Annotated in this window: 81 protein-coding genes and 3 tRNA genes (2 of these 84 only partly in view); 56 read left to right on the top strand and 28 right to left on the bottom strand. The window is 45.8% G+C overall.

Features of this window, described 5'->3' with window-relative positions:
* From traN to ECHVI_RS23295, 12 genes are all read left to right on the top strand, one after another.
* On the top strand, window positions 1-14 hold the final stretch of the coding sequence (gene traN / locus ECHVI_RS09495; protein WP_015265754.1) for a conjugative transposon protein TraN. The gene continues 829 nt to the left of window position 1, outside the view; only the last 14 of its 843 coding nucleotides appear in the window; its start codon lies beyond the left edge, outside the window; its stop codon occupies window positions 12-14.
* Window positions 15-16: 2 nt separating this feature from the next.
* Entirely contained in the window at window positions 17-781 is a 765-nt protein-coding gene (locus ECHVI_RS09490; RefSeq protein ID WP_015265753.1) for a hypothetical protein, read from the top strand.
* 348 nt (window positions 782-1,129) lie between these two features.
* Window positions 1,130-2,242 (top strand): YaaC family protein, encoded by a 1,113-nt coding sequence (locus ECHVI_RS22955; RefSeq protein WP_015265752.1) that lies wholly within the window; start codon window positions 1,130-1,132, stop codon window positions 2,240-2,242.
* Between the two features lie 33 nt (window positions 2,243-2,275).
* Entirely contained in the window at window positions 2,276-3,835 is a 1,560-nt protein-coding gene (locus ECHVI_RS09480) for an ATP-dependent nuclease (protein WP_015265751.1), read from the top strand.
* Window positions 3,820-4,851: a DEAD/DEAH box helicase family protein gene (locus tag ECHVI_RS09475; protein ID WP_015265750.1), complete on the top strand. Its 1,032-nt coding sequence runs from the start codon at window positions 3,820-3,822 to the stop codon at window positions 4,849-4,851. Before ECHVI_RS09480 ends, ECHVI_RS09475 begins: the two co-directional genes overlap by 16 nt.
* A 253-nt stretch (window positions 4,852-5,104) precedes the next feature.
* Window positions 5,105-5,362 (top strand): hypothetical protein, encoded by a 258-nt coding sequence (locus ECHVI_RS09470; protein ID WP_015265749.1) that lies wholly within the window; start codon window positions 5,105-5,107, stop codon window positions 5,360-5,362.
* Between the two features lie 2 nt (window positions 5,363-5,364).
* Window positions 5,365-6,258: a hypothetical protein gene (locus ECHVI_RS09465; RefSeq protein ID WP_015265748.1), complete on the top strand. Its 894-nt coding sequence runs from the start codon at window positions 5,365-5,367 to the stop codon at window positions 6,256-6,258.
* A 26-nt stretch (window positions 6,259-6,284) separates the two neighbouring features.
* Window positions 6,285-8,102 (top strand): P-loop NTPase fold protein, encoded by a 1,818-nt coding sequence (locus ECHVI_RS09460; RefSeq protein ID WP_015265747.1) that lies wholly within the window; start codon window positions 6,285-6,287, stop codon window positions 8,100-8,102.
* Between the two features lie 404 nt (window positions 8,103-8,506).
* Entirely contained in the window at window positions 8,507-9,571 is a 1,065-nt protein-coding gene (locus ECHVI_RS09455) for a DUF932 domain-containing protein (protein WP_015265746.1), read from the top strand.
* 338 nt (window positions 9,572-9,909) lie between these two features.
* A complete protein-coding gene (locus tag ECHVI_RS09450; protein WP_015265745.1) occupies window positions 9,910-10,371 on the top strand; it encodes a JAB domain-containing protein in 462 nt (153 codons plus the stop codon).
* A gap of 83 nt (window positions 10,372-10,454) precedes the next feature.
* Window positions 10,455-10,637: a hypothetical protein gene (locus tag ECHVI_RS23850; protein WP_015265744.1), complete on the top strand. Its 183-nt coding sequence runs from the start codon at window positions 10,455-10,457 to the stop codon at window positions 10,635-10,637.
* Window positions 10,624-12,189, top strand: coding sequence for a recombinase family protein (locus tag ECHVI_RS23295; RefSeq protein ID WP_015265743.1), 1,566 nt, complete (start codon window positions 10,624-10,626; stop codon window positions 12,187-12,189). Before ECHVI_RS23850 ends, ECHVI_RS23295 begins: the two co-directional genes overlap by 14 nt.
* Here ECHVI_RS23295 and ECHVI_RS09435 read toward each other — a convergent pair.
* Window positions 12,143-12,216 (bottom strand) — tRNA-Ala (locus tag ECHVI_RS09435). The genes ECHVI_RS23295 and ECHVI_RS09435 overlap by 47 nt on opposite strands.
* A 302-nt stretch (window positions 12,217-12,518) precedes the next feature.
* On the opposite strand from ECHVI_RS09435, the gene ECHVI_RS09430 reads away from it, so the two are divergent.
* The 5 genes from ECHVI_RS09430 (at window position 12,519) to ECHVI_RS09410 (ending at window position 20,488) form a co-directional block, all read left to right on the top strand.
* The gene (locus ECHVI_RS09430; protein WP_015265742.1) at window positions 12,519-13,100 is read left to right on the top strand and encodes an RNA polymerase sigma factor; all 582 of its coding nucleotides are present in this window, start codon (window positions 12,519-12,521) and stop codon (window positions 13,098-13,100) included.
* 97 nt (window positions 13,101-13,197) lie between these two features.
* Window positions 13,198-14,130: a FecR family protein gene (locus ECHVI_RS22950; protein WP_015265741.1), complete on the top strand. Its 933-nt coding sequence runs from the start codon at window positions 13,198-13,200 to the stop codon at window positions 14,128-14,130.
* A 37-nt stretch (window positions 14,131-14,167) separates the two neighbouring features.
* Window positions 14,168-17,671, top strand: a complete 3,504-nt coding sequence (locus tag ECHVI_RS09420; RefSeq protein ID WP_015265740.1) for a SusC/RagA family TonB-linked outer membrane protein — start codon at window positions 14,168-14,170, stop codon at window positions 17,669-17,671.
* Window positions 17,672-17,691: 20 nt separating this feature from the next.
* Window positions 17,692-19,131 carry a SusD/RagB family nutrient-binding outer membrane lipoprotein gene (locus ECHVI_RS09415; protein WP_015265739.1) on the top strand — a complete coding sequence of 480 codons (1,440 nt, stop codon included), beginning with the start codon at window positions 17,692-17,694 and terminating at the stop codon, window positions 19,129-19,131.
* Window positions 19,132-19,231: 100 nt separating this feature from the next.
* Window positions 19,232-20,488 carry a hypothetical protein gene (locus tag ECHVI_RS09410; protein ID WP_015265738.1) on the top strand — a complete coding sequence of 419 codons (1,257 nt, stop codon included), beginning with the start codon at window positions 19,232-19,234 and terminating at the stop codon, window positions 20,486-20,488.
* A gap of 103 nt (window positions 20,489-20,591) precedes the next feature.
* Here ECHVI_RS09410 and ECHVI_RS09405 read toward each other — a convergent pair whose 3' ends face one another.
* A complete protein-coding gene (locus ECHVI_RS09405; protein ID WP_245553465.1) occupies window positions 20,592-21,740 on the bottom strand; it encodes a Gfo/Idh/MocA family protein in 1,149 nt (382 codons plus the stop codon).
* Between the two features lie 118 nt (window positions 21,741-21,858).
* Complete coding sequence (locus ECHVI_RS09400) at window positions 21,859-24,003, bottom strand: FUSC family membrane protein (protein ID WP_015265736.1); 2,145 nt, start codon at window positions 24,001-24,003, stop codon at window positions 21,859-21,861.
* A gap of 291 nt (window positions 24,004-24,294) precedes the next feature.
* On the opposite strand from ECHVI_RS09400, the gene ECHVI_RS09395 reads away from it, so the two are divergent.
* The 5 genes from ECHVI_RS09395 (at window position 24,295) to ECHVI_RS09375 (ending at window position 32,023) form a co-directional block, all read left to right on the top strand.
* Window positions 24,295-29,232 (top strand): PKD domain-containing protein, encoded by a 4,938-nt coding sequence (locus ECHVI_RS09395; protein WP_015265735.1) that lies wholly within the window; start codon window positions 24,295-24,297, stop codon window positions 29,230-29,232.
* Window positions 29,229-30,254 (top strand): PorP/SprF family type IX secretion system membrane protein, encoded by a 1,026-nt coding sequence (locus tag ECHVI_RS09390; protein ID WP_015265734.1) that lies wholly within the window; start codon window positions 29,229-29,231, stop codon window positions 30,252-30,254. The genes ECHVI_RS09395 and ECHVI_RS09390 overlap by 4 nt, the downstream gene beginning before the upstream one ends.
* Before the next feature lie 70 nt (window positions 30,255-30,324).
* On the top strand, window positions 30,325-30,756 hold the full coding sequence (locus ECHVI_RS09385) for a hypothetical protein (protein ID WP_015265733.1): 432 nt from the start codon (window positions 30,325-30,327) through the stop codon (window positions 30,754-30,756).
* A gap of 169 nt (window positions 30,757-30,925) precedes the next feature.
* Window positions 30,926-31,195, top strand: coding sequence for a hypothetical protein (locus ECHVI_RS09380; protein ID WP_015265732.1), 270 nt, complete (start codon window positions 30,926-30,928; stop codon window positions 31,193-31,195).
* Between the two features lie 3 nt (window positions 31,196-31,198).
* Window positions 31,199-32,023: a Cof-type HAD-IIB family hydrolase gene (locus ECHVI_RS09375; protein WP_015265731.1), complete on the top strand. Its 825-nt coding sequence runs from the start codon at window positions 31,199-31,201 to the stop codon at window positions 32,021-32,023.
* A 119-nt stretch (window positions 32,024-32,142) separates the two neighbouring features.
* Here the strand turns inward: ECHVI_RS09375 and ECHVI_RS09370 are convergent, their stop codons facing one another.
* A complete protein-coding gene (locus tag ECHVI_RS09370) occupies window positions 32,143-32,823 on the bottom strand; it encodes a DUF2461 domain-containing protein (RefSeq protein ID WP_015265730.1) in 681 nt (226 codons plus the stop codon).
* A gap of 812 nt (window positions 32,824-33,635) precedes the next feature.
* Between ECHVI_RS09370 and ECHVI_RS09365 the strand changes: the two genes are divergently transcribed.
* From ECHVI_RS09365 to ECHVI_RS09350, 4 genes are all read left to right on the top strand, one after another.
* The gene (locus ECHVI_RS09365; RefSeq protein ID WP_015265729.1) at window positions 33,636-34,991 is read left to right on the top strand and encodes a NarK family nitrate/nitrite MFS transporter; all 1,356 of its coding nucleotides are present in this window, start codon (window positions 33,636-33,638) and stop codon (window positions 34,989-34,991) included.
* An 18-nt stretch (window positions 34,992-35,009) separates the two neighbouring features.
* Window positions 35,010-38,531 carry a nitrate reductase gene (locus ECHVI_RS09360; RefSeq protein WP_015265728.1) on the top strand — a complete coding sequence of 1,174 codons (3,522 nt, stop codon included), beginning with the start codon at window positions 35,010-35,012 and terminating at the stop codon, window positions 38,529-38,531.
* A gap of 193 nt (window positions 38,532-38,724) precedes the next feature.
* On the top strand, window positions 38,725-40,158 hold the full coding sequence (locus tag ECHVI_RS09355; RefSeq protein ID WP_015265727.1) for a rubredoxin: 1,434 nt from the start codon (window positions 38,725-38,727) through the stop codon (window positions 40,156-40,158).
* 10 nt (window positions 40,159-40,168) lie between these two features.
* Complete coding sequence (locus ECHVI_RS09350) at window positions 40,169-40,561, top strand: DUF7009 family protein (RefSeq protein WP_015265726.1); 393 nt, start codon at window positions 40,169-40,171, stop codon at window positions 40,559-40,561.
* Window positions 40,562-40,605: 44 nt separating this feature from the next.
* Here ECHVI_RS09350 and ECHVI_RS09345 read toward each other — a convergent pair whose 3' ends face one another.
* From ECHVI_RS09345 to ECHVI_RS09325, 5 genes are all read right to left on the bottom strand, one after another.
* Window positions 40,606-41,265: an ROK family protein gene (locus ECHVI_RS09345; RefSeq protein ID WP_015265725.1), complete on the bottom strand. Its 660-nt coding sequence runs from the start codon at window positions 41,263-41,265 to the stop codon at window positions 40,606-40,608.
* A 215-nt stretch (window positions 41,266-41,480) separates the two neighbouring features.
* A complete protein-coding gene (locus ECHVI_RS09340) occupies window positions 41,481-42,146 on the bottom strand; it encodes a head GIN domain-containing protein (RefSeq protein WP_015265724.1) in 666 nt (221 codons plus the stop codon).
* 260 nt (window positions 42,147-42,406) lie between these two features.
* Window positions 42,407-43,759: a DUF1552 domain-containing protein gene (locus ECHVI_RS09335; RefSeq protein WP_015265723.1), complete on the bottom strand. Its 1,353-nt coding sequence runs from the start codon at window positions 43,757-43,759 to the stop codon at window positions 42,407-42,409.
* Window positions 43,760-43,822: 63 nt separating this feature from the next.
* Window positions 43,823-47,437: a DUF1592 domain-containing protein gene (locus ECHVI_RS09330; RefSeq protein WP_245553463.1), complete on the bottom strand. Its 3,615-nt coding sequence runs from the start codon at window positions 47,435-47,437 to the stop codon at window positions 43,823-43,825.
* 375 nt (window positions 47,438-47,812) lie between these two features.
* A complete protein-coding gene (locus ECHVI_RS09325) occupies window positions 47,813-48,403 on the bottom strand; it encodes a DUF4202 domain-containing protein (protein WP_015265720.1) in 591 nt (196 codons plus the stop codon).
* A gap of 414 nt (window positions 48,404-48,817) precedes the next feature.
* Here ECHVI_RS09325 and ECHVI_RS09320 point away from each other — a divergent pair, with 414 nt between their 5' ends.
* Window positions 48,818-49,810, top strand: a complete 993-nt coding sequence (locus tag ECHVI_RS09320) for a DUF4221 family protein (RefSeq protein ID WP_041738491.1) — start codon at window positions 48,818-48,820, stop codon at window positions 49,808-49,810.
* Complete coding sequence (locus ECHVI_RS23625) at window positions 49,801-49,962, top strand: hypothetical protein (RefSeq protein ID WP_157501317.1); 162 nt, start codon at window positions 49,801-49,803, stop codon at window positions 49,960-49,962. The genes ECHVI_RS09320 and ECHVI_RS23625 overlap by 10 nt, the downstream gene beginning before the upstream one ends.
* Window positions 49,963-50,016: 54 nt before the next feature.
* Here ECHVI_RS23625 and cobA read toward each other — a convergent pair whose 3' ends face one another.
* Window positions 50,017-50,784 carry a uroporphyrinogen-III C-methyltransferase gene (cobA, locus tag ECHVI_RS09315; RefSeq protein WP_015265718.1) on the bottom strand — a complete coding sequence of 256 codons (768 nt, stop codon included), beginning with the start codon at window positions 50,782-50,784 and terminating at the stop codon, window positions 50,017-50,019.
* A gap of 152 nt (window positions 50,785-50,936) precedes the next feature.
* On the opposite strand from cobA, the gene nirB reads away from it, so the two are divergent.
* The 12 genes from nirB (at window position 50,937) to ECHVI_RS09255 (ending at window position 64,044) form a co-directional block, all read left to right on the top strand.
* The gene (gene nirB / locus ECHVI_RS09310) at window positions 50,937-53,432 is read left to right on the top strand and encodes a nitrite reductase large subunit NirB (RefSeq protein ID WP_015265717.1); all 2,496 of its coding nucleotides are present in this window, start codon (window positions 50,937-50,939) and stop codon (window positions 53,430-53,432) included.
* A gap of 59 nt (window positions 53,433-53,491) precedes the next feature.
* A complete protein-coding gene (nirD, locus tag ECHVI_RS09305) occupies window positions 53,492-53,869 on the top strand; it encodes a nitrite reductase small subunit NirD (RefSeq protein ID WP_015265716.1) in 378 nt (125 codons plus the stop codon).
* A 356-nt stretch (window positions 53,870-54,225) separates the two neighbouring features.
* Complete coding sequence (locus ECHVI_RS22945; RefSeq protein WP_015265715.1) at window positions 54,226-56,124, top strand: DUF4153 domain-containing protein; 1,899 nt, start codon at window positions 54,226-54,228, stop codon at window positions 56,122-56,124.
* A gap of 55 nt (window positions 56,125-56,179) precedes the next feature.
* Window positions 56,180-57,994, top strand: coding sequence for a sensor histidine kinase (locus ECHVI_RS09295; protein WP_041738486.1), 1,815 nt, complete (start codon window positions 56,180-56,182; stop codon window positions 57,992-57,994).
* Between the two features lie 20 nt (window positions 57,995-58,014).
* Entirely contained in the window at window positions 58,015-58,695 is a 681-nt protein-coding gene (locus tag ECHVI_RS09290) for a response regulator transcription factor (RefSeq protein WP_015265713.1), read from the top strand.
* 309 nt (window positions 58,696-59,004) lie between these two features.
* The gene (locus ECHVI_RS09285; RefSeq protein WP_041738481.1) at window positions 59,005-59,244 is read left to right on the top strand and encodes a MoaD/ThiS family protein; all 240 of its coding nucleotides are present in this window, start codon (window positions 59,005-59,007) and stop codon (window positions 59,242-59,244) included.
* A 6-nt stretch (window positions 59,245-59,250) separates the two neighbouring features.
* The gene (locus tag ECHVI_RS09280; RefSeq protein WP_015265711.1) at window positions 59,251-59,667 is read left to right on the top strand and encodes a molybdenum cofactor biosynthesis protein MoaE; all 417 of its coding nucleotides are present in this window, start codon (window positions 59,251-59,253) and stop codon (window positions 59,665-59,667) included.
* 10 nt (window positions 59,668-59,677) lie between these two features.
* Window positions 59,678-60,655 carry a GTP 3',8-cyclase MoaA gene (gene moaA / locus ECHVI_RS09275; protein WP_015265710.1) on the top strand — a complete coding sequence of 326 codons (978 nt, stop codon included), beginning with the start codon at window positions 59,678-59,680 and terminating at the stop codon, window positions 60,653-60,655.
* Complete coding sequence (gene moaC, locus ECHVI_RS09270) at window positions 60,652-61,128, top strand: cyclic pyranopterin monophosphate synthase MoaC (protein ID WP_015265709.1); 477 nt, start codon at window positions 60,652-60,654, stop codon at window positions 61,126-61,128. The genes moaA and moaC overlap by 4 nt, the downstream gene beginning before the upstream one ends.
* Window positions 61,112-61,708, top strand: coding sequence for an NTP transferase domain-containing protein (locus tag ECHVI_RS09265; RefSeq protein ID WP_015265708.1), 597 nt, complete (start codon window positions 61,112-61,114; stop codon window positions 61,706-61,708). Before moaC ends, ECHVI_RS09265 begins: the two co-directional genes overlap by 17 nt.
* 2 nt (window positions 61,709-61,710) lie before the next feature.
* Window positions 61,711-62,793: a HesA/MoeB/ThiF family protein gene (locus tag ECHVI_RS09260; RefSeq protein WP_015265707.1), complete on the top strand. Its 1,083-nt coding sequence runs from the start codon at window positions 61,711-61,713 to the stop codon at window positions 62,791-62,793.
* Window positions 62,794-62,856: 63 nt separating this feature from the next.
* Window positions 62,857-64,044 (top strand): molybdopterin molybdotransferase MoeA, encoded by a 1,188-nt coding sequence (locus tag ECHVI_RS09255; protein ID WP_015265706.1) that lies wholly within the window; start codon window positions 62,857-62,859, stop codon window positions 64,042-64,044.
* Between the two features lie 185 nt (window positions 64,045-64,229).
* On the opposite strand, the gene ECHVI_RS09250 is transcribed toward ECHVI_RS09255, so the two are convergent.
* Window positions 64,230-65,525 (bottom strand): UDP-N-acetylmuramoyl-tripeptide--D-alanyl-D-alanine ligase, encoded by a 1,296-nt coding sequence (locus tag ECHVI_RS09250; RefSeq protein ID WP_015265705.1) that lies wholly within the window; start codon window positions 65,523-65,525, stop codon window positions 64,230-64,232.
* Between the two features lie 214 nt (window positions 65,526-65,739).
* Here ECHVI_RS09250 and ECHVI_RS09245 point away from each other — a divergent pair, with 214 nt between their 5' ends.
* A complete protein-coding gene (locus tag ECHVI_RS09245; protein WP_015265704.1) occupies window positions 65,740-67,866 on the top strand; it encodes a T9SS type A sorting domain-containing protein in 2,127 nt (708 codons plus the stop codon).
* A 110-nt stretch (window positions 67,867-67,976) separates the two neighbouring features.
* Here ECHVI_RS09245 and ECHVI_RS09240 read toward each other — a convergent pair whose 3' ends face one another.
* The 4 genes from ECHVI_RS09240 to ECHVI_RS09225 are packed head-to-tail and all read right to left on the bottom strand — an operon-like array spanning window position 67,977 to window position 70,560.
* Window positions 67,977-68,777, bottom strand: a complete 801-nt coding sequence (locus tag ECHVI_RS09240; protein WP_015265703.1) for an amidohydrolase — start codon at window positions 68,775-68,777, stop codon at window positions 67,977-67,979.
* A gap of 59 nt (window positions 68,778-68,836) precedes the next feature.
* Complete coding sequence (gene def, locus ECHVI_RS09235; RefSeq protein WP_015265702.1) at window positions 68,837-69,391, bottom strand: peptide deformylase; 555 nt, start codon at window positions 69,389-69,391, stop codon at window positions 68,837-68,839.
* Window positions 69,388-69,801 carry a Holliday junction resolvase RuvX gene (ruvX, locus tag ECHVI_RS09230; protein WP_015265701.1) on the bottom strand — a complete coding sequence of 138 codons (414 nt, stop codon included), beginning with the start codon at window positions 69,799-69,801 and terminating at the stop codon, window positions 69,388-69,390. Before ruvX ends, def begins: the two co-directional genes overlap by 4 nt.
* The gene (locus tag ECHVI_RS09225) at window positions 69,802-70,560 is read right to left on the bottom strand and encodes a hemerythrin domain-containing protein (protein ID WP_015265700.1); all 759 of its coding nucleotides are present in this window, start codon (window positions 70,558-70,560) and stop codon (window positions 69,802-69,804) included.
* Between the two features lie 197 nt (window positions 70,561-70,757).
* On the opposite strand from ECHVI_RS09225, the gene ECHVI_RS09220 reads away from it, so the two are divergent.
* From ECHVI_RS09220 to ECHVI_RS09195, 6 genes are all read left to right on the top strand, one after another.
* Window positions 70,758-72,404, top strand: a complete 1,647-nt coding sequence (locus ECHVI_RS09220) for a S41 family peptidase (protein ID WP_041739657.1) — start codon at window positions 70,758-70,760, stop codon at window positions 72,402-72,404.
* A 63-nt stretch (window positions 72,405-72,467) separates the two neighbouring features.
* The gene (locus ECHVI_RS09215) at window positions 72,468-72,908 is read left to right on the top strand and encodes a VOC family protein (RefSeq protein ID WP_015265698.1); all 441 of its coding nucleotides are present in this window, start codon (window positions 72,468-72,470) and stop codon (window positions 72,906-72,908) included.
* 125 nt (window positions 72,909-73,033) lie between these two features.
* A complete protein-coding gene (locus tag ECHVI_RS09210; protein WP_015265697.1) occupies window positions 73,034-73,747 on the top strand; it encodes an NUDIX hydrolase in 714 nt (237 codons plus the stop codon).
* A 114-nt stretch (window positions 73,748-73,861) separates the two neighbouring features.
* Complete coding sequence (locus tag ECHVI_RS09205) at window positions 73,862-75,736, top strand: sodium:solute symporter family transporter (protein WP_015265696.1); 1,875 nt, start codon at window positions 73,862-73,864, stop codon at window positions 75,734-75,736.
* A 30-nt stretch (window positions 75,737-75,766) separates the two neighbouring features.
* On the top strand, window positions 75,767-77,269 hold the full coding sequence (gene araA / locus ECHVI_RS09200) for an L-arabinose isomerase (protein ID WP_015265695.1): 1,503 nt from the start codon (window positions 75,767-75,769) through the stop codon (window positions 77,267-77,269).
* A 154-nt stretch (window positions 77,270-77,423) separates the two neighbouring features.
* Window positions 77,424-78,548: a glycoside hydrolase family 43 protein gene (locus ECHVI_RS09195; RefSeq protein ID WP_015265694.1), complete on the top strand. Its 1,125-nt coding sequence runs from the start codon at window positions 77,424-77,426 to the stop codon at window positions 78,546-78,548.
* Window positions 78,549-78,768: 220 nt separating this feature from the next.
* Here the strand turns inward: ECHVI_RS09195 and xylA are convergent, their stop codons facing one another.
* The gene (xylA, locus tag ECHVI_RS09190; RefSeq protein ID WP_015265692.1) at window positions 78,769-80,082 is read right to left on the bottom strand and encodes a xylose isomerase; all 1,314 of its coding nucleotides are present in this window, start codon (window positions 80,080-80,082) and stop codon (window positions 78,769-78,771) included.
* Window positions 80,083-80,198: 116 nt separating this feature from the next.
* Window positions 80,199-81,689, bottom strand: a complete 1,491-nt coding sequence (locus ECHVI_RS09185; protein WP_015265691.1) for a xylulokinase — start codon at window positions 81,687-81,689, stop codon at window positions 80,199-80,201.
* Window positions 81,690-81,904: 215 nt separating this feature from the next.
* On the opposite strand from ECHVI_RS09185, the gene ECHVI_RS09180 reads away from it, so the two are divergent.
* A complete protein-coding gene (locus ECHVI_RS09180; protein ID WP_015265690.1) occupies window positions 81,905-82,744 on the top strand; it encodes an AraC family transcriptional regulator in 840 nt (279 codons plus the stop codon).
* A gap of 2 nt (window positions 82,745-82,746) precedes the next feature.
* Here the strand turns inward: ECHVI_RS09180 and ECHVI_RS09175 are convergent, their stop codons facing one another.
* The 7 genes from ECHVI_RS09175 to ECHVI_RS09145 form a co-directional block, all read right to left on the bottom strand.
* A complete protein-coding gene (locus tag ECHVI_RS09175; RefSeq protein ID WP_015265689.1) occupies window positions 82,747-83,211 on the bottom strand; it encodes a hypothetical protein in 465 nt (154 codons plus the stop codon).
* Window positions 83,208-83,690, bottom strand: a complete 483-nt coding sequence (locus ECHVI_RS09170) for a hypothetical protein (RefSeq protein WP_015265688.1) — start codon at window positions 83,688-83,690, stop codon at window positions 83,208-83,210. Before ECHVI_RS09170 ends, ECHVI_RS09175 begins: the two co-directional genes overlap by 4 nt.
* Before the next feature lie 469 nt (window positions 83,691-84,159).
* Window positions 84,160-85,803 carry a sodium/sugar symporter gene (locus ECHVI_RS09165; protein ID WP_015265687.1) on the bottom strand — a complete coding sequence of 548 codons (1,644 nt, stop codon included), beginning with the start codon at window positions 85,801-85,803 and terminating at the stop codon, window positions 84,160-84,162.
* Window positions 85,804-86,471: 668 nt separating this feature from the next.
* Window positions 86,472-89,390: a glycosyl hydrolase 115 family protein gene (locus ECHVI_RS09160; protein WP_015265686.1), complete on the bottom strand. Its 2,919-nt coding sequence runs from the start codon at window positions 89,388-89,390 to the stop codon at window positions 86,472-86,474.
* Window positions 89,391-89,544: 154 nt separating this feature from the next.
* Window positions 89,545-90,708 (bottom strand): mannonate dehydratase, encoded by a 1,164-nt coding sequence (gene uxuA / locus ECHVI_RS09155; protein ID WP_015265685.1) that lies wholly within the window; start codon window positions 90,706-90,708, stop codon window positions 89,545-89,547.
* A gap of 312 nt (window positions 90,709-91,020) precedes the next feature.
* On the bottom strand, window positions 91,021-92,967 hold the full coding sequence (locus tag ECHVI_RS09150) for a RagB/SusD family nutrient uptake outer membrane protein (RefSeq protein ID WP_041738471.1): 1,947 nt from the start codon (window positions 92,965-92,967) through the stop codon (window positions 91,021-91,023).
* A 7-nt stretch (window positions 92,968-92,974) separates the two neighbouring features.
* Complete coding sequence (locus ECHVI_RS09145; protein ID WP_015265682.1) at window positions 92,975-96,079, bottom strand: SusC/RagA family TonB-linked outer membrane protein; 3,105 nt, start codon at window positions 96,077-96,079, stop codon at window positions 92,975-92,977.
* Between the two features lie 627 nt (window positions 96,080-96,706).
* Here ECHVI_RS09145 and ECHVI_RS09135 point away from each other — a divergent pair.
* The 3 genes from ECHVI_RS09135 to ECHVI_RS09125 are packed head-to-tail and all read left to right on the top strand — an operon-like array spanning window position 96,707 to window position 100,706.
* Complete coding sequence (locus ECHVI_RS09135) at window positions 96,707-97,744, top strand: LacI family DNA-binding transcriptional regulator (protein ID WP_015265680.1); 1,038 nt, start codon at window positions 96,707-96,709, stop codon at window positions 97,742-97,744.
* 33 nt (window positions 97,745-97,777) lie between these two features.
* Window positions 97,778-99,940: an alpha-glucuronidase family glycosyl hydrolase gene (locus ECHVI_RS09130; RefSeq protein ID WP_015265679.1), complete on the top strand. Its 2,163-nt coding sequence runs from the start codon at window positions 97,778-97,780 to the stop codon at window positions 99,938-99,940.
* 25 nt (window positions 99,941-99,965) lie between these two features.
* The gene (locus tag ECHVI_RS09125) at window positions 99,966-100,706 is read left to right on the top strand and encodes an SDR family NAD(P)-dependent oxidoreductase (RefSeq protein ID WP_015265678.1); all 741 of its coding nucleotides are present in this window, start codon (window positions 99,966-99,968) and stop codon (window positions 100,704-100,706) included.
* Window positions 100,707-100,759: 53 nt separating this feature from the next.
* Here ECHVI_RS09125 and ECHVI_RS09120 read toward each other — a convergent pair whose 3' ends face one another.
* Window positions 100,760-101,740, bottom strand: coding sequence for a M28 family metallopeptidase (locus ECHVI_RS09120; RefSeq protein WP_015265677.1), 981 nt, complete (start codon window positions 101,738-101,740; stop codon window positions 100,760-100,762).
* A 654-nt stretch (window positions 101,741-102,394) separates the two neighbouring features.
* Here ECHVI_RS09120 and ECHVI_RS09115 point away from each other — a divergent pair.
* A complete protein-coding gene (locus ECHVI_RS09115) occupies window positions 102,395-105,325 on the top strand; it encodes a ligand-binding sensor domain-containing protein (protein ID WP_015265676.1) in 2,931 nt (976 codons plus the stop codon).
* 14 nt (window positions 105,326-105,339) lie between these two features.
* Here the strand turns inward: ECHVI_RS09115 and ECHVI_RS09110 are convergent, their stop codons facing one another.
* The gene (locus ECHVI_RS09110; RefSeq protein WP_015264071.1) at window positions 105,340-106,236 is read right to left on the bottom strand and encodes an IS982 family transposase; all 897 of its coding nucleotides are present in this window, start codon (window positions 106,234-106,236) and stop codon (window positions 105,340-105,342) included.
* A gap of 435 nt (window positions 106,237-106,671) precedes the next feature.
* On the opposite strand from ECHVI_RS09110, the gene ECHVI_RS09105 reads away from it, so the two are divergent.
* The 4 genes from ECHVI_RS09105 (at window position 106,672) to ECHVI_RS09090 (ending at window position 113,634) form a co-directional block, all read left to right on the top strand.
* The gene (locus ECHVI_RS09105; protein ID WP_015265675.1) at window positions 106,672-109,782 is read left to right on the top strand and encodes a SusC/RagA family TonB-linked outer membrane protein; all 3,111 of its coding nucleotides are present in this window, start codon (window positions 106,672-106,674) and stop codon (window positions 109,780-109,782) included.
* Between the two features lie 20 nt (window positions 109,783-109,802).
* Window positions 109,803-111,326: a RagB/SusD family nutrient uptake outer membrane protein gene (locus ECHVI_RS09100; RefSeq protein WP_041738467.1), complete on the top strand. Its 1,524-nt coding sequence runs from the start codon at window positions 109,803-109,805 to the stop codon at window positions 111,324-111,326.
* Between the two features lie 63 nt (window positions 111,327-111,389).
* Window positions 111,390-112,748, top strand: a complete 1,359-nt coding sequence (locus ECHVI_RS09095; RefSeq protein ID WP_015265673.1) for a glycoside hydrolase family 5 protein — start codon at window positions 111,390-111,392, stop codon at window positions 112,746-112,748.
* A gap of 13 nt (window positions 112,749-112,761) precedes the next feature.
* Window positions 112,762-113,634 carry a glycoside hydrolase family 16 protein gene (locus ECHVI_RS09090; protein WP_015265672.1) on the top strand — a complete coding sequence of 291 codons (873 nt, stop codon included), beginning with the start codon at window positions 112,762-112,764 and terminating at the stop codon, window positions 113,632-113,634.
* Between the two features lie 1,531 nt (window positions 113,635-115,165).
* Here ECHVI_RS09090 and ECHVI_RS09085 read toward each other — a convergent pair.
* Together ECHVI_RS09085 and ECHVI_RS09080 are read right to left on the bottom strand one after the other, a co-directional pair.
* A tRNA-Lys gene (locus tag ECHVI_RS09085) sits at window positions 115,166-115,238 on the bottom strand.
* A 92-nt stretch (window positions 115,239-115,330) separates the two neighbouring features.
* A tRNA-Arg gene (locus tag ECHVI_RS09080) sits at window positions 115,331-115,343 on the bottom strand; it runs 61 nt beyond the window's last position.

The following is a 115,343-nucleotide window of genomic DNA, read 5'->3' as shown; positions in this document are numbered from 1 at the left end:
CTCAAAATCAATAGTTATGGAAAAAAAGGATATCGATGCCTTAAAAGACCGGATCAAGTATGCCGGTTTTGGCGAAGAACTCGGAAAAGAACTGGAAACTAAAATCAAGGAAGGAAAAGAAGCCTTTCAACTGCAACATTCGGCTTCCATCGGGGAAAAGAAAATGAACTACAACCTGAACTTCCGCAAATCGGAAAAGAACGGGCAGTATTATTTCAATTCCTTTGATGCCGAGCTTACCAAGCCCGACGGGAAAACCCAGTCCCAGACCTTCTATCAAAACCAGAACATCTCGGCCAAGGAAGCCTTTAACCTGTTGGAGTGGCGCTCGGTGTATAAGACCCTGTTCAACAAGGACGGGGAACGTTACAATGCCTGGCTGCAACTGGATTTGGCCGGGAAGAACGACAAGGGGCTGCATCCCATGCAACAGTACCATGACAAGTACGGCTTTGAGCTGGAAAAGGCCTTAGGGAAACTCCCCATCGTGGAAATGGAAGGCATGGACCCAAAAGACCGCCTGCTGTATTCCTTGAAAAAAGGGAACCTCCACCAGGTCAGTATCGCGGGCAAAGAAGGGAAGTTCCTGGTGGCCGCCAACCCCAAGTATAAGACCGTCAGCCTGTATGAACCCAACGGCAAACGGATCAACCTGAAAGACCTCCGGGAAGAACTGGAAAAGGGCCAAAAGCAGGATAAAGGCAAAAAAAAGAGCATGGAAAGCAAAAAGGCCCAAGGTTCCAAAAAAAAGACGGGCCAGAAAAAGGGGATCAAAGTCTAAGGATTGATCCCGATGCCAATCCCTTGCTTTCCGGTACTCCTAAAGAAGAGGATTTTGCCGAGGCCCTGTTTGAAGGGGTGCGTCGGAGAATGGGGAAAAGATCCTCATCGAAAATGAAGATCAGTATGTAACCACTTTATCATTCCCTATCAAGGTTTAGAGCATATTAAAGCGTATGTTATAGAAATTATAATATCGAATTAAGGTGCCTTTTCTGCAATATTAACAAAGCACCCAGGGATAACAGTATCACAATATGCTGTTATCCCTTTTATTTTGATATATAATTTGCATTTTTGTTTTATCACAACCAGTTGTGTGACATTATAAGCAAAACCGAAGTAGAAAATGACACCAATAGAAGATGAACTTGGAGAACAAGTTAGAAGAGATTTTAAAGCAGTAAAATATTTTCCATTTGGTAATGAACCTGGTGCACCATTTATTTTAACTTCTGACCCGTTTAGTTATTTGCAGGCCTGGTTAGATAATAAAATTAATAGGATAAAACGAGACAGAAAGAAGCAAAGAAGTTTGTTAATTAAAGCTAAGTATTTTGCTGAACTAGCAGAAGGTTTTCACAACTCATCAAAGGAAGCAAAAATGCCTTCAAAAGGTACATTAATCTATTATACGTTCATAAATCTTGTAAAAACATTTCTTCTCGCGAGAAATTATGATCTTGAAACTACGATGGAACATCACGGCTTGTCATTACCCTCCAATAAAAAGACACAACTGAAATTGACACCTATCGGGAATGATGGCATCTCAATCTTCCACGAATTTGCCAAAACAATAGGCGTTGAAATAAATAATGGAGATGGTCTGGAAATAAAATTCGATGAGATTTTACGAGAGCTTCCTGAAGTTCATGAAATTGGATATGCATTAAATTTATTTCCAAACACTAAAAGAAAACACCTACCAATTGACATAGTAATTAGAACCAACAAGAACAGAAACCGAATATATTACACTTTAGCCTATGAGAAGAAGTTTGATAAAATAATGAAAACCGATAAACTTCTGAAAGGCGTATTTAAGGATAAGATTTACCCCATTGACTGTAAATCAGATAGTAGTAAAAAATATTTCCGATCAAACCTCATTTTTAACTATACGTGCAATTCTAGTAATAGCCACAAGAGAGCTTATAAACGGATATGTGATGATTTCAAGCAGCTTAGTATTAATCAAATGATTACAAGGAATGGCTACAGAAATTATTTGAATTTAGAACCCAGCCGAATGCATAGGTTATCTGCAACTTTAGCATTTGGCTACTACATTGGAACTGTAGCCAGATATAGACCAACCTTGAACAAGGAAATACTAAAAGGAAGATACCAGGCGGTAATCCAAGAAGCTGTCAGTTCTTGTCCCAATCAATTTTTTTATCTTTTAATTAGTCACATTACAAATCAAATATGTGCTATTCCTATGGCTAAGATTGAATAAAAAAGGTCATACAATGAAAAAAATCCTGTATCTATGAAACTAATTGAGAAAATCAAAATAAAGAATTTTGGAAGGTTTAAAGACTTGTCAGTTTCTTTTTCCCCTGACATGAACCTTCTAATTGGTGATAATGAAGCAGGAAAAAGCACCATTTTGACAGCAATAGACATCGTCCTTAGTGGAAGTCGAAGCAAGATTGAAACCATTGGATTAGATAGCCTATTTAATACTAAAATTGTTGATGAATTTCTGAAATCAGACAAAAAATATGAAAACCTGCCAGTTTTGTATATTGAGTTGTACCTGAACAATCAAGAGAATAAAGATTTAGATGGGAGAAATAATTCATTAAATGAACCATCTCATGGATTATATATGATATGTGAACCAAGGGATGATTTAAGTAAAGAAATTGCAGATATACTGGAGCAAGAAGAAGATAACTTCCCATTTGAATATTACTCAATAAATTTTAAAACTTTCTCAGGTGATAGCTATACTGGATATAGAAAATTCATGAATCATCTTTTACTTGACAGTTCTCAGATTAACAATGAATATGCGACTAAATTTTATATTAAAACTTTATACCATTCAAACATAAACGAGTCAGAAAAGAATAAAAATCAGAATGAATATCGGAAGCATAAGGAAAAATTCAGAGAAGAAATTCTGTCTGATTTAAATGCCAGAATTGAAGATTATTCCTTTGCAATTCGTACAAATTCTAAGTCAAATTTAGAAACCGACCTTACAATTAAAGAAGAAGATATAGAAATTGAAAATAAAGGTAAAGGGCGACAATGCTTCATAAAAACTGATTTTGCACTGCGAAAAAACGAGAATGAGCTAGACTTAATTCTGTTAGAGGAACCAGAGAACCATTTAAGTCATGTTAACATGAAAAAATTGATTCAACGGATAAAAAAGTCTGAAAACAAACAACTTTTTGTTGCAACCCATAGCAACCTTATAAGTACAAGGTTAGATTTAAGAAAATCCATTTTGCTAAATAGTAATTCAAATAAACCTGTTTTATTAAATGATTTAAAGGAAGGTACTGCTAAGTTTTTTATGAAGGCTCCTGATAACAATATTTTGGAGTTCATTATGTCAGACAAAGTGATTCTTGTAGAGGGTGATGCAGAATATATTTTGATGCAGTGTTTTTATGAGAAAGTAACAAATGAAAAGCCAGAAGATTCCAACATACATATTCTGTCTGTCGGAGGGACAAGCTTTAAACGCTATTTGGATATCGCAAAACTTCTGCAAATAAAGACATGTGTAATTAGGGATAATGACGGGGACTATGATAAAAAAATTGTAGAATCATTTTCGGATTATACCGACGATTTAATTGGAATATTTTCGGAACTTGATAATTCAATCAGTACCTTCGAAATAGCGATGTATAAAACAAACACGGACATATGTGAAGAACTGTTTGAACCAGGAAGACGGTCACTATCGGTACAAGATTACATGCTTGCAAATAAAGCAGATTGTGCATTTATGCTTTTAGAAGATAAAAGTGATAAAATTAAGGTTCCTGACTATATCAAAACGGCAATAGAATGGATAAAAGGTTAATCTTAGCTGTTGCAGGTTCAGGTAAAACAACATTCATAGTTGATGAGTTATCTCTTGAGAAAAGAGCCTTAATTATTACCTATACAAATAATAATACAAGGAATTTAAAAGGAAGCATAATTGAGAAATTTGGTTTCTTTCCTGAAAACATTGAGTTGTTTTCATTTTATAATTTTCTTTATTCTTTTTGTTTTCGCCCATTTCTTGCATATAAGTTGAAATCGAAAGGAATTATATGGGATATTCCTCCCCAATGGACAAATAGAATTTCAAGAAATGACCTGAAATACTATTTAACAGAAGACAAAAGATTATATCATAACCGAATTTCAAAACTTTTGGAACAAACGGATATTATTGGTGATATTAAAAAAAGAATTGAAAAATATTATGATGAATTATTTATTGATGAAGTACAAGATTTGGCAGGGCATGATTTTAATTTACTAATGCACATTATTGCATCCAATTTAAAAATGACATTCGTAGGGGATTTCTATCAACATACTTTTGATACAAGCCGCGATGGAAATGTTAATGCCAATATACATTCAGATTACAATAAATATCTTAAATTATTTGAATCTAAAGGAGTCTCCATAGATAAAGAATACCTTAATAAAAGTTATCGTTGTCGTCCTTCAATTTGTAAATTTATAACAGATTCGATTGAAATAAAAATTGATTCACATCATGAGGAGGATTGTAATGTTATCTTGATTGACACAAAAGAACTTGCAGACGAAGTTTTTAAGAGTCCAGAAATAATAAAACTCTTTTATAGAGAGAATTATAAATATGATTGCTTTTCAAGAAACTGGGGAGATTGCAAAGGTGAGAATTGTTATGAAGATGTTTGTGTTGTCCTTAATAAAACAACTACTACGCATTACAAGAAAGGTACTTTAAATCAATTAAAACCTGTGTCAAAGAATAAGTTTTATGTTGCTTGCTCCAGACCGAAAAGGAATTTATATTTATTACCAGAGGAGATGATTAGAGAATATAAACAATAAAGCAAGGGATGGGCTAGCCCCTTGGAAAGGACAGAGGTGGGATAACATTCCCTAACACTCCCCATTTTTTAGACTTCTGAATTCAGATTTAGTTCTTATTTTCCCTCAAATCAAATAGTCAGCTAAACAGTCAAGTCCTAATTCTCAATATAAATCGTAACATTGGTTCTCCCTCCTTATAAAATACCCTAAAAAAGGTATTTTATTCACCCTTAATTACTTTTAATTTACACAAACATTAAACTCGAATGATATGGCAGCCGATATTAAAAATACCGTCGTCACCATTATTGGGGCTATTGCTGGAATAGACGTCGTTTTAATCCAAATGGATTATACTCTTTCAGGACCACCCCTGAAGATTCAGGGAGCGGCGATGACCTACCTGGCCATGGCCTTGCGGGGAGTGATCAAATCCTATAACAGTAAACAGACCATTACTAAACCCGAATTGACCAAGTCGGGTCTCACGGTGCATCAACTTGTCGAACTGGTAAAATCAAAAATTTAGAAATGAAAAGACTTTATCTATTTTTTTGCCTCTTGCCCTTTACGGTAATGGGACAACAAGAGGATAAAACAGATCCTATCGAGTGGCTGCAAAAAGCTAATATTGGACTTCGTAAGACCTACTCCGGATCATCGAAAGAAGAGCAAAAGCCTGCAAGCGTATTTTTTAACAGGGACACCAAGAACAACGTCAATTTCCTAACTGTAGATATGGGGCTTAAAATATCTGAATGGGACGTGTTTAAAAATGCCTCTTTCAATGATAAAACATCTCTACTTTTTTATCCAAAAGTAGAATATCATAAAAACACGAGTGAAGAAGACGAAAAAGATGCCCTCTCTGCCGGGGTTAACATGGAGTTTTTTCCAGTCCCATATAAAACGCCTGTGACAGAAGGATGGAACCTTGCCCCTTGGTTCCAGGGATCAGTGGACTACAAAAGGGATAAAGTCAACGACCTGAATACTATGAACTATCAGCTTTATTTTAGTCTTTTCAGTGCCCGTCCATTTTTGCCAGGGGGAAATGCGAGGGCTAACAATGGTAGCCTGATATTTCGGTACTTTGTTTATTCGGGATATGAACGGTATGCGGACACGAAGGGCTCCCTGGGAGAATCCTCCTATTGGTCTAACCGCCTGTTTATGGAGTTGTGGCCAATACCTGCGTTGAGCAAAGAATATCTTCAACTCACTTTTGAATATAATTATCGCCTCTCTCTACAGGACGACCTGTACCAACTGGGAAGTGTGGACTGGATGTCGATGGGGATAAACGTCTATCCCACGGGAAAAAGTAACCTTGGAATTGGACTGGAATATTCTCAGGGGAATGATCCGACCAACTCTTTTACAGATACCGGGAGATTATTGATAGGGTTGAATATTAAAATTTAAAGAAAATCCGCATACCTGCATACACTATGGATAATCAATTAGAAATTGCCAACGTAAGTAATGTCGTCGTAGAATATTTAAAAGAACGACCAGTCGGTGCAATTTTGATCAATGGCAAATGGGGAAGTGGAAAAACCCATTTTTGGAAAAATCACCTCGAGGATTTGGTGAAGGAAAATAAATTGATCCCAGTATATGTTTCCCTGAACGGAATTAACTCTATTAAAGATATGGAGCAACAAACAATCGTTGCATTTTTGGCTCGTGTACGAGGGAAACAGGCGAAATTCTGGAATAATGTGATCGGAACAGCCCTCACAGGATTAAATATCACAACACAAAAAGCAATTGACAGTGGTCTTGGAGATATTATCAGAGGAATGGGATTATCAAAAATTCCAATGGAAAAGTATGTGGTCTGTTTTGATGATCTTGAAAGGTGTAAGCTACCCATTGCCGAATCCCTGGGCTTTATTAATCGCTTTTTGGAACACCAATTTCTAAAAACCATTATAATGGCCGATGAATCGGAAATACCTGAAAAAGAGGTGGAGGAATACAACAAGAAGAAAGAAAAAGTAATTTCCAGGGTGTTGGGATTTGAAGTGGATATACCTGAAATAATTACTATCCTTTCTCAAACTAGAAAAGGCCACTCCCCATTTGAAAAACTACTTAAGGAACATAAAAACTTTATCACGGATTTTTTGCAGGAATACCAGGTGAAAAACTTAAGGGTATTGATGTTCTGGACCTATATTCTCGATAGAATAGCCCCGGAAGTACTTTCCATACAGGAAAAAGACTACCAACAGGAAATCTTGCTGTTTACCGCTTTAATTGTATTTGAGTTTAAAAACGGTGGGTTAAAGGACTTTAAAGAAACAAGGGACCTGGATAAAATAAGCTTTGAATATGGCTTTCGAAAACAGGCCTATGATAATAGTAATGGAGAGGAACAGGAGAAAAAAGACTATAGTTTTGAATTTTACGAAAAATATATTCATCAAAATGCCAGGTGGTATCACTTCTATCCCTCTATTTTTAAGTTTATCCTGACGGGGTACTTTGATAAAGAAGACCTTATAAAAGAAATTAAAGAAAGAATTCCCCCGAAAAAGAAGCCCCATGAAATAGGGTTTGAAAAGTTACTGCGTTTTCAATTCAGGGATATGGATGACAAGGAATTTCAAAAATGGGTGAATGTAGTCTGGGAAAATGCTGTAAAAGGAAAATACACGATTTATCAATATCCCCAAATCACGCTGTTTTTCCATTTCTTTAGTGACAATGGCCTGATCGGCCATTCTGAAGAGGAGATAAAAACAGGTCTAAATAAAGGGTTGGAATTGGCAGCTGATCATTCCAAAATTAATGACCACTTATTGGAAAACCTTTTACACTTTACCAATGAGGATGAGCGGGTAGAGGAAATGAAAAAGGAAGTAGAAAAAATGCACAATAAGATTTTTGGAAATGAAATGGTAGAGAAATCAAAAACCTGGGAAAATAAACTTTTAAAAATGGATGAAAACGAGCTAAATACTTATTTTGAGAAATATCGATTCGACCCTCTTATTTTTCGCTTCACCAACCCCACAGAATTTGGAGAAGCTATACTCAAAGCACCGGGGAGCACCACAAGGGTCTTGCGTCAGCTTATAAAAAAAAGATATTCACCGGGTGCCATAAAAGACTTCTTGTCGGAAGAGCACTCATTTTTGACCGAGTTGAAGGATTTTCTAAAAGTTTCATTGGACAAAGAGATCAAACCATTGAGAAAATTTAATCTGATTGAATTGATAGAAGAGTTGGACCACAGCATAGCAAAATTGGAAAATTAAGGGGGCAGCCCCTACGGGCCAGGCTATCCGCTATATCCCCGGCCCTCCGGGGGATGCCGCTGCTATCCTTGCTGCGGGATCATTTTCTTTCTTAAGGATCAAGCTACCATCCATTAAGCGAATGCCTTTCATTCAATTTTTTTCAAAAAACCGGCAAAAAACGCAGCGAAGATAGGGGCGGCTATTGGATTGCTGTAAATGGGGGCAAAAGGGACGGCATAAACACTTGTCCTGCCCAGATGGCCCTCATTTATTCCGTTTCCTTTGGCCCATGACCCCCGCCCCTTGTTATCGTGCTTTCTTTTTGCCGGTTTTCTTTTGAAAAAATGTGTTTTGCAGCAGTTTTTTCTTTGAGCAGGCAGAAAGAAATGAATTCAAGTTTTAACCCTTAAAATGTAAAAATCATGGGACACAACATTCATTTCAACGAAAGCACAGGACGCCACAGCTTTTTCTCCGTGAAAAAGCCCGCATGGCACAAGCTTGGACAGGTGGTGGAAGAACACCCCACCAGTAAAGAGGCCATCGAATTTGCCGGGCTGGATTACAAGGTGGTCAAAACACCCTTGTTTACCACCACCTCCCAAATGGCCGTGGGAAAAGAGGGCCTGAACCATCAGGCCCCTACACTTCCCGTTCATTCCCATTTTGCCACCCTGCGGGAAGACAACCATACCGTATTGGGAGTGGTGGGCAAAGATTACAAGGTGGTACAAAATGCCGATGCCTTCGCCTTTTTTGATGCCATTGTCAAGGAAGGCAAAGGGGTAAAATATGAAACCGCCGGAGCCCTCGGCAATGGGGAGCGGATCTTTATCACCGCCAAACTGCCCGACAATATCCGGGTGGGCAAGGACGACCTGATCGACCAGTACATCTTTTTGACCACCTCCCACGATGGAACGGGCAGCATCACTGCCGCCTTTACGCCAGTGCGGATCGTTTGCCAGAACACCTTGAATGCGGCCATGGGCAAACTGTCCCGGGTGGTCAGGATTCGACATACTTCCGGGGCAAAAGAACGCCTGGCACAGGCACACAAACTCATGGGGATCGTAACCCAATCGGCAAAGGCCATGCAGCAAACCTTTGACCGGTGGACTAAAGTGAATATCACCGACCGACAGGTGAAGCGTCTTATTCAACAGGCCTTGGCACCCAATAAGGAAACCCTGGACAAGCTGCATAAGGGCGAGGTAGAAGAGCTTTCCGCCAACTTTAAAAACCAATGTGAAGATGCCTTTGCCTATGCCCTCATGAGTGAAGCCCAGCAAATGCCCACCACTAAGGGGACGGTGTTTGGAGCATACAACGCCGTCACCGGGTATTTTCAAAATGTGCGGTCCTTTAAATCCGAGGAGGACAAAACCAAATCCATCCTATTGGGCGGTACTGCGCAAATTAAAGGACAACGGGCATTTAACCTGTGCGGGGAGTTCGTGAAACATGGGGAGGAAGTGTTGGACTGATCCCCGGCCGGGGCGCAACCTGCCCCGGCTTTTCTTTTTCAAGGCCTTCTTTCTTGGGACCAAGAAAGAAGCAAAGAAAGGTTTCACTTTTTGATCGGGAAAAACCATGTCCAATAATAGAACACGACGCTCAAAAAGGCTAAAGGGCATTCTTTCAAGTCTCATCATCAATTACGGTACAAAGTTAGGCCCGTTTGCTCGGAGGCGACACATGAGACTACGGCATAAACACCTGCCCGGCGGCTCCGCCCTTTCATTTATTCCGTTTCCTCATGGCCTTGCTCGCAAAGGGCCTGTGGCGGCACCATAATTCATGTTTAACTTAAATCAAGAAGATTATGGAAACGTCAAAAAATCAATGGAAAGCCGCCGAAGTCAAACTGACCTACCGCAATAAGCTCAAAGCAAATGAACGGCCCAAAATTACCAAAAGTGCCCACGCCTATAAAATATTAATGGAGCATTGGGACAAAGGCCAAATCGAATTTGTGGAGGAATTCAAAGTACTCCTGCTGAACTCTGCCAATAGGGTGCTGGGAATATTCAATGCCAGTGTAGGAGGTCGAAGCGGAACCATGGCCGATCCCAGGGTGATCTTTGCCGTAGCGCTGAAAACCGCTTCAAACGCCATAATTTTGGCCCATAACCATCCGGGGGGCACCCTGGACAAAAGTGAACCGGACAAAAAATTGACCGATAAACTGGCCGCAGCCGGAAGTTTTTTGGATATATCCGTACTGGACCACTTGATCATAACCCGGGAAGGATATTATTCCTTTGCCGATAATGGGGAGCTGTAAAGCCCCCTTTTTATGCTGAGCACCTAATACACCTTCGGATGACAGTGTGAATATTTCCGGGGCATAAAGTCCACTTTTAGGGTATGTATGATTTTGATAAATTGGATGCCCAAAAGTGCGGTGTTACTCCCCGGGAAGTACAAAGAATATTAAAGAAACATGGTGAAGACATATCATTGGATGAATCCAAGAAAGTATTGGATTTAATGTGTTTTTTCGCTAAATTAGCTGTAAATCAAATTGTTGTAGAAAATGAAAGTAGCTGACCTCTACATCCGTGTAAGTACCGATGAACAGGCCGACAAAGGATATTCCCAACGGAGTCAAGAAGAAGTGCTGAAGAAATATTGTGACCATCACAATATCAAGGTAAGAAAAGTGATCTTTGAAGACCATTCGGCCAAGACATTCAATCGCCCTGAGTGGAAGAAGATGCTGACGTACTTGAAAAAAAGCAGGGGAAGAGGGGTGAATAAAGTACTTTTTACCAAGTGGGACCGCTTTAGCCGGAATGCCGGGGATGCCTACCAGATGATCAACACCCTCCGTAAATTGGGTATAGAGCCGCAAGCCATTGAACAACCCCTGGATTTGGAAATACCGGAAAACAAAATGATGCTGGCCATTTACCTGGCCGCACCCGAAGTGGAAAATGACCGGCGCGCCCTGAATATCTTCTATGGAATGCGAAGAGCTCAAAAGGAAGGCCGGCACCTGAGAAAAGCTCCCTTCGGTTATATCAATAGAATGGAAGGTTCCAAAAAATTTATTGCCCCGGTAAAACCCGCATCAACCATGATGAAAAGGGCGTTTCAAACGATCCTGCAAAGTCAATACCCTGCGAAACATGTTTGGCAAAAGTTAAAGGAAGATGGCTTGAAGTTGGGCCGTGCCCAATTTTACGAGGCTATCCGCAATCCCATCTACTGCGGGAAAATATTTGTCCCGGCCCATAAAGATGAAGAGGAACAATTTGTCAATGGCCAACATGAAGCCTTGGTCTCCGAAGGAGATTTTTACAGGGTACAGAATATTCTCGAAGAAACCGGAAGAAAGAAGTACCGGCCCCGTGTGGTGTCCGATGAGCACCTGCCCCTGAGAGGTTTTTTGATCTGTCCAGAATGTGGGAAGGTGTTGACCGGTAGCGGCTCTCGGGGAAGAAGCAAGCGCTATTATTATTACCACTGTACATCCGAATGTGGGTACAGGGAAAAAGCCCCGGTGTTCAATGAGTATATAGCCAAAGAGATGAACCGCTTTACGCTCAAAAAAGGAAGACAGGAAATCTACAGTAAGATCCTCCACAATTTTTTTAAGTACCACTTCAAAGATGAAGGGATTGAGCGCAAAAAAATTGCCCGCTTGTTGGAAGAAGAACACAAAAAGCTAAAAAGAAGCCGGGATTTATTGGTGGCCGAAGATATAGACGGTGAAGATTACCGGGAAATCAAAGCCGAATGCAACAAACAGATCATACGTTTGGAGGATCAATTGGCGGCTACCAACCCAACCGGACGGTCGAACCCTGAAATTTATGTCGATAAAGCCCTAAAACGGCTCTCAAAGCTCGGTGAGGTGTATAAAAACGGAGATATACAAAAGAAAAGACAGCTGATTGGTTCGATATATCCCGAAAAACTGGGTTTTTCAAAAACGCATTCTCGAACCGGAAGAATTAATTCCTTAGTTATCTTTATCTACCAGATAGACAAGGAGTTACAAAGCAAAAAAATAAAAAATGGAGCGAAAAATTCGCTCCATTCCGGTTGTGTGGAGAATATCGGATTCGAACCGATGACCTCTACACTGCCAGTGTAGCGCTCTAGCCAACTGAGCTAATCCCCCATTTTATTTTGCTATGAAACTTGCCCTGATGACCTTCCCGACATCCGTCGGGACGCGTTAGCCAGCTGAGCTAATCCCCCTTTACGAGGGCACAAATATAGGACAGGCATTTTATTGAAACAAGACTTTCTTGTTTTTTGGTGTCTTTTTTCATGTTCCGCTATGGAGTCAAGTGAGAGATTGCCGCACTGGGTGCACTGAAGTGGGAAAATCTGGGTTCACATTAGGATAACCTAAACTTAAAGCTTTACACAGGATTTCTATTTATTCATTCCCTTACTTTGCTTTTTGGAGGTAAAGCCATGAACGATTCCGAAAACACTATATCTGACCACCAGCTACTATCGCGCCTAAAACAGGGAGACAATGCTGCTTTTCATGTCATTTTTGACCGGTATTGGAAGCGGTTGTATGCGTATGCCTATAATGTATACCGAGACGAAGGAGTCTGTGAAGATTGTGTTCAGGAAATTTTTATAAGTCTTTGGCAAAATAATAAAACGACAAACATCCTTCACCTCGAAAGCTATCTTTTTAAATCCATCAAGTACAAACTTTCCGGCCACATTAAAAAGCTCAAATTCGACCTTGTCCATGACGAGGCCCTAAAGCAGCTCAGCAGTCCTGAAAGTGAAAGCACCACCATAGAATACCAAGAGCTAGAGGAAACCTTAACTTCCCAAATCAACAAACTTACAGGAAAATGCCATGAGGTCTTTGTCCTCAGTCGGCTTCAAAACAAAACCAATAGTGAAATTGCTGAAGAACTGAATATTTCAAAGCGAACGGTTGAAAGCCATATCAGCAACGCCCTAAAATTGCTCCGCACAAACCTCAGGGAAATCACCTATTTTATCCTTTTCGTTACCCTAAAGTTACAGTAATGTAACGTCCTGCCTTCTGAAATTAAGAAACCTTTAAGTTCACTTTTTTGACTCCGTGTGCTATACGATTTACACACTATCCCTTAAAGAGCACATTTTGAAAAGAGAAGAATTCTTGAAATTGGTTGCCAAACATCAGCAGGGGACCGCTACAGAAAGCGAAGTTAAATTAATTGAAAAGTTCTATGACAGCATACAGGACCACTCCAGTGAGGAGGTCAAAAACAAACTGTCGGCAGAAACAGGAGAGCGGCTTTTCCAAGCCATCACCTCAACTCTTCATAAGGAGCAGAAATCCAGAACACGGCCATTATGGGACGTTGTAAAAGTGGCCGCTGCCTTTGCGCTGCTTTTCGTGGTGGGAATTGCCATTAAACACATTACGGATCAAGGTGACATCACTGTCACCACCGCTGCAGGAGAGCTCCGGGAGATTCAGCTTCATGATGGAAGTATCGTCACCTTGGCCGAAAACAGTACCCTTACCTATCCGAATGCCTTTGGAAACACCAGAGATGTCTCGTTGGAAGGAAGGGCATTCTTTGATGTGCATCGGGATGCGGAGCGGCCATTTTCGGTCCATACGGATAATGCAGCCATTAAAGTCTTGGGTACTTCCTTCGACGTGAATGCGAATGCCATCAGTTCCACAACGGTAAGTGTCATCAGCGGAAAAGTACAGGTGAGCCCGAAAGGACTCCCGGAAACAAAAGTGCTGCTGACAAAGCACCAACAGGTAACCAGTGCTGATTCCCAGCTCTCGCCCATCCAAACCTTCCGGGGCCAGCAGCCCATCGCCTGGACCAACTTGATCATGTTCAAAAACACGAGCCTGGAAGAAGCTGCTGAGGCCCTTGAAGACCGCTTTGAACTGGAGGTACACTTTGAATCTGATGCGTTGAAAAAAGAGCGGATCACCGGAAAATTCAAAGATGAAACTCTTGACAACATCCTTAAAAGTATCGCGCTGCTAAAGCAGTTTACCTACGAATACCAAAATGACCATACCATCTATATCAAACGAAAATAACCAAACACATACACAACCCTTTTAATGTCAATCTAAAATGAAAACACCATTACGATTTTTCACTGCACTGAACCTGAAAATGGGGCTTTTACTGCTCTGTTTGTCTGCTATGGCGGTTCAATCGCAGGCCCGTGCGGAAAAGACCAACCTATCCAAGGTGCGGTTATCATTCTCCCTGGAAGATGCCAAAATCACTCAGGTACTCTCCGAAATAGAGCGCAAAACGGCCTACTATTTTGTTTTTGATGAGAACGTAAGCCAAGATGCCTCATTGTTCTCTTTCCAGTTTAGCAATGAGCCGTTGGCAGAAATCCTTGACCAAATCGGACAGGAGGCGGGGCTTTCATTTGAAGCCACCAACAAGACCATCACTGTATTGCCTTCCCAATCACTCCGACAGACGGTCACAGGAAAAGTCACTGACAGTACAGGCGAGCCGCTTCCCGGGGTTACGCTCCTGATCCAAGGAACTTCCAAAGGTGGCGTTACCGGCCCCAATGGGAAGTTCAGACTGGAAATCGAATCCTTTCCCTTGACCTTGATCGTCTCTTACCTGGGGTACAAAACCCAGCAAGTACCGGTACAAGAAGCGGCCCCCCTGACCATCACACTAGAGGAAAATGTCAGTGCCCTCGACGAAGTGGTCGTGACTGCCCTGGGGATGAAAAGGGAAGAAAAGAAACTCGGCTATGCGCAGCAAACCATTGATGCCAGGCAGCTCACCGATGCCCGACCAAACAATTGGTCTGAAGCCCTTCGGGGCAAAGTCCCCGGGCTCCAAATCAATGGATTGGGTGGTCCAGTGGGGTCACAACAGATTATCCTCAGAGGAAACAGCTCCTTGGATCCAGGCAATAACGGCGCCTTGATCGTCATAGATGGCGTTCCCATCCAAAATGAGCATCCCGGATCAGGCCCTTCAAATGGCTACATGGGCGGCAGTGCCAGCAATGACACTCCTGTGGACTATGGAAATGCCATCTCTGACCTGAATCCTGACGATATCGAGAGTGTTTCGGTACTAAAAGGCCCAGCAGCTTCGGCACTTTATGGATACCAAGCAGCTAACGGTGCCGTCATCATCACCACCAAATCCGGCAAAGGCCAAAAGGGATTAGGGGTTACGATCAGCAGCAATACCAAATTTGACAATATCCAACGGTGGCCAGACTGGCAATATGAATATGGCCAAGGCAGTGGCAAGGGAGGATACCTAAAGCCCGCCACTGATGAAAACGGCAATCCTGTACCGTATAATGACCGCCTTTACTACACCTACGGCGCATCCGAAGATGGCAATAGTACTGCCGGCAGCAGTAGTGCTTTTGGTCCTAAGTTTGACGGACAGTATTATTATCAATACGACCCTACCTTAGAAGGACAATCCGCTGAGCGCCAACTCTGGAGACCTTATGAAAACAACCGCACAGACTTTTGGCAAACTGGCGTTACCCAAACGACCAATTTATCCATCCAAGGTGGCGATGAAAAAGGCTCCATGCGCGGATCGATCACCCATTCCAAAAATGACTGGGTCATGCCCAACACCGGCTTTGAGCAATTGTCACTTTCGGTAAACGGAAATTACCAAGTAACTGACCGAATCAAACTCAGCTCAGTAGTGGACTACAGAAACCGCACCAGCGACAACCTCCCTGGCCAAGGTTATAACAACCACTCCATTGCTTATTTTATGATTTTCCAAAATCCAAACGTGGACTTGGCTTGGTATGAACCCATCTGGAAAAAAGGACAGGAACAGGTCGACATGATCCGACCGTACAGCAGCTACATCGACAATCCTTACGCCATGGTATACGAGATCCAAAACAGCCTGGACCAATATGCCATTACCGGTAATTTCAAAATGGACATTGAGCTGCATCCTAAGGTCAACTTGATGCTCCGCGGAGCATTGAACATGTATGACAAAAACATGGATCAGGAAAGACCTTATGACATCAACCGCTATGCCCGCGGATATTACCGCAAAACAAACGTATTCAAGCAAGAAGTAAACACCGATTTCCTGCTGACCTATACCGACACTTTTGATGATTGGGAAGTGACAGCCAATGTGGGTGGAAACAGGATGGATTACCGCTACCTTCGCCAAGACTCTTGGGCCGAAGGACTTGAAATTCCCGGAGAATATAACTTGGTCAACGGCTCCCAGCTTTTCACCAGTAAATTTGACGGTTATAACAAAGTAAACAGTTTATACGGAATGGTAACCGTGGGCTGGCAGGACAAGGTATTCCTTGACCTTACCGGCCGAAACGACTGGAACAGCATACTGCCCAAACACAACCAATCCTACTTCTTTCCTTCTGCAAGCTCTGGCATCATTCTGAGTGAAATTTTCAGCATGCCAAACAGCATCAGCTTCGCAAAACTACGGGCTTCCATCGCCCAAGTGGGGGGAGCGGGTAAATACGGCAACCGCTACAGCACGGACAAATACTATCGACGGTCTGATTTCCCTGGCTCTGCACTCGCTCCTACCTCTCTTTACAATACGGATTTTAAACCGGAGATCACCACCAGTAAAGAACTGGGCATTGACTTCAGGATGTTCCAGAGCAGGCTGAAATTGGACGTGGCCGTTTACCAAAACAACAGTAAAAACCAAATCTTCAACGCCCCTCTTCCCTATTCATCTGGATACAGAAGTGTCACCATCAATGCGGGTGAAGTGCGTAACCGCGGAATAGAAGTCATGCTTAACGGCAGTCCGGTCAAAAACAGGAACTTCAAATGGAACACCACGCTCACTTGGGCCAAAAACAAAGGAACCGTCCTGTCACTGCATGAAAATGCCGAAGGAGGCAGGTTTGAAATGCTGAGCTCCTCCGGTGCAAAATTGGTTGCCGTGGAAGGAGGCTCTCCCGCTGCCCTTTACGGAAGAGGCTACAAACGAAGCCCTGAAGGAGAAATCATCTTTGACGAAAATGGTGCGCCCGAAATGACCGATGACATCATCTACATCGGCGATACCCAACCCAAGTGGGTGGCCGGATTCATCAATACTTTCCAGTACAAAAACTTCCGCATCAATGCCGTCATAGACGCCAAATACGGCGGAACCATCTATTCCCACACCCACCACAAACTTACCCAGCAGGGCAAGTTGAAGCATACCCTTGTGGGCCGGGAAGAAGGAGAGCTCGTGGGCAAGGGAGTCGTGGACAATGGTGACGGCACCTACTCCGAGAACACCACCCCTATCTCCATTGCCAATTATTACAATTTGATGTACCCACTGGCCAATACAGAAGCCAATTCCTTCGACGCTTCCTTTATCAAGCTCAGGGAAGTGACCCTTTCGTACGACTTCTCTGAAAAATTCCTGGCCAAAACACCGCTGAATGAAATGCGCCTTTCGGTATATGGCCGAAACCTCGCTGTGCTTTCTGACTTCCCCATCTATGACCCGGAAGTGGCCGGATTTGCCGGAGGCACTAACATGCACCCCGGTGTGGAAGTGGGACAGATGCCCGTACCGAATGAATATGGTGTAAATGTCGTAATCGGCTTTTAATCAATAAAAAAATCACAGTCATGAAAAAATACATATATGCTTTATTGGTCGCTTCGACTGCTTTATGGGCGACCGGATGCTCCAAGGATTTTGAAGCGACCAATACTGATCCCAACAACCTCAGCAAAATTACGGCTGGAAGCACCCTGAACCCCGTGCTGTACAGTTTGGCCAGCCAAAATGCAAAACAAATGCGCAGTGTCACCGCGCCCTTGATGCAGATGTTCCTGCAAACGGATGATTTCAACAACTCCCCGTTCTTCTATGACTTTGACCAAAACATCGGTGCTTCGACCTGGAATAATTACTATACCAATCTCAGCAATATTGCTGAAATGGAGAAAGCAGCTGTCCGGGACGGCCTTCCCAATTATGAAGCCATTGCCCTGACGCTAAAGGCCTATGCCTATTCGGTCCTGACCGATTGCTTCGGTGACGTCCCCATGGCCGATGCTCTCCAGGCGGAGGAAGATGTCTGGTATCCTGCATTTTCAGCACAAGAGGATATCTATAACCAACTCTTGGAAGACTTGGAATATGCCAATAGTATCTATGACGAGGAACAGGGAATGCCTTATGTAAGCGATATCCTATATGGCAATGATGTCCAAAAATGGCGCAAATTCACCAACTCCCTCCACTTGAGGTTATTACTCCGGGTATCCAATCGCCCGGAAACAGGAGCTTTTGATAAAATCACTGAAATGATCAATGCCCCCGAGACCTACCCTGTGTTCGCATCAGGTGATGATGGTGCAGTGCTGCATTTGGATGGTGTGGCGCCCACGCTTTCCCCTTGGGACAGGCCTCAAGACTTTGGCGTATTCCGGTATTACACGGAATTCTTCATCGATAACCTGAACAACTTTCAAGATCCCAGAATCGGCGTTTTTGCAGGCACTGCCAAAGGACTGGAGGGAGAAGATTATGGCTATATCGGCCAGCCTACGGACTTTGTCGAAAACCCTTTGCCTGACAGCATCGCTACCGCCTCTGGGGTACAAAGAAGTTTGGCGGAAGCTCCGCTGATCATTCCCATCATGAGTTATGCGGAAGTGGAATTCATCAAAGCTGAAATGGCCCAAAGAGGCTATATCGACGATGCCCAATTGCATTATGAAAATGGTGTCAAGGCGGCTATCGAAATGTGGAGTCAAGAGGTTCCGGAAGGGTATTTTGACAATCCTGCTGCCGCCTATGATGGCAGCTTGGACCGTATTTTACTCCAAAAATACTATGATCTGTTCTTCACGGACTACCAAGCATGGTTTGAGCAAAGAAGAACGGGACTTCCTGAACTTCCGACATCCGCCTCCATGCTAAACGACGGCGAAATGCCTGCCCGTTTTTATTACCCAATCGATGAGGCCAACAGTAATTTCCAAAATTACCAAGAGGCCGTCAATCGGATGGGTGGAGACGAAATCAATGTAAAAGTCTGGTGGGACAACGAAAATTAACCCCAAAATATCAAAAGGTGGTTGCCAACATAAACGAGGCAATCACCTTTTTTTCTATGCTTAACCTAACATCACATCCTAACCAAAAAACCTTAACACCATGAAAATTCACCAATTAGCCTTGTCATGCGCGCTAATGCTAGCTTCCTCGTGCACCAAAGATGATTTTGTCGATGTCAACGAAGCCCCAGCCAAAGAGCCTCTTCATGCCATCAGCTCGACCACAACGACCATTAACAGCAGCTATACGGATGAGAGCAGTTTTGTTTCCAGCTTGGCTTCTCACGGGTTTGAAACCCCGGCAACGCTCCACCTAAACCGTACCGCCACCACCAATGGCTATAATACGGTTTATGGATTCAACATCCCTTCCGACAGACAAGTTACGGGCTTTAAATGGAACAGCGGAGACCAACAGACAGAAGACTGGAGACCTCAAGGGATTACCGGATTTGACTGGAACGGAAGAAGCTTTCTCTTGGTAAGCTGGTATGCAGTGGGACCTTCTCAGATTCCCGGTATCGAAAACAAACATAAAGGTGCTCGAATATCCTTGGTGGACATCACAGACATGAGTGACATCAAATACCGCCATATCCTTTTAGTGCAAGACATCAACAATCCATTTTATACCTCTTCGAATGATTACACACAGCTGGGAGTATTTGGCCCTGTACGCGTGCATGCAGGCGGCTTGGCCTATTATGATGAGAAGCTTTATGTCGCCTCTACCCAGCTTGGCATACGGGTTTTTGACCTGAACCACATCGTGGAAGTATCAGGGGACACGTCCAAGTCACGCTTGGGAGAAGAAACTGACGGAACGTTAAGGGCTTTTAACTACAGGTATATCCTACCTCAAACGGGCTACTATAACATTCCCGGTGCCGAGCCCTATTCATGTATTGCCCTAGGAGAAGATACTTCTTCCAACCCAAGGCTTTGGACAGGCCAATACCTGAAGTCATCCAGTTCCTCTATCCCTAAAGTCCATGGATTTTCACTAAATAGTCAAGGGGAAATTCCTTCAGGTACCCAAGTGGAAGTGGTCACCCCAAAAGACAATGCCACCGGAAACAATGGCCCCGTCTATAATATGCAGGGGGTTTACCGAAACGGGGCGACTACCGTGATGACAGCCACAGGCAAAAGCTCCTATCAAGGTTCCACCGCACGATTTGTTCGGTACCATGACGGCGATGCCAATGGCACACGCTACCGCTGGCCACATGGTGCAGAGGACCTTTACTATGACCAAAACACCGGATACTTGTGGAATCTAACAGAATATGAGACGTCCAAGTATGGTCAGGATAATCGCTGCGTCTTTGCCGTAAGGTACGCTGATTACGATTAAAACGGTGTTAATATTCAATTCATGGCTGTTTCATGGGGGCATCAGGCGATCCACCTGTGTGGCCTCGTGAAACAGCTTGCTTTACTTGCCGGCCCGAACCCACTCACTTCTCATTCAGCAACACCTTTTTGCCGGTTTCCGCAGACCTTTTGGCTGCATCCAAAATTTCCATGACCTGCAAATTATTTTCCAAGGTATAGGGACTAAACGCAGCCGGAACCCTCTCCCCAACAATGACTGCCCGGAAATATTCAAAAGGATTGGTCTCCACACCCAATTGATCTGCATTAGCCTTCATTTGCTGCTCCTCCACACCTTTAGTACTGTAGCGGAGCTGATCCTCATCTTTGGTAATGACATAGCCATCGACACCATAGACCTCCATGTCTTTTCGGTTAAACGGCCAGTTCCAAGAGGCTTGAATAATGCCCTGACTGTTTTGGAAATCCACGATGACCGTCGCTTCATCATCGACATTCGGATAAATCTCAGGTTTATACGTCTTGGTCACTGCGGTCACGGCAAGGGGACTTTCTCCATGCATCAGGTAGGTCATGATATTGGCGCCGTAACAACCAAAATCCACCAAGGCTCCTCCTCCATTCTTGACCGGATCGGTCAGCCATTCCAGGAATTCGGGGCCCACACCGATTTCCTTGGGACCTTCATGCCCATGATGAAAAACCATCTTTCTGATTTGCCCAAAACCCGCTTCATCCCCATTAAAAAAACGATAGGCCTGCTCGGTCGAGGGATACCAAGAAGTCTCATAATTCGTCAACAAGTGAATGGAATGCTTCCGCGCCAGCTGTGCCATTTCTTGAGCATCCGACAAATTCGTGGCAAGGGGTTTTTCGACCATCACATGAATACCCAGTGGTGCCGCTGCCTTTACTGCCTCAAGGTGGTCTACAATTGGCCCAAAAACCAATATTCCATCTGGCTTGACTTCCTGCAGCATCTTCACCAAATCCGAATACATCAACTTTTCTGGCAGCCGGTACCGCTCACGAAATGCCCCGGAAAATGAGGCATCCGGTTCATAAACGCCTACCAATTCCATATCTTCTCCTTTTCCCCACTCGAAGAACCACGGGCTGTGGCCATGGGAAAGACCAACCATGGCAAATTTTACGGTTTCCTGTGCGTGGAGTCCAAAAGAAAACAGGAACATATACACGAATACCGCACAGGGCAAAAGCATTCTCATCATATCGGTGTAGGTTATTTCTTTCAATATAGTGGAATCCATACATTTTACCTACCCCCAAGGATCTCCCCAATCCTGTCAGCCAGTGCCTTTGGGATAAAATCAGTTCTTGAACAGCGCGAAGTGTTGAGCAGCAGTCTTACAAAAATGAAGGCTGCATTTAGCTGGCGACCTTCCTGCTGAGTTTTTCTAAATCCGAACATGTTTTCTGAATCAACTGAAGTTGCTCGGTAAGCAGGGAAGTTTCAGCAGAGTCGGTAATCTTCAGCAGCCCATCCTCATGATCCAACACCGAAAAATCCAGTGATTCACCCTTTTCTCCCAGGTGCTCCAAGCTTCTCAAAAGATAATTGCGGATTCGCTTGATCTTCACCACCTGGCCGTGTGAAGAAAGCACCACGTCCGCCCGCACCAAACTGGAGGAAAGGGTCGAAAAATAAGAAGACAGGATATGGTTGAGCACCACAAATTGGTGAAGGTCCTGCTTGTTCCTTTGTTTGCTTTTTGGCTCATCCAGCATTCGCTGAAAAGCTGCGGAAAGACTTGCCGATCGAAGGTACATTTTTTTTCTGGCCAGCCTATAGGCCACCTCATCAAAAGCCTTGGCATCAAATCTACTGATAATCTGGGCAAAATACTCCAAATTGGCCTGCAACACACTGGCGGCCATCTGCCTAAAACCGGTATATTCCCAGCTCGGCAAAAAGAAGTTGCTCGCCAGATAGGCCAACCCAGATCCCAACACCGTATCGATAATGCGTTCCCGAACAATCAAAAAATTGGATTCCGGATACAAAAAGGCATATACGATAAAAATAAAAGGCGTCATGAACACCACTGCCAGAAAGTACCTGATTCTCAAAAAACTATACGCCAGCACCATGAAAATCACCAAAAAGACAAATCTTAGGCTAAAATCAGGCACCAAATACAGGATAAGCACGCCCGTAAAACCGCCCAAAAGGGTGCCTAAAATCCGCTGGGTATTTCGTCGCTTGGTCAAACTAAAGCCGGGCCTTAAGATCACCAGGATCGTCAACACCACCCAATAACTATGACTTCCCAATGACACCTGAAGGGAAATCAGGTAGCCTACCAAACACGTTACGGCCAACCGCAAGGCATGGCGAAACACATTGGATTCAAGCGTTAAATTATCTCGGATCAATTTTAAGGAAAAGCTTTGATGCCCAATAAACTTGGACAGACTTGCTTCCCGCGTTTGGGAGATAAACGTCAACTTGTCTTCATAGAAATAATTGTAAATATCATCCACCCTTGCGGTAATGGAAGCCAGATTGGCATAGATTTTACGTAGCATCAGGCATTTTACCCCAGTCTGCTCCAATGCTTCTATCTGCTCCCTGAGTCCTGCCAAAAAATCCTCGGGGTAATGTGGATGCCTTGGTTTTTCATTATTGATCAGCGCATAGCCCAACCGGGAAAGCTCTTCTGCCACCAATTGGATCCCTCGCTTAAAATCGTGCATAACGGGATACTGGCCATATAACTCACGAAGCTTTTTATAGTCATAATGAGAGGCCATCATCTGTTCGAAAATATCCACCATGTCCACAAATATCACCAACAGCAGCTGCCCCGAACTAATGGATTCCCCTACTCGCTTACGGGTTTTGTAAAGCATTTCCCGAACGCTATCCTGATGCTCATTGACCGCCACCTGTACAGCGGCCAGCTTCCGGTAGTTGGTCTCCACATCAGTTTCTGAGGAATAAAAAGCGGCCTTTTGCCGTAAAAATGCAGCCACCTGAAGCACACTCTCTCCCAGTGCCTGTTGGGCTACCCGGTAAGGCCTGATCTGCATGATGGAAAGGCTTAACAGGGTGTACCAAATCCCCCCTGCCAATACCATCAAAGCATACAACCAAAATGCAGCTGCCGTCTTATGGGGGTCCATGGAGATCGCCATCCCCAAAAGGGCTCCTGCCCCGACTGACGCAGCCCTGGTCCCGTACACGGTAAACATCGCAAACACAAAGCAGAATACGGGGATTTCTATGGCCAATAGGACTGGCGATTGGTTCAACACCCCCGTCACCAAGGCACTTAAAAACACAAACCCACAGCTCGCAAGCATTCCAGTCCTACGATGCTCCAAAGGTCCCGTACTATCGGAAATGCTCACCAAAAAAGCCCCCAATGAAATGCTGATCCCCGTTCTAAAATCTCCCAAGAACGAGAATATTACAGCGGGCAGCAGTACACCCAATGTCATTTTCACCCCATCGGTAAAATATTGGCCTAAAATAAAACTCTTGATTGCTGTAGGGTTGAAAAATGACATTTCGTAGGATTATTAAGCTAATTTAAAAAAGCTTGTCCACATAAGCATGCTCGCCCTTTTAATAATTCCGCTCTCCTCCGACATTTGGTCACGAACAACTCCTGTGATTTACCTTGCTGAAAAACACCCCTCTCTTTCTGGAATTGGTTAAATGCTGACGAAAACAATAGTAATAAATACATTGTTTTATGTATTTTAAATAAATAAAAAAGTATTAAACACCATAATAGATATTAAATCCTTAAATTTAGTATTACACTACTTTCATTGGTCAGGCTAGCAGTTACTTTCATGGATAACGCAAAACGCTACCCTTTTCTTCAGTTTTTAATCTTTTTTGCCAGCCTTTCGTTGGCAACTGCGGCCTCCTATGCGCTAGTTGAAAAATGGTCCCCTACCCTTGCTCACGAAAACTTGGTCCCTGATGCTGATTTTGAGTTTGACACGTCAATTTCCTGTAGCAGGGCAGCCATAGCCTTTACAGACCTTTCCTCGGGAGATAGCCTTACCTATGAATGGAACTTTGGCGATCCCAATGCCGGGGAACTCAATACTTCTTTCGAGCAACATCCAATACACGAATTTGTGGGAACGCCCGGGACGTCAACGGAAACTTTTGCTGTTTCTTTGACGGTCACCGAGCCAGACGGAACCCAAAGTACCGTCACCAAAGACATCACCTTAAACCAGGCTCCATCATTGGAAGTGGGTACCGAACAGGACGGTGTGAATTTCGATGATTTGCAGTATGTCATCATCTGTGAAAACGATGATTCCGAATTCGTTTTTTACAACCAATCCACCACGCAAGAGACCAATGTTTCATATACCTTGGACTGGGGAGATGGGTCGGAAAAGTTCACCGGAACGGATTGGACAGAACTTTCCCACTCCTACAGCATGGGGGTTTACAGGCTCATCTATTCTGTCACAGGGCCTACGGGATGTACAGCAACGGAGGAATATGGAATATTTGTGGGATCCAATCCTGCCGTGGGCTTGGGGAATCCCGGCAACACCAATGTATGCGGAGGACAAACCCTCACCTTTCCCATCACCGGCACCGAAAACAATCCCACTGGAACCATTTACACGGTGGATTATTCTGATGGCTCACCGCCCGAGACCTACAATCACCCACCTCCTGCCTCAGTAACCCATACGTTTGATGAATCCTCCTGTGGCGTAAACAGTGGCAACTTCCCCAATTCTTATTCTGTCAGCATCACCGCTTCCAATCCATGCTCCGCGTCCTCTGCTGTGGTCTCCCCTATTTATGTTTCCGAAATCCCCGATCCTGAGTTTGATGCCCCTGAGGAACCGGTCTGTGTGGACACTCCTATTCCGATCCAAAACCTCACTGAATTTGGCGGTGAAGTGACCACTAACGGGGAATGTGAAGATTTGGGCATCTTTGTTTGGCAAATCAGCCCTGAGACAGGCTGGGAACTATCATCCGGCACACTGGGAAACCAGCTCAATCCCAGCGCGCCAAATTCTTGGTCCAATGGGTCCGAAATCATCAGGCCGGTATTTTCAGAAGCGGGAACGTACACCGTCCGGTTGATTACCGGGAACCGTTGTGGCATCAACGAAGAAGTCAAAACCATCTGTGTCAACGAAACTCCAGAACCGGCTTTTGAACTGAGCACCACCAGTGGCTGTGGGCCATTGGCCGTCAGCGTCACCAACACCTCCTTTGTGGATACCAGCTGTGGTGAAAATGCTGTTTACAATTGGTCCATCCAGTATCAAAGTGCCTTTTGTGGCAGCGGAGCAAATTGGGAATTTTCTGAAGGCACCAACCAAAACTCCGTTTCTCCCGCATTTAACTTCCTCGGATCAGGGCGCTATACCCTTAACCTCAGCATGGAAACTAACTGCGGTACTTTTTACGCCAGTGAAGAAGTAGAAGTCTATGCTCCGCCCTTGGTGGAGCTTTCTCCTATCTCCAGCATATGCGAGCCTACGACCATCACCCCATCAGCAACAGTAGAAATATGTGACATCGGCGAGGCCACTTACCAGTGGACTTTTGTGGGAGGAAGCCCCTCTTCCTCCACCACCCTGGACCCTGGAGAAGTGCTTTTCGATACGCCTGGAGAAAAAACCATTATCTTGTCTGTCTCTTCTGCTTGCGGCGTCTCTGAAGACAGCGTTTCATTCTTTTATAATGTTCCGCCCGTTGCAGAGGCTGGCGATAATAGCACCATTTGTTTGGGTGAAACCGTAGCACTTGCTGCAGCGGGTCCTTCCGAGGACAACCTTAGCGTCCAATGGAGCAGCCCAAACAACACGTCCATTGCCGATGCCAATTCACCTTTGGCCATTGCCTCTCCTATCGAAACCACTGTTTTTTCCTTAAGGGTGACCGATACCGAAACGGGCTGTTTCAGTACGGATGAGGTCACCGTGACAGTGGAGCCGGCTCCCGTCATCACCTTTTCCCAGCCCGATCAAGTCATCTGTTCGGGCGAAACGTCCACAGCCGTAACACTTAGCTCCGCTCCCGGAACCACACTGGAATGGACAGCTGACTTTGGCCCAGTCACGGGAGGCCTGTCGAACGGCACCACTGAAATTCCCGCCCAAACCCTCATCAACCTATCCAGCGCTCCTGTGGATGTAACGTTCACAGGCATCATTACCGACTCGGACCAAGGTGCCTGTGCCGTACAGCCTGCAACTTATACCATCACGGTTCAGCCTGAACTGAATTATCCGGATGCCGCATTGGAAATCTGTAATGGAGAAACGTTCAATTTCCTGCCAGAAAACCACATTTCTGGCGCTGGATACCAGTGGAGCGTCCTTGATCCGGGGCCACTAGCAGGCACCAACGACCAAGCGACTGCTTCCGCATCGATCAGCCAAACACTCATAAACCCTGGCAATTCATCTGCAGCAGCCACTTATGAAATCACACCAGTGCTAGAAGGCTGCCAAGGGGACCCCTTCGTACTTCAGGTAACGGTCATTCCTTCATCAAATTTATCCATATCATCCGTCAGTCAAGAAATCTGCAGCGGCAGCGCCAGTGAGGAAGTAACCTTATCCAACAATATCCCTGATGCTGATTTTTCGTGGACTGCCACCGCAAACGGTGCGGTCGGCGTCATCACGGCAGGTGATACTCCCACCATTCCAGCAATGGAATTGACCAATCCGACGGATGCTCCTATCCAAGTAATTTTTACCGGTACCAGCTCGGCCATGTCCCAAGGAGACTGCGCCGGAAACACCGTATCGCATACCGTCACCGTTTATCCAGCGATTACCATCCAAGAAGACATGACCGACTATTCGGGATATGCGATCAGTTGTTTCGGGGCCAATGATGGGAGGATTGCCGTAGTCCCCACGGGAGGAAATGGCCAATATCAATATGCTTGGTCCGGCCCTGATGGATTTACAGCTACAGATGCTGTGATCGAAAATTTAGCCGTAGGCACCTATGAACTGACCGTCCAAGATGGAGCTGGCTGTGAGGCCACTTCATCCTACACGTTGACATCTCCAGCACCTGTCCAGGTAAACCTGGTGGAAACCACTGCAGTGTATTGTGCAGGGGAAGCTACCGGGGCCATTTCGATGGAGGCCACCGGTGGAAACCCCAACATCCCCTTTACCTATTCATGGCAAAAGGATGGTCAAGCCTTTGGACAGACTGGAGCGGAAATAAACAATCTTCCTGCTGGGGAGTATACCCTGACAGTTTTTAACGGAGACAACTGTGCCACCACCTCCCAATCCATTACCATCACAGAGCCGGACAGCCCGCTACTTATCGCCTATGAAAAAGAGGATATATCTTGCTATGGAGCCAATGACGGAACCTTGGCATTGGACATCCAAGGGGGCGTGCCACCCTATACCGTTTCATGGGATTTTGGCTCCTCCCAGCTGGCATTTACCGATCTCGGCCCGGATGTTTACACCGTAACCGTTGCTGACCAAGCTGGCTGCATCAAAACGGAAAACATCACAATAGAAGATGCCCCGCTGTTTCAGGTGACCCCTTCAGTATCTCAAATTACCTGTACAGGCGCCAACGACGGCAGCAAACAGCTAGACCTCCAACAAAACAACCTCGATTACACGATTCGGTGGGACCATGGCCCTGAACTCGAAAATATTTTCAACCTCTCTCCCGGCAGTTATGGGGTGACCATCGAACAAGCTGATGGCTGTAGCATTCGACAGGAATTTAACCTCTTGGAGCCAGCTCCTTTGGTCATCGAAAGCCAGGTAGTGGATGCCCTTGACTGTGACAATCCCCAAAGTGGGAGCCTCTCCATTGGCATTTCCGGGGGGACTCCTCCCTATGCCATCACTTGGAGCAACGGCGCCACGACACCTGAGCTTTCCGGACTCACTGCCGGGCAATATCAAGTCAGTGTCACGGACAATGCCGGCTGTAATGTGGTAAAACAGATGGAAGTCAAACGACCCGCCCCCATCGAGGTCATAAGCACCCGAAACACCACGGTCGCTTGTGAGGCCAATCAAGTCACCGAAGAGATTGCCTTGTCCATCTCTGGAGGAACACCCCCCTACAGCATTAATTGGTCTGGCGGGGAAATTACCAATAACGGTCTAAACATGACGACTACCGCTTCTGGCCTATTCACTGCTGAAATTACCGATGGCAGCGGTTGTTTGGTCTCTGAATCCTTTTCGGTCGAAAACCCACCTACGGTCGTAAATGCTGCCGTCTCTTCAGAGGCCTTTGCCACACATAATGCTCATTTGGCCCATTTTGAAGTAGCCTTCCAGAACTTGTCGACAGGAAGTATTACACACTATTTCTGGGATTTTGGCGATGGCACCACCAGTACCGAAGAGCACCCCAGACACACCTATAAAAGTGCTGGCACCTACCAAGCCACCTTGGTGGTCACGGATGCTTTTGGTTGTACTTCCGAAACAGTATTGCGTGTGGAAGTCACGGATCACGCCATCATGGTACCCAATGTCTTCTCGCCGAATGACGATGGGCTGAATGATCATTTCTTTCCAAAGTTCCGCTTGATCAGCACCTTGGAATTTTGGGTATTTAATAAATGGGGCGAGGTGATTTACCATACAGAAGACCTCAATGCAGCTGGGTGGGACGGCACGGTTAACGGCACTCCAGCGGATGCGGGGAACTATGTTTACAAACTAAACTACACGACTATGGATGGTCGTTCGGACACGATGACGGATGTATTTATGCTCTTGAAATGATGAAAAAGTTAACGATAGTTTGGCTACTGATGATAACGGCTTTGGGGAGCACCAAAGCCCAGGATTTCCAGTATTCCCAATTCTATGCAGCTCCGCTCTACCTAAACCCAGCTATGGCAGGGGCCACGGAACTGACCCGCGTGGGAGCCAACTACCGCAAGCAATGGCCAGGATTATCCAATGACTTTACCGCTTATGCAGCTTATATCGACCATTACAGTTATGATCTGAATAGCGGCTTTGGCTTAGCAGTCAACAGTTTTCGTGAATCCAACATGAACATAAACACCAGCGATATTTCCCTCTTTTATTCCTATAACCTACAACTGGCAGACACTTGGCACCTACGGTTTGGCGGCCAAGCAGCCATCGTACGGAGAAGTGCAGTGTTGGACAACCTCGTTTTTGGCGACCAGATAGATGTGTTTTCACAGACCATCGCCCCAAACACTTTAGACCAAATCCCAGCATTTGACCCCTACAGTTACCTGGACATTTCTTTTGGAACTTTGGTCAATAATGACTTTTTCTTCTTGGGCATCGCTGGCCACCATGTCAATCAACCACGGCTGAGTTTCTTTCCGGACAATAGCCAAAACACCTTACCCTTAAAAGTAGGGATACATGGCGGCTACAACATCCCTCTGGGCTCCAATTACCAATGGGGATCGCCGTTTGACAACCAAGTGACACTGCTGGCCAGTTATAAGCAGCAAGGACCATTTAAGCAACTCGATATAGGGACACAGCTGCTCTATGGAAAGGTGATCGGCGGGCTCAGCTATCGCGGCATTCCCAGCACCCAATACAGCCCAAACCACGACGCGATCATAGCATTACTGGGAATCAAACTGGATGCTGGATTTGTCATTGGCTACAGCTATGATTATCAGTTATCGCCTATTGGCAGCCAAACCAAAGGGGCCCATGAAGTCTCCTTTCGCTACCTGTTTCTTTGGGGAAACCCCAAGGACCGCAACCGCAAATCTCGCATCAACGATTGTTTTTATTATATGATGTAGCGCATTATTGTGGCAAATTATATTTTGACTTTATTTAATTTAGGTTAAATTTGAAAAGAAACGTCATCAAATGAGTCCATTAAAGTCTACCTATTGGTTATTATTTTGTAGCCTAATCTTTGCATCCGGCTGCAGCTGCAATCCTGAAAAACTTATCCAATGGGTAGCCAGCAGCGATCTATTTAAGGGAACAGAAGAGGTAAAGGCAATCGGTGGATTTGGCAGAGTAGCCTCAAGCTTTCATAAAGATTACGGTAATGACAGCAGCAAAATAGAGCTTCGTCTTTATGACGGTACCCATCCGGAACTTTATGAAAACGAAGCCAATATTGCACGTTTGTGTGCCAAAGCATTTGTGGAAGCCTCAGACAGTCATGACTATCAAGACATCGAAGTTTTCATCATTAAAACGGATGCTAACGATCCCTTTAAAGCCATCTATCAAAGTCAGTATCTCTTTGAAGTGGCCAGTTTGACCAAAGACACTCCTCCTGCAAATTGATCGGGCTGAAATGGGTGGATGTTGAAAAAAGTCACCGCTGAGAAAAAAAATCATTACCGCACCCTCTATTGCCAGTAGGAGCTTCCATCCCAATGGTTCACCGGTTGGGCGATACCGTTTCACCGAACTTGTATACTTTTAAATTCCAGGCCAATAAATTGTAATTATTATGGATTATAACTTTCCCCCTCATTCACCAAAAGACTCTCCCATGACGGTGGGGGATTGGATCATCACCTTACTGATTTCCAGCATTCCCATCGTTGGGTTTATCATGCTGATCGTTTGGGCAGTGGACAAGACCACCCCTACCACCAAAGCCAATTATGCCAAGGCTGCATTGATCCTCTATGCCATCTCTGTGGTATTAACTGTTCTATTCATAGGTGTAATCGGATTCAGTTTCTTATCTTTAGAAAATTTTGATTCAATAAAGTAACCCATGCAATTCAAAGCGCTTTGTACCGACATTGACGGTACATTACTGGACAAGAACCGTCAAATTTCCGATCGAACACTTGCGGCCATTGCGCAGCTTCCTGCTGACTTCCCGATCATTTTGGCATCTTCCAGGATGCCAAGTGCCATGCGGCATCTCCAGGCCTCCATGGACAGGCTTCAAAACCCCATGATATGCTATAACGGTGGATACATCATCCATTTCAATGGCCACGAGGAGGAATTTGAATTGCTGGATACGGTAAAGATCCCACTGGACATCTGCCATCACATCCAAGGACTTGCCGAAGGAACAGCAATCCATGTCAGTGTTTACCATGAGGACGAATGGTATGCCCCCCAAGATGATTTTTGGACCCAACGGGAAATCACCAGCACCAAGGTAACACCGGTCATCAAGCCTTGGCAACAGGTGATGCCGGACTGGGAGGCAAGAAATGCAGGAGCCCACAAAGTCATGTGTATGGGGCCAGCGGAGGAAATAGATCGGCTCTTCAAGGCATTGGAGGACCAAAAAAATGAAGCCCTACACCTTTACCGCTCCAAGGATACCTATATTGAAATTGCCCCAAAGGCCATTTCCAAGGCCAGTGCCTTAGAACAACTATTGGAAAAAAAATATGGGATTTCCCTTTCGGAGGTAATAGCTTTTGGTGACAACTATAATGACATAGAAATGCTACAGGCCGTAGGCTACGGCGTGGCTGTCGGCAATGCCCGTGAGGAAGTAAAAGCCGTTGCAGATGAAGTCACTGCGACCAATAAAGAAGATGGTGTCGCGATAATGATCGAAAAACACTTGCTTTGAGGCATACGATTGGCCACGCCCTGATTTGATCCCAATACCAGGAGCGCAAGGCCTCGAATGACCCTATGTTAAATGCTGTTTTGCCCCTTGCATTCAGCAAACGGACACTTTTCCTGTCCCTAAATAATCCCTTCACCGCCTTCTGCGTCATCGACTGCCCTGGCCAAAAACGCATGAAATACCGTCATTTTAGCAAAATGCTGCATACAGGTCTCCACCAACTTATCCGATAACACCTCTTCATCAGACAAAGGGTGTGTCACGACAAAACTCTTCAAACGCAACAGTTCGATATGCGGATGGTCCGCACTATAATCCCGAGGAGACGTTTTCAACCGTTCTCCATGAATCTCACCAAAAGCAGACTTAAAAGTTGGGCCCTCGATAATCTGCTGCAATTCTGCCCCTGCGTAATCAATCTCTTGTCTTATTTTTTTCAATTCCTCAGCAGCAGGCATCCATATGCCACCGGCTAAAAAACTCTCCCCCGGCTGTACATGCAAGTAATACCCCGGGCCAACGGACTTCTTGCCCCCAGGAGAAAAATACGCCCCCATATTATTTTTATAGGGAGCCTTGTTGGCACTGAAACGGATATCACGGTTTTGTCTAAAAACACAATCCTTTGGCCTGAGGCCATCCAACCCTGGTGCTGCCTTCTTCAATTCCTCCAACAAACTATCCACCGTTACTAAAAATCCCTTTCGAGTATCCTGATACCAATCCCTGTTGGCATCCATCCATTCCTTACTGTTGTTTTCAGTTAGTGCTGTCAAAAATTTTAAGGTATCCTTGTTCATGGTGCTTTTTACTCATTACGTTATCCCCTAATTACTAAGATAGCAACCAACGGAATATAAAATAGTTTCTGCTCCGTAATCTTTCAGAAATTAATACCGGGACCTCAACAGGTTATCCTTCCCTCTCTTAAAAAGCACTGACCTCACCTCAGGCTTCGACCCTTGCATGATAAAAATCCATCTCACTGCTGCAAAAACAGGTTATAAAAAAAACCATCCCTCAGACATATTACGTAAAACTTAAATATTTACGTAATTATTTTTACGTACTTATACGTATTTTAAAAAATATTACTTACCTTAGCAATTGTTAGTAGTTCACTAAACACTATCCCATTAGCAGCTATAAGCATAGACAAGGTATTTAACCAGTAAAAGGAATACGCCAAAATACCTTTCTATGTGCTGTTAACCACAAAAAAGTAGATTTGGTCGATACCATAAACCCAATAGCCGGCAAACTTATAGTAACGTAATTCTACGTAATAATGCTAAACCTTGCCATATGGACTATTACCATTACTTAAAATAAGTTTGAGTAGACAATAAGGTTGAACAAAGAGAGGCGACAAGGCAAGCCCAACCCACGTGAATGCACCTTCTCTTAGTTGAGGGAAAACGAAAAGGTGACACCATGTAAGGTTGGCTTACTTTGCCCTTCAGTCTTACGATTTGCTCCCGCTAAAAATAAATAGTTCTCTGCTTAGGAATGGAGTCTGGATCTACTGGTCCGGGTTCCTCCTTTCCTTGACACCAAGAAAAGGCCAATAGTCCTCTCCAAATCAGATGTCCAACGATTAACCAATAATGTCATGAAACAAGCAATAAAAAAAGCCACATCAATCCGATTGCTGGATTTTAAATCCCGGCAAATGCGGGCATTTCACCTATCATGGTTTGCCTTCTTTTTATGCTTCTTCGGTTGGTTCGGAATCGCTCCACTAATGACAGTGGTTCGGGATGAGCTTGACCTTACCAAATCACAAATTGGCAATATCATCATCGCTTCTGTATCGATTACGGTAATTGCCAGACTGATGATCGGTTGGCTCGTAGACAGGATCGGACCGAGGATCACGTACACTTATCTATTGATCTTGGGATCTATCCCGGTGATGCTGATCGGACTTAGCAACAGCTACGAATCCTTTCTGCTCTTTCGTTTGGCCATCGGGGTGATTGGATCCTCTTTTGTCATTACCCAGTACCATACTTCCGTGATGTTTGCCCCTAACTGTGTGGGCACCGCGAATGCTACATCTGCCGGATGGGGCAACATGGGCGGTGGGGTAACCCAAATGGTCATGCCGCTGATATTTGCCTTTTTTGTATCCTTGGGCTATCTTGATGCACAAGCATGGCGTTACGCCATGGTCGTACCTGGCATAGCCATGATCCTTACGGGCATTGCCTATTACAAATGGACTACTGATTTTCCAGAAGGCAACATCAGTGACCTGAGCAAAGCAGACCTGGAATACAAGAAAAAGAAAAAAGCTGACGGCCAGGGCGCCTTCAAGGCTGCCATCTCTGATCACCGGGTATGGGCGCTGTTCCTCATTTACGGAGCATGTTTCGGCATCGAGCTAACGATAAACAACATTGCAGCTATCTATTACCATGATTTCTTCCAATTGGACCTCAAAACAGCCGGGCTGATTGCAGGACTCTTCGGCGTCATGAACTTGTTTGCCCGATCTGTAGGCGGCATGTTCGGAGACAAAGCAGGCATCAAATGGGGATTAAAAGGCCGGGTAGGTTTTCTGGGAGCGGTGCTCTTGGTAGAAGGCTTGGCATTGACACTGTTTGCCCAGATGACGGTATTGCCACTGGCCATTGGAACCATGATCTTGTTCAGCCTTTTCGTCCAAATGGCAGAAGGGGCCACCTTTTCTGTCGTTCCTTTTATCAATAAAAAAGCCATTGGCACCATCTCAGGAATCGTAGGAGCCGGAGGAAACGCGGGAGCGGTCATGGCCGGATTCCTCTTCAAAATGGAAGGGATCTCCTATGGTGAAGCGTTGACCGTGTTGGGCATCGCCGTAACCGCCATCAGTGCCTCTTCGCTTTTGGTAAGGTTTTCCGCTGAAGATGAAAAAGCAGCCAAAACCGAAATGGATGCCTCGCTTTCCGAAAAAGAACTTCAGCCAGAATATGTAAAAAGCTAAAGCAAAATCACTATTCCCATGTCAACGGCCAAACCTGAAAGCTATAAAAGTACTTGTTCTTACTGTGGAGTAGGTTGTGGAATCATTGTCAACAAAGACAATAAAGGCAGAACCACTGTCGAAGGAGACCCTGACCACCCCGTAAACCGCGGCATGCTGTGCTCCAAGGGCATGAACCTGCATTACGTGGTAGAAGACAAGTCAGACCGACTGCAGTACCCCCAAATGCGCTGGGGCAAATCCCATCCACTGGAAAGAGTGGACTGGGACACGGCCTTAAGCCGGTCAGCGGCAGTTTTCAAGTCCATCATCAAAAAGCACGGCCCGGATGCCGTAGCCTTTTACGTCTCCGGCCAATGCCTTACGGAAGAATACTACTTGGTCAACAAGCTCTCCAAGGGCTTCTTAAAGACCAATAATATCGACACCAACTCCCGGCTATGCATGAGCTCGGCCGTCATGGGATATATCAAAACATTGGGAGAGGACAGTGTCCCGATCTCCTACGAAGACATCGAATTAGCAGATTGCTTCTTGGTGGCTGGTGCCAACCCCGCTTGGTGCCACCCCATTCTTTGGAGACGCGTCGAAAAGCATAAAGAAGAAAATCCAGATACCAAGATCATCGTGGTAGATCCACGGGTCACACAAAGCTGCTCGCTGGCAGACCTTCACCTTCAGCTAAATCCGGGCACCGATGAAGTCCTTTACTTGGCCATCGGCCGCTGCTTGATCGAAAACGGAGATATCGATGTGGACTTTATCCAACACCATGCCGATGGCTTCGATGCATACAAGGAGCTGGTCATGGAAACCTCCCTGGAATCGGCCGCGGCCACCTGTGGGGTACCTGTAGAAGACATTAAGCTGGCGGCCAGCTACATTGGCGATGCCAAAGGATTCCTTTCCCTATGGGCCATGGGGCTTAACCAAAGTGCTGAAGGAGTCAATAAAAATCTCGCCCTGATTGACCTGAACCTGATTACCGGACATATCGGCAAACCGGGATCTGGGCCTTTCAGCCTCACCGGACAACCCAACGCCATGGGTGGTCGGGAAGTAGGCGGAATGGCCACTTTACTTGCATCCCACCGAAACCTGATGAATCCGGAACACCGACAAGAAGTCGCTGATTTCTGGGGAGTGGACAGCCTACCGGACCAACCGGGAAAAACTGCCACGCAGATCTTTGAAGGCCTTGAAGAAGGGTCCATCAAAGCCCTATGGATCATCTGTACCAACCCGTTGGTCAGCATGCCGGATGCTCGCCGTGTGGAAGCAGCCATGAAAAAAGCCAAATTCGTGGTGGTTCAGGATATCTCTGCCAAAGCAGAGGCCATTCCATATGCTGACTTGGTCCTTCCTGCTGCAGGATGGGGTGAAAAAGAAGGCACCATGACCAATTCCGAACGTCGGATCAGCTACCTTAACAAGTTTACCGACGCTCCCGGAGAGGCCCTACCGGACGCTGAAATCCTACTGAAATTTGCCAAAAAGATGAATTACAGTGGATTTGACTTTAAAAACATGGCGGAGGTCTACGCCGAATATTGTCAACTCACCAAAGGAACCAATATTGATATTTCTGGCCTGGACTATGATTACCTAAAATCCAACGGCACCGTCCAATGGCCCTTTACCGACAAATCCAAAGGCGGTACCGCCAGACTATTTACAGATAAAAAATTTTACACCCCGAACGGCCGTGCCCAAATTCTCGCCAACGGCCCTAAAAACAAAACGGAACTCCCTTCTGACGATTATCCACTGATCCTCACCACTGGTCGGATCAGGGATCAATGGCACACCATGACCCGTACCGGAAAGGTGTCCAAATTAAACAAACATATCCCTACCCCCTTCTTGGAGATACACCCTGAAGACGCTGCGGAAAGGAACCTAAAGGATGGCGAAACGGTCTTGATTTCCGGCAAACGCGGTGAAGTCCGTGTACATGCCCAAATTACGGATAAAATCAAAAAAGGGGTGGTATTTTTGCCCATGCACTGGGGGAAAATACTGCAGAATGATTTTTCACGCACCAACAACCTCACAGGAAACGGCATTGATCCCGTATCCAAGCAGCCGGACTTTAAATTTTCGACTGTCCAGGTAGCCAAATATGTCAAGCCCCGGCAAAAGATCGTCATTGTGGGAGCAGGAGCAGCGGCCTACCGTTTTATCAATACCTACAGGGAATTCAATCAAAACGACGACATCCACGTTTTCTCCAAAGAAAAACACCCCTTCTACAACCGCGTGCTGTTACCGGACTATGTCAACCGTCATAAAGCATGGGAAGACTTACTGAAGTTTAAGAACCAAGGGGACATGGAAAAGCTGAACATCCAGCTTTACGTAGAAAACGGCATTGAATCCATTGACCGATCCAACAAAACCGTGACCGATGAAAAAGGGCGTGTCCACCACTATGACACCTTGATTCTCGCCACGGGAAGCCGGGCTTTTGTCCCACCGGACATGCCCATGCACCTCCCCGGCACCTTTACCATGAGAAGCCGATACGATGCTGACAAACTAAAGGAATACCTTAACTACGAAGGCAATGTGCTGATTGCAGGAGGAGGATTGCTCGGACTGGAACTAGCTGCCGCGCTGCGGGAAATCAATGTGGGCGTGACCATTGTCCAACTCGGTTCCAGGCTCATGGAGCGCCAACTGGACCCAATGGCCAGTTCATTATTGCGTGAGCGAATAGAAGAAATGGGCGTCAAACTCTACATGAACAACCAAATCGCCCACTTGGACAGCCATGAAGCCACCAAGGAAGTGGACGTCCGCCTGAAAAGTGGTCAGGAGATCCATTGCAACGCCGTGGTATTGGCCATTGGTACCCGTCCAAACATGGAACTGGCCAAATCTGCCGGGCTCACGTGCGGAAGGGGCATCAAAGTCAACGACTACCTGCAGACCAGTGATCCCTCGATCTTTGCCATGGGCGAAATAGCAGAGCACAAGGGCAAATTGAATGGCATCACCGCAGCAGCTGAAATGCAAGCAGACATTGCTGCGCGGTTCATCACCGGAGATTTGCTCAGCTTATACAAAGGCTCCATTCCGATGAATATCCTGAAATTTGCAGACTTGGACCTTTGCTCTATCGGCATTCCTGAAGTACCTGCAAATGGTGAAGGCTATGAAGAAATCCTCCTGATCGACACCGCTCAGACCTATTATAAAAAATGTATTGTACACCATGATCGATTAGTAGGTGCCATTCTGATGGGCGACAAATCCGAATTTGCAGAATTCAAAGGCCTGATAGAGGAAAAAACAGAGCTTTCCAAAAAGCGACAAGAACTCCTCCGCGGAAATGCTAACAAAGAGGAAATGATCGGCGAGATGGTTTGCTCCTGTGGGAATGTGGGCACGGGAAACATTTCCAAGGCCATCCAAAACGGATGTCATGAATTTAGGCAGCTTTGCCAACAAACCGGAGCCGGACTGGGCTGTGGAAGCTGTAAACCGGAAGTAAAGAGTATCCTGGAAACGGAACTCCCGGCATTGGTGAAAGCATAAGCAACCGGTAAGCATGACGGGCTGACTATGTGGAACCTTTGAAAAACAGCCGCCGTCCTCGTCATGCTCCCTACTGCTTTTCCAAAAACTCCCATCACGCTCAATACACCTAAAATAAGTAAAAGTGAAAAGCAATAGGGACGACCTTTCCTGTTTAAACCTTAACTTTACATTAGCTTAAAGTAAACAAACAATGCAAAAAGCGGACTTAGTACGGGTATTTGTAAAAGGTGGCATCATCTCACCTGGCGATTTCCTGAAAACGATCAATACCGCCAACGAGCTTGGCACCAATTATATCCATTTGGGATCCCGACAAGACATCCTTTTTCCTGTCAAGGACAAGAACCTTCAGACCTTGGAAGAAACGTTCAGTGCCATCAATACTGCTTACGATACCGATGGCGAAGAATTTCACAATGTAGTGACCTCGTATACGGCATTGGATGTCATGCCCACCACCCACTGGCTGGCTTCCCACACTTACCATTATATCTTGGACACCTTTGATTACCTACCCAAGCTGAAGATCAATATTACCGACCCTGTACAAAGTTTGGTTCCGCTATTTACCGGCAATATTAACTTCGTCGCTTCTTCTTTTGACAACTACTGGTACCTGTACATGAGGTTTTCGGAAATTGATGCCAAACCCTGGTGTGCGCCGGACCTTATCTATGGATACGACCTGGCAAGGATGGCAAAAGTCATCGAAGAAATCAATCCGGTCAAAAGTGGCCTGCAATATCCAGAAATCTACGAAAAAGCAAAAAGCATCACCGCCCCTAACACCAGTCCTTTGGAGCAGGAGCTGGACTACCCGGAAGCCACTTCCCCTTATTATGAGGGCATGAACCGTATTGTAGGCGGGAAATACTGGCTGGGGCTGTATTGGCGAAACAACAAGTTTACGATTAACTTCCTCAAGGCCCTTTGCCAGCTGTGCATTGACACCAACATCGGTAAAATATCGCTAACACCTTGGAAATCCATTATTGTCAGGGGAATTGCCGAAAAAGACCGGTTGAGTTGGGAAAAATTATTGGGCAAGTTTGGCATTAATATCCGCCACAGTTCGCTGGAATTAAACTGGCACCTCCCGGTATTGGACGAGGAAGCCCTGGAGATCAAAAACTATTTGGTAAGGGCGCTGGATAAGCAGGACATCAGTACGTATGGGCTGAGCTTCTCGGTCAAGACCAAACACATGGCTCTTTTTACATCAGTGGCCATCGAAAAAGCCAAAAAAGAATCGGATTCAGAGCCTGACACGTTTAATATCCAGTATTCCAAGGATTTTAACCCCAATCTATCCGAGTATTTCTATTATGCCAAAAAGGTGCCTTTGGACACCATTCCTCCACTATTGATCGAGCTGAGCTACAAGTATTATGACCAACTCGAAGCCAAAAAAAGCCAAGATGAAATTGTGGAGACTGAAAAAGAAAAGACACAGCGGCCGCACAGGAAATACCAATGCTCCAATTGCCTGACCATTTACGACGAAAAATACGGGGACGAAGATGCCGATGTTCCGGCAGGCACTTCTTTTATGAAACTTCCAAACAGCTATTGCTGTTCGGTCTGTGAAAGTCCAAAGTCCGCTTTCAAGCTTATCAACAAATAACCCTTGGCATATGAAACTTCGCATCAACAATAACGCTGTTCGGTTAAGACTTACCCAAACGGAAGTCCAGCAAGTGGCTGCCGGGAAATCAGTATCTGAGCACCTATACCTCGGCAGCAAGGAAATGGGCTTGGCCTATAGCTTGGTTGTGGACCGAGAGGCCTCGGAAGTGAAGGCGTTGTTTAAAAACAACCACCTCAACGTCATCATCCCTGAAACGTTGGCACTTGACTGGGCGTCAACGGACGAAGTCAGCATTAAACATGTCCAACACCAGGGCGAGCCTTACGAAAACATTTTGTTGATCGAAAAGGATTTCCAATGCCTCCACAAGCGGCCTGATGAAGATGAAAGCGATAATTTCCCCAATCCAAAATCATTGGAAGATTACAAAAACTGCTAGGAAAAACAGGAGATCCTTTCTCCCTCATCCTTTTTCTGATCCAGTTACACCCTAAAATCCTCTTCCCAGAGCCTAAATCCACCTTTAAAAGCGTGCTTGTTTGAGCCCAATCGGCAACCATCCGGAATGTTTTTCAGTTCTTTGGAATTGCCTCCTCCCAGTACGATTTCATCAGGCTGAAAAGCCCTAAAGAAGTACTCGACGGCTTTATGAACGTGCTTTTCCCATTTTTTTGGCCCTTTACTGAAAAAATAAGACTTCCCTAGATACGCCTCAAAGGTAGCCTTCCGGTAAGGCAAATGAGCGGCTTCCATCGGAATGACAACGTTGTTGATGACCATAGCAGTCCCCAACCCGGTTCCTAACCCCATGAAGAGCATCTTCTTGCCTTCATAGCTGCCCAATGCCTGCATAGCGGCATCGTTCACGATCTTTATGGGACAGCCAAAAGCCTCTTCAAAATCGTATGTTTCCCATCCTTGCCCTAAGTTTACGGGCTCGGTCAGGATATCGCTGTTTTTTACTATTCCAGGAAAGCCAATGGATACATGATCATACTTCCATTTGGAAGCATGTTTCTTTACCAAGGGAATCATTTCTTCTGGCGAAAAATTCGTTCCTGATGGAATCTTAATGCGTTCATCTGCCCCGGTAGCCAGAATCTTGATGTTTGAGCCGCCAATGTCTATAACCAGTATCTTCATAAAACCAAAGATAATAAGTCCCACGAAAAAAACACGGCCAATGGCTTTTTTGAACTGTTTTTCGCGGATTTCTGTAAAAACGCACCTCAAAACGGAAGAATACGACTGTTATAGTGCACGCTGCCACGTATCGGCGCTATTCATACCGATACGTGGCAGAAGGCACTTGATTCACGTCTTTCAGTCCAGACAGCAAGCAACAAACGGCCGCTTCACTAGTTGGCATCATCCAAGTCCAGCAAGCCATTGACATCCTGATATATTCGCGGATTTCCCTTATAGGCCACATCGGCTTTGCCGTTGACATCAATATACAGCTCATCTGTACAGTTCACTTCAAATTCCGCTTTACCGTTCACCTCTATCCTGGTCTCCCTGGAAATCATTCCAAAATTCTCAACCTCCATTTTTCCATCTACTACAAAAAACTGACGATCGACAGTACCTACCAGCTCCACTTCCCCTTCTCCGTGACATTCGATGGTCAGGTCTGCCAGTTGAAGGCTGCCCTCATTGTCAATCTCACTATCTCCATCAATGCTGATCCATTGAAGGTCCGGAACAGTCGCGATAACACGCACACCTTTCGTACTTTTCAGGCATTTTACCTTGTCCTTAAACCCTACCATCAATTCGCTTCCCCGCACATCATACTCCAAAACCTCCATCAACTGACTTTCTGCCTGGACTACCAAGGACTGCTCATCGCCTTGGACCACCGTCAAGTCGATCGGGCCGCTTAAGGACACCTCGTCAAAATCATCCACTTCAAGTACATAATCCTTCAATTCTCCATCCCCTTTGATGCAAAGGTGATCATCTGAACATGCAGAAAGCAATGCGGCCATCATCATGGCCAAATAAATTGTGTTACGTTTCATCTTTCTATTATCTAATTGGTTTCTTGAACCTTGTTCTGGCAAAATGATCTGCAAAGAAGTTAGGCTCAAGTAATAGAATGACACGTAAGAACTTGCTTACCCTGACTTGACTTCGTAAAAAAAATAATTTTATTTTTGATGAAGCGATTTTGGCTCTTAACCATGCCCGGGGACATCTCTCTGACTCTCCGCCCCCTTACCGACAGAATAAAATTGATCCCTCTAGCATATAGGCCTAAATTTGGGCTTCACCCCATCCTTTAGCCCAAAATGTCTGTTTCCAGTTTCCCTGTACTGTCCGAGAAAGTATCCACGGGGATGCCCAAGGTATGCAGCATACTGACAAATAGATTGGACATTGGAAACTCCTCTTGAAAGTCTACATAGGTCCCATGCTTGACGCCCATGTTCTTGCCACCTGCCAACACCAATGGATAATTCACGGCATCATGTGTACTGCTGCAGGCACTTCCGTAAAGCACCAGAGTATTGTCTAGCAACGGTCCATATTCATCTTCGGTGGATTTCATTTTATCCAAAAAGTAGGCATACTGCTTGGCCAACCATTGGTCATAGCTCCCCCATTCCTGCCAATGGTTTTTGGACTTATCATGGCTAATGGAATGGTGGCCTTTGTTCAAGCCCAATGCCAACTTTGGGTAATTTTCACCAAAGCCCATTCCGTCTTCACGTGCAATCATGTAAGTCATCACCCGCGTGATGTCGGTCTGCATGCCCAGTACCATCAGGTCAAAGGACGACCGGATATAGCTTTCCGGGTCTACGGTGGCATTGGGATTCAGGTTGATGTGATCGGCGTTAAAATCCTTCATAGGGACATTCAGCCATTTTTCATTTCGTTTGATCTGCTCCTCCACTGTATTGAGTGAAGTCATGTACTCGTCCAGCTTCATTTGGTCGTTTTTGCCTAATTTTTTCTGGAGCCGTTTACTGTCTGCCAACACCAAGTCCACGATCTTCTGCTCTTGCTTAAGGCTCTTTCGACGCAGTTGCGAGGTCTCTCCGCCTCCCGGCGCAAAATACCGTTCAAAAATCTCCCGATGACGGTGCTCTGAGGGAATTGGCCGTCCATTTGGGTCAAATGAAAGGGTCGAGACACGTGATTTGTAACCAATACCTCCATCTGACGAGAGTGCCAAATAAGGAAAGCGGGTATGCTTGGCCAAGTGCTGGGCGGCCACCTGGTCTACTGAGATGCTATTGTTATACTGACTGCCCCGCAAATCCCCACCGGTAAGCCAAGTGTCACCGGCCAAATGCCCCAACAAGTGTCGGCTTTTGGGATGGCTCAAACCTCCCATGATGGTAATTTCCTTCCGGTGCCGCTCCAATGGGGAAAGCGTCTTGGTAAAACGATAGTCCTTGCCTCTTCCAATTGGAAACCAATTCCAGAGGGAATGGTGTGGATTATCCTTGGGAGGCAAGCCCACACCGTTTGGAAAGTACACAAAGCAAAGCCGCTTGGGGGCTTCACTCATACTGCTGAGTTGCTGGATGGGACCGCCCATCGCCTCCATATAAGGCAACATGCACGCCACGCCCAGTCCTTTCAAAAAAGTCCTTCGATCAAGCTCCCAAGATTTCTTTCCCATGATTGTTCTATGATTAAATTTAGGCTATTCGGTTATGTAAATGGACTATCAATCATCGCTCGCTTAAAACTGACCCTTAAAGGAGTCGCTCAACACGATGTTTTCGACCACAGATCGGAAGCTATAGTTAGCCTCTCTTACTTCACTTACGATTTTTTCTATTTCCCTCTCATCCACAAAGGTCACATCCCTGCCCATAGCGTACGAAAACAAATGTTTCACTAAGGAGCGGGTGAAGGTGTCCTGCTTCATGTTTAGAATATACGATTTTATTTCGTCAATCCCGTTAACCACCTCTCCATTAGGAAGTTCTGATTTTGCATCAATTTTACTTCCGGTAGACGCCACGGTTTCGAAACGCCCTACCGCATTGTAATTTTCGAACGCTATCCCATAAGGGTCAATCTTTTTGTGACAATCCATGCAAGCAGGCTTATCCCGATGGACAAACAACTGCTCCTTAAGGGTCAGTTTCTCGAATCCAGGGGTTTCGGGGTCCAGCTGCGGAACATTTGGCGGTGGCGGCGGCGGTTCGTCTCCCAGTATCTTGCCCCTCACCCATACGGCCCGCTTTATCGCATGGGCCTGATTGCCGTCAGAATGGCCGTTGAGAAAGGCTCCCTGCGACAGCAGCCCACCACGGTGCATATCAGGCGTCACTGCCACAGGTCGAAAATGATTTCCTTTCACCCCTGTTATCCCATAAAACTCCGCCAAATTTTGATTGAGCATGGCAAAATCCGATTCGATCATGTTCATGATGCTAAGATCTTGCTGGAGTATATAATGCATAAAATGGTACGTCTCCTCTGTCATATCCTTCTTCACAAAACGGGTAAAATCAGGATAGGCATTCACATTGGTGCTCATGGCTTCATGGCGATCGATGCGAAGCCATTCATTCGAAAACCTGCGCACCATGTGCCAAATCCGCTCATCTTCTATCATCCGATCCACCTGCCGCTTCAGGTAGCGGTCCTTATGCAAATCTTCCTCCTTGGCCAACTCCAGCAATTCCTCATCCGGCGCTTCATTCCATAAAAAGTACGACAACCTGGAGGCGAGAAAAAATTCCTTTTCCTCCTCGCTAGTCTCTTTTTTGGGCTCTGCCAAGTACAGGAAATTCGGGGAACAAAGGGCCGCGATCAGCACTTCCTTTATACCGTCTTCATAGCGGGCATAATCTGGACGAATGCTTTCCCAGAATTCCATATAGGTAGCTACTTCCTCCTGCTCTACCGGACGACGATAAGCCCTGGTCAGGAAGCTGGACAGCACCTCTTTGGTGTAGGCTTTCTGGTCATTTTTGGCGGGCGAATCAAAAAAGATCGCCTCATGGCTTGCTGGCGGCCATTGTGGATAGTAGGGTGCCTCAAATTCCAGCTGGTTGATCAGCAAGGGCGGCCCAGAATCTTCATTATCCTTGACCAAATAATCATTCCAAAGCCCCAAAATCATGATATTCGCCAAAATCTCAGTCTCTACGGTATCAATCACCGGGATCGGTAAATTTTCCAACCGGCCTTTAAAGGTATAGTGCTTCCATTTGCCTGTTTCATTGGAGACGTTTTGGAAGGTATCGAAGGTCTGATAATCCATACCGTCATCTGTTCGCTCTCCCGCAAAAGTCCTGATGACGGGAACATCTTGGTCGTATTTTGCGCGGCTCTTTTCTGCTTCATTTTGAAGCTGCATTGCCACCGGATGGTCTTCGGGGAAAGGCGTAACGATCACCTTACTGAACCCCGTAAAAAATTTACCGCCGATCATCAACTTATGCTCTCCAGCTTTAAGATAAGCCAAGGTAAGCGGCGTCATCATGGAGGCATCATCTTTCATTTTCTCATCAAAATGAAATCGCTCCTGAAGCTTGTGCTCATCGATTTGAAGCTCTGCCGATGGCATCCCTTCTGCGCCCACATATGGGTGTTCGAAATCCACTTGATAATATCCGTCGCGGGGGGCTGTGAAATAGAAAGTCACCGAAGCATGCTCTGTGAGCTCCTTTGGCTTCATCCATGGCCCTTGCATGGACATGTTTTGAAGGTCTTTGCCTGCTTTTGGGAGGAGCAAGATCGTTGTTTCAAGTTTTTCCGCAGGCTGATCATTTCGGAGGCCGATCAACCCTTCTTTCTGAGCCTCCCATTGGTATCCCCGGGAAGCTTTCACCCGAAATACAAAATCGCCTTCCTCGGGAAAATGCCTCCTGAAAAGTAATTTTAAATTCGGAGAAGGTCCTTGCCAAGATTTGGGGGTGACTTCCTTGTGTGGCACCGCAGAATAGAGCATGATCCCTTCATCGACCACTTGGTACCGGTCCGCATGGGAGCCCCGCATGCCCACGCCGATATTGCGTTTGACCTCTTCCAGCTGGGCCATGGCGGCACTATCCTTTGGCCGCTTAGGATTTCCCTGGTCATCCAATACCTCCACCACAAAGTCTGCTGAATTAATGGGAGCACTCTGATAGCCACCGATCATGGCCGCTGTTTTACCCTTTCCTATTCCCTTGCCGAACGTAATCCGGTATCGGGTGGTCGCTGGTTTCTTTGCTGGCGCAATGGCCTTGTCCAAAGCCTCCCGGGCTATCTTTTTATAATAATCCACCTGCAGCGGCGAAACACCCAACACTTGACCATTATTACTGAAGCCCATTTCGGATTTGGCATCATCAGGCAATACCTCTCCAAAATTCACATCGACCTTCAGCAGATCGGCTAGGGTATTGGTGTATTGATCTTTGGTAAGTCTTCGAATCACTGGCTCTTGATCGGCTTTCCGAAGTGCTACAGCCCGCTGGATGGAGGCCGTGATCCAATCCACCAGCTTTCTCCGTTCTTCATCCGACAGCTGTTTTTCTTCTTTGGGGGGCATTTCACCAGAATTCACCATGTTCAGCATTGCCCGCCAGGTCTCCGCATCATGGCCCTTGACCATATCGGGGTCAATATTGTCCAATCGCAATCCGCCCTTTTGCTCTTTTTCGCCATGGCAGCTTTCACAGTAACTGGCCGTAATCGGGTCAATGTCCCTGGCGTACTCCAATTGGCTTAAGGTCTCGTCAATCTCCCCACGCTCCATCATCGCCAACCCATCCAACGCATAAGGATCATCTCCCAAAAAAGCTTTAATATCATCCGGTAGGTCTTCTGTCAAAAAACCAGTGCCATGGGTCAGCGTCCCTCCATAATGCCCGGTGGCACCGAGAAGGATGGTCGTCACCGCCAAAGCTGAGAAATAGGAAATATGGCCATTTGCCGCTGACGATTGCCTGCCCCTATAGACCAACAACCATATACTCGCCAAGGCCGTAGCCACCCCGAGCCACTTGTGCAGCACCAATGTATCGCTGCCATAGCCACCCGTTCCGGCCAAAAGCGCCCCCACCACCACCGTGGGAATAGCGGTAACTACGGTCAGCCACAACAGCACGATGCAGGCTGGAGCAAGGGGTTTTCCAGGAACAAATTGATTAGCAAACTCTAAGAAAACCAGTGCCAGAAACACGCCTATAGGCAAATGCACCAATAATGGATGCAGCTTCCCCAGGAAGGCTAAACTCCAATGGGCAGCTGGAATCGGAATCACAGCAATGGCCACCATTATCAAGGATAAAATCAGCCCGCCGACCACCGGGAGCCCTCCTGAAATGGCTTTATGTATTATACGCTTCAACACGGTAGGTTATTTATGTATGGTCTCTTTCAAAAAGCACTCGATGAGCTTTCGGGTATTCAAAACCTCACATTAGATCCGTTCTTAAATCCCGAAATAATCAAGCACTTTCATTAATGATATCAAAAAACACCAAATAAACCAATATAAATAACCCAATTGATCAAAATACTCTGGGTAAAGGCAAAAATAATATCATCCTTGACAAAAAAACAGTGTAATAATCTTACAGCTATGCCCTTAACCATTCCACACAAAACCGAAAACAAAAAAACTCCAAACGAAAGAAACCTGGTTTGGGAACAGGGAACAATGCAGGTTGTCGGTCATTCTCCTGAACCCAAATTAGTGATGGCTTCCGCTTTGCGGACAAGTCGCTTACGCCAACGCCTTCTGCACAATTCCTAATGCCTCATCCGAATGGCTCATGGCCAAAGCCGCTTGATGCCCTTTCTCGGACATCTTTCGCCAAGTTTTTTGGACAATATCCACCAACTTCCCCTCTTCATCGCGGTGCTTCGCTATAAAATCATCAAAATAATACTTCAAAAACACCAAGCAGACCACATCTTCCAATGCCTGTGTTTCAGGGTCCGTTTTAAGCCTTCTTTTATTGAGAAGATCATCTACTTTCTGAATGTCGTCATCGTCATAACCGTGCTCCTTCATGAGCTTTCCTGCCAGTTCACCATGAAATTTTTTCAGTTTGGTCCGCCACAACAAATACCCCTTGCGGTCCATGGGATAATCTTCCCGGGGAATTTCCCACCGCTTGATGTGCTGACAGCGGGCAGCAAGCCGCAAGGTCTCGGACGCCTCCGGCTCAAAGTCCAATAACATCCCCGTCATGCGATGGCCGTAAACCAATTCTTTGGGCACTTCTTTTCCATCTATGACCTCCTTGTGAGGATCCTCTGCGTTGATCGCATCAAAGGATGCTATGGTTTTTTCAAATCTATTTTTAGCCATTGCTTCGTGATTGTTTGCTCTTTCAAACCAATTTAGGAGGTTTTGGGGAGAGTTGGAAGGTTTATGGGGCTTAATGTTATAAGGTTGGAAGGATTTGAAACTGGAAAGTTGAAAGATTGTAAGATTGACACCCTCCAATGACCCGCATTAGCAATACGGGACTTGCGAGCGGGGTTGTTGGGAATGCCCTTAAACCCGAAATATGCCATAAAAAATATCTGCCGCGGCACACGAGTATAACGGCCTGAAACTACTTAAAACGAGTTGCTTCGATGCTGTATTCGACGCTACACGGCAGCTTAACACAGCTCCTAAGAACTAATGGTTTCGTTAAATAACGTTAAACGACTTTTTCATTCCTTCAAAACCGCCTATTTTAATCTCGTAATCAATCTTAACCGCTATCTTTTTAGTATGAAAAAATCGTTTTTTTGGTTGTTCCCCTTGCTTATAAGTGCCTGTCAGCAAAAAGATCATGACACACAGCAGTTGGATGCTCTCACCTATACCATGGACACGGTGACCGTCGATGCCAAAGGTGAGATTCTGGACGTAAAGCGTAGCTTAGGAAATTCGGGAATTACGAATGACCAACAGTTTCTTTATAACTTCAACCTTTTTGACCATCACTTGGAGAAAATTGACCTCAACAAGTTGGAATTGGTCCATAAAACTCCCTTTCAAAAGGAAGGCCCCAACGGCGCAGGGAACAACATGAGCAGCTTTCAATACCTGAAGCAAGACCTACTGTTGATCTCCAGTGGATTTTATAAACTAAAGGTTTTTGACCTACACGGAAAGGCAATCCAACACATCAGTCTTATCGATCAGAATTGGAAGGGTAAAGTTATCCAAGACGCTGAGCTTTGTCGTAAAAATCTGCTAATCGATCAAAACCTAACAAAAGTACTGACCTTGGTCACGGAAGAAGGGCTAAATACCAACCATAAGGCCGAACTGGCCCTTTTTGACCTTGACAAGCATACGGTCAGCCGGTTTGATATAGACCCCGAGGAAAAAATCAAACATTACTCCTTGTCCTCAGAGGATTACACCTATCTTCCCCCGCTCATTTATTTTTCGATCCAAAACGACCTTCCAGTCATTACCCATCAGTTTACCAATGAAATTTACTGGTATGACAGTGCTGCCAATCAGATTCAAGAAGTGGATTACGAAAGCCACCTGACACCAAACGAGGTCAGCACAGCCCTTCACAACAGATTTGGAACTACCGAGGAGCTGTTTGAGGTGTTCGAAAAAATGAACGAACAGATCCGCTTTGGCCACTTGGTATATGACCCTAACAGTGATCGCTACTTTCGTTTTTCTTTCCAAACTGAATTCAAGGAGAAATCCGGACGGGAAGTAACACTCCTGAAGCCAAAAACACGAAGGTGTACCTGACCATCTTTGATCAGGAGTTTAACCTGCTCCATGAAATGGTAATCCCAGAAATTAACCGGTCGATAATCCAGTATTTTGCCAAAGATGGAAAGCTCTGGATTTTGGATAATCAGCAAGACGAAATGACTTTTGTAAGGCTTAGCTTTTCGTAGGTAATAAGACCTTACTTATCCAGAGCAGCATGCTGCAAATGATCACATAACAGGCTATGGCACCAATGCCCTCTCGGCTAACATATGGCCGAGGGCTTTTCCTTTTTCCTTAACCACTTCCCCAATGACAATAATCGCTGGGGCAGTGAGTTGCTCATGTTGCTGGATGTCCAAAATCCCCCCCAGATCCCCAACAATTGAGCGTTCGCTTTCCTTGCTGCCATCCTGAATGATGGCCACCGCTTCATCTTTCCCCCGGTATTGCTCAAATAGGGATACAATTTCCGGTAACTTCTTCATACCCATCAGAATGATCACCGTCGCTGAGGATTGGGCAGCAAAGGACAAGTCCTTGGCAGTGGAATGATCTTTTAAGGTACCCGTGACCACCCAGAAGCTTTCATTGACTCCACGCTTGGTAAGCGGTATACCTCCAAGCCCCGGCACCGCCATGGCGCTACTGATGCCCGGCACATATTCCGTAGGTATCCCGTGTGCTGCCGCATATTCCAATTCCTCATGGCCCCGACCAAACACATACGGATCACCCCCTTTAAGCCTGACCACATGGCCAAAATTTTCTGCATAATTGACGATCATCCGATTGATCTCCCGCTGCTGGCAGTAGTGCATTCCTGCACGCTTTCCGACAAACACTTTTACAGCCGTCTCGGGTACGTATTCCAGCAATGCCTCATTGGCCAAAGCGTCATACAGCACCACATCGGCTGATTCGAGGGTTTTCATCCCCTTTAGTGTAATCAAATCGGGATCTCCTGGCCCCGCCCCTACGATGGATAGCCTTTTAATTAAAGTAGTCATAGCGTGTTTATACTTAGTTATCAAAACAAATTTAAGTATTTTTTTACGTATTTTTACGTATTATAAAAATTAATTTATAACTTAGCCGCTGTAATAAGTCAGTAAACCAGTCAAACTACTTAGACGAAGCCAAACCTAAAACCAACAATCATATGACAAAGATAGTAGTAATCGGAAATGGAATGGTCGGCTACAAGTTTTGCGAAAAACTTCGTGCACAGGCCACCGAAGGGGATTTTGAAATCACGGTCTTTGGTGAAGAACCATGGCCGGCATATGACAGGGTACATCTAAGCGCATACTTTTCAGGTTCCACAGCAGACGACCTAATGATGGCTCCACGGTCTTGGTACGATGAAAACAACGTCGACTTGCACACCAACGAGATGATCGTAAAGATTGACAGAGATGCCAAAAAGATCATTTCCCACACCGGCCATGACTACGCATATGATAAGTTGATTTTGGCTACTGGATCAGCGGCATTTGTCCCTCCTATTGACGGTGTAGACAAGAAAGGTGTATTTGTCTACCGCACCTTGGAAGATCTCGATGCCATCATTGATTATTCCAAGAAGGTAAAATCTGCCGCAGTGATTGGAGGAGGGCTTTTAGGTTTGGAAGCCGCCAAGGCGGTCATTGACATGGGGCTGGATGCTCATGTCATTGAATTTGCCCCTAGGCTTATGCCTCGCCAGCTGGACACAGCAGGCTCTGCCACGTTGCAGGCCAAGCTGGAAGCATTGGGCATTAAAATCCACTTGAGTAAGAACACGAAGAAGATCACTGGCAACGGTAAAATTACCGGCATGAGCTTCGCGGACAATACCAACCTCAACACCGAAATGCTCATCATTTCGGCGGGGATCAAGCCCCGTGATGAACTGGCAAAAGATGCTGGTCTCACCACTGCCCCGAGAGGCGGCATTGTGGTCAATGAGTTTCTTCAGACCGATGATACAGATATTTACGCCATTGGTGAAGCCGCCAGCTATCAAAACATGGTCTATGGACTGGTAGCGCCCGGTTATGAAATGGCCACGCAGGTCGTCAACCAATTGGTCAACACGGAGGTCAAGCCATTTATGGGCTTTGACATGTCCACTAAATTGAAATTGATCGGGGTAGATGTAGGAAGTTTTGGAGATCCATTTGGTGAAATCGAACCTTCTAAACCTATTGTATACGAAAATAAAAATAGCGGGATCTATAAGCGCATTAATGTTTCGATGGATGGAAAGCGCCTACTCGGCGGTATTCTGGTCGGAGATGCTTCTGCCTACAACATCCTGCTCCAAATGACCCAAAACAATATGCCGCTGCCGCCAGAGCCGGAGGACCTGATCCTAGGCGCTCGAGGCGGGAAAGAAGCGGCAGGTGCCGGAGTGGAAAGCCTTCCCGAAGAAGCACAAGTCTGCTCCTGTGAAAACGTCACCAAAGGGGCGATCTGTAGCTTGATCGAAAACGATGGCGTCACCAAAGTAGACGAAATCAAGTCCTGCACCAAAGCAGGAACCGGATGTGGCGGATGTATGCCCATGGTCAATGACCTGCTAAAACATCAGCTGAAGTCCATGGGGAAAACGGTCAAAAATGTTATTTGTGAGCATTTTGACTACAGCCGCCAAGAACTACTGGACATCGTAAAGGTCAAAGGCATCAAATCTTACAACGAACTCTTAGATCAGTTTGGACAAGGAGACGGCTGCGAGGTATGTAAGCCCGCAGTCGCTTCCATCCTTGCCAGTACCTGGAACGAACTGATCACCAAACAGGATACTATCCAAGACACCAACGATCGGTACCTTGCCAATATCCAAAAAGGCGGAACCTACTCGGTGGTCCCGAGGATCCCTGGAGGAGAAATCACCCCTGAAAAGCTTATTGTGCTCGGTGATGTGGCCAAAAGGTATAACCTATACACCAAAATAACAGGTGGTCAACGCATCGACCTGTTTGGGGCTAGAGTGGACCAACTCCCCGACATTTGGGAAGAGCTGATCGAGGCGGGCTTCGAAAGTGGACACGCCTACGGCAAATCGCTCCGAACCATCAAAAGCTGCGTAGGCAGTACTTGGTGCCGTTACGGGGTACAGGACTCCGTTTCCTTTGCCATTGAAGTGGAAGAGCGCTACAGGGGGCTCCGGTCCCCGCACAAGCTAAAAGGTGCTGTATCCGGATGTATCAGGGAATGCGCCGAGGCCCAAAGCAAGGACTTTGGCATCATTGCCACGGAAAAAGGCTGGAACTTGTACATCTGTGGCAATGGAGGCTCCAAACCCCAACACGCTCAACTGCTCATCAACGATGTGGACCGTGAGACTTGCTTGAAATATATCGACCGTTTCCTCATGTTCTACATCCGCACAGCAGAACCGCTTACCCGAACGGCCACTTGGCTCAACAAACTAGAAGGAGGAATGGACTATGTGCGGGATGTCGTCGTCAACGATTCTTTGGGCATCGGAGAAGAGCTGGAAAAAGAAATGGCCTTTATGATCGACACATATGCTTGTGAATGGAAAGAGGTGGTCAACAACCCTGAACTTAGGGCTAAATTCAAGCATTTTGTCAATGCAGACGAGGAAGACCCTAACTTAAAATGGCAAGAAATGCGTGGCCAAAAGATCCCTGCCTCCTGGGGATAAGCAGGACAAAAAGATGCTAGAAATTAGATAAAAGACTGAATACCTTAAACAAAGAAGTCATGATCCCGGAATTGGAAAAATATAAAACCGCTGATACCTCCAACATCAACAATTGGTTCAAGGCCGCTCCGGTCACTGCTTTTCCTGAAAATGGAGGTGCCTGTGTAAAATACAAAGAACTGCAGATTGCCATCTTTAACTTCACCAGAAGAAATGAATGGTACGCCTGCCAAAACCTTTGTCCACACAAAATGCAAATGATCCTTAGCCGGGGGATGATCGGCTCTGTAGAGGATGAACCTAAGGTAGCTTGCCCCTTCCACAAAAAGAATTTTTCGCTCAAAACAGGGAAAAACATCAACGGGGACACCTGTGACATCGCTGTGTACCCTGTAAAAGTGGAAGAAGGGTATGTGTATGTTGGGTTTGAAGAATAAGCATCAAAAGTAGAAGGATTGCCCATGAATTGCCGGAATGTGGTCTTGACATAAATCAAGCAGCCGCCTCTGTCCATATTCGGGGTAAATCCCAAGGCAACAATTAGTAGTAGTAGACCTATTTTCGTTTTACTAAAGCAGGGTTTGGTTGTTGAACCCTGCTTTTTTATGCCCTACCCTTCCTAAGCAGTGCTCTCCCGGGTTCAGAAAATTATACCACAGCAACAAAATACAAACCTGCTAGAATCCAACCGTAATTATTAAGGAAATAAAACATTTTACAATACACAAACACCATTTTTAAAGTTTTTAAAGTATTTTCATCTATCTTACGGAATTGAACTATTCGGCACCAAATGATTAATTTCCCCTCCTTAAGATACCTGAACAACCAAGCCCTGGCAGCAGTAAAGCGGTTTCCATTGGCGCTCATTTCAGGTATTTTGGCAGCCTCCGCGGGAAACCTCCTTATAGAAAGTGAAAACTGGGTAGACAATGCCTTTCCTTACATCAATTTGATGCTGACGGCTGCACTGGGAATTTCTTGTTTTTTTTGTATCAGTATCATTAATGAAAAAAAACAAGTCTCCGAGCCTTATTCATATATCAACCATTTATTGGGCATCGGTATCATGGTTTTGGTCTATTTTTCTCTTCCAGATGGAACCCATTCCAAAAGCACTGCAATGCCCTATTACCGCTTTGCGATCTTAGGTGCCTGCATCCACTTAATGGTTTCCTTTACCCCATACCTGCAAAACATCCACACTTTAGCCTTTTGGAATTATAACAAAACACTATTTCTACGGTTTTTAACATCGCTATTGTACTCCTTGGTGCTCTTTGCGGGACTCGCAATGGCCTTGGCGGCATTGCATTTACTTTTTGAATTAGACATTGATCCCAAAATATACCTGCAGCTTTTCGTATTGATCATGGGGGTATTTAATACTTGGGTTTTCTTGGCGGGAATCCCACGCCCGCTCCATCAAATTGACCAAGAAGTAAACTATCCCAAAGGGTTAAAGATATTCAGCCAGTATATTCTGCTCAGCCTGTTGATGGTGTATTTATTGATCCTATACGGGTATAGCTTAAAAATCATCCTTGAATGGGATTGGCCCAAAGGCATTGTGGCCTATCTCATCATCGGCATGGCTATTTGGGGCATTTTGACCATTTTGCTTTTATATCCCTACCGGGACAATGATAAAGAACCTTGGATAGGCAACTTTTCGCGAATATATTTCTTCCTATTGTTTCCACTGGTGGTCGTGTTATTCATTGCTATCGGAATTCGAATCGATGATTATGGCATCACTATTAACAGGTACCTTATCGTCCTACTTGGAGCATGGCTCACAGTGACCTGTTTTTATTTTAAACTTGGTTTCAAGAGCATCAAATTCATCCCCTTGTCCTTGGCCTGCATACTCCTATTCTCTTCGTTTGGACCATGGGGGATATTCTCAGTAAGCGAAAGGAGTCAATACAGAAGGTTAAAAGCAATCTTGCGAAACCATCATTTACTGGAAGAAGAACATGCCGCCCACGAGGTAATTTGGGATCAATCCCATTTGCCTAAGTTAAAACCTGCTCAAGCAAATACCGGCCCGGTGCTGGTAAAGGAAGAAGAAGTCAAAGAAATCTATTCCATTACCCGCTACCTTGAACAGCATCATAGCTTGGATAGAATGCGAGATTGGTATGAGCAGGACATTGATTCCATCCTCCAAGCCATCAATGAAGGAAAACCTAAATGGAACAAAACCAGCACTGCTAGCTTATACTTGGAAACCTTGGGCATCCCTGAAAATCCCTTGGGACACTTCAACAAAATGATCACCCTTCAGGCCCAAAGCAGAACCAACCAAGCGACCAACACCCAGGGATACGACTATTTAACGCCTATCCGTATCAACAATCAAGACACGACTACATTTAAAGCTGGGTATTCATCCTTTAACATTCACCTCAACCCAAGAAAAAATGGAATATCCATTTCCAATGCCCTGCACCGGACCGATATCAACCTCAGCAACTTAGCCTTGTCACATCAGCCCGATCTTGACTCTCTGCCCGAGCGTTTTCCCTACCCCACCACCGCCATGACCTATACCACTGACAAAGAAGGACTAAAAGTAAAACTCGAGCTTAAATCCATTCGGTTCATCAACAATAATGATACCTCTATTACGCTAGATTACTTGGATGGCAACCTTTTACTTAGGGATTCCATCCCTCAAAGAAAGTAAACTTTACTTACATTTTTAAGTGTATTTACGTACTTTGCTATCGAATATTGGAAGTATGAAAAATCCCCATTTATCGGAAAGGCCCAAATTCGAAAAATTAGTACGATACTACCTGATAGCACTTTGTGCCATTGCCACCAGTATCATTCTGAGTCAGATTTTGGTACAAAAATTCATCAATGAGCAAAAGAACGATTCCAGGGTGGTCAACCTCTCTGGAAGACAGCGAATGCTCAGTCAGCAAATCAGCAAATACGTGCTATTGCTCGGTGACAGCCTCAACCGCCCCAAACGAAGCGAGTACCTTTCCGGCCTCAAGTCATCACTGACAGAATGGAAAAAAGTCCACATAGGCCTTCAATTCGGGGACGCTACCCTCGACATAAAAGGCCACAACAGCAAAACCATCCGGGATTTGTTTGGGGACATTGAAAACGACCATGCCATTATGGTCTCTTCAGCACAGCAAATCATCGACAAGCTGGAACAAGACCTTTCCCTGCCCACCGACAGCCTAAGCCATGACATCAATACCCTGATCAACCATGAACAGGCTTTTCTAAACGGCATGGACCGCATTGTTTTCCAATACGATGACGAAGCCAAGGACAAGGTAACCAACCTCCAGAGCATAGAAATATTCCTGTTGATATTGTCATTGGGGGTCATTTCATTTGAGATCTTCTTCATCTTTATCCCCTCAGCCAAGACCATCCGAAAGACTTTCAAAAAACTGCTGGTATCAGAACAAAAAGCCCATAAGATGACCTTGGAGATCAGCTCTCTTTATAGCTCTTTGGAGCAGGCTTATCAAGATCTACTGGAAGTGGATGTCGCCGTGGACGATTATACGGTTTTCGCCAAAAGCCGGCCAACGGGGGACTTCTACTATTTCTCGGACAAGTTCTCCAGCATCATGGAATTTGATCAAGCCCCCAAAAACATCTTTGGCTGGCTGCAAAAACAAGGGTATGACTCCCGGTACCTTGACAATATCCGCAAGATGACGCTTTCAGGAAGAACTTGGTCCGGAGACATCAAGGTGGTCAATGACATGGGGGATTTTGTCTGGATCAAGATCAACATCATCCCTACCATGGGAGATGATGGAGAGGTCGAAACCCTTATGGTGGTGGCCACGGACGAAACGGAGAAAAAAGAAGCCGAAGCTATTTCCCAAGAAATCAACAAAGAGCGCATTGAGAAGAAAGTAAAGGAACAGCAATTCAGGTCTGCACTGATCCTGGAAGGGCAAGAAGAAGAACGGAAGCGTATTTCACGGGACATGCATGATGGTATTGGCCAATTGCTTTCGGCCATGAAGTTTAACTTGGAGGGCATTCATTCCGTAAAATCCGATTATGAGCGTGAAAAATTAAAAACCTCCAAAGACCTTCTAAAAAATGTCATCAAGGAAGTACGAAGGATTTCATTTAACCTAACCCCTAGTGCACTTTCAGATTATGGCATCGTCCCTGTACTCAACAAATTCTGCCGTGAAATCACCAAGCTTTCCGATCTCCAGGTAACTTTCGAAAACCAAACCGGCTTTTTAAACCGACTGGAAGGAAAGGTAGAAAACAACCTGTACAGAATTTGTCAAGAGGCCGTCAACAATGCGATCAAATACGCCCAAGCAAGCGAAGTAAAGATCGTTCTTTCCCACAATTCCCAATTTTTAAATGTGGACATTCAGGATGATGGCAAAGGCTTTGATGTAAACAAACTAGAAGAAAAAGGACATTTATCAGCTTCCGGACACGGTTTGTTCAATATCCGGGAAAGAGCTAATTTTATCAATGGACAATGTACGATCAATTCCCAAATAGGTAAGGGAACTACGATCAGTATAAACGTCCCCCTAGACTAATGGAGTAAAACATACGCATAATGGAAAAGATTAAAGTAGTACTGGCAGATGACCATATGGTGGTCAGAAGTGGCATCAAAAACCTCTTGGAAAATGAGGGGGAAGTGGAAGTGATAGGTGAAGCTTCCAATGGTGAGGAGGCTATCGAAAAAGTAAAAGAAGTAAAACCGGATCTTCTGATCATCGATATCCGAATGCCGGTCATGAACGGCCTAGATGCCACCAGGAAGCTCACCAGCTCTCAGCAACCCACCAAATCCCTTATTCTTTCCATGCACGATGATGAGGACTATATCCTCCAATCCATCGAATGCGGCGCCGCAGGCTATCTATTGAAAGACACCAGTAAGGACGAGTTTATGAAGGCCATTCGGACCATTCATCAAGGTGGACAGTACTTTAGCGGAGACATCAGCCAAGTATTGGTAAAAAGCTACCTAAATGTCAAGGATAAAAAATCCAGCAAAAGCATTACCCCTGCCAATGATTACGACATCACCAAGCGGGAAAAGCAAATATTAAAAATGATTTCCGATGGCACCAGTAACAAGGAAATCGCAGAACAACTGGGCAAAAGCATCCGTACCATCGAAACCCACCGCTTCAACATCATGAAAAAGCTCAAAGTCAACAATGTGGTGGAGCTTCTCAAAAAGCTGGAAGACGAACCCGGGCTTAAGCAACATATTGAAAACCTATAGGTGTAAAGCAAACCCTTTATGGCCGCAGCCAAATCACTTGCTCCATCACGTATAAAAAGGAGCGCTTTCACGCTCAACCTACGATCGGCGCAATAAACCCAGAGCTTTGGTATTTCTGGGTATTTTATACTTAACTTGCTTACTTATTGCCTTGCGTTTTGGACAACAGTAAAATAAAAACTACGTAAATTTACGTATTTTAAATTTCTTTTGTATCTTGCGGGAGACATAAGCGGGAAGAAATAAGTTACCCGGCAAATGTCCACACATCCAAACAATCAATCGCCTGAGGCAAAACCATTTAAGGACATGAAAATTCACACATTTGGCGCAGCGAAAGACATTACGGGATCTGCCATGATCGATTTTCCAGTGGAAGAGACATTCGTAAAAGTAAAAGACCTCAAATCCTTGCTTTTTCAGAAATACCCTGAATTGGTCCACCTCCCATCCTTGGCCATCTCGGTCAACCTATTCTATGCCAGTGAAGAAACCATGGTAAACAAACACGACGAAGTTGCGTTGATACCACCAGTAAGCGGAGGATAAACCTATATGGAACATCATATTTCGATAGAAAAAGACATTGACATCAATGCAGCGTATCAGCACTTGATTCACCCAAAAAGTGGCGGCATCTGCACCTTCATCGGTACCGTCAGGGACTTAAACAACGATAAAGATGTGAGCCATCTTTTCTTTGAAGCCTATGAAAAAATGGCGATATTAAAGATGCAAGAGCTCGCGCAAGAGGCCGCCCAAGAATGGCCTCTACATAAAATAGTCATTATCCACGCCGTCGGCGAAAAAAAAATCACCGACCCCGTGGTGTTCATCGGCGCTTCTTCGGCCCATCGAGATGCGGCCTTTGCAGCCTCCAGGTATCTGATAGACCGGTTGAAAGAGGTTGTTCCGATCTGGAAAAAAGAAACATACCAGGACCACAGCACCTGGATCAATGCACATCCCTAAATCATTCCAAATGCTTATTGACAATCACGGAAGAACAATCAACTACCTGAGGCTTGCAGTCACAGACAATTGTAACTTACGCTGTCAGTACTGCATGCCCGAAGAGGGGGTTCAGTTTGCCCATAAAAAAGAACTGCTGAGCTGGGACGAATTGTGGCTGCTCTCACAGACTTTTGTAGCGATGGGGGTGGATAAAATCCGCATCACCGGTGGTGAACCATTTGTCCGCAAAGGACTAATGGATTTTCTGGAAAAGCTCTCCGGTCTGGAAGGCCTGGAGGAAATCTCCATTACCACCAACGCCACCTTGATTGGCCCTCATATCCTGCACCTCAAACAGCTGGGCATCACCAAAATCAACATCAGTTTTGACAGCTTGGACAAAGCCCGCTTTAATGAGATTACCAGAAGGGATCAGTACGACACCGTCATGGCCAATATCCAGCGGATGATGGAGGAGGGTTTTGATGTAAAGCTCAACTGTGTAATCATGGATGGCAAAAACACCGAAGACATCATTCCTTTTGTAAAGTACGTCCAAGATCACCCCATCTCGGTACGGTTTCTGGAAGAGATGCCTTTTAATGGCCAGACCAGTGAGCCGGTTTCCTTAAAATGGGATTACATCGCCATATTGGAACATATCAAGGAGCATTTTGGGCCCATTCAAAAGCTGCCAGCCCCAGCGAGCTCCACTTCCTTAAACTACCAACGCGAAGGAAGCAAGGGAACGTTTGGCGTGATCCCCTCTTATTCAAGAACGTTTTGTGGCACCTGTAACCGGGTAAGGGTTACCGCCAAAGGAGAAATGCAAACTTGTCTCTATTCCACAGAGACAATTGACCTGCGGGCTCTCCTGCGCGAAAGCAATCACATCAACGGCCTAAAATTCAGTATTTTTACGGCCATGCAAGCCCGGCACAAAGATGGCTTTGAAGCCGAAAACCAATCCGAAACCAAAAAATCAATGACCTTAATCGGAGGATGAAAGACCAAAAACTCTCTCATGTCGACAGCGATGGAAATGCCAAAATGGTAGATGTTTCCGAAAAATCCGTCACGAAACGAACTGCCACGGCCCAATCGGTCGTTACTTTTCCAAAGGCGGTATTTGATCAGCTTTCCAAGGACAACTTCCTGGGCAAAAAAGGCAGCATCATCCAAACCGCCATCATCGCAGGCACCATGGCCGCAAAAAAGACTTCGGATTTGATCCCGCTGTGCCACCCGTTGGCTTTGAGCAAAATACAGCTGGACATCGCCCCCGGTGATCATCAGCTGAACATCACCGCTACGGTAAAATGCGAAGGAAAAACCGGCGTGGAAATGGAAGCTTTAACAGCTGCCAGTGTCGCAGCACTGACCATTTATGATATGTGCAAGGCGCTAACCCACGACATCAACATTACTGAAACGAAACTAATGGCCAAAGAAGGAGGAAAAAATGCATTCAACAGATAACCTTTACGGACTTGTATTGGCAGGTGGCAAAAGCAGCCGAATGGGACAAGATAAAGGAGAACTTCAATACTACCGAACCAACCACCGGTCTTATCTTTATCACACCCTCAGGGAACTCTGCCCAAAGACTTTTGTGAGCTGCAGGGCGGATCAGGAAAACATCATCAATTCAGGACTGAACTATGTACTGGACGAAGATCAGTTTAAAGGTCCCCTAAATGGCATCCTCTCCGCACACCACCAATATCCGGACAAGGCATGGCTGGTCGTAGCCGTAGACCTTCCCCACATTCACGAAGAAAGCCTTCGGGCACTGGTAAAACAACGGCAACCTCAGAAGCATGCCACCGTATACGCCACACATGAGTCCAAACTTCCAGAGCCCCTGATCGGAATATGGGAACCTAAAGGACTGATCGAGGCCAAGAAGTTTATGAATGAATCGGGAAAAAGCTGCCCCAGAAAATTCCTCATCAACTCAGATGTACACCTCATCTATCCAGAGAATGATCTGGAGCTTTTCAATGCCAATTTCCCGGAAGATTATGAAATGGCAAAATCACGAATAGGAGAACACTAGCAATGAACGAAACACGCTATCAAAAGCAAATCCGTCTGAAAAGTTTTGGGAAGCAATCCCAAGACAAGCTGGCTTCATCCAGTGTACTGATCATCGGTGCGGGAGGCCTGGGGACACCCGTCGCCCAATACCTCAACGGAGTCGGTGTGGGTACATTGGCCATTATGGATCAAGATACCGTAGCTGAAAGTAACCTGGCGCGGCAGACCCTCTTCACTCCGGAGGATGTAGGAAAACACAAGACCGATGTGCTCATCCAATATCTCAGGAGACAGAACCCCTCCACCCGCTTCATCAATGTCCGTGAATTTTTGACACCTGTAAATGCCTTGCAGGAATTGGCAGACTATGACCTCATTGTAGATGCCTCGGATAATTTTGGCACGCGCTATTTGGTAAATGATGCCTGTGTTATGTTGGACAAACCATTCATATACGGTGCCCTGCATGAATTTGAGGGGCAAGTAAGTGTCATGAATTACCAAAACGGCCCCACTTACCGTTGTTTGTTTCCTGAAGTGGGCGATCCTTCAGCCATCCTGAACTGTGACGAAAACGGCGTGCTGGGCATCTTGCCTGGCCTGATCGGTACCTATCAGGCCCTGGAAGCGGTTAAAGTACTCACGGGAATCGGTGAACCCTTGGCGGGAAAACTACTGATCATTGACACGTTGGCCCAAACGCATCTAAAAGTAGGACTGACCTCCGTTCCCGAAAACCAATCCATCAGAAAACTCCAAGAGAATTATGGCCAACCCATGTGCAGCACCGATCTGCCGGTAACCAGCTTAACCTGCGAGGAGTTTTGGAGTAAACGGGAAGGCGATAGCCAGCATCAGATCATCGATGTAAGGAATGAAGGGGAATTTGACAGTGGCCATCTGGACAGTGCTCAAAATATTCCTTTGTCCCAATTGACAGAAAGGCACCAGGAGATCAACGAAAAAGCACCGGTAATCCTGATCTGCCAGTCCGGCAAAAGAAGCCTTCAAGCCGCTCAATTGCTCCAGTCGCTTCACCCGGAACAAATCATCTATAACCTGGAAGGAGGCATGAATGCCTTGGAGGCCGAGGATTGGAAGTAATGAATTAAACCATTATCCTTCTTACCTTTTTTCAATTACTTTAAAACAAACCACTTTCCATCCATGATTACCATTAACGAAGCGCTACAGGCGGTGCTCGATCAACGACATGCTTATGGCACCGAAGAAATAACGCTTTCCAAGTCGATTGGGCGCCATTTGGCAGAAGATATCTTTACCGACCGGGATGCGCCTCCTTTTGACCGGGTAATGATGGACGGGATTGCCATCCAATTGGGCCATATCGAAAACCCTTTCCAATCGTCCTATGCCATCCAAGGCATCCAAGCTGCAGGAGCTCCCAAAATGGAACTATTGGGTCCTGATCACTGCCTGGAGGTCATGACAGGGGCCATTTTACCTGCTGGTGCGGACACCATCATTCCTTATGAGGAAATTGAAATAAAGGACGGGAATGCCCATATTCAGCTGGAAAAAGCAGCCAAGCGCTATGTCCACTATCGTGGCAGTGATTCCATGAAAGGTGAAAAAATCATTTCCAAAGGAAAATTACTTACCGCTGCGGACATCGGCATTTTGGCTACCGTAGGAAAGACCACCGTCTCAGTGGCCAAACTCCCCTCGGTGGCCATCGTTTCCACTGGTGACGAGCTGGTCGACGTGGATCAGGCCCCACTTCCCCATCAGATCAGAAAATCCAATGTCCATTCCCTTTGTGCCGCCTTGGCCCAGCAAGGCATTCACGGGGAAATGTACCACATCAATGATGACAAGGAAGCATTGCAAAAAACGCTGTCCAAATTGATTGAGGAGTTTGATGTGCTGCTGTTAAGCGGCGGTGTCTCCAAAGGGAAATTTGACCATATCCCGGCCGTTTTGGATGACTTGGGTGTGAAAAAGCTGTTTCACCGAGTGGCTCAGCGACCGGGAAAACCATTTTGGTTTGGTCATCACGACAAACAATCCACCAAAATCTTTGCTTACCCTGGAAACCCCGTTTCCACTTATGTAAATCATTTGTTCTATTTTCAGCAATGGCTCCATGCCTCGCTGGGGAATCCGATTCGTTTGGAAGTAAAAGCACTGGGAGAAAAAGTCCCTGGCAATCCTAACTTATCTCGCTTCTTATCTGTCCGACTTGACCCGCAAACCGGCCAGGCCCTGCCTTTTAACCATAACGGCTCGGGCGACCTGTTCAGCTTAACGGAAACCGATGGATTTCTCCTACTTCCTCAGCGGGACGGGGACTTTTTAGCAGGTGAGCAGTTGGAGTTTCTCCATGTTCTATAAAATTAGCCTGAGCTTTAACCCGGATGATGCAATAGAATTCGTAATGAGGGCTGAAACTGCAAGAAAATCAGGTCGTTTGGAGACGGAGATATAGCATCGCTACGGTGAAGTCGAAAACAGCAGCGAAGCGACTGATTTTGAAGCAATTTCAGACCGTAATAGATTTTCTATGGCATATTTCGGGTTTAAATAAACTCCACCAACCCTTCTAATTTCATTCCCCGGCTGCCTTTGATAAGGATGAGGTGATCTTCCAGTTTGGAGTCTGCCAGCCAATTGCGGAGACTAAAGGGATCCGGAAAATAGAGCGCCCGAGGGGCTTTCAGCAGGGCACTTTGCGTAAGCTCTCCTGTAAAGCATACTTTTTCGATATCATATTCACTCACCCATTCGCCGAGTTTTTTATGTTCCTCGACAGTATTATCGCCCAATTCATACATATCTCCTAAAATGACCATTTTATGGGGCTTGCCTGTCATTTTCCCAAAAGTCCTGATGGCCTGTTCCATGCTACTGGGATTGGCATTGTAAGCATCCAGCACGATAAGGTTACTGCGCTTTTCGATCAACTGGGACCGCATATTTCCAGGGGTATAGGCACAAATGGCAGTGGCAGCGATATTTTCCTCCACCCCGAAAAACACCCCTACAGTCAGCGCAGTGGCAATGTTCTCGAAATTATACCCTCCCAGCATTTTGGTCTCATGAATGCTTCCTTTGGCCAGCTTGAAGGTCACAAACGGATTGGCCGCTACCAACTCACAATGGTAAAAATCACCTTTGGAGGGATAGGTAATGGGATCATCCATTCGCTTTATCATATTGGCCAGCACTTGATTTTGGCTATTGACGAAGATTTTCCCCTTATGACTAATCAAAAACTGGTACAGCTCTGTCTTGGCGCGAAGCACTCCTTCAAACCCACCAAAGCCTTCCAAATGAGCCCTTCCGATATTGGTGATCAACCCGTGCGTAGGCTCCGCAATCTCACAAAGCGCTGCAATGTCTCCGATCTTATTGGCTCCCATTTCCACGATGCCGATTTCCGTGGTTTCATCCATCGCCAGCAGGGTCAACGGCACACCAATATGGTTATTGAGATTTCCCACCGTGGCGTACGTCTTGTACTTTTTGGCCAAGACGGCATTTATCAACTCTTTGGTAGTGGTCTTACCATTGGAGCCCGTGATGGCCAAAAAGGGAATGTCCAGCTGTTTGCGATGGTGATTGGCAAGCTGCTGCAGGGCAACAAGCACATCGTCAACGAGCACATAGCGGGCATCTCCTGCTACAGCAAACTCCTCCTCATCGATCACCACGGCTGAAGCTCCCATATCCAACGCCTTTGCCGCAAAGGAATTGGCATTGAAGTTTGGGCCTTTCAGTGCAAAAAAGAGATTTCCCTTTTCTATTTTTCGGGTATCGGTACTTACCCCGGTCGATTGCTTGTAAACGGTATATAAAGATTCTATGCTAGTCATTTGTGTAATATGCGATAACTATTTTATGACAAAACAAGTGGAACAGTCCCTCCACTGCAAATCCCAGGATATTTTTTCCTCTCCAGCCATTGGGATATTACGTTCACTCAAAATAAACGATTCCCATACATCTTTATGCAAGATTGTTCGTTTAATTTTAGACGAAAACTAAAGTTTCTACATCTTTGCTTTGAATGAAAATCTTCACCTATTGATGAAACACCTTTTACCATTTGTTTTTTTGTGCATTACTTTTTCCAGCCTGGGCCAAAAAGCCTACCGATTTGCAGAAAAAGAGGTAAGCCAAAACGGAAAGATCCTGCCCATGGCATTTGCTGGAGGCCTCAATGCCGCACAAATCCAACCTTTTGATGTCAATGGCGATGGTCGTGAAGAACTGGTCATATGGGACATCAACGCCCGAAACATCAAAGTGTTTGCACAGCAAGATGATCAATTCACCTACCTTCCTTACATGCCCCATTATTTCCCGGATGATGTCAGTGGTTTTTTGGTCTTGGCAGATTTTGATGGTGATGGGAAAAAAGATCTTTTTACCAGTACCCCTTTCGGGATAAAAGCCTATCGCAATACTACCCCCCAAGGGCAATCTCACCCTTCATGGGAAGTAGCTGAAAACTTTCTAAAGCTGGAAAACGGCTCCAACTTCCAAGCCAACAACTTGGATGTCCCGGCCATTCAGGATTTGGACGGTGATGGAGACCTGGATGTGGTGACTTTTAATTTTGCAGCAGGGGATTACCTGGAGTACTATCAAAACACCAGTGTGGAGCGTAACGGCGTTGCCGGCATTGATGGTTTTGCCAGTGCAAAGGTTCGCTGGGGGAATTTTGAGTTTTGCGGGTGCGGAAACTTTTCCTTCGGACGTACTTGCGACGGCGACGTGATTTCCAGAAAACTTCCTCCCAGTCAAGAAAACAACTCCATCCAGCACTCTGGAGGGCATAGCATCCTTCTAAAGGATTTCAATAACGACGGCGTTTTAGACTTGCTAATGGGACAGGATGAATGCAACTCCCTCTATTACCTCCCTAATAAAGGCAGCAACACAGAGCCGCTGTTTACCGAGTATAGCACCACATTACCGGGTTTTGGGAAGCTTCCGGAATTCCCCATCTTTCAGGTCGGCCAACTTCTCGAAAATGACCTCTTGGTCTCCTTAAACAGTTCACAAACCACCCTTACCGCAGGAATAGACTTTTCTCAAAGCATTCATAAACGTCCTGAAAACAGTAATTCAGCGGATCATACCTCCGCATTTTTGCAAGAAGACATGATTGATTTGGGAGAAAACAGCCGACCCTTTTTTAAGGGCAATAATGCTGCAGGCCAACTCGTCGTTACTGCCAACACTATCAAAGATGGAAACCCCGTAGGACAGGCATTTCTTTATACCTGGAACAATGAATTCTTACAGCTCTCTACCCCTGATTATTTGGCCCTTTCTTCCCTCGGCCTGACGGACCTTCAATATACAGAATACACCACGAGCCATCAGAAAGCACTTGTTTTTATCTCCGGGGTAAGCATTGAGGATTTTGTCTTGACCAGAATACTCCTGTTTGGAAATCAGGGATCATCAGCGGATGAACTGTCCCCTGTCAGCATCCCCAACATCAGCCTCCGGGCAAATGACCATTTTGATTTTTATCAGTACAATGGTGAGGATTTTATGTTATTGGCCCGCCAAACAGGCGAATTGCTGCGATACAGGGTACTACTGGAAGATGTTCCGACCTTTGAATTGCTGAACGAAGATTTTCTGGGCTTTTCTGACAATCCCTCCCGCCGAAACCTGGCGGTCAAATCCACTCCTGCAAATGGAACGTTGGACTTATATGCCGTAGACCAACGAGGCATCCTGATGTACCTTCCTGACTTTATCAATTCCAACAATCCAGAAACTGCCCTCTTGACATTGCCAAACGGCACGATGAGCACCACCCGGCTGGGGCGCAATACGTGGATTGCTTCCATTCCTGAAGCTTTTGGGAACAAGACTCATTTGCTGATGGGAAATAATGGAGGTGGACTGCAGCTGTTGGAAGACATTTCTAACGGCACCGCTCCTCCAGTAGACGGACAGCTACAGGTCAACCTTTATCCAAACCCCAGCAATGGCCCGGTCTATTTGATCAGCAATGCAAGTGGAATGGTAAGGGTGGTCAATTCGCTGGGCCAAATCCTCGTGGAATCGTTCCGGGTAAATGCAAATGTTCGCGCTGAAATGGATGTTAGAACCTTGGCCAGTGGGCTTTATTTTGTACAGTTTATCTCAGACACCGGCACCGAGAGCACCAAAAAATTGGTGGTAGAATAAATCCTTCCGTCCTGTAGATTGAAGCGATTTGGAGATGTAATTCCGATCGATGGAAGGGCGGTGGCTTGTCCAACATTCCTCCTCTCCAACCCCGGAAAGGCTGCCTATGATCACTTCCTTGGTTTTATTTCAAACCGATCTGCATCCATCCAAGCGGGGAATTTTTCCCGGTAACGGACCAGGGCTTCCGCATCGAGGGAAAGGACCATTACCGCTTCCTCTTCACTCGAAAAAGCCAAGGTTCCCCCTTTAAAATCATAGGCTCCGGAATGCCCTGAATAGGCAATCCCGTTTCCATCTTCTCCGATGCGGTTTACGCCGATCGTATAACATAGGTTTTCGACGGCCCTTGCTTTTAGTAGCACATCCCAGGCGCTATCTCTTGCAGCAGGCCAAGAAGCAATATAAAATGCCAAATCATAGTCCATTTGGCCATCTTCATCGGAGGTATTCCGGGACCATACAGGAAACCTGAGGTCATAACACACCTGAGGAAGAATCTTCCACCCCTTAAGCGAAAAGACCTTTCGCTGCTTTCCCATGCTGTAATGGTGGTCTTCATCAGCCATTCTAAAAAGGTGACGCTTATCGTAAAATGCAATTTCACCTTCGGGGGATACCCAAAGGAGACGATTAAAATATTGCTTTCCTTCCTTGATGATCACACTCCCCGTCACGACGGCTTTGGTCTGGGAAGCCATTTGCAGCAGCCATTTGATAGTGGTAAAGTTCATCGGCTCTGCCAGCTTTTCGGCCTCCATAGAAAAGCCCGTAGGAAACATTTCCGGCAAAACGATGAGGTCTACCTTTCCCTTTAGCGGCCAGATTTTTTCTTCCAGCATGGCCAAATTCGCTTCCCGGTCCTGCCAATACAGGTCTGTTTGGATAAGTGCTACTGTCAGGTCTTCCATAACCACAAACTAGGTAAAAAAAAAGCAGGCCTCAAACCTACATTTCATGTTTCGTAATACTATCTCGTGGGATAAATCATGCTGTAGTCCGTGGGAATTTTCCCCTTGCTCACATCGATCAGCTTACTTTTAACCAATCGCTTTTTGAGCCCTTTGATATAATCTACAAAAAGAATGCCCTCCAAATGATCATACTCATGCTGAATCACCCGGGCAGTCATTCCTGAAAACTCCTCTTCCTTCAGGTTCCAGTTTTCATCAAAGTATTCTATCGTCAAGGTTTCAGGACGGGTAATTTCGGCCCTGACATCCGGAATGCTGAGACATCCTTCTTCAAAGCCGTAATCATCGCCATATTCATCCAGAATAATGGGATTAATAAATACCTTTCGGAATCCCTTCTCCTCACTGTCCTCGTCCAGCATAAGCGAACTGTCGATCACAAACAGGCGGATGCCTTTGTTGATCTGAGGAGCTGCCAATCCAACGCCATTGGCATTGTCCATCGTATCGAACATATCAGAGATAAGTTCATTGATGTCCTCCCCTTCGTTGATCTCCGCTGCTTCTCTTTTCAATATGGGATTTCCGTATGCTATAATCGGATATATCATAGTTGGTCTAAATAAGTTTGTAGTATGATGGCAGCACTGATTTTATCCAGGTTGCCCGCCTTTTCTCTTCTATCTTTCTTCTTGCTCCCCATCGTAATCATGCTCTGCATGGCCATTTTTGAAGTAAACCGCTCATCTACCAGCACTATCTTTAAATCAGGATAAGCCTTCGACAACCGGTCCTTCAACCGAATGGCAGGTTGGGTCATGTTGGTATCACTGCCATCCATCGATTTTGGATACCCTACCACTATCGCCTCCACAGGTTCTTTTTGGACGTAATCCTTAAGGTATTTGTCCAAGTCCATGGTACGGATGGTTTCCAACGGGTTGGCCGTAATCTTCAATATGTCAGTAACGGCTAATCCTGTCCTTTTTGTTCCCAAATCAATCGCTAAAACCCTTCCCATTCAATTCATTTTTATGGTATTGATAATTTTGCGCTTGACTTCCTTCTCCAGTTCCACAGCTTTGGGAAAAAGCAGGTCATTCTCGATTCTGGCATGGATAATCAGTTCCTTTTCAAACCCTTGGAGTTCATGGTACAAAACCTTGATGGCAGTGGGCGCTTCTTCGGTTAGTTGATACCCGTTGGTGAGTTTTCGAATACCTTCCATCTCATCATCATGAGCCTCGTGGTCATGGGCCATTCCCAAAATGGAAGGCCTGTCAAGGATCTTGATCGCTTCTTCTAATCGGTAATGGCCTTTCTCTATCCCCTGTAACTTTTTGATGGTATTGAAAACGGTACTTTCCTCTTCATGAATGTGATGGATGAAATCATCCACAAAAAGCGGAAACATCAAGCGCAAATCGGCCAACAACCCTGCATACTTTGACGGTAATTTCACGCCCGAGATGATATTGGAAAGGAAGGGCAATTGATGCCGTAAGAAAAAATGGTGCTTGTTCTTCAGGTATTCCACCAACACTTCAATTGGCCGCAGATAGAGCTCATCTTGGCTAGGTTCCTTTCGCCATGCCCAAACTTCAAGCTCACTGATAAGTTGCTCAGGGTTTACCCTAAACTTTCGGCACACTTCTCCAAGAGACTGCTGCTCATATTTGTAAAAACTGATCCCGAAATAGTGTAAAACACCTGCAAAGACATAGTTCTCCTGAACTAGTTCCTCAATTGAGCGTTTTTGTATGTGAGAATTACCTGACATGTAACCACAAAAGTAAAATTTTTTCAGCTAAAATAAGGAATTGATCTTACCTAAATTGATTTTCTTGCGTTTATTAAAACGAAATAGTGGAAAATCATGTTAAATTGTATATTTGGAGATCAGTCACAGACTGAACCTTTTCTAAAATCATAAAAGAGGATATCGTGAGCGAAGAAAAAAACACTTCACAACCTGATGTGAAACCATCAAAAAACACCAAATCGCAAATCAGGCTACCCATCATCCTTGCCTTGGCCATATCGGCGGGCATTTGGATCGGCGCCACCTTTGCGGAGCCCAAAACGGATCAGAACGACCTGAAAGCAGCGCTCTACAAGTTACAGGAAATCATCACCTATATCGACAGGGACTATGTGGATACCGTCAATACCACCAAACTGGTGGAACATGGCATTGAGAAAATGCTAGAAGAACTTGACCCTCACTCCAGCTATATTCCTGCTGAAGACGCTCAGCTTGCCCAAAGCCAGCTGGATGGAGAGTTTGATGGCATTGGTGTCGAGTTTGGCATTCTCAGGGATACCATTTATGTAGTGGCCCCTCTCACTGGAGGACCATCCGAAAAACTAGGCATCCAGTCCGGAGACCAGATCATCAAAGTAGACGGAGAAACCGTAGCCGGTACCGGAGTCACCAACCGTGATGTCTTTGACCTGCTAAGGGGGCCAAAAGGCTCGGTGGTCAACGTAGGCATCAAAAGGAAAAACCATAAGGAGCTGATCGATTATGCGATCACCAGGGATAAAATCCCCCAATACAGCATCAATGCTTCTTACATGATCAATGATGACACGGGATACATCAAAATCACACGCTTCGCGGCCACTACCTACGATGAATTCAAAGAAGCCGTCGAAAAATTAAAAGCTGAGGGGATGAGCAAGCTCGTCCTAGACCTGCAAGGCAACCCTGGAGGCTACATGGGTGCAGCCATCAACATCGCCGATGAAATCCTGGCGGACAACGCCATGATCGTAAGTCAGCAAGGAAAAGTCAGCCGCTATAACCAGAAGGCTTTTGCGATGCGGCCGGGAGAATTTGAAGATGGCTCAGTAGTGGTACTAATCAATGAAGGCAGTGCTTCAGCTTCGGAAATCGTGGCAGGCGCCCTTCAGGACAATGATCGCGCATTGATCGTCGGGAGAAGGTCGTTTGGAAAAGGATTGGTCCAAATGCCCATAGACCTATCCGATGGTGCTGAACTGCGCCTGACCATCGCCCGGTACTACACGCCATCCGGTCGCTCCATCCAGAAACCGTATGGAGATGATCAAAACGAATACAATATGGACTGGATCAACCGGTATGAGCACGGAGAGTTTTTCAGCGCCGATAGCATCCATTTCAATGACTCCTTAAAGTACCAAACGGTAAAAGGAAGAACCGTTTACGGCGGCGGCGGCATCATGCCGGACTATTTCGTCCCTATGGATACCACGATGAGCAGCAGCTATGTAGGCCGACTGTTCAGCTCGGATTCCCATCGGGAATTCATCATGGATTACCTTGAGGACAATAAGAGCCAATTCGAAAACATGAGCTTTGAGGAATATTATAATGATTTCACATTTTCCGACAAGTCACTGAAAAAGCTTATCGCTATTGGAGACAAGAACAAGGTGAAGTTTGACGAAAAGGATTATGAAAAATCCAAGGCTTACCTTAAGATACTCCTAAAAGCCCATATGGGACGAAATATTTATGATGACAATGCATTCTACAAAGTCATCAATGATATCAATGAGATTTACCAACAAGGAATCAAGCTCTTTGAAGAAGCAGAGCAACTTGCCTTTTCCAGTGAAACGGCAACCACGGAATAATCAAAAAAAGCGGGGCACATCCCCGCTTTTTCTTATTTTTGTCCAGCCTATCCCCAAAATAACATGAAAAAATCATTTATCACGCTTACCATTTTACTATTCTGCTTAAGTATGAGTACCTATAGCCAAACCAAATTGAACCACATTGCTGTTTATGTCCAGGACCTAAAAGCCAGTGCCGAATTTTATGGCGACTTTTTGGCCCTTGAAGAAATTGAAGAACCTTTTAAGGATGGATTGCATGTCTGGTACAATATCGGTGACAGTCAGCTTCACTTGATCGAGCAGCAGCCTTGGGAAACCCCTACCATCAATAAAATCAACCATCTTTGTTTCAGCATGGAAGACTTGGACGGATTTATCGAAAAATTGAAGAACCACAACATCCCTTTCGAAGATTGGCCTGGGGAAAAGGGCAAAATCAATATCCGCCCTGACGGAATTCGGCAAATTTACATCCAAGACCCCAATGGTTACTGGGTAGAAGTCAATGACGAGCACTAATAAAAGGCGATATTTGGCAAATACTAAAAAATATAGTTAGTTTTATGATCCCCAATCAAAATTAATGTAAAAAGCACACTTTTACGCTTTCTACTCCCAAATAGACCTATTACTAATTGTAAAGCATGATCCAGTATTCCAACCAGACCAGAATCCTCACTGCCATTGACTGTATTATTTTTGGCTTCGATGGCTCCGATTACAAACTATTGCTTATCCAGCGCGGCTTCGCTCCTGAAAAGGAGAAGTGGAGTTTGATGGGAGGATTCCTTCAGTCTACCGAATCCCTGGATCAGGCTGCCAATAGGATTTTGAAGAAGCTGACCGGGCTGGAAGATGTCTATATGGAGCAAATGCACACCTTTAGTAGACCTGATCGGGACCCTGTGGAGCGTACGATCGCAGTGGCCTATGTGGCTTTAATCGACATCCACAAATACGAACAGCAAATCAGTGATAAATTTCATGCCCATTGGTTTTCCATGAATGAGTTGCCGCACCTGATATTTGACCATGAGGAAATGGTGGAGATGGCCAAGAGCCGCTTGCGGTACAAAGCAGCCCTTCATCCCATTCTGTTTGAGCTTTTGCCAAAAAAATTCACCCTTCCTCATCTTCAGGCCATGTACGAAAGCCTTTATGAAACCAAAATCGACAAAAGGAATTTCACCAGAAAAGTCCTTTCTACCAATATGCTAATAAAAGAAAAGGATAAAGATAAGACCAGTTCGAAGAAAGGAGCTTTCTACTACAGTATTGATGAAAGTAAATATAAAAATCAGTTTCAAACGGTGTTGAATTTTATTCCCAGAAATGAAATCCCCACGGCAAATGAGTAATTTTTTACTCATTATTTTTTTTTCTGATTTTTTAGGTGTAAATATGACACTTAAATCAAGTTATGCGAACACTGCAAAGGCAGTTTAGTCAACATAAACCCTCAATATCAAATTATGAGTGCAGGATTCTCGACATTGGATTATGTCATTTTCATTGTTTACGCGCTGGCCATCGTATCGGTAGGCCTCTGGGTTTCCAGGACCAAAAAAGGCTTGGAAAAAACGGCACAGGAGTACTTCCTGGCAGACAAATCACTCACTTGGTGGGCCGTCGGTGCCTCCCTGTTGGCAGCCAATATCTCTGCGGAGCATTTTATTGGCACTTCAGGATCAGGCTTCGCCATTGGACTGGGCATTTCAGCTTATGAGTGGATTGCAGCCATTGCCCTGATCATCGTAGCCAAGTATTTCCTTCCGATCTTCCTCAAGCATGGCGTTTATACCATGCCACAATTCTTGAGCGAACGTTTTAACAAAGGCGTGAGTACCGCCTTTGCCGTATTCTGGCTGTTGGTGTATGTATTTGTAAACCTTACGTCGGTAAGTTACCTTGGAGCACTGGCCTTGGACAAGATCATGGGCATCCCGCTTCAGTATGGGATCATTGGCCTATTGATTTTCTCCGGGATCTATTCCATTTATGGGGGACTGGAAGCCGTCGCTTGGACGGATGTGGTACAAGTCATCATCTTGGTCGCTGGTGGATTGATCACCACGTTCCTGGCCTTAGATGCCGTGGGCATGGGTGATGGTATTTTTGCCGGTATGAGCAACCTATACAATGATGCCAAAGACCACTTTGTCATGATCATGCCGCAAGGGCGAGTCATGGTGCCCGATGGGCTCGGCGGATCCCGAGATGCCTTCCAAGACCTCCCGGGCCTTGCTGTAATTTTAGGCGGCATGTGGCTGACCAACTTGGGCTATTGGGGCTTTAATCAATACATCATCCAAAAGGGATTGGCTGCTAAAAGCATTGAAGAAGCCAAAAAAGGCCTTCTATTTGCTGGCTACCTGAAACTGTTGATGCCGATCATCGTGGTCATCCCGGGCATTGCAGCATATGTCTTGATTAACGATTACAGTCCAGAGCAGCTTGCTGCCATTTTGAACATGCCTGTGGAGCATATCGGTACCATTCAAAAATCCGATGAAGCCTATCCGTGGCTGTTAAGAAACTTTATCCCGAACGGGATCAGAGGACTGGCCTTTGCGGCACTGGCCGCTGCCATCGTTTCATCCTTGGCATCCATGATCAACAGTACCTCCACCATCTTCACGATGGACATTTACAAAGTGTATTTTAAGCCAAACGCCAATAACCACCAACTGGTAAGAACCGGCCGAATCGTAGCGGTAGTCGCATTGGCCATCGCCATGATCGTCGCTCCACAATTGGCCTCGCTTGACCAAGTATTCCAATATATCCAAGAATACACCGGGTACATTTACCCTGGAGTGGTAGTTGTATTTGGCATGGGACTTATCTGGCGACAAGCTACCGCCAGTGCGGCACTGTGGACGGCCATAGCGACCATCCCAGCAGGAATTGTCTTTAAAATATTCTACCCAGAAATGCCCTTCTTGCTGCGAATGGGTTATGTATTTATCATTCTTTGCTTTATTGCATCGCTCATTAGTTTTGCAGAGAAAAAGAAATTTGCGAACCCTGATTATAAAACAAACAAGCAGGCCGCCAAAACAGTGGCATCCAGCTATTTCTTTATCATTTTGGGCATCATCTGTGCCGTTCTCGGATTTGCGCTGTTCAACAGCTATGAGCACGTAGGAATAGAGTCTATTTTCATGATTGCGGCCCTTTTCTTAATGCTGGGCACAATTCTCTATACCAATGTAAAAATGGAAACGGCCGATCCGAAATCCTTTAACACCGATCCGGTATTATTTAACACCACATCGTCGTTTAACCTTGGCGCAGCTGGGATAATCCTAATAGTAGGGCTGCTCTACTACTTCTTTTGGATGTAAGAAAACAATAATAATAAGTAAGAAAGAGATATGAAAAATTTGAAAGAAAACGAGGTTTGGTTCATTACCGGTAGCCAACACCTGTACGGGCCTGAAGCCTTGCAGCAGGTGGCCGAGCATGCCCAAATCATCGCTGAGGAGCTGAATAAATCCGAAAAAATCTCTGTAACGACGGTCTTTAAGCCGATCGTTACGACCACGGAGGAAATTTACGCTGCCATACAGGAGGCCAATAACGCCCCTAATTGTATCGGGGTAATCACGTGGATGCACACCTTTTCTCCAGCAAAAATGTGGATCAATGGCTTGAAAATCCTTCAAAAGCCTATGCTCCACCTCCACACCCAATACAATCAAGATATCCCTTGGAATTCCATCGACATGGATTTCATGAACTTGAACCAAAGTGCGCACGGCGACCGGGAGTTTGGTTTTATGACCGCAAGGATGAAAGTAAAACGCAAAGTCGTCGTAGGCCATTGGAAAGATGAGGAAGTACATTCCCAAATCGATGTTTGGGCCAGAGCGGCCAGTGGCTGGCACGATTGGCAAGGCGCCAAATTCGCCCGATTTGGTGACAACATGCGCTTTGTAGCCGTTACGGATGGAGACAAGGTAGAAGCCGAGCTGAAGTTTGGGTTCTCCGTAAACACCTATGCCGTAGGCGACTTGGTAGCCAAAATCGAAGCGGTTTCTGAGGGTGACTTGAAGGCACTTATCGAAGAATATGAAGCCACTTATACCCTTTCTGAAGAACTGCAAGCGAACGGTGCAAAACGCCAATCCCTCATCGATGCCGCTAAGATCGAATTGGGCATGCGTGCATTCTTGGAGGAAGGCGGATTCAAAGGATTCTCCAATACCTTCGAGGACCTTTACGGCATGAAGCAATTACCAGGTATCGCTACCCAGCGCCTCATGGCAGACGGCTATGCATACGCCGGTGAAGGAGACTGGAAAACAGCAGCCTTGGTTCGCGCCATGAAAGTTATGGGAAGCGGACTCGAAGGTGGAAACGCCTTCATGGAGGACTACACCTACCATTTCGACCCAAACAACAGCCTCGTATTGGGATCGCATATGTTGGAAGTGGACCCTACACTCACCACCGAGAAAATCTCCTGCGAAGTGCACCCATTGGGCATTGGAGGAAAAGAAGATCCGGTAAGGCTGGTATTTAACGGTGCCGGCGGCAATGGACTGAATGCTTCCATCGTAGACATGGGCAATCGTTTCAGACTCATCGTCAACGACGTAGAAGCTGTAAAACCACTAAAAGACCTTCCTAATCTTCCCGTGGCAAGGGTAATGTGGAAGCCTATGCCGGACATGAAGACCGGATGTGCCGCTTGGATCTTGGCTGGTGGTGCACACCACACCTGTTTCAGCCAGAACCTTACTTCAGAGCACTTAAATGACTTTGCGGTGATGGCGGGCATCGAAAGTGTCAATATCGATAAAGAAACAACCCTGAGAGGAATCCAAAACGAGTTGAGGTGGAGTGATGCTTACTACCACTTTAACGACAAATAACGATAGATAAGCGTAACGTTAACAGAAAGGCGACTCCCAGTGGAGTCGCCTTTTTTTTGGTTTATGTTGGAAATAAACATAATGAAACCGATATCATGAAAGTTTCATAATTTCTTTTTATTTAGTATTTTTAATAAAACCTAACGTAACCCTTATGAAAAAATCACTTAAGCGATTCCTATTTACTTTTGCAATGGGAGCCACGATGCTTTCCTTTTCCCAGTGTGGTTCCAAAACCTCCACCGAAAGCACTACGGAGGCAGATTCCTTCACCCATAAAGATACGATCAGCTACCTCTCCCAGCCATTGATCACCGATCACTTCACGGCCGATCCATCAGCACATGTTTTTGAGGACAAAATTTATATCTACCCTTCCCATGACATCCCCTCCTCGGCACAGGAAGATGACACCGGCGCACAGTACGACATGAAGGACTATCATGTCTATTCCATGGACAGCCCAAATGGTAAAGTCACGGATCATGGAGAAGTTCTCCACGTAGCCGATGTGGCATGGGCCACCAAACAGATGTGGGCTCCGGATGCCGCTGAAAAAAACGGTAAATATTACCTCTATTTTCCAGCCAAGGACAAGGAAAATATTTTCAGACTTGGCGTAGCCGTGTCAGACGATCCTGCGGGACCATTCGAACCGCAACCTGCGCCCATGAATGGCAGTTTCAGCATTGACCCGGCGGTATTTGAAGATCGTGACGGCACGCATTATATTTATTGGGGCGGTATCTGGGGAGGTCAATTGCAAAAATGGCGCACCGGAAAATACCACTCCACTGGCGACAGTCCCTTTGCGGACGAACCGGCAGATGAGGAGCCGGCGATTGCTCCAAAAGTGGCCAAACTCAGCGGAGACATGCTGGAATTTGGCGAAAAGCCAAAAGACATTCTCATCTTAGACCAAGCGGGTGAACCTATTAAAGCCGGAGACCATGACAGGAGGTTCTTCGAAGCAGCATGGGTACATCGGCACGACGACACCTACTACTTCTCTTATTCTACTGGCGACACCCACACTATTTCCTATGCCACGGGAGACAATCCTTATGGCCCTTTCACCTACCAAGGAGTCGTCTTAGCTCCCGTACAAGGTTGGACCAATCACCACTCCATAGTAAAAGTAGGCGACCAATGGTACATCTTTTATCATGATACGCAGATTTCAGGCAAAAATTACTTGAGAAATATTAAAATGGCTCCACTCCAGCATAATCCCGACGGATCCATCCAGACCATCATACCGATGGAAAAAACAAAGTGATGTTATATCGTGGCAATGAAAAATTGAAAAATCAGACGTTTTGGTTCAGGGCAGAAACCCTTGACCAAAACGTCAATAATCATAAAAAGAGGCTGTCTCAAAAATTTTGAGACAGCCTCTTTCATTTGTATGGACATTCAAGCCCTAGTGCTGCGGTAAGGACTCAGCCTGTTTTCTTCATCCATAACTTGACCGCATTGATCGTGGCTTTCACCTGAAATTAGATATACTGGTTAATAATGTTCTCGTACATCTCCTGCTTACCGCTCGTGCTTGCCGGCTCACCAGTGGCAATGGCGTGCTCCCTTAAGTCTTCCAAAGTCAATTTGCCTTCCTCAAACTCCTTGCCCTTGCCTCCGTCAAAGGAAGCGTAACGCTTTTTCCTCAAGGCCTTGTATTCGGATTGCTCCAAAATATCGTTTGCGATCAGCAACGCCCTGGCAAAGGCATCCATACTCCCGATATGGGCATGGAAAAGGTCATCCAGATCGGTAGAGTTTCTTCTCAGCTTCGCGTCAAAGTTTACGCCTCCCCCTTGAAGGCCTCCCGCTTCCAGAATCACCAGCAGCGACTCGGTCAATTCCTGTAAATTCAAGGCAAACTGGTCGGTATCCCAGCCGTTTTGGTAATCCCCACGGTTGGCATCAATACTGCCCAACAACCCGGCATCTGCAGCTACCTGAAGTTCGTGCTGGAACGTATGGCCGGCCAGCGTTGCATGGTTCACCTCAATGTTCAGCTTGAAGTCCTTGTCCAACCCGTAATGTCTTAAAAAGCCCACCACCGTGGCCGAATCATAGTCGTACTGGTGCTTGGTAGGCTCCATGGGTTTTGGTTCGATCAGGAAATTTCCTTTAAACCCTTGCTTGCGTCCATAATCGCGCGCCATGGTCAAGAATTTGGCCAAATGCTCTGTTTCACGCTTCATGTCGGTATTGAGCAAGGACATGTACCCTTCACGGCCACCCCAAAACACGTAGTTTTCACCGCCAAGGGCAATGGTCGCATCAATGGAATTCTTCACTTGGGTAGCTGCCCAAGACACCACATCAAAATCGGGATTGGTGGAGGCTCCGTTCATATAGCGAGGATTGCTGAATACATTGGCCGTACCCCACAGAAGCTTCACACCCGTTTCTACTTGTTTTTGTTTGGCATACTCCGTGATGGCCTTCATCCGACTTTCATATTCCTCGATAGTGGATCCTTCATCGATCAAATCCACATCATGGAAACAATAATAAGGAGCGCCAATTTTGGTGATAAATTCGAAAGCAGCATCCATTTTATCTTTGGCCCGCTGAAGGGCATCCTCTGCCTGGTCCCAAACAAAAGTCTTTGTCCCCGGGCCAAAAGGATCATCTCCTGTGGCATTAAACGAGTGCCAGTAGGCAATGGCAAACTTAAAATGCTCTTTCATGGTCTTGCCGGCCACTACTTTGTTTTCGTCATAAAACTTAAAAGCAAATGGATTCTTGGAATCCCTGCCTTCATACTTGATTTTTTCTATTCCTGGAAAATAGGTCTTCGACATGGTATATTTGGTTATTTAGTTATTGATTACTGTGTTATGAACATGCTTCATCCCGCGGATTGCGCTGATTTTCTATTGCATATTTCGGTTTTAACGACCGGAAACGATAAGAAGCACTACTGGATCTTTCTTAATCTTTCCTCCCACTGTTGGTACACTTCTTTATAGGCACTGACCAACTTAGGCTCGGGGACATATGAAGCCACCTTCTCCAGGCCATTGAAGGCTTCTTGTGGACTGGCAAAGTGTTTGGCACCCACACCGGCACCTCTTGCTGCTCCTTGAGACCCATCGGTATCATAAAATTCAAGGTTCACCTCATTCATGTTGACAAACGCCTCCCTGAACAAGGGACTAAGGAACATATTGGCCCGTCCAGCCTTTACGGTGTCCAGCGTCAAGCCCATGTTTTTCATAATATTAAACCCAAAGGTCAACGCACTCACAATCCCCTCTTGTCCAGCCCGGAGCACATGGCGCTTGTCATGCTTAAGCAAATTCAGGCCAGCAAGGTGCGCGCCGACCGTCTTGTTTTCCATGATCCGCTCGGCCCCGTTACCAAAAGGGACAAAACTAAGTCCTTCTGCTCCCACCGGTACTTCAGCCGCCAGCTTGTTCATCGCTTCATAGTCAATGGATTCACCTCCCAGCATTTTTTTCAACCAGCTGTTAAGGATTCCGGTGCCATTAACGCAGAGCAACACGCCGTAATGGGGATTATCCGCCATATGATTGACGTGCAAGAATGTATTTACGCGAGATTGAGGATCATAAACCGGCGAGCTGCTGACACCATACACGGTCCCTGAAGTCCCCGCTGTGGTGGCCAGTTCTCCTGCTTCCAGCACATTCAAGGAAAAGGCATTATTGGGCTGATCACCTGCCCTGTACGTTACAGGAATGCCTTCCGCTATCCCAAGTACCTTGGCCGCCGCAGCATTTACTTTTCCACCTTCCGCAAATGAAGGGATCGCCGTGGCCAGTATTTCCCGGTCAATACCATAGTGGTCCAACAATGGTTGACTCACCCGGTTTTCCTTAAAATCCCAAAAAACACCTTCAGAAAGCCCGGATTCAGAAGTGAAAATCTCTCCGGTCAGTTTCATGGCAATAAAATCACCTGGCAACATTACTTTATGAATTTTCTCATAATTGGCCGGTTCGTGGTCTTTGACCCACTTCAGCTTGGAAGCTGTAAAATTACCGGGAGAATTAAGGAGGTGTGAAAGGCAAAATTCACTACCAAGTGCCTCAAAGGCACTGTTTCCAGTTTCCACGGCCCGGCTATCGCACCAGATGATGGATGGCCTGATCACCTGCTGCTCCTTATCCACCATCACCAATCCGTGCATTTGATAAGAGATCCCAATCGCTTGCAACTCACCTGGCTTTACTCCTCCTTGCTGGATGATGGCTTGGGTCGTCTCGATGACATATTTCCACCACATCTGAGGATCTTGTTCTGCCCAATCCTTTTGGGGAGAATCAATGGGCATTTCTATTTTGGGCTGACCATCACTGGCCACTACTTTTCCCGTATCGCCATCCAATAGTGTCGCCTTTACGGAGGAACTTCCAATATCATATCCTATGAATAATTTTCGCATGTATTATCCTGGGTTTGTTTATGTTCTTTTAAACTATTACCAACAAATTTCGATTAAAAAACAAGCCTCCACTTACATTATTCGATTAAATAATAATACTCTTCGATTAAAATTATAATCAAAGAGTATAACTTTGTAGCTTTACACAACGGTACCGAGCAGGTCGGCAACTTGCTCCAGCGAGCTTACCTTGCGCAACCATAACCTTATCCCAAATGAAACCCATCGTCCAAAAGCTGCCGCGGCAGGAATTCAAGTCTTTTGTGTCCATCACCATGAGCACCCCCATCTTCGAAACCCCTTGGCACCGGCACATTGAAAATGAAATTCTTTATATCCAAGAGGGGCATGGTACGGCCATCATTGGGGATTTTGTGGGCGAATTCTCGCCGGGCGACTTGTTCTATATCGGCTCCAATGTGCCCCATTGGTTTCGAAAAGCGCAAAAGGATATTTTTTGTACCGTAGTGGTCATTCAGTTTGACCAAGCGATATTTGGACAGACATTCCTGAAGTTGCCTGAAATGGCCAAGGTGCGGCAGCTTATCCGACTAAAGCAAGGAATGGCGGTAGGTTATGCAGGACAAGAGGAAATCATTGGCAGCATTAAGCGGTTGGTAGAAGTGGAAGGCTTTCCCCATATCAGCACCTTGCTGGACATTCTCCATCAGATCAGCAGTCATACCCAAAACAGCCTACTTACCCATGAACCGATCGACTCTTTTGATTCCAAGGGCATCATCGATGAAGTACTGGAATACACCTTCGAGCACTTCCAAGAAAACATCCGGGTGGAAGAAGTCGCAGCCATTGCCAAGATGAGCACCTCCAACTTCCGTCGCTTCTTCAAGTTGAACACCAAAAAATCCTTCAGTGGCTTTCTCAAGGAAATCCGCATCGCCCACGCCTGCAAGCTCCTCAAAGACAAAAACACCTTTATCTCCCAGATTTTTCACCAATGCGGCTTCCGAAACATCACCAATTTTAACCGGCAGTTTAAAGAGATCAAGGGCGTCACCCCCACCGCCTACCGAGCAGCCATCTACCGATCATAGGCCTATCTGTTCCTCGTTTCCAACGAGGAACTCACGAGCCGGGCATTTGTAATGCCCCGCTTCACCGGTATGATCGAAAAATGCTCAATTCCTTTCTGATCTATTAACAATCTTATTATTCCATTATCATTCCTAAAGGGTACATTCACTTTCATATCGGGATTTCTCAAGGCGATAAACTTATGTTCTATCCGGTATTCAAAAACAGAATCACCGAAATACTCCATTCCAAATTGCGGATCAATCCTCACGATGGAATTTTTGTTAGAAAAGTCAAATTTATACGTACTGCTTTTCAAAATAGCCATTAGCTTATCTCTGCCAACCGTGTCATGGATAAACTCGGGAGTCATCCTATAATCCACCACGGAATATTTACCGTCTAATTTAATTTGACTCTCCCCTGTTTTAGATTGTTTACACGAAACTACCAGTAGGGACAACATAACTATAATGATTGCCTTCATGGGTTTAAGTTATTTAGTGCTATTTTCAATTCGTTTAGATTCGCATTCTTGGACTGGGTGCTCAGCTGACCAGCTATCAATACCATGCTATTTTTATCTGCCTTATCTCCTTCATCACCATTTAGGATAATGGTATCTCCTTTTAAAACGTAGGTCCCGCTGACCTTTATTTCCCTGTAGGATGGTCCAAACTCCCAAGTAGCATCCTCATAAACCCCTAGCCAGCCCTTGTCACCATTTGAGGCCACTCCATAAGCCAAAAAGCTTAGTTGATCAAGCTTTTGAGTGGGTTGGTAAATGGCATTTCGAAAGGAAGTCATGGAAATATTGACCAGATACATTATCAGCAAACTCAATCCAGCGATAGCAAGATTCCTTGCCTTATTCCTTTTTTTGGCAAAGACCAAAACAATAAACATTGAACCTACCAACAGGCAGGCGCCTAGTGAGATTACTCTGATAAAATTTAAAAATTCCATAATTTTTTAGTTAACAGCGCTTCTTAGCGTGATGTAGGATGACTTGGCGTATATTTTCATTCAAGTAACAAAAGTGCCCCAAGTCAGCTCAGAGACGTAAGAAATAATAGGCAAGCACAACATCAGTTTATTTTAAATAATGCATCCCTGGGCCAATAGAAATCAGCTTGTCCGCTTGCCTCCTTACCGCTAAACTACTGGTTTCCAAATCGTCAAACAATACCCAAAATTGGGTATTTTGACTCAAAACCAACCATTTACCTTAATCTTGCTCCTTTCCAATCATACTGTTCCTCGTTGGAAACGAGGAACACACAAGCCGGGCATTTGTAATGCCCCGCTTCACCTCCCAACTCCATCAATCGAAAAACCACAAAAAAAAACGGCGTGAAGGCCTTTCCCGTTACCTGCCAACAGAGGCAGGGGGAATCACTTCACGCCATTTGTAGGCGGGTGCTGTAACGGGTGGTTACCAGAACACACTATAAAGTGCTACCAGTATCCCACAAATTAGCACAGCTCCAACTTTAAATTTAGTACTCGTCGAGAACAATTCAGCGTCCACCTCAATGGCTTTTTTGCTATCTTTCCCTTTGCCTTCATACAAGCTGATCGCAATAATCAGGACTGAAAGCACCAAGAACACAACCCCCATCCGATCGATAAAGGGTAAGTTTGGCGTGATGACCTTAAATGCCGCAGATAGCGGAATGGTCAGCACAGCAGCTGTAAGGGCTGCATTGGAGGTGGTTTTCTTCCAGAAAAACCCAAAGATGAAGATGGCAAAAACTCCTGGTGACACAAATCCGGTATATTCTTGGATATACTGGAAAGCTTGATCCAGCTGCCGTAACTGTGGAGCCACGATCGCTGCAATAATGAAAGCAACTACAGCCGTAATCCTACCGATGGTAACCTGTTTCCCTTCTGATACATTTTTATTGAAAAACTCCTTATAAATATCAATGGTAAAGATTGTCGAGGTACTGTTGGCCATAGACGCGAGTGAGGAAACGATTGCCGCAGTCAAGGCCGCAAATGCCAATCCTTTCAAGCCCGGAGGCAATAGGTGCAACAACGTAGGATAGGCCCTATCGGACTTGGCCAATCCCGTCACAGGATCCGTCATGGATTCGATAAAGCTGGCATCAGCTCCTTTTTGCACGATCACATACGCGGCAATTCCAGGAATCACTACGATCAGCGGCATCAAGAGCTTCAGGAAACCGGCAAAGACCATCCCGGTTTGGGCTTCACCAAGGCTTTTTGCCGCCAAGGCACGCTGGGTAATGTACTGGTTACAGCCCCAATAGTTGAGGTTTACGATCCACATCCCACCGATCAGGACACTGAGCCCTGGCAAATCCAAATAGGCATCACGGCTACCACCGCTTCCATCGGGGATCATCATCTCTCCCTTTTCAATGATCATACTAAAATGAGAAGGCGCGGCTTTTCTTAAAATACCAATTCCTTCCCACACATCTCCGTCGCCTACCAAGCTCAAGGCCAAATAGGTCGTCGCCAACCCTCCTGCCACGAGGAAGACCACTTGTACCACATCGGTCCATGCCACTGCTTTCAGGCCACCGTAGATGGAATACACCATCGCAAACAAAGCCAATCCGATAATGCCATAAGTCAATGGCACCCCCATAATGGTCTCCAAGCTCAATGCTCCTAGATATAGGACAGAGGTCAGGTTTACAAATACATAGATCAGTAGCCAGAAAATGGCCATCACGGTTCTTACGCGACCGTCATATCGCCGGTTCAGAAACTGGGGCATGGTATAAATCCCCTCTTTCAGGTAAATCGGCAAGAAAAAAATCGCCACCACCAGCAGTGTGGCTGCTGCCATCCACTCATAAGTAGAAATGGCCAATCCCAAAGCAAAGCCCGAACCAGACATGCCGATAAACTGCTCGGCGGAAATATTCGATGCAATCAAGGATGCACCTACAGCCCACCATGGCAAAGCCTTGCTTGCCAAGAAGTAATCTTTGGAATCCTTTACGTGGCCCTTCTTCTCCCTTGACACGACGATCCCCATCGTGATGATCAAAAGACAATAGGCCACAAAGACAACTAGGTCTAATGTGTTAAAGGTCATTTTGTGTAATAGGTTAAATGGTTTTTATTCGTTTCAATATTGGCGCTTAAGTTATTGCTTTTTTTGCAAAGTATTGTCATTAACCTTTTAGGAGAACCCTAAAAATCCGTCAAATCAATTCCATTTCCCGCAGGATTTGCCCCACTGATCGGGCCATTCATCGTTTCCAAAAGGTGCACACTGCTCGATCTGCTGTTCTTCACATACCCAACTCACAAAACAGACTTATCAACACCATTACCCTAGCCATATCAAAAGCTAAAAATGCACCGAAATCGCCATCTTTTCAATAGAATATTTCAAATGAAACATTTCCAGCAGTTGCTACCGTCCCCATCCAATCACCTGTGACTATAAGAATTCCTTCAATTTTGTTACTGGAATATTTAGCAATCCTAATTCAGCAGGTCTTATGATCTATTTTACCTCTTGGGTATGCCGCCGACACCAAAACAAGTAAGGCCGACTACCTTTTCAATTGACCAAATTTACCCTTCGCGGATTAACAGCCCAGTCATCGCATACTCTCGGGGCATAAGGTACGGCCGAGCATGACACCAGCACCTCATCTCCCTAAACCATAAGCTTCCTCCCAGCACAACTCCGCCATGTGCCCTTGCAGTGGGATACGCTGTACCCCTACCTCTAACACCTGAACCTTCCGTCTCCTACGGCTTGGTTTCAGGCAAGAGGCCGTACCCCTCTTCCAACTCAGGATGAACCTTTATCTTGATCACATCCAACAGCACGCCGGGATCCACCCAAAACACCTCCAATGTATTCCTTCCATTTTTGAGGGAAATTTCTTTTGCCGTCTTGACCGCCCTGTTACGAAGGACATTTTGCTTCCATTCTTCACTCCTGCCGTGGGTTTGAAAATCCAGTAATTGGATCGGACCACCATTTACGGAAACTCCCACCTTCACCCCATTTTCATCTGTGACGGGATGCGTCGGCAATGCCATAATTGCTACAGAGGCCTCCTCAACTGCCTTATCAAGGTAAAACTCATACGTCAGCGACGCTTGCCTCCCAAAATCCTTTTCCACACTGGGGAGTTTCAGCCCAGCAGCCTGCATCACGGCGCCACTATGGCCCAGCCCATCTACCCTTTCCCAGTTTTGCTTCCCATTGGCCTTACGTTGGCTATGGTTTTCAGCATATATGACCACTTGCCCATTGTCTGCGACGAATAGGTCACTTCCTACTCCCTGGAAATTAGTCAACTCCACAGGTACGGTTATGGTCTTGCCATCCACCTGAATGCTTATTTCTTCGTTTAATGGGGCGGTAGAAAAAGGGACGTTTGCCCAATCCACCTTTACCCAAATCCTTTCCTCCTTCTGACCGGACGGGGACAACACCCCTGACGAATGATCCAGTAAAATATAGTCCGGCTTCGCCACCACCTCCCAAGAAGCGGTCTTCTCCCCGCTCAAATAGAGATCAAAGAAATGCTCCCTTTTGGTAAGGTTATTAAAAACAGGCAATTTACCTTCGGCAATTCCTCCGCGCTCCATGCTGACCTGCACTGATGGTATTCCCGCCGAAAGTTCCTCCATTGCCATTTCAGGTTCTTGGTAAACAGGCAGTCTCCGCGGTGCATGATCCATCATATGGTTCCACTTGCCATCTGCCAATTGCTGGTTGTAAAATGCCGTTTCTTTGACAATATCATCATAAGCTTCATGTACCTTCTTGGCATAATCTGCTGCCGACAACCTCCCTTCTTGCTGATAATCCAGGGCTTTTTGCCGGTATAGGAATTTCTGATTCATCAGGGAGGCTCCTTTGATCGGATAGTAGGCCAGCTGATAAAAAGCAGAAAATTGTTCCGCTTCTATTCCGGGCTTGATCTGCTCCAATGCTGACACCAAATCCTGGTACGCTTGGAGCCGCTTATCGACCTCATCTCCTGCCAAAAATGGACTGTATGCACTCTCATGGATGGGAGTCGTAGGCTCTGTCTGGCTCCAACCCATAAATTCCGGTTTCCGCTCAAAGGCCAACTGGTAATACCTCCACATGGCCTTCCCAATGGCCGCTCCATGCGCCCCGAAAATTCCCCGATACCACTCCTTCATATGCTCTTGGACATGTTCGGGCTGTTTGAAGGCGGGAGCATCATAGGCCATATCCAAAAACAGCTGAATATTATATTCCGAAGGCTTGATATCTCCCACGTTGAGCACCCAGATATTTTTGGCCTCCAATTGGTATGCCTTCATCATTTCCTCTCGGATCAAGGCCGGATGGGTAGAACTCAACCACAAATAATCATGCGGCCTTCCCCAGTACGACGCGTGGTAATACACACCGGCCCCGCCGACACGTTTCCGCTCGCTGGCATCACTGAGCCGTCGAATATAGCCATAGTTATCGTCTGGCCATACCAAGGTGATATCTGCCGGCAAATCCATGCCGGCATCATAAATCCCCAACACTTCCTTATAAGCGGTAAACGCCTGCGGGACGTCCGCTGCATCGCCTCCTTTATGCTTTTCAAGCATTCCTCGTTGATCTTGAATGATGTTTTCCAGCATATTTGCTGCTTCTTCGGTGCTGCCTGCTCCTTCCATACCACTATCATGCACCCCACGCATGCCCACCGTATACACGGCAGCTATATCCTTGCTCTCGGCTACCCGTTCGTCCCAATAGTCGTATACCCGTTCGCGATTTGTGGTGTAATTAAAATCCCCAAACGAATCATGATGCCATTCATCGACATTATTCCGAAGCATGGGTTCTGCATGGGAAGTCCCGATGACAATACCATAATTTTTGGCCATTTCAGCATTCCCCGGATAATGGAAAAACGCCTTGGTACTCGGATGCATGGCCGGCCAGATAAAGTTGGCCTTCAGCCGGAGCAGCAACTCAAATATCTTTGCATATGTTTTTGGCCCAATATCACCGGTCTCCGGCTCAAAGGTCTTCGCTGCCCAGGGCTGCAGGCCCCAATCTTCATCATTTAGAAAAATCCCGCGGTACTTGACCGATGGTTCCTCACTGGTAAGGGGCGCTGGGGCGACATACAATGTTTCTTGCCGCTTCACGGGAACATCTGCCCACCAGGTCCACGGGCTGACACCAATCTGCTCAGAGAGATCATAAACACCAAAAACGGTACCTCGAGGATCACTTCCGGCAATGACCAAAGCTTCTTCGACCCCGGGAAAAGGACGCTGAATCACCTGTCGGTGAAATACCTCCCATCTCCCTCTCACCGCACTAAAATCCAGTTTTCCGCTCTGCTCTAGTGCTTCCAATAAAGGGCTTTCCCCTACTGTACCGATCAAGACCACCCTTGATTGATCCTTTAGGGCAGCTCGCTTTACTATTTCAGGAGCTTTTCCGGTGACCGTTTGGACATCATGTTGAAAATTTTCGACGGCCGTTAACAGGCTTTTTTCTGCTGACACATCCACCACCAAGGTGGCAGCTTCATCTCCTACGAGCGGAAAGAAGCCTTCTACCTCAATGCCCGACACCGTACCAGTTGACTGCCGAGCAAACACTGACTGGTTCACAAGAAAAAGACAGCTAAAAACTAAAAAGCAAAATGCGTAATTCTTCAGATTCATCAAGGGTTATGTTTTGTTTACCAACATCGTTGTCTATTGCCCAGGGCTGTGCTTAAGGACTCATGTTTCGAAGCGCGGTTTGCCTGCTTCCACATTCCGCAAACCCACCGATTCCGCCATAAGACCATCGCAATGCCGTTTTCCGGCACAATACTCAAATGCCGCTATTTTTTATGCCCATTTCCAGCCCACGGAGTTCTGCCAATCCCTTCAACCTGCCGATGGCAGAATAGCCCGGATTAGTCACTTTCTGTAGGTCATCCAACATCTGATGGCCATGGTCAGGACGGAAAGGAATGGCTTGGTGGCGTTGGGCATTAAGCTTTACCAGCCGCTCCATGATGGCGCACATGTCCACATCGCCGTCCAAATGATCGGACTCATGAAAATTACCCAAAGCATCCTTTTTCACATTTCTCAAATGCGCAAAATACACCCGATCCCCGACAGCATCCAGCATTGCTGGCAAATCGTTATGATCACCCGCTCCCAGTGAGCCGGTACAGAAGCAAATCCCATTAAAGGGGCGGTCTACCGCCTGAAGGATAAATTCCAAATCTTCCTTGCTGGAAGCAATCCGTGGCAATCCTAAGATCGGAAAGGGGGGATCGTCCGGATGAATCGTCATTCGAATGCCCTCTTCCTCGCACACCTCAGCAATATTTTCCAAAAAGTAAGTTAGATTTTCCTGTAATCCATGCTTTCCTATGCTGCTGTATACTTCAATACTCTCCTGCAAGGCCTCCAAGGTCACACCTCCTTCTGTGGGCACTCCCATCAGCACTATTTCCTGCAAGGCCGCTTGTTGTTCTTTGGTCATAGCAGCATATCGCTCCTCCACCTTTGCCAATATTTCCGGTTTATAAAACGCTTCTCCGCCTGCTCTCCCAAGGATCTTCAGGTCAAACACGGCCAAATCCGTCCAATCCAAATAAAGGGCCTTGGCGCCATTGGCTAAGGGCAAGGCAAGATCTGTACGCGTCCAGTCCAGCACGGGCATAAAATTGTAACAGACTGTCTTTATGCCGCATTTAGATAGGTTTCGAAGTGTCTTCCGGTAATTTTCCAAGTAATATTCGGCATGGTCATTTCGGGTTTTGATGGCCTCGTGTACCGGCACACTCTCCACCACGGACCACTCGAGTCCAGCCGCTTCGATCGTTGCTTTTCTTTCTTGGATAAGCTGGATGGGCCACTCATCTCCATGAGGAATTTGGTGCAATGCAGACACCACTCCTGTGGCACCCGCCTGCCGAACATCCTGTAAACTCACCGGGTCATTGGGCCCGTACCATCGCCATGTTTGAATCAAATTCATTGATAAAATTGTTTAAGTCATCATGATTTCCTTGGCCTTACCACCTAGAGCAGAGCCGGCCTTCATTATTTTGTTGAAATTACGTAAAAGATGCCACGAATGCACCTTTGGCATTAGGGTTCACGGCATTATTTTCGCATATATTTATCTTCAAAAGCACTTATTATCTCCCACAAAACAAAGCCTTACCGAAGAGCAATTCTCCGGCAAGGCAACCCAATCTAATACGCTTGAAATGACAACAAGCTTTACTAAATGAACAAATTCCTTCTGAATGCTTTTGCGTTCAGCTCCTCCATTGTGATGACCGGATCATTGGTAACCTGGATTTTGGTATTGACTATTATCTCCTTCCATTGAATCCATTTGTCCTTGAGGAATAGGACGCAAGTAATGATAAGGTTGTATGGTACGATTTACCGTTTGCGGTGTATGATCACCATAGTTAGACCCGCCTATTCGATAGCTTCCTGCAAGCTCATTCCACCGCTGGGTCCTTACCAAATCAAACCAACGGTAACCTTCCCCGAAGTACTCACGAGAACGTTCTTCCAATATGTAATTAACATCAATCTCTTGGGGAGTTGCCGCTATCATGGCAGCACTATAATCCGCTATTTTCTCTTGGTTACCATTATTATCCCAACGCCATTTTCCAGCCCTTGCGCGAATGACATTAATAAGCTCACGGGCACTCCGGGAGCCAGTAGCACCTTTCACAGCTGCTTCGGCCGCTACCAAATACAATTCTGAGAACTTTGCAATATTAAAAGGGCGCGTACTGCCCGCATTTGGCTGTCCCAGACCATTTCCGCTATCTGTTCGGTAAGGTCCCAATTTCCATAGACCAGGATAGACAATTCTGCTAATCCCACTGGGAGGGATCACAAAGTCAGCCCTTCCAGGCAATATCCCTGCTCCGATATTGGCTCCTTGGCTTGTGGGGGTAGGGTACTGCACGGCGGTCGCAGGTGCTTCATCGAGGAAGGTAAGGATAGCATCACCTGGCTGGACTTCCATGAGGTTCGCATTGTACACGGGGCCATTGATGACAGGTTCTCGATCGATATTGGTCCTGTAAACAGTAGTGAAGGTACCATCATAACGGGAGTCGTTGGATTTATCCGCAAAGGTATTCGTAATAGCCCCGATCGTCGGACACATACGCGTCCAAGGGCGCCCGGTCGCCTGTATCGCGGCACGCCTTACAGACTCGATGTCATTTGCCCATTGTGAACTGGAGGAACTACTTCTGATAACAGTATAATTCCACGTCATCATCCAACCCGCAAAGTTATCTGGTGCTCCACCACTACCATAGGTCAGGCTTCCTCCATTATAAAACTCACTTGTTTCTGTGTGGTCTGCGTACAATAGCAATTCATTGTTTCGGTCGTTCTCTGCCACATTTACATCGTAGAATGTCTCCTGAAGCCCAAAAGGGCCTGGATTATCAATCCCTTCCAGGGCGATATTATATGCTTCTTGAAAATACCACTGTGCATCATGCCCATCTGGATCTACCCGTTGGGTTTCTGGATAGGTGGGAATGTTATTGGGATTTTCCAGCCACCAAGCATAGGTCAAATAAGCTTTCGCTAAATACAGGCGCGCCAGCGTTTTGGTAGCTGTACCTGTCAACCGCGGCGATGCTGGCAGGTCGTTGACCGCCGCGAGCAAATCTGGAAAGATACTTTTAGTGTATACCTCAGGAACGGTATTTCTTACGGACGTCCTTACCGGGTTAGTATTAAATTCCAGTTCACCGGCCCCTAAATCCAACGGAACCCCTCCAAACGTCTGTACAAGCAGAAAATAATCGAACGCCCGAAAAAACCTGGCTTCAGCGATGAGTGCATCAGACACACCCGCTTCTTCGGCAAATTTAATCACGCCGTTTGCCGTATTGATATTGGAAAAAGCGGTTCCCCACAAAGCATCTGTACGGCTAGTGGACGCGTCAATCACACCCTGGCCACTGAGGTCCATCACCAGAAAGTTCTGGTCAGCACTTTGAGCATAGGTTACTTCATCCGTTCCAGTCTGGCAGGTATTATAATAATATGCCTGTCCATAAATATACCGAAGGTGGGCATACATGGAAGTCAATCCCCCACGGACACCTTCCTCTGTTTCAAAGAAACCAGGCTCGAAACTGCTTCGTGGCTGCTCCTCCAACAAGTCTGCACAGGACGAAAGCAGCAAGGTCACCGAAGCCACCATCATCCATTTATTTATATAATGATTTATCGTTTTCATGGTTATGTTAGAATGTCAAGTTTAAACCTATAATAAAATTACGCGTTGCCGGGGAGTTGGTACCAATGGTCAACAGTCGGTTAGGATAATTATTGGTTATCGCGGCATTTTCATCACCATAGGAATTGGTCTCCGGATCCATTCCTGATTCCTTATGGAAAGGCGAGAACAACACAAACGGATTCTGCACTGAGGCATACATCCTAAACCTGCTGATACCGGCCTTGTCCATCCAGTTGCTTTCGCGGTTAAAGTTATAGCCCAGCGTCATGGTCCTGATTTTCAAGTAAGAGGCATCAAAATAGCCTAAGGTATTTCCATATTTAGGATTATCACCACTGGCCAGGCCGCCGGGTGCAGGATACCTTGCTCCTGTATTGTCAGGTGTCCAATAGTCTACCTGGACATTATTCCGTCGCCCACTTAGCATGTTAAGGTAGCCTGTAGAGGAATGTAGCGTACTGATTAATATTCCTCCACTTTTAAATGCCCCTACAAGGCTAAGATCAAAATTCTTATACGCCACACGGGTATTAAAACCTCCCATGAAATTTGGCTGTAGGTCTAGGATCTGCCGATCATCAGGCCCAATGGCACGCGAAGGCGTGCCATCTTCCTCATACCCTCCTGTATATTTCACCTTGATCATTCCCAGATTGCCCCCTGGTTCTAACACATCCCTGTAAGGATCACCTTCTTGCCATAAACCTTGATACTCATAATCGTAAATCACATTAATGGGATGCCCCACAAACCACCAGTTACCTTCATCTCTTTTCTGGCCAGAAGCCAAGGAAACCAGCTCATTACGATTGGCGTAGAGGTTTACTCCTGCCTCCCAAGTCCAATCATTGCTTTCGATAATGGTACCATTTAGAGATACCTCCACTCCTTTGTTCTGGGTTTCTCCAATATTGGCGGTATAACTGCTCACTCCAGCAGTACCGGGGAGATTTACGCCCAACAGAATGTCCTTGGTATTGGTCACATAATATTCGACCGTACCCGATAAACGGTGATTAAACAACCGGAAGTCAAGGCCTAAATTTAATGTTTCGGAATATTCCCATCCGAGATTGGGATTGGGAAGGGCGTTTACAAAATAACCGGTAGCATAGGTATCGTTACCATAATTATATGGCCGCGTGCCCAAGCCCCCCAAAGTAGCATAAGGAGCAATGGCCTGATTGGATGTCTGCCCGTACCCTGCACGTAATTTCAACATATTGACAAAAGGCACGCCACTCATAAATGATTCATCCCCAATATTCCATCCTGCAGAAATCGCCGGGTAGGTATGCCACTTATGACCTGGCGCAAGTCTCGATGAACCATCTGATCTCAACGTCGCAGAAATCATGTAACGGTCATCATAAGAATACATTACTCTCCCCATAACGGATTTTAATCCCCACAACTGATATTGCTGGTCTCCTGGATTTACCTGGATCTCACCATTGGCATAGCCTAAATTGTAGAATTGGAACTGGTCCGAAGGAATATCCCTTGCTGACATCCTTGAGCGATAGTATTTGTTTTGCTCAGCAGAGTAAAGGGCCGTTACATTTACGATGTGCTTGTCAGCAAACGTCTTATCATAAGTCAATAGGTTTTCCACAATCCAATGATAGGTATGAGAATTGCCAACTGCGGCCGTGGAAGGAGTCTCGGGATTGGCACTGTTTATCCCCTTTCCTGTGTATTCGCCTTGGTTGCTTTGCCGATAATCCAGCCCTACATTCATCCTATATTTTAATCCATCAACGCCCGGAATTTTAAATTCACCATACAAGGCATTGTAAGTGGCATAAGCCCTGGTTTCGTTTAGCCATTGGTCTTGCACATTGTTGAGCACATCTTTTGTCATCACCCAAGACTCATCCAAAGGCATATTGATGGTCCTTCTGGGGGTGCCATCATCTTCGTAAGGAGATGCAATCGGCGACATGCTCAAGGTATTATACAGTCCTACTTGCGAACCTTGACGCTCATTATAATTACTGTTGGAGTTAAAACCAATCCTAAAATACCGACCAATCTCTTGGTCTACTGATGCCCGCAAGGAAAAACGATCATACTGCTGGGTCGGCACCACTCCTTCATCATGGTAGTAGCCTACTCCAAAGCTATACGTACTTCGCTCGCCTCCCCCTGTGACATTGACATCGTGACTTGTCATGACACCCGTCTGATAAAACAAGTCCTGCCAGTCTGTATTAACGTCATTTGACTCGTCTGCCCCATTGGTATATAACCCGGCAGCTTCCCGCATAGCGATAAATTCGGGACCATTCATCATCGGATACTTCGCAAAAACAGCCTTTGGGCCATAAAAACCGTTATAACTCACTTTGGCTACTTGGCCCTTGGTGCCTTTTTTGGTAGTGATTAAAATTACTCCATTGGCACCGCGTGAACCATAAATTGCCGTAGCGGAAGCATCTTTCAGGACATCGATACTTTCAATATCCTCTGGATTAATATCACCAATAGACCCTGCAAACGGAATCCCATTTAGTACAATTAGCGGATCATTACTGGCGGTAAGTGAGCGATTGCCCCGAATTCGGATTTGCATGGTAGCACCTGGCTGCGTAGAAGTCTGGGAGATGTCTACCCCCGGAAGACGCCCTTGCAGGGCTTGGGTTACATTTGCCGAAGCCACTTCCCTCATCTGATCACCATCTATCGATGCCACAGAACCTGTGACTGCTTCTTGGCGCAGGGTACCATACCCCACTACGACCACTTCATCCAAAGATCCCATGTCAGGCTCTAATTCAACATCGATGGACGTTTGGTTACCGACGGTGATCTCCTGGGGCTTATAGCCCAAAAACGAAAACACCAATGTCGCTCCTTCCTGAACAGCAATAGTATAATCACCATCCAGTCCCGTGACTACGCCATTGGTGGTTCCTTTCTCCTGTACGGCCGCTCCGGGCAGCCCCAGTCCATTCTCATCCAGCACCATTCCTGATACTGATACATTTTGAGCCTTTGACAAATGGGCTACCAGCACAAGCACCAGCAATACCACCCACTTCATCGACTCCTTTCCTGCTGCTCGGCCATAGGTCAACCGAATGCACTTGGTAAAGGTAGAGTCCATACTTTTTTAGGTTTTTTTGGGTTAACTAATTTTTTACTAAACCACCAACTTCCGTCACCGCCTCTATTTCCGATGCACTAGAACCATTGGTATGCTAAACCTCATAAAAAAAAATAAAAAATACAACCGATTGCAGAAATTTTTTCATTCTATTTTTTTTCACTGAATCAACTAAAAACCGCCTATAAGCATCATTTATAGCTATTAAGCAAACGAACCCCCTTTTAAATTATTCCTGACATGTAATTTTCAGTCAATTTTTTTCTAATACGATATATGCTTAAATGTTTAAAGACGATAAAAAATAAGATCACAAACCTGAAAAAAACACTTTAAACCGCATATATCGACGAAACTTCCCCAATTTAAACCCATTTTCTCACAACAATTAAAATGAAATCGGTTTCATTTTATTATCAGAACCTGTATATTCGTCTTTATAAAAAGTGTTAAATTTGATATTGACCGCATTCCAAAACCGAAACGTCATATCAAGCACGTCTTGAATGAACAAAACCAAAGCCGCAGAATAGAGACCATAGTCGGTATGGCTCCATTTTATACGCATGTCATAAGCAATCGATTACGGCACATGGCATATCAATTCGTCAAAGCGCCAAATTCATCATGAACAAAGACATTACCATTTACGACATTGCCAAAAACCTTGGCGTATCTCCTACTACTGTCAGCAGAGCACTGAATGACCATCCAGCTGTCAACCCCAAAACCAAAAAAAGGATCTTCGATGCCGCTGACCAAATGGGGTACCAGTCCAATGTCTTCGCCTCCAACCTGAGAAGCAAACGCACCAACAATATCGGAATCATCGTCCCACGACTAAACAGCTCCTTCCAATCCTCCGTATTGGCTGGGATGGAAAAAGTAGCCAATGAAGCGGGATATAACCTGATCATTAGCCAGTCCCTGGAATCGTACGAAAAAGAAAAAGCCAATGCCCGCTCCATGTTCAATAGCCGCGTGGATGGCTTATTGGTTTCCCTGGCCGGAGATACGGACAAAACCAAACACTTCCAACCCTTCATGGACAAGGGCACCCCGATCCTGTTCTTTGACCGGGTCGCTTCGCAGTCTGGCCACACCGGAGTAGTCATCGACAACAGTCAAGCTGGTTACAACGCCACCCAGCACCTCATCCAACAAGGCTGCAAAAACATCATCCATGTGTTAGGCAACCTTAAAATCAACGTATACGGCGAACGATTAAAAGGATATAAGTATGCCTTAATGGACCATGACATTCCTTTCACTCAAGAAAACATCCTCCATTCGGACCTCAACGAAGAAGCCGGAGAAGACATTGCCCATAAAATCCTTTCGATGGACCCATTACCGGACGGGCTCTTTGTCTCCAATGACGCTTGTGCCGCCAGCTGCATTCGTTCACTAAAGCAGGCAGGCATCAAGATACCAGAAGACATTGCTGTAGTCGGATTTAATAATGACATGATTTCCAGGCTCATCGAACCCAACCTCACCACTACCCACTACCCCGGCTATGAAATGGGGGAAGTAGCTATGAAAAACCTGATTAACCACTTGACCGATAACACCGAAGGTGTCCTCCACAATACCAACACCATCACCCTTCGATCAGAACTGATCATTCGAGCATCTTCACTCAAAAAGAAACTTGAACCATAAGCAATAAAACCCAACAACATAACCTTATAAACCATGAAAAGGCCTTTTCTCTTTCTTTTCGTCATGGCATTATTGTGCAGTGCCTCCCATTTCTCCCTAGCCAATGACGGCTATAACCTTTGGCTACAATACCAGAAAATAGAATCCCCAACACTCCTACCGGAGTATCAAAAACAAGCGGGACACATTTTTATTCCTGGCAAAAACGCCACATCGGATGTTATCGAGAAAGAATTGCGGACAGCCCTGGAAGCGATGCTCGAAATCGCTCCGCAGTTCACCACCACTCCAAAACAGGAAACCACCCTCTTCATTGGCACTCGAGAGCAGCTACCTGCCTTTACCCTAAAGGCGATCAATATTCCCTGGGAAAAGTTAGGCACAGAAGGATTCTCCATCCAAAGCATCAATCAAAATAGCCAAAAGGCCCTAATCATCACAGGCAACTCTGATGTAGCATTGCTGTATGGAACCTTCGAATTTCTCAAGCTCCTGCAAACCCAACAAGACATTTCCACGGTGGACCTGACTTCCATCCCAAAGACAAACATCAGGGTGCTCAACCACTGGGACAATCCAGACAGGACCGTAGAAAGGGGCTATGCAGGAGCTTCTATCTGGGACTGGCACCGATTACCCGGCCATGTCAAACCACAGTATGTCGATTACGCCCGCGCCAATGCTTCCATCGGCATTAACGGCACCGTACTGACCAATGTAAATGCTAACGCCCAAGTACTCACCCCTTATTTTCTCAAAAAGGTCGCCACCCTAGCCGACACGTTTCGACCATACGGCATCAAGGTATACCTCACCGCTCGGTTCAGTGCTCCCATTGAAATCGGTGGACTCGATACAGCGGACCCGCTACATCCAGAGGTTCAAAAATGGTGGACCGAAAAGGTTAACGAAATTTATGAATACGTCCCAGATTTTGGCGGTTTTTTGGTAAAAGCCGACTCTGAAGGCCAGCCTGGCCCCCAAAATTACGACCGTACACAAGCAGAAGGCGCCAATATGCTGGCAAAGGCGCTCCAGCCCCATGAGGGGATTGTGATGTGGCGCGCATTCGTCTACAGCAATGAGACACCTGATGACCGTGCCAAACAAGCCTATAACGAATTCAAGCCACTTGACGGAAAATTTGAAGACAATGTCTTGGTGCAGGTCAAAAATGGCCCCATCGATTTTCAACCACGCGAGCCGTTTCATCCGCTCTTTGGAGCCATGCCTGAAACGCCCCTGATGATGGAGTTTCAGATTACCCAAGAATACCTTGGACAAGGCACCCACTTGGTCTTTCTCGGTTCACTCTTTGAAGAAGTACTCGACACCGACACTTATGCAAAAGGCCCTGGCTCCACTGTCGCTAAAGTGGTGGAAGGCTCACTGGACCAACATGCGCTTTCTGGAATGGCCGGTGTCTCCAACATCGGCACCGACCGCAATTGGACAGGCCACCTTTTCGGACAGGCCAATTGGTATGCCTTTGGCAGGCTCGCATGGAACCCGGACGAAAGTGCTGCCGATATCGCCAAAGAATGGCTTAAGATGACTTTCAGTAATGATGAAAAATTCATCCGTAAAGGCAAAAGCATCATGCTTCAATCCCACGAAGCCGCTGTAAACTACATGACGCCACTTGGACTTCACCATATCATGGGCTGGAGCCACCACTACGGCCCAGGCCCTTGGGTGACCGACAAACACCGAGACGACTGGACCTCCACGTATTACCACCAAGCCAGTGAGGACGGTATAGGTTTTGATCGCACCGCATCTGGCAGCAATGCCCTATCGCAGTATGCCCCCGAAGTCCAGCAACAATATGAAAACCTTGAAACATGCCCTGAAAAATACCTGCTTTGGTTTCATCACCTTCCATGGAATTACGAAATGAAATCAGGGCATTCACTGTGGGACGAAATTGCCCTTCATTACCAAAAAGGAGTCCATCAAACGGAACAAATGATCACGGATTGGAAATCCATCAAAACACACGTAGACGATCAGCGGTATCAACAGGTCCTCGACTTCCTTCAGATTCAGCACCATGAAGCCAAATGGTGGCGGGATGCATGCTTGCTTTACTTCCAGCAGTTTTCTCAAATGCCCCTTCCGGAAGGAGTGACACAACCTGAATTTTCATTGGATCATTACCGACAATACACTCCGCTATTTGTACCGGGGATATAAGTAAAAAACAAAAAACACCACCAAAATGAACAAAGCTATTGCCCTTGTCACTGGAGGAGCTTCAGGGCTCGGTTTGGCCACTGCCAAAAAATTCTGTGACCACGATATCACAACCATTATTATCGGCCGAAATGAATCTAAATTGGCGAAGGCCCAAGAAGAGCTTGGACCAAACTGTCATTATTACGCATTTGATTTAAATGACCTCCCCAACATTCCGGACCTGATAAATACCATAACCACCGAACATGGGAAAATCGACATATTGGTCAATAATGCCGGCATTAACATGAAAAAACCCTTCATAGAAGTCACTGATGAAGAGTTCCAACAAATCATTACCACGAATGTATTCGCTGTATTTTCCCTGAGCCGGGAGATAGCTAAAACCATGGCCAGCCAAAAACACGGCGCCATTGTCAACATCAGTTCGATGGCTTCACAATACGGCATCCCAAAAGTCATTGCCTATACTGCCTCTAAATCAGCCATCGAAGGCATGACCAAAGCCATGGCGGTGGAGCTCTCCCCTTTGGGCATCCGGGTGAATTGTGTCGCTCCAGGATTTATCGCCACTGAAATGTCCGCTAAAGCCCTGAATGGAGACCCAGAAAGAAAGCAAAAAGTGCTGTCCAGAACCCCCATGGGAGCCTTGGGTACTCCGGCAAACATTGCAGATGCCGTATACTATTTGGCTTCAGAAAGTGCTAGCTACATCACCGGGACCATCCTTCCTGTCGATGGCGGAAACGCGATTGGATTCTAAAAAAAGAAAACCCGAAACTGGTATCAGTTTCGGGTTTTCTTTGAATGCTGCTTCTAATCCTGCGGAATAAAAGTGAGATCATAATTCTCATTGACGACACGCAAAAGCACTTTGTAAATATACTCTGCAATGGTCTTTTCTCCACTTATATTGATCAAATCCATGGTATCTTCAGGACGATGGTATTCTGGATGACCACCCGTATGCAGGCCGATGGCCGAAATCCCTTCTTTATAGAAAGACACGTGATCAGATCCCCCTACTTCTCCAGCATGCACGACTGGATTCAGCCCCATCTGTATCCCCAGTTCGGTCATCAGCTCCACTCCTCCAGGAAAAGTGCCTGCACCTCCCATATAAATTTGCTTTTCGGCATTTAGCCTTCCGATCATGTCCATATTGATCATAAGCTTCACCCTTTCTTTGGCCACTGGGAGGTTTTCCACAAAATACTTGGAACCTAAAAGCCCTTGTTCTTCAGCGCCAAAAGCCACGAAAATCACACTTCGATCCAGCATATACCTATTCCGCGCCAGCTTTTCGGCAATCTCTAGCAAAGCCGACACCCCACTGGCATTATCATCCGCTCCTGGATGAATCTCATCGCTCTCGGGTTTCTTCGAAGAAGGCCCTCCATGCCCCAAATGGTCGTAATGGGCTCCGATCACCACATACTCCTTTTTATAATGATTGTCATTCCCCTCAATATAACCGACCACATTCCATGTTTTCACTTCCTTGGCTGACTTTCCTTCATCGGCCCTCCTTAATTTGGCTTTGAACTGCTGAAGGTAATCGCCATGGAAGTTTTTAAGGCCATAATGCTCAAATTCTGTACGAATATACTTTACCACCCTTCGGTTACCCGCCGTTCCCGGATACCTCCCCTTCGTCTTAGATGATGTCAAAAAGGCCAAATGCTCCCCTATCTCTTCCTCCGTAATATTTGTATCACTTACTTGGGCTGCCACGGTGCACCCCAAGCAGCTACTGAGTATCGCACATACAATGCTATTAATAAGTATTCTTTTCACGTCAAATGATTTATGCGGTGTGTGTGTCTCGTCAAGAATTCATGTGAAAAACGAACCAAAAGCAGAAAACTTGTGCATTTAAACGGTTGGTTCGTATCACCATCTACTATAGGCCTAGCCTAAACTTTTTTTGCAAGATTAATTATATCACCCTAATATATCCAAATTTTTTAACAGAAAAATTACTGAAATACAATTTTCAGCTAACAAACAACTCATTAATTACAATAAATTAAAGAAATCATCTATTTACCATAATCAACTGATAACATAATATTTCACGTATAAAACACCTGCGATTCCCTTCAAAAACCAAATCGATCCTTGGTATTTGACCATAACAAAAAACAAAAACCAACCTCTAAAACAAAGCCTCAAGTCCTTCGATACTTTCTTCGACTACTATTAAATATACTTTCAAAAACGTCACACATAAAAACTATGACATCATTTGTATATCAAAGGCACTATTTCCAATATAAATCCCTTAGATTCGCTAACGATAATTTCAATAAACGCATTTCGGTTCCTACCATCCACGTTGCTTCATACACCCCGTTAAGGACAAAATCCCAAACAGGTGTTTTTCACTTTATCTAAAATATTTTACTATTATTAGGGGCTTTAATTTATCATTAACCCAAAAAATCATTAATGCGGCAAGCTTTACTGACGATATTTATATTGATGGCACTGAGTAAACTCAGCATTGGGCAACGCCAATTGGCCTCTCCTACCATTATTAACTACAACAATCTGGAATATAAAGCAGGGCTGCAAAATTGGTCTACGGTCCAAGACGACAATGGCATCCTTTACTTTGGTAACAACGAAGGACTACTCACATTTAACGGTCAATATTGGAGCCTCCACCAACTTCCCAATCAAACCATAATCAGGTCGGTAAAGCTTGACAAAACGGGAAGAATTTTCGTCGGCGGCCAGGATGAAATTGGATATTTTTCCCCTCGGAAAAACGGAACCCTCCAATTCACTTCCCTAAAAGACCTGATTCCAGAAAATGACAGGAATTTTGCGGATATCTGGAACATTGCGGTGCACAATGATGAAGTGTTTTTTTTAGAAAACACCAAGCTATTTCATTACAAAGGAAATAGCATCCGTGTATATAAAACGGACACTGAATGGAATTACCTAGAGGTGGTAGATGGACAGGTATATGCGCAAGCAGCAGCACATGGATTACTAAGCTTTAACGGGGAAGTTTGGCAACCCGTCCTGCCCCACTCCGGTAATGACTTCCCTGACATCAACGGCATCATCAAATCAGGAAAAGACTCTCTCTTGCTCTCCACTCCAGACCAAGGCCTGTTCCTTATCCATCATAAGACACTATCTCATGTCACCACCAGTTTTGATTCTTTGCTCACGCATCACCGACTAAACTGCATCACACGGATAAACGAAAAATGGATCACGATGGGCACCAAGTCCTCCGGCCTCCTCATCATGGACCAGAGAGGAAAGCTCGTACAGCACTATGCCTACAGGGAAGGGATGCAGACCAATAATGTCCGCAGCATTTTTGTGGACAAGAATAAAGGCCTGTGGCTAGGGCTGGATGATGGCATCGACTATATCGCCATTAATGGAGCCATCAAACAAATCCACCCTGACAAAGACAAAAGGGTAACGGGTTACGCTGCCGCTTACCATCACGACCATTTGTACGTCGGAACTGCTGACGGGCTCTATCAATTTGACTTCTCAGAACAAACAGAAGACCTCAGTTATAGTAAAGGCAGGTTTTCCCCAGTCAAATACAGCACAGGCCAGGTATGGAATCTCCAAACCATCAATGACCAGTTGCTTATGGCCCATGAAGATGGTGCTTTCTTTATCGAAAACAACACCGCTTTTCAGATTTATCCTGCGCCAGGGACCTGGCTATTTCAGCCGGCCTCGCCCATCCTTCCTAGCCATGATGTCTTTATAGGCACCTATACGGGGCTTTACCAAATAGCCTATCAGTCCGGAGCTTTCGGGCATCACCGTGCTCTTGAGGGATTTTCAGAATCATTGCGCTTTATGGTGATGGATTACCAAAACAACCGCATTTGGGGCTCTCATCCCTACAGGGGAATCTTTAGGCTAGACCTCTCCTCAGATCATTCCAAAATTACAGCGACGAAGGTCTATACCGCAAAGGAAGGCTTACCCTCAGACTTATATAATTATATCTACAGGATAAAGAATAAAATTGTGGTCGCCACCGAAGATGGTATTTACGAATACGATGGACAGGAAGACCGGTTCATCCCATCCCAAATCGTCAATAGAACCCTAAAAGGCACCAGCTTACAATATCTAAAAGAAGATGGTGAAGGAAACATCTGGTACGTTTCAAATAAAAACGTAAGTGTGATAGATTTCACCCAATCCACTGCGGAACAGCCATTCACCATCACCCACCTACCTGAACTATCCGGAAAAGTAGTCGGTGGACATGAAAGCATTTACCCTATAGACCAACAAAATATTTTAATTGGTGCAAACAAAGGGTTTTTCCACATCAATTTTGAGAAATACCGCAAAAACATCACCCCTCCCGACGTGCTCATCGGTGAAGTGAGCCTGTTTGGCAAAAAGGACAGTGTACTTTTTGGTGGCCACAAACCATTAGCGGCTGCCCAAACCGACGATGCCCCTTCTGTCCCTTCTTCTTGGAATTCCTTCCATTTTGAGTTTTCGAGCACACTTTTTGGCCAATTCAGCACCATAGAGTACTCTTATATGCTAGAAGGCTTTGATCGCTCTTGGTCCCATTGGAGTGGTAAAAGCGAAAAAGACTACACCAATTTACCCGCAGGCCAATATTCCTTCAAGGTAAAATCAAGAAACAACCTGGGAAATGAGTCTCGTGTTAGCACGTACACCTTCACCGTTCTCCCTGCTTGGTATAACACCCTCTGGAGCTATATATTGTATCTGCTGATCTTAAGTGGGATCATTTACGTGGTACTGAAATGGCAAAAGAAAAAACACTTAAAGGAACAGGCTCATCTAAAGCATTTTCACCAGTTGGAATTGGATAAAAATGAAAAGGAAATCGTAAAGCTCAAAAACGATAAGCTTCGAGCAGACATCAACTTCAAAAACCAAGAGCTCGCCTCCACCACCATGCACCTGGTCCAACGGGGAAAGGTGCTTACCAAAATCAAAGAGGAACTCATGGTATTGGGCAAAAACCATAAACTGGAAAACGAGTCCACCGATTTTAAACGTCTCCTTAAGCTCATCAGCGAGGTGGAGCGAAGTGATAGTGACTGGGACCGTTTCTCCATACATTTTGACCATGTCCATTCCAACTTCCTGAGCATTCTAAAAGAAAAGTTTCCTGAGTTGACGCCAAACGAGCTCAAGCTTTGCGCTTTTCTAAAAATGAACCTTTCCTCGAAAGAGATCGCCCAACTACTGAGCATATCCCTCAAAGCCGTAGAGGTGGGCAGGTACCGATTGCGTAAAAAACTCCAACTTTCACCGGAAACGAATCTCTTTGACTTCTTGGTCCAGACCACGGGCTCCTCCGATCAAACACCCCCTCCCCATCCACAAAACCAATAAACCTGAGTTCGATTTTAAAACAGGGCTATTTGGTTAGTTTGGACTGTTTGGTATTTGATTGCGGGCTTTTTAGGGAAAAATGAGTAGGCAATGAGTCCTGAAATCATGTTGGTGATGAAATTTCCAAAAGAGCGGTGCCTGGAATGTTCGATCTGACACATGTTTTTCAATTCATCATTTACCGTTTCAATAACAGATCGTTTTCTGAGCATGATTTTGTCCTTCATTTCCATAAGGACATTCTTCATATTATTCCTAATATTGGCAATTAGGTGAAGCCCGTCTGAAAACAACAATTCGGTCAAATCCTTTGAAACATAGCCTTTGTCCGCATATAATTTCCCCTTTAGGTTATTTACGAAACTTTTGTTCCTAAGCGGCTCCCTGTCATCAACATTGGCCTGGGTGACCACAAAGTTTAACAGCTCCCCTTTGTCATTGATGACCAGGTGGAGCTTGAAGCCGAAGAAATATCCCATGGTGGATTTGCCCACCTGGGCAATATCTTTGAAAACCTTGTTCCTTTTTATCCTTTTGTTTTTGCATACCCTGATCGGAGTTGAGTCGATAAACGCAATACCTGTCCCCTCTCCTAAACAACAGGTTTTCAGGAATATAGTCATCGGAAGGGTGGCGGATTGCATCAGTTCAACAAACCTGTTGTAGGAAACGGTCTGGGGGAAAAGGTGTTTTTTATGGACTTTGATAAAATAGAGATAAAAGTGTTTCATGTTTCGGAATCCCCCGGTATGGAACATCACCATAATGGTAATGACTTCGCTCAGGCTCATTCTGGGCCTTCTCTTGGGCCTGTTTCCAAGAATATGTTTTTCAGTGGATTTTTCAAATTGGATGCAGAATTCATCGATAAGATAGAAAATTTCGGTAATTTTGGAGTCAGTTAAGGTCATGTTTTAGTAGTTAATGTATTGAACTTCAACACTTTAATATAACGAAAAAACATGGCTTTTTCTATGTTTCTAATTATAGTTTTTAATTAAATACATAGAAAATATTATCTATATATGTGAATTTTTTTATAAAATAAATTTTAACATTAATTTTTGTGTTATTCTTGCTTGAACGTTTCTTGGCGGACAATTTATGGGGAATTATTAATCGAACTCAGGTAATAAGCATTTTTTTTGCTCCAGAATCCTAGTGTAGTACACATGTAGTGCCTCAAATGGCCTGAAAAGGCCATTTTCAATTATTTTGTAGGGGTTATGTAGGGGTATTTTATTTCTCCCACCCTCTTCCTTCACCTACCTTTGGCAACAGGTTTTAGCCTAACACAGGACCTAAAGCCGATGAATAAATTATAAAATAACCTAACCCAGAAACCTATGGAAAGAAGAATTACCATTTTCTTCATTTCCTGTCTTCTCCTCCTGCCCATGCTAAGCTATGCGCAGAACAATGAGATAACAGGTAACGTAACCCTTAAAAGTAACGGGGAGCCCCTCCCCGGTGTAGCAGTAATGATCGAAGGTTCCGGCACAGGGACCATTACAGATGTAGACGGAAAATACTCCATCCAAGCCCCCTCAGGAAGTACACTCGTTTTTAGTCTTTTGGGCATGAAGCCACAAAAAGTCACGATCAGTAACCAAACCAACCTCAACGTCCAACTGGAAGAAAACCTCAGTGCGCTGGAAGAAGTCGTCGTGGTTGGGTATGGTGTACAGAAAAAAAGCGTCGTCACCGGAGCCATTTCCAGTGTAAAAGCCAGTGATTTAGAAAGTATGCCCATCAACCGGGTAGAACAGGCCCTCCAAGGACGTACCTCAGGACTTACCATTGCCTCCAGCTCTGGCCAACCCGGTTCGGGGGCCACGGTACGGGTTCGTGGCTTGACCACCTTTGGCAATAACGACCCGCTATGGGTAGTCGACGGAGTAGTGGTGGACAACGGCGGAATTGGCTACCTGAACCAATCCGACATCGAATCCATCGAAGTACTCAAAGACGCCGCTTCCCAAGCCATTTATGGTGCCAGGGCTGCAGCCGGAGTGATCCTTGTCACGACCAAAAAAGGTGAAGCTGGCAAAATTCGAGTCAACTACAACGGCTATTACGGCACCTCTGCCCCAGCGAAGAAGCTGGACCTCCTGGATGCCAGCCAATATGCCATGATCCGAAATGAAGCGGCCACTAACGCGGGCAACACCGCTCCATTCTCAAATCCGGCAAGTTATGGCGCTGGCACAGATTGGCAGGACTTGATCTTTAACAACAGTGCCCAAAGACAAAACCATGAATTGAGTATCAGTGGTGGTAACGAAAAATCCACTTTTTATACATCTTTTGGCTATTTGGACCAGGAAGGCATTGTCGCCAGTGAAATTTCAAAGTACAAAAGAATCAACTTCCGCTTAAATTCGGAGCATCAACTTGCCTCATGGCTAAAAGTGGGCCAAAACCTTGGCTATGCCCATGACAAATCCATCGGGCTGGGAAACACCAACAGTGAATTTGGCGGACCGCTCAGTTCTGCCATAAACCTGGATCCGATGACCCCGGCAATTATCTCAGATCCCAACATTGCCGGTCAGCCGCCGTACAGCACCAATCCTGTCATACGCGATGCCATGGGCCGTCCATACGGAATTTCCACCATCGTGGCCCAGGAGATGACCAATCCACTTGCTTACACCCAAACACGCTTGGGCAATTACAGCTGGTCGGATAATTTTGTAGGGAACGTTTATGCGGAAGCCGAGCCCATCAAAGGACTTAAGTTGAGGTCAACATTAGGCGCCAAACTTTCCTATTGGGGAAGCGAATCATTTACGCCCATCTTCTACTTAAACGCCACCACTGTTTCTAACCAAACCAACTTTACCCGCAACCAAAACAGAAGGTTTGACTGGAACCTGGAAAACACCATATCCTACTCCAAGGCAATCGATCAGCACAATTTCACCGTTCTGCTAGGGCAAGGAGCTTATTTGGACAATCGGGGAAGAAGCGCAACAGTAACGTTCTTCAATGTCCCGGCAAACAACTTCGAGGACGCATCCCTAAACTTCAAAGTCCCCAATGACCAGCGAAATGCGGATGGCTCAGAAGGAGCGGGGCATACGGTAAGTTCTCTTTTTGCACGAGCCAATTACAATTATACCGAAAAGTATCTCTTGGAAGCACTGGTGCGAAGAGACGGCTCCTCTCGGTTTGGGCCAAACAACCGCTACGGCATCTTCCCTTCCTTTTCCGCAGGCTGGGTGATCACGCAAGAAGCATTTTGGCCGACCAATCCCGTAGTGGACTTCCTGAAAGTCCGGGGTGGTTATGGGATCGTCGGTAACGACAATATTGGCGATTTCGCCTTTCTTTCCACCATAGGAAGCGGAAGGAATTACACCATCGGAAATACTGGCAGCTATGTCATTGGCTATAGCCCCAATGCCCCTTCCAATCCTGACCTGAAGTGGGAAGAAACCAGCCAAGCAAACATCGGTTTTGAAGCGACGCTTTTCGGCGATTTCAACATCACTTTTGATTGGTACAAAAAAGTCACCAAGGGCATCCTCCAAAACCCTCGAATTCCCGGTTATGTGGGCGCCATCTCCAATCCAGCTGCCAATGTAGCAGACATGGAAAACAGGGGCGTGGAACTCGAACTTGGCTATAGAAAGATGCTTGGAGAGCTAGAATTATCCTTAAACGGGAACATTTCTTACCTGGAAAACGAAGTCACCAATCTGGGCACAGACATTTCATATCTCTCGGGAGGGCAAAGCTTCCAGGCAAGTTCCTACCCCATCACCAGAACGGCGGTCGGACAATCCATGAATTCCTTCTATGGATTCCAAACGCAAGGAATCTTCCAAACCATCGAAGATGTCGAAAACTATACCAATACGGATGGTGAAATGATACAGCCCAATGCCCAACCGGGAGATTTTATTTGGGCGGACCTAAACAAAGATGGTCAAATAACGGAAGCAGACAGGACCTTTATCGGTAACCCTACCCCTACCTGGTCTTACGGTTTTACGGCCAACTTCCAATGGAATAACTTTGACTTGGTATTCTTCGGTCAAGGGGTTGCAGGGAATAAAATTTTCCAAGGACTACGACGTCTCGACATCAGCAACGCCAACTGGCAAACAGAAGTGCTGAACCGATGGACGGGACCGGGCACTTCCAATGACTACCCAAGGATCGTAGAAGGTGACCCCAATAAAAACTTCAACAACCCTTCTGACTTCTACCTTGAGGATGGAGATTATTTCCGGATCAAAACCCTTCAGCTGGGATATACACTTCCGAAAAATCTAATCAGTAAAGTGGCTATGAACCGGGCACGGGTTTATGTCATGAGTGAAAACCTCGCCACATTCACTAAATACTCAGGATACGATCCTGAGATTGGTGGTGGCGTGATGAGCATTGACCGCGGCATCTATCCGCAGGCCAGATCTTATATGTTAGGTGTTCAAATCGGCTTTTAAAACCCAAAATACGATCAATCATGAAATCATATAAAAATAATATAATCGCATCAGCAATGGCCCTGCTTACCCTGGGGGCCTGCAGTGATTCCTTTCTCGAAATTCAGCCAAAAGGCACCAACCTAGAGGCGAACTACTATCAGAATCAACAAGAAGCCTACAATGGACTGGTGGCCATTTATGATGTAGTGGGATGGACAGGCAATGGTTTTGTCACCAAGCAAAATGCCCTAAACGCTGCTTCCGACGACCATTATGCTGGCGGTGGAGGCCCTACCGACATCACCCCATTGCAGGTATGGTCAAACTACACCCTCGACCCTGCCACGGGACCCCAAGGAGAATTATGGAGCAAAGGATTTTCTGGCGTATTCAGGGCTAACGTATTACTGCAGAAACTCCCCGAAGTCCCAATGGATGAAAACCTAAAGGCAAGGTATACAGCAGAAACCCAATTCTTAAGGGCCTATTTCTATTTTGATCTGGTAAGATTATTTGAAAACATTCCCTTGCTGACTTCTCCGGTACCTACCAGTGAGATGTATGATGTGCCGCAGACCGATCCTACCACAGTTTACCAGCAAATAGAAAGCGACCTTCATGCCGCCATCCAAACCCTTCCCGCCACAGTGGATTTGGCCACAGAAGCAGGAAGGGCTACCATTGGCATGGCCAGGGCATTACTTGGGAAAGTATACCTCCATCAGGAAAAGTTTGACCTTGCCGCGCAGGAATTTGCAGCGGTCAATGGAACCCCCGGAGAAACCAGTCAGTATGGATACAAGCTGTTGGACAATTTTGCCGACTTGTGGGTTGTCGACAATAAGTTCAACAGCGAATCCATATTTGAAATCAACTTCACCAATCAGTCAAACGGCGATTGGGGATGTGTAGGCTGTACAGAAGGGAACGTGCTAAACATCATGGTCGGTCCTAGGGGATACAATGCCATCAGCCCGGATGCTCCTGACTTTGTTTCCGGCTGGAGCTTCCTGCCCTTTACCGAAGAGTTTTTCAGCACCATCCAAGGTGACCCCCGATCGCATGCCACTGTCGCCAATTTGGATAGCCTAGAAAAAGCCGGTGCAGTCACCTATGAAAAAGGCTACATGAACACCGGTTATTTCTTGAAAAAGTTCGCTGGAAGAGAAGCTGACCGCTCTACGGGAGGTGGCGTGATGGAACTCAATTTCCGTCAAAACATGTACGAAATCCGATTGGCAGACACGTATCTTTTGGAAGCTGAAGCCCTCATTAGAGGAGGTGGTGACAGCGGCCGCGCCCAACAGCTCATGGACGCTGTCCGAGCGCGCGTAGGGCTCTCCCCCATACCGGCGACCTTAGAAAACATCCTTATCGAAAGAAGAATCGAACTTGCAGGGGAAGGCCATAGATGGTTTGACCTTATCCGAAATGGAATAGCTGCAGATGAACTCTCCGAAAAAGGATTTGTATCAGGAAAGCACGAAATACTCCCCATTCCTCTGTTGGAGCTGGACAATACCCTTATCGAACAAAACCAAGAATACGGAGGCACGAAATAACCCTATGCCCAAAGCCCTCATGACCAGAAAACCTGGCGTGAGGGCTATTTTAACCCCATTATAATGATTAAACGATCCAATCTGTTAAGGTTGTTTTTGAGTATTGGTAGCCTTATATTGTTCATGTGTTGCCATTCTGGGAACAATCGGCACCATACAGCATCCTCCTCCAAAGCATCTTCCCATAGGCTAACCCGGCTCTCCGTCGACCAAACGCATATCATCAACGAACATGGAGAAAAGGTAATGCTAAGAGCTGTCGGCCTGGGAGGCTGGCTTCTACAAGAAGGATACATGCTCAACCCTAACGGAGAAGAAATAGGGACACAATGGCAAATGAAAAACCACCTGTACAACCAGGGCGTTTCTCCTGAAAACGTAGAAGCGTTTTATCAAGAATGGCGAGACAATTTTATCACCCAAAAGGATATTGATGACATCGCCTCCCTTGGATTTAACGCTGTAAGAGTCCCCATGCATTATGAACTGTTTCTCACTGCTGCACAGCGCTCATGGAGAAACAAGGCCATACAGGACACTACCCAACTGAAACACTATGTCAACGGCCTTTCCAAATGGCTGGACGAAGGCTCCCTGTTTGCCCAACCTGACCAACTTGAAGGCATCCGACTTTTGGACAAGCTCCTGGATTGGTGTGAAACCAATGAAATGTACGTCATTTTAGATCTTCATGCTGCCCCGGGAGGACAAGGCACGGACGCAAACATTGCCGACATTCTGGTCAAAAACGACCTATGGAAGCGAAAAGACCAGAAACAACGGCTCATCTATCAGGAAGTCACAATAACCCTTTGGAAAATGCTCTCTAAGAAATACATCCACGACGACAGGATTGCTTGGTATGACCTGATTAACGAACCCAATAATATCCCCTCCAATCAACCCATTCATGATCTATTTGACCGTCTGATCACGGCCATCAGGGACCTGGGAGACCTGCACATCATTATGGTCGAGGGCAATGGATGGGGAAACAATTACGACCTAATGGAACCTTCCACCTTCAGGCATTCCGAAAACCTTATCTACAACGCCCATCGCTACTGGATTCCCGTCGAAGAGGACACCGTACCTGATCCAAACCCGAACCAAATCAACCGAATCGTCAACCTCATTGCTTTTAGGGAACGGCATCAAGTACCCGTATGGGTGGGCGAGACAGGAGAAAATGACAACGAATGGCTAAAGCAAAACATTGAAAAACTAGAACAAGCCAATATAGGCTGGTGCCACTGGACGTACAAGCGATTTGACGAGCGTGAAAATGCAGCACTGAGAAGGATTCCTCCTCCATATCCTACGGAAGGCAAATCCGCCATGGAGACCGTTTTACAAAATATCCATTTCAGCAATACCGTTCCAAATAACCAAACGATTCAGGCGGTCGCTCCTAAACCATAAATGCTATCAATTCATGAAAAAAACACTATCAAACCTATTTTACCCCCCTTTGGCCTTTGTAGTAATTGGGCTTTTCCCAATGGCCTGTTCTGGCCAATCTGAAGCCCCTACCCCAAATATCCCAGCACCCAAACCACCACAGGACTTGGGCTGGGAATTTGAAGACACGCCTATATGGCAAGACGAATTTGACTATGAAGGATATCCGAATCCTGATAAATGGGGATACGACACTGGAGGCCATGGCTGGGGCAACAACGAACTCCAATATTATACCGAGACACTGGACAATGCGCGGGTAGGCAACGGTGTATTGACCATTACGGCCAAAAAAGAAACCAAGGAAAACAGTGCCTTTACATCGGCCAGATTGGTCAGTAAAGGCAAAGGTGATTTCCTTTATGGACGTATTGAGGCAAAAGCTCGCCTGCCCAAGGGCAAAGGCACATGGCCTGCCATCTGGATGCTTCCTACCGATTGGGAATATGGCGGATGGCCTGCCTCTGGAGAAATCGACATCATGGAGCATGTCGGCTATGATCAAGGCATCGTCCACATTACCGTCCATACAGAAGCCTTTAACCATAAAAACGGCACGCAAGTGGGCAAAAACCGGATGGTAGAGCATGTCAGCGAGGCATACCACACCTACCGGGTAGATTGGACGCCCTATGCCATCAGGGGTTACATTGATAACAAGCTTCTTTTCACCTTTACCAACGACGGCAAAGGATATCCTTCTTGGCCCTTTGACAAACCCTTTCACATCCTGCTAAATCTTGCCATTGGAGGCGACTGGGGAGGTGCTGAAGGAGTGGATGAAGAAGCTTTCCCTGCCACGTTCAAGATTGACTACGTAAGGGTTTATAAGATGATTGAAAAGTAACATAATCGACCTCTTTATTCTGGATCCCCGTCATATTTCATATTTTGACGGGGATTTTATATTAACCCTGATCTCCTGAAGGGTCTTTTTAGAATTTCCATGATACTTTTATGACTTTCCTTGACAGGTAACAAGCCATCCGTTTGGGGCCTGTCCCTGTATGGCAATGCCAATCCAAGAAGGACCGGCTCAACTATCCCAAACTTTCCAAGGTGAAAAAATCAGTTGTGCCTGATTTGGGATCAAGCCATGTTTCTGAGGAGATGAATGTTGACATGTTCTTGTGAAAGATTATTTCACAGCGTTAAAACAATGGTTTTCCGCTATCCGCACGAATGGGTTTTAGCGGGAAGTTATGGGGAATAGGGAGGGAAATGCGGCTAAAACCGAAAACGTTGGATGGGCAAAATTACCATGGGCTTCCCCCATGGCTATGGATATATCGCCCCTCCGGGGCTAGGCAAATAGCAATTATACAGGATCAAGCCATATTTCTGAGGGACGAATATTGACATGGTCTTATAAAAGAAAATTTCATACCGTAAAAACGATGGACTTCCTCCACAGGTCAAACGCCTTTAAAAAAAATGTTCCTATTTGCATTTATATCTGCCGTTCCTACGGAACTTACCCTTTTGTGTGTAATCATTGTTGGTGCAGGTGGTCACCCGCACCTTCTATATGGCCCTCCGCCAAGGGCGGATTAGGCAGGATGATCAGTTGCCAACGCATATTTAGGGTTTATCCTCAACCAAGCCAAACCATACATGAGCAGATAGCTGCGACGGCTTGTACGATCCAAATCAACTAATCATTCTTTCAGCCTATCCCGCCATTCGGCACCCTAGGCTACTGCGGTTTCCAAGGTACAAATCGGGGCAAAGTGCCTGCGGCACGATAAATTTTGTAACCTGCGGATTCATCCGCAGGAACTCAAGCGCTCCTCAACCTTCCGAAGGAGTGCCAGCGGCACGGATGATAGCTTCTCTACACGAAATTAGTACTAAAAGTTGTAAAATGCCCCCAACTTTTCGGCTTGATCCGAAGGACAGGCTCAACTATCCCAAACTTTCCAAGTTGAAAAAATCAGTTGTACCTGATTTGGGATCAAGCCATGTTTCTGAGGAGATGAATGTTGACATGTTCTTGTGAAAGATTATTTCACAGCGTTAAAACCATGGTTTTCCACTATCCGCACGAATGGGTTTTAGCGGGAAGTTATGGGGAATAGGGAGGGAAATGCGGCTAAAACCGAAAACGTTGGATGGGCAAAATCACCATGGGCTTCCCCCATGGCTATGGATATATCGCCCCTCCGGGGCTAGGCACATAGCAATTATACATTCCATTCTATACAGGACCTACATGCACTTGGTGCCTTTGAGACGTTGTGGCATTTTTTCACCCGTGGTTCTGCCATTGAATAAAACTGGCATCCCCAACTTTTCTGCTTGATCCACAACAGGCCTGCCTCGTCATTTTAGCATCCCTTATCAACGCAAAAAGCCCGACTCGAAAGTCAGGCTTTATGTGATCCCGCTGGGGCTCGAACCCAGGACCCATACATTAAAAGTGTATTGCTCTACCAGCTGAGCTACGGAATCATGATTTTCTTTTTTTTGCAAACTACCGTACCTTCTTTTAGGTACAACGTAAGCTTTTCAATAAATAAGCGGAAATTACTTTCCGCTCGCTGTGATCCTGAAAGG

This window comes from Echinicola vietnamensis DSM 17526 (assembly GCF_000325705.1).
GTDB lineage: Bacteria > Bacteroidota > Bacteroidia > Cytophagales > Cyclobacteriaceae > Echinicola > Echinicola vietnamensis.
Note: the sequence above shows the minus strand (reverse complement) of the source record. Positions and strands in the feature narration are given on the sequence as shown.

What these genes read in the sequence shown, in the direction of transcription:
- ECHVI_RS09490 (WP_015265753.1), top strand. Translation starts at nt 17, where the DNA reads ATGGAAAAAAAGGATATCGATGCCTTAAAAGACCGGATCAAGTATGCC.
- ECHVI_RS22955 (WP_015265752.1), top strand. Translation starts at nt 1,130, where the DNA reads ATGACACCAATAGAAGATGAACTTGGAGAACAAGTTAGAAGAGATTTT.
- ECHVI_RS09480 (WP_015265751.1), top strand. Translation starts at nt 2,276, where the DNA reads ATGAAACTAATTGAGAAAATCAAAATAAAGAATTTTGGAAGGTTTAAA.
- ECHVI_RS09475 (WP_015265750.1), top strand. Translation starts at nt 3,820, where the DNA reads ATGGATAAAAGGTTAATCTTAGCTGTTGCAGGTTCAGGTAAAACAACA.
- ECHVI_RS09470 (WP_015265749.1), top strand. Translation starts at nt 5,105, where the DNA reads ATGGCAGCCGATATTAAAAATACCGTCGTCACCATTATTGGGGCTATT.
- ECHVI_RS09465 (WP_015265748.1), top strand. Translation starts at nt 5,365, where the DNA reads ATGAAAAGACTTTATCTATTTTTTTGCCTCTTGCCCTTTACGGTAATG.
- ECHVI_RS09460 (WP_015265747.1), top strand. Translation starts at nt 6,285, where the DNA reads ATGGATAATCAATTAGAAATTGCCAACGTAAGTAATGTCGTCGTAGAA.
- ECHVI_RS09455 (WP_015265746.1), top strand. Translation starts at nt 8,507, where the DNA reads ATGGGACACAACATTCATTTCAACGAAAGCACAGGACGCCACAGCTTT.
- ECHVI_RS09450 (WP_015265745.1), top strand. Translation starts at nt 9,910, where the DNA reads ATGGAAACGTCAAAAAATCAATGGAAAGCCGCCGAAGTCAAACTGACC.
- ECHVI_RS23850 (WP_015265744.1), top strand. Translation starts at nt 10,455, where the DNA reads ATGTATGATTTTGATAAATTGGATGCCCAAAAGTGCGGTGTTACTCCC.
- ECHVI_RS23295 (WP_015265743.1), top strand. Translation starts at nt 10,624, where the DNA reads ATGAAAGTAGCTGACCTCTACATCCGTGTAAGTACCGATGAACAGGCC.
- ECHVI_RS09430 (WP_015265742.1), top strand. Translation starts at nt 12,519, where the DNA reads ATGAACGATTCCGAAAACACTATATCTGACCACCAGCTACTATCGCGC.
- ECHVI_RS09420 (WP_015265740.1), top strand. Translation starts at nt 14,168, where the DNA reads ATGAAAACACCATTACGATTTTTCACTGCACTGAACCTGAAAATGGGG.
- ECHVI_RS09415 (WP_015265739.1), top strand. Translation starts at nt 17,692, where the DNA reads ATGAAAAAATACATATATGCTTTATTGGTCGCTTCGACTGCTTTATGG.
- ECHVI_RS09410 (WP_015265738.1), top strand. Translation starts at nt 19,232, where the DNA reads ATGAAAATTCACCAATTAGCCTTGTCATGCGCGCTAATGCTAGCTTCC.
- ECHVI_RS09405 (WP_245553465.1), bottom strand. Translation starts at nt 21,740, where the DNA reads ATGGATTCCACTATATTGAAAGAAATAACCTACACCGATATGATGAGA.
- ECHVI_RS09400 (WP_015265736.1), bottom strand. Translation starts at nt 24,003, where the DNA reads ATGTCATTTTTCAACCCTACAGCAATCAAGAGTTTTATTTTAGGCCAA.
- ECHVI_RS09395 (WP_015265735.1), top strand. Translation starts at nt 24,295, where the DNA reads ATGGATAACGCAAAACGCTACCCTTTTCTTCAGTTTTTAATCTTTTTT.
- ECHVI_RS09390 (WP_015265734.1), top strand. Translation starts at nt 29,229, where the DNA reads ATGATGAAAAAGTTAACGATAGTTTGGCTACTGATGATAACGGCTTTG.
- ECHVI_RS09385 (WP_015265733.1), top strand. Translation starts at nt 30,325, where the DNA reads ATGAGTCCATTAAAGTCTACCTATTGGTTATTATTTTGTAGCCTAATC.
- ECHVI_RS09380 (WP_015265732.1), top strand. Translation starts at nt 30,926, where the DNA reads ATGGATTATAACTTTCCCCCTCATTCACCAAAAGACTCTCCCATGACG.
- ECHVI_RS09375 (WP_015265731.1), top strand. Translation starts at nt 31,199, where the DNA reads ATGCAATTCAAAGCGCTTTGTACCGACATTGACGGTACATTACTGGAC.
- ECHVI_RS09370 (WP_015265730.1), bottom strand. Translation starts at nt 32,823, where the DNA reads ATGAACAAGGATACCTTAAAATTTTTGACAGCACTAACTGAAAACAAC.
- ECHVI_RS09365 (WP_015265729.1), top strand. Translation starts at nt 33,636, where the DNA reads ATGAAACAAGCAATAAAAAAAGCCACATCAATCCGATTGCTGGATTTT.
- ECHVI_RS09360 (WP_015265728.1), top strand. Translation starts at nt 35,010, where the DNA reads ATGTCAACGGCCAAACCTGAAAGCTATAAAAGTACTTGTTCTTACTGT.
- ECHVI_RS09355 (WP_015265727.1), top strand. Translation starts at nt 38,725, where the DNA reads ATGCAAAAAGCGGACTTAGTACGGGTATTTGTAAAAGGTGGCATCATC.
- ECHVI_RS09350 (WP_015265726.1), top strand. Translation starts at nt 40,169, where the DNA reads ATGAAACTTCGCATCAACAATAACGCTGTTCGGTTAAGACTTACCCAA.
- ECHVI_RS09345 (WP_015265725.1), bottom strand. Translation starts at nt 41,265, where the DNA reads ATGAAGATACTGGTTATAGACATTGGCGGCTCAAACATCAAGATTCTG.
- ECHVI_RS09340 (WP_015265724.1), bottom strand. Translation starts at nt 42,146, where the DNA reads ATGAAACGTAACACAATTTATTTGGCCATGATGATGGCCGCATTGCTT.
- ECHVI_RS09335 (WP_015265723.1), bottom strand. Translation starts at nt 43,759, where the DNA reads ATGGGAAAGAAATCTTGGGAGCTTGATCGAAGGACTTTTTTGAAAGGA.
- ECHVI_RS09325 (WP_015265720.1), bottom strand. Translation starts at nt 48,403, where the DNA reads ATGGCTAAAAATAGATTTGAAAAAACCATAGCATCCTTTGATGCGATC.
- ECHVI_RS09320 (WP_041738491.1), top strand. Translation starts at nt 48,818, where the DNA reads ATGAAAAAATCGTTTTTTTGGTTGTTCCCCTTGCTTATAAGTGCCTGT.
- cobA (WP_015265718.1), bottom strand. Translation starts at nt 50,784, where the DNA reads ATGACTACTTTAATTAAAAGGCTATCCATCGTAGGGGCGGGGCCAGGA.
- nirB (WP_015265717.1), top strand. Translation starts at nt 50,937, where the DNA reads ATGACAAAGATAGTAGTAATCGGAAATGGAATGGTCGGCTACAAGTTT.
- nirD (WP_015265716.1), top strand. Translation starts at nt 53,492, where the DNA reads ATGATCCCGGAATTGGAAAAATATAAAACCGCTGATACCTCCAACATC.
- ECHVI_RS22945 (WP_015265715.1), top strand. Translation starts at nt 54,226, where the DNA reads ATGATTAATTTCCCCTCCTTAAGATACCTGAACAACCAAGCCCTGGCA.
- ECHVI_RS09295 (WP_041738486.1), top strand. Translation starts at nt 56,180, where the DNA reads ATGAAAAATCCCCATTTATCGGAAAGGCCCAAATTCGAAAAATTAGTA.
- ECHVI_RS09290 (WP_015265713.1), top strand. Translation starts at nt 58,015, where the DNA reads ATGGAAAAGATTAAAGTAGTACTGGCAGATGACCATATGGTGGTCAGA.
- ECHVI_RS09285 (WP_041738481.1), top strand. Translation starts at nt 59,005, where the DNA reads ATGAAAATTCACACATTTGGCGCAGCGAAAGACATTACGGGATCTGCC.
- ECHVI_RS09280 (WP_015265711.1), top strand. Translation starts at nt 59,251, where the DNA reads ATGGAACATCATATTTCGATAGAAAAAGACATTGACATCAATGCAGCG.
- moaA (WP_015265710.1), top strand. Translation starts at nt 59,678, where the DNA reads ATGCTTATTGACAATCACGGAAGAACAATCAACTACCTGAGGCTTGCA.
- moaC (WP_015265709.1), top strand. Translation starts at nt 60,652, where the DNA reads ATGAAAGACCAAAAACTCTCTCATGTCGACAGCGATGGAAATGCCAAA.
- ECHVI_RS09265 (WP_015265708.1), top strand. Translation starts at nt 61,112, where the DNA reads ATGCATTCAACAGATAACCTTTACGGACTTGTATTGGCAGGTGGCAAA.
- ECHVI_RS09260 (WP_015265707.1), top strand. Translation starts at nt 61,711, where the DNA reads ATGAACGAAACACGCTATCAAAAGCAAATCCGTCTGAAAAGTTTTGGG.
- ECHVI_RS09255 (WP_015265706.1), top strand. Translation starts at nt 62,857, where the DNA reads ATGATTACCATTAACGAAGCGCTACAGGCGGTGCTCGATCAACGACAT.
- ECHVI_RS09250 (WP_015265705.1), bottom strand. Translation starts at nt 65,525, where the DNA reads ATGACTAGCATAGAATCTTTATATACCGTTTACAAGCAATCGACCGGG.
- ECHVI_RS09245 (WP_015265704.1), top strand. Translation starts at nt 65,740, where the DNA reads ATGAAACACCTTTTACCATTTGTTTTTTTGTGCATTACTTTTTCCAGC.
- ECHVI_RS09240 (WP_015265703.1), bottom strand. Translation starts at nt 68,777, where the DNA reads ATGGAAGACCTGACAGTAGCACTTATCCAAACAGACCTGTATTGGCAG.
- def (WP_015265702.1), bottom strand. Translation starts at nt 69,391, where the DNA reads ATGATATATCCGATTATAGCATACGGAAATCCCATATTGAAAAGAGAA.
- ruvX (WP_015265701.1), bottom strand. Translation starts at nt 69,801, where the DNA reads ATGGGAAGGGTTTTAGCGATTGATTTGGGAACAAAAAGGACAGGATTA.
- ECHVI_RS09225 (WP_015265700.1), bottom strand. Translation starts at nt 70,560, where the DNA reads ATGTCAGGTAATTCTCACATACAAAAACGCTCAATTGAGGAACTAGTT.
- ECHVI_RS09215 (WP_015265698.1), top strand. Translation starts at nt 72,468, where the DNA reads ATGAAAAAATCATTTATCACGCTTACCATTTTACTATTCTGCTTAAGT.
- ECHVI_RS09210 (WP_015265697.1), top strand. Translation starts at nt 73,034, where the DNA reads ATGATCCAGTATTCCAACCAGACCAGAATCCTCACTGCCATTGACTGT.
- ECHVI_RS09205 (WP_015265696.1), top strand. Translation starts at nt 73,862, where the DNA reads ATGAGTGCAGGATTCTCGACATTGGATTATGTCATTTTCATTGTTTAC.
- araA (WP_015265695.1), top strand. Translation starts at nt 75,767, where the DNA reads ATGAAAAATTTGAAAGAAAACGAGGTTTGGTTCATTACCGGTAGCCAA.
- ECHVI_RS09195 (WP_015265694.1), top strand. Translation starts at nt 77,424, where the DNA reads ATGAAAAAATCACTTAAGCGATTCCTATTTACTTTTGCAATGGGAGCC.
- xylA (WP_015265692.1), bottom strand. Translation starts at nt 80,082, where the DNA reads ATGTCGAAGACCTATTTTCCAGGAATAGAAAAAATCAAGTATGAAGGC.
- ECHVI_RS09185 (WP_015265691.1), bottom strand. Translation starts at nt 81,689, where the DNA reads ATGCGAAAATTATTCATAGGATATGATATTGGAAGTTCCTCCGTAAAG.
- ECHVI_RS09180 (WP_015265690.1), top strand. Translation starts at nt 81,905, where the DNA reads ATGAAACCCATCGTCCAAAAGCTGCCGCGGCAGGAATTCAAGTCTTTT.
- ECHVI_RS09175 (WP_015265689.1), bottom strand. Translation starts at nt 83,211, where the DNA reads ATGAAGGCAATCATTATAGTTATGTTGTCCCTACTGGTAGTTTCGTGT.
- ECHVI_RS09170 (WP_015265688.1), bottom strand. Translation starts at nt 83,690, where the DNA reads ATGGAATTTTTAAATTTTATCAGAGTAATCTCACTAGGCGCCTGCCTG.
- ECHVI_RS09165 (WP_015265687.1), bottom strand. Translation starts at nt 85,803, where the DNA reads ATGACCTTTAACACATTAGACCTAGTTGTCTTTGTGGCCTATTGTCTT.
- ECHVI_RS09160 (WP_015265686.1), bottom strand. Translation starts at nt 89,390, where the DNA reads ATGAATCTGAAGAATTACGCATTTTGCTTTTTAGTTTTTAGCTGTCTT.
- uxuA (WP_015265685.1), bottom strand. Translation starts at nt 90,708, where the DNA reads ATGAATTTGATTCAAACATGGCGATGGTACGGGCCCAATGACCCGGTG.
- ECHVI_RS09150 (WP_041738471.1), bottom strand. Translation starts at nt 92,967, where the DNA reads ATGAAAACGATAAATCATTATATAAATAAATGGATGATGGTGGCTTCG.
- ECHVI_RS09145 (WP_015265682.1), bottom strand. Translation starts at nt 96,079, where the DNA reads ATGGACTCTACCTTTACCAAGTGCATTCGGTTGACCTATGGCCGAGCA.
- ECHVI_RS09135 (WP_015265680.1), top strand. Translation starts at nt 96,707, where the DNA reads ATGAACAAAGACATTACCATTTACGACATTGCCAAAAACCTTGGCGTA.
- ECHVI_RS09130 (WP_015265679.1), top strand. Translation starts at nt 97,778, where the DNA reads ATGAAAAGGCCTTTTCTCTTTCTTTTCGTCATGGCATTATTGTGCAGT.
- ECHVI_RS09125 (WP_015265678.1), top strand. Translation starts at nt 99,966, where the DNA reads ATGAACAAAGCTATTGCCCTTGTCACTGGAGGAGCTTCAGGGCTCGGT.
- ECHVI_RS09115 (WP_015265676.1), top strand. Translation starts at nt 102,395, where the DNA reads ATGCGGCAAGCTTTACTGACGATATTTATATTGATGGCACTGAGTAAA.
- ECHVI_RS09110 (WP_015264071.1), bottom strand. Translation starts at nt 106,236, where the DNA reads ATGACCTTAACTGACTCCAAAATTACCGAAATTTTCTATCTTATCGAT.
- ECHVI_RS09105 (WP_015265675.1), top strand. Translation starts at nt 106,672, where the DNA reads ATGGAAAGAAGAATTACCATTTTCTTCATTTCCTGTCTTCTCCTCCTG.
- ECHVI_RS09100 (WP_041738467.1), top strand. Translation starts at nt 109,803, where the DNA reads ATGAAATCATATAAAAATAATATAATCGCATCAGCAATGGCCCTGCTT.
- ECHVI_RS09095 (WP_015265673.1), top strand. Translation starts at nt 111,390, where the DNA reads ATGATTAAACGATCCAATCTGTTAAGGTTGTTTTTGAGTATTGGTAGC.
- ECHVI_RS09090 (WP_015265672.1), top strand. Translation starts at nt 112,762, where the DNA reads ATGAAAAAAACACTATCAAACCTATTTTACCCCCCTTTGGCCTTTGTA.